The sequence below is a fragment of the Bacillus sp. SG20033 genome, from assembly GCF_044570195.1.
GTDB classification, from domain to species: domain Bacteria; phylum Bacillota; class Bacilli; order Bacillales; family Bacillaceae; genus Bacillus; species Bacillus subtilis.
Genome location: NZ_CP172606.1, coordinates 2306665 through 2417532, shown reverse-complemented (window position 1 = coordinate 2417532; position 110868 = coordinate 2306665). Strand labels below are relative to the sequence as shown.

At 42.8% G+C, this 110868-nt stretch carries 130 protein-coding genes, 2 other RNA genes, 2 pseudogenes and 1 riboswitch (2 of these 135 cut by a window edge); of the genes and pseudogenes, 97 read left to right on the top strand and 37 right to left on the bottom strand.

The features are described from left to right. Positions 1-160 carry the 5' portion of a YppF family protein gene (locus ACFVP7_RS12655; RefSeq protein ID WP_003230690.1) on the bottom strand. The gene continues 29 nt to the left of window position 1, outside the view, so the window shows 160 of its 189 coding nt (coding positions 1-160); it begins with the start codon at positions 158-160; its stop codon lies beyond the left edge, outside the window. A gap of 187 nt (positions 161-347) precedes the next feature. On the opposite strand from ACFVP7_RS12655, the gene ACFVP7_RS12650 reads away from it, so the two are divergent. Next, complete coding sequence (locus ACFVP7_RS12650; protein ID WP_014477159.1) at positions 348-725, top strand: YppG family protein; 378 nt, start codon at positions 348-350, stop codon at positions 723-725. A gap of 20 nt (positions 726-745) precedes the next feature. Here the strand turns inward: ACFVP7_RS12650 and ACFVP7_RS12645 are convergent, their stop codons facing one another. After that, on the bottom strand, positions 746-1165 hold the full coding sequence (locus ACFVP7_RS12645; protein WP_015714150.1) for an Hsp20/alpha crystallin family protein: 420 nt from the start codon (positions 1163-1165) through the stop codon (positions 746-748). A 137-nt stretch (positions 1166-1302) separates the two neighbouring features. Between ACFVP7_RS12645 and ACFVP7_RS12640 the strand changes: the two genes are divergently transcribed. The 9 genes from ACFVP7_RS12640 to ACFVP7_RS12600 all read left to right on the top strand — a co-directional run bounded on the left by ACFVP7_RS12640 (position 1303) and on the right by ACFVP7_RS12600 (position 8668). Then, positions 1303-1809: a PTS glucose transporter subunit IIA gene (locus ACFVP7_RS12640; RefSeq protein ID WP_015483368.1), complete on the top strand. Its 507-nt coding sequence runs from the start codon at positions 1303-1305 to the stop codon at positions 1807-1809. Positions 1810-1911: 102 nt separating this feature from the next. Continuing rightward, complete coding sequence (gene mrfA, locus ACFVP7_RS12635; RefSeq protein WP_396582222.1) at positions 1912-4161, top strand: ATP-dependent helicase MrfA; 2250 nt, start codon at positions 1912-1914, stop codon at positions 4159-4161. Positions 4162-4176: 15 nt separating this feature from the next. Beyond that, on the top strand, positions 4177-5418 hold the full coding sequence (gene mrfB / locus ACFVP7_RS12630; protein ID WP_338730517.1) for a metal-dependent exonucleaseMrfB: 1242 nt from the start codon (positions 4177-4179) through the stop codon (positions 5416-5418). A 100-nt stretch (positions 5419-5518) separates the two neighbouring features. Beyond that, positions 5519-5647: a hypothetical protein gene (locus ACFVP7_RS12625; protein ID WP_003230707.1), complete on the top strand. Its 129-nt coding sequence runs from the start codon at positions 5519-5521 to the stop codon at positions 5645-5647. Between the two features lie 83 nt (positions 5648-5730). Then, positions 5731-5958: a spore coat protein CotD gene (gene cotD, locus ACFVP7_RS12620; protein WP_010886551.1), complete on the top strand. Its 228-nt coding sequence runs from the start codon at positions 5731-5733 to the stop codon at positions 5956-5958. 88 nt (positions 5959-6046) lie between these two features. Then, positions 6047-6592: a DUF1273 domain-containing protein gene (locus ACFVP7_RS12615; RefSeq protein ID WP_338730516.1), complete on the top strand. Its 546-nt coding sequence runs from the start codon at positions 6047-6049 to the stop codon at positions 6590-6592. Positions 6593-6667: 75 nt separating this feature from the next. Continuing rightward, positions 6668-6964 carry a cell division regulator GpsB gene (gpsB, locus tag ACFVP7_RS12610; RefSeq protein ID WP_003225629.1) on the top strand — a complete coding sequence of 99 codons (297 nt, stop codon included), beginning with the start codon at positions 6668-6670 and terminating at the stop codon, positions 6962-6964. Between the two features lie 65 nt (positions 6965-7029). Next, positions 7030-7410, top strand: an RNA gene (rnpB, locus tag ACFVP7_RS12605) — RNase P RNA component class B. A 100-nt stretch (positions 7411-7510) separates the two neighbouring features. After that, entirely contained in the window at positions 7511-8668 is a 1158-nt protein-coding gene (locus ACFVP7_RS12600; protein WP_338730515.1) for a class I SAM-dependent RNA methyltransferase, read from the top strand. A gap of 52 nt (positions 8669-8720) precedes the next feature. Here ACFVP7_RS12600 and ACFVP7_RS12595 read toward each other — a convergent pair whose 3' ends face one another. Next, a complete protein-coding gene (locus ACFVP7_RS12595) occupies positions 8721-8873 on the bottom strand; it encodes a YpzG family protein (RefSeq protein WP_010327933.1) in 153 nt (50 codons plus the stop codon). A gap of 163 nt (positions 8874-9036) precedes the next feature. Between ACFVP7_RS12595 and ACFVP7_RS12590 the strand changes: the two genes are divergently transcribed. Beyond that, a complete protein-coding gene (locus ACFVP7_RS12590; RefSeq protein WP_003246090.1) occupies positions 9037-9228 on the top strand; it encodes a hypothetical protein in 192 nt (63 codons plus the stop codon). Between the two features lie 102 nt (positions 9229-9330). Continuing rightward, positions 9331-11256 carry an ATP-dependent DNA helicase gene (locus ACFVP7_RS12585; RefSeq protein ID WP_161476904.1) on the top strand — a complete coding sequence of 642 codons (1926 nt, stop codon included), beginning with the start codon at positions 9331-9333 and terminating at the stop codon, positions 11254-11256. A 41-nt stretch (positions 11257-11297) separates the two neighbouring features. Here ACFVP7_RS12585 and kduD read toward each other — a convergent pair whose 3' ends face one another. Together kduD and kduI are read right to left on the bottom strand one after the other, a co-directional pair. Beyond that, positions 11298-12062, bottom strand: coding sequence for a 2-dehydro-3-deoxy-D-gluconate 5-dehydrogenase KduD (gene kduD, locus ACFVP7_RS12580; protein WP_123373165.1), 765 nt, complete (start codon positions 12060-12062; stop codon positions 11298-11300). Position 12063: 1 nt separating this feature from the next. After that, positions 12064-12891: a 5-dehydro-4-deoxy-D-glucuronate isomerase gene (gene kduI / locus ACFVP7_RS12575; RefSeq protein WP_338730514.1), complete on the bottom strand. Its 828-nt coding sequence runs from the start codon at positions 12889-12891 to the stop codon at positions 12064-12066. Between the two features lie 221 nt (positions 12892-13112). On the opposite strand from kduI, the gene kdgR reads away from it, so the two are divergent. The 14 genes from kdgR (at position 13113) to exnP (ending at position 27748) form a co-directional block, all read left to right on the top strand. Continuing rightward, positions 13113-14132, top strand: a complete 1020-nt coding sequence (kdgR, locus tag ACFVP7_RS12570) for a pectin utilization transcriptional regulator KdgR (RefSeq protein ID WP_338730513.1) — start codon at positions 13113-13115, stop codon at positions 14130-14132. A 37-nt stretch (positions 14133-14169) separates the two neighbouring features. Then, complete coding sequence (gene kdgK, locus ACFVP7_RS12565; RefSeq protein WP_338730512.1) at positions 14170-15144, top strand: 2-dehydro-3-deoxygluconokinase; 975 nt, start codon at positions 14170-14172, stop codon at positions 15142-15144. 1 nt (position 15145) lies between these two features. After that, positions 15146-15736, top strand: coding sequence for a bifunctional 4-hydroxy-2-oxoglutarate aldolase/2-dehydro-3-deoxy-phosphogluconate aldolase (gene eda, locus ACFVP7_RS12560; RefSeq protein ID WP_015383933.1), 591 nt, complete (start codon positions 15146-15148; stop codon positions 15734-15736). A gap of 44 nt (positions 15737-15780) precedes the next feature. Beyond that, on the top strand, positions 15781-16773 hold the full coding sequence (gene kdgT / locus ACFVP7_RS12555; RefSeq protein ID WP_014477146.1) for a 2-keto-3-deoxygluconate transporter: 993 nt from the start codon (positions 15781-15783) through the stop codon (positions 16771-16773). 111 nt (positions 16774-16884) lie between these two features. Next, on the top strand, positions 16885-18390 hold the full coding sequence (ypwA, locus tag ACFVP7_RS12550) for a carboxypeptidase (RefSeq protein ID WP_017696980.1): 1506 nt from the start codon (positions 16885-16887) through the stop codon (positions 18388-18390). A 140-nt stretch (positions 18391-18530) separates the two neighbouring features. Beyond that, positions 18531-18630: riboswitch (purine riboswitch) on the top strand. Positions 18631-18719: 89 nt separating this feature from the next. Next, complete coding sequence (gene xpt, locus ACFVP7_RS12545; RefSeq protein ID WP_338730511.1) at positions 18720-19304, top strand: xanthine phosphoribosyltransferase; 585 nt, start codon at positions 18720-18722, stop codon at positions 19302-19304. Further along, positions 19301-20617 carry a xanthine permease PbuX gene (pbuX, locus tag ACFVP7_RS12540; protein ID WP_338730510.1) on the top strand — a complete coding sequence of 439 codons (1317 nt, stop codon included), beginning with the start codon at positions 19301-19303 and terminating at the stop codon, positions 20615-20617. Before xpt ends, pbuX begins: the two co-directional genes overlap by 4 nt. 72 nt (positions 20618-20689) lie before the next feature. Continuing rightward, positions 20690-21787: a type III polyketide synthase BpsA gene (gene bpsA, locus ACFVP7_RS12535; RefSeq protein WP_250620100.1), complete on the top strand. Its 1098-nt coding sequence runs from the start codon at positions 20690-20692 to the stop codon at positions 21785-21787. 3 nt (positions 21788-21790) lie between these two features. Then, the gene (bpsB, locus tag ACFVP7_RS12530) at positions 21791-22297 is read left to right on the top strand and encodes an alkylpyrone methyltransferase (protein WP_338730508.1); all 507 of its coding nucleotides are present in this window, start codon (positions 21791-21793) and stop codon (positions 22295-22297) included. 70 nt (positions 22298-22367) lie between these two features. Further along, positions 22368-22457, top strand: coding sequence for a Fur-regulated basic protein FbpC (gene fbpC, locus ACFVP7_RS12525; protein WP_100069434.1), 90 nt, complete (start codon positions 22368-22370; stop codon positions 22455-22457). Between the two features lie 175 nt (positions 22458-22632). Next, the gene (dynA, locus tag ACFVP7_RS12520) at positions 22633-26214 is read left to right on the top strand and encodes a dynamin GTPase (protein WP_134982563.1); all 3582 of its coding nucleotides are present in this window, start codon (positions 22633-22635) and stop codon (positions 26212-26214) included. A gap of 64 nt (positions 26215-26278) precedes the next feature. Further along, a complete protein-coding gene (locus ACFVP7_RS12515) occupies positions 26279-26536 on the top strand; it encodes a YpbS family protein (protein ID WP_003230757.1) in 258 nt (85 codons plus the stop codon). 74 nt (positions 26537-26610) lie between these two features. Then, the gene (locus ACFVP7_RS12510; RefSeq protein ID WP_003230761.1) at positions 26611-26757 is read left to right on the top strand and encodes a hypothetical protein; all 147 of its coding nucleotides are present in this window, start codon (positions 26611-26613) and stop codon (positions 26755-26757) included. A gap of 100 nt (positions 26758-26857) precedes the next feature. Further along, on the top strand, positions 26858-27748 hold the full coding sequence (exnP, locus tag ACFVP7_RS12505) for a 5'-3' exonuclease ExnP (protein ID WP_003230763.1): 891 nt from the start codon (positions 26858-26860) through the stop codon (positions 27746-27748). 7 nt (positions 27749-27755) lie between these two features. Here exnP and sspL read toward each other — a convergent pair whose 3' ends face one another. From sspL to ACFVP7_RS12490, 3 genes are read right to left on the bottom strand one after another with little or no spacing between them, the layout of a single operon-like run. Further along, positions 27756-27884 carry a small, acid-soluble spore protein L gene (gene sspL / locus ACFVP7_RS12500; protein ID WP_003218255.1) on the bottom strand — a complete coding sequence of 43 codons (129 nt, stop codon included), beginning with the start codon at positions 27882-27884 and terminating at the stop codon, positions 27756-27758. A gap of 41 nt (positions 27885-27925) precedes the next feature. Then, complete coding sequence (locus tag ACFVP7_RS12495) at positions 27926-28324, bottom strand: reverse transcriptase-like protein (protein WP_024572338.1); 399 nt, start codon at positions 28322-28324, stop codon at positions 27926-27928. Next, entirely contained in the window at positions 28324-29013 is a 690-nt protein-coding gene (locus ACFVP7_RS12490) for a queuosine precursor transporter (protein ID WP_024572337.1), read from the bottom strand. The genes ACFVP7_RS12495 and ACFVP7_RS12490 overlap by 1 nt, the downstream gene beginning before the upstream one ends. Positions 29014-29095: 82 nt before the next feature. Between ACFVP7_RS12490 and ACFVP7_RS12485 the strand changes: the two genes are divergently transcribed. Continuing rightward, on the top strand, positions 29096-29776 hold the full coding sequence (locus ACFVP7_RS12485) for a ribonuclease H family protein (RefSeq protein WP_014477138.1): 681 nt from the start codon (positions 29096-29098) through the stop codon (positions 29774-29776). Continuing rightward, positions 29769-29951, top strand: coding sequence for a zinc-finger domain-containing protein (locus ACFVP7_RS12480; RefSeq protein WP_004399003.1), 183 nt, complete (start codon positions 29769-29771; stop codon positions 29949-29951). The genes ACFVP7_RS12485 and ACFVP7_RS12480 overlap by 8 nt, the downstream gene beginning before the upstream one ends. Before the next feature lie 27 nt (positions 29952-29978). On the opposite strand, the gene ACFVP7_RS12475 is transcribed toward ACFVP7_RS12480, so the two are convergent. Continuing rightward, positions 29979-30248: a DUF2564 family protein gene (locus tag ACFVP7_RS12475; RefSeq protein WP_396582214.1), complete on the bottom strand. Its 270-nt coding sequence runs from the start codon at positions 30246-30248 to the stop codon at positions 29979-29981. Between the two features lie 155 nt (positions 30249-30403). Here ACFVP7_RS12475 and degR point away from each other — a divergent pair, with 155 nt between their 5' ends. After that, the gene (gene degR / locus ACFVP7_RS12470; protein WP_003230774.1) at positions 30404-30586 is read left to right on the top strand and encodes a transcriptional regulator DegR; all 183 of its coding nucleotides are present in this window, start codon (positions 30404-30406) and stop codon (positions 30584-30586) included. Between the two features lie 51 nt (positions 30587-30637). Here the strand turns inward: degR and cspD are convergent, their stop codons facing one another. The 4 genes from cspD to metA all read right to left on the bottom strand — a co-directional run bounded on the left by cspD (position 30638) and on the right by metA (position 33365). After that, positions 30638-30838 (bottom strand): cold-shock protein CspD, encoded by a 201-nt coding sequence (gene cspD, locus ACFVP7_RS12465; protein ID WP_003230776.1) that lies wholly within the window; start codon positions 30836-30838, stop codon positions 30638-30640. Positions 30839-30853: 15 nt separating this feature from the next. Further along, positions 30854-31000 (bottom strand): hypothetical protein, encoded by a 147-nt coding sequence (locus ACFVP7_RS12460; RefSeq protein ID WP_123373170.1) that lies wholly within the window; start codon positions 30998-31000, stop codon positions 30854-30856. Between the two features lie 80 nt (positions 31001-31080). Continuing rightward, positions 31081-32229, bottom strand: coding sequence for a diglucosyl diacylglycerol synthase (locus ACFVP7_RS12455; RefSeq protein ID WP_033884727.1), 1149 nt, complete (start codon positions 32227-32229; stop codon positions 31081-31083). Between the two features lie 230 nt (positions 32230-32459). Next, positions 32460-33365, bottom strand: a complete 906-nt coding sequence (gene metA, locus ACFVP7_RS12450) for a homoserine O-succinyltransferase (protein ID WP_024572336.1) — start codon at positions 33363-33365, stop codon at positions 32460-32462. 341 nt (positions 33366-33706) lie between these two features. Between metA and ACFVP7_RS12445 the strand changes: the two genes are divergently transcribed. The 11 genes from ACFVP7_RS12445 to ACFVP7_RS12395 all read left to right on the top strand — a co-directional run bounded on the left by ACFVP7_RS12445 (position 33707) and on the right by ACFVP7_RS12395 (position 42760). Then, positions 33707-34189: a glutathione peroxidase gene (locus ACFVP7_RS12445; RefSeq protein WP_134982564.1), complete on the top strand. Its 483-nt coding sequence runs from the start codon at positions 33707-33709 to the stop codon at positions 34187-34189. Between the two features lie 13 nt (positions 34190-34202). Next, positions 34203-34820, top strand: a complete 618-nt coding sequence (gene hdhQ, locus ACFVP7_RS12440) for an Mn(2+)-dependent (deoxy)ribonucleoside pyrophosphohydrolase (protein WP_137200824.1) — start codon at positions 34203-34205, stop codon at positions 34818-34820. 59 nt (positions 34821-34879) lie between these two features. Further along, positions 34880-36013, top strand: a complete 1134-nt coding sequence (locus ACFVP7_RS12435) for a conserved virulence factor C family protein (protein ID WP_086343996.1) — start codon at positions 34880-34882, stop codon at positions 36011-36013. Positions 36014-36301: 288 nt separating this feature from the next. After that, on the top strand, positions 36302-37978 hold the full coding sequence (gene ilvD, locus ACFVP7_RS12430; protein WP_009967560.1) for a dihydroxy-acid dehydratase: 1677 nt from the start codon (positions 36302-36304) through the stop codon (positions 37976-37978). A 108-nt stretch (positions 37979-38086) separates the two neighbouring features. Beyond that, positions 38087-38521, top strand: a complete 435-nt coding sequence (gene brxA / locus ACFVP7_RS12425; RefSeq protein ID WP_003230794.1) for a bacilliredoxin BrxA — start codon at positions 38087-38089, stop codon at positions 38519-38521. Between the two features lie 41 nt (positions 38522-38562). Further along, the gene (locus ACFVP7_RS12420) at positions 38563-39336 is read left to right on the top strand and encodes a class I SAM-dependent methyltransferase (protein WP_024572098.1); all 774 of its coding nucleotides are present in this window, start codon (positions 38563-38565) and stop codon (positions 39334-39336) included. Positions 39337-39595: 259 nt separating this feature from the next. After that, positions 39596-40207, top strand: a complete 612-nt coding sequence (locus ACFVP7_RS12415) for a YpjP family protein (protein WP_338730506.1) — start codon at positions 39596-39598, stop codon at positions 40205-40207. 17 nt (positions 40208-40224) lie between these two features. Continuing rightward, positions 40225-40758 (top strand): phosphatidylglycerophosphatase A, encoded by a 534-nt coding sequence (locus tag ACFVP7_RS12410; protein WP_003230797.1) that lies wholly within the window; start codon positions 40225-40227, stop codon positions 40756-40758. An 83-nt stretch (positions 40759-40841) separates the two neighbouring features. Further along, positions 40842-41636 (top strand): thymidylate synthase, encoded by a 795-nt coding sequence (locus ACFVP7_RS12405; protein WP_024572096.1) that lies wholly within the window; start codon positions 40842-40844, stop codon positions 41634-41636. After that, positions 41633-42139, top strand: coding sequence for a dihydrofolate reductase DfrA (gene dfrA, locus ACFVP7_RS12400; RefSeq protein WP_024572095.1), 507 nt, complete (start codon positions 41633-41635; stop codon positions 42137-42139). The genes ACFVP7_RS12405 and dfrA overlap by 4 nt, the downstream gene beginning before the upstream one ends. Then, positions 42140-42760: a 1-acyl-sn-glycerol-3-phosphate acyltransferase gene (locus ACFVP7_RS12395; RefSeq protein WP_024572094.1), complete on the top strand. Its 621-nt coding sequence runs from the start codon at positions 42140-42142 to the stop codon at positions 42758-42760. Positions 42761-42798: 38 nt separating this feature from the next. Here the strand turns inward: ACFVP7_RS12395 and ACFVP7_RS12390 are convergent, their stop codons facing one another. Then, complete coding sequence (locus ACFVP7_RS12390; protein WP_004398522.1) at positions 42799-43440, bottom strand: hemolysin III family protein; 642 nt, start codon at positions 43438-43440, stop codon at positions 42799-42801. 20 nt (positions 43441-43460) lie between these two features. Beyond that, entirely contained in the window at positions 43461-44456 is a 996-nt protein-coding gene (locus ACFVP7_RS12385) for a sigma 54-interacting transcriptional regulator (protein ID WP_029946001.1), read from the bottom strand. 248 nt (positions 44457-44704) lie between these two features. Between ACFVP7_RS12385 and ilvA the strand changes: the two genes are divergently transcribed. The 7 genes from ilvA to ACFVP7_RS12350 all read left to right on the top strand — a co-directional run bounded on the left by ilvA (position 44705) and on the right by ACFVP7_RS12350 (position 50073). Then, a complete protein-coding gene (gene ilvA / locus ACFVP7_RS12380; RefSeq protein WP_086343993.1) occupies positions 44705-45973 on the top strand; it encodes a threonine ammonia-lyase IlvA in 1269 nt (422 codons plus the stop codon). 85 nt (positions 45974-46058) lie between these two features. After that, positions 46059-46310, top strand: a complete 252-nt coding sequence (locus tag ACFVP7_RS12375) for a YpmP family protein (RefSeq protein WP_046381123.1) — start codon at positions 46059-46061, stop codon at positions 46308-46310. A 147-nt stretch (positions 46311-46457) separates the two neighbouring features. Further along, positions 46458-47039, top strand: coding sequence for a cytochrome c oxidase assembly accessory protein ScuA (gene scuA / locus ACFVP7_RS12370; RefSeq protein ID WP_076458040.1), 582 nt, complete (start codon positions 46458-46460; stop codon positions 47037-47039). A gap of 77 nt (positions 47040-47116) precedes the next feature. Next, positions 47117-47884: an SGNH/GDSL hydrolase family protein gene (locus ACFVP7_RS12365; protein WP_003245956.1), complete on the top strand. Its 768-nt coding sequence runs from the start codon at positions 47117-47119 to the stop codon at positions 47882-47884. Between the two features lie 9 nt (positions 47885-47893). After that, a complete protein-coding gene (locus ACFVP7_RS12360; protein ID WP_015251867.1) occupies positions 47894-48457 on the top strand; it encodes a YpmS family protein in 564 nt (187 codons plus the stop codon). 12 nt (positions 48458-48469) lie between these two features. Beyond that, a complete protein-coding gene (gene ypmT, locus ACFVP7_RS12355) occupies positions 48470-48664 on the top strand; it encodes a protein YpmT (protein WP_017696912.1) in 195 nt (64 codons plus the stop codon). 71 nt (positions 48665-48735) lie between these two features. After that, positions 48736-50073, top strand: coding sequence for an MATE family efflux transporter (locus ACFVP7_RS12350; RefSeq protein WP_024572007.1), 1338 nt, complete (start codon positions 48736-48738; stop codon positions 50071-50073). Between the two features lie 49 nt (positions 50074-50122). Here the strand turns inward: ACFVP7_RS12350 and ACFVP7_RS12345 are convergent, their stop codons facing one another. Then, entirely contained in the window at positions 50123-50548 is a 426-nt protein-coding gene (locus tag ACFVP7_RS12345; RefSeq protein ID WP_004398634.1) for a MarR family transcriptional regulator, read from the bottom strand. A 131-nt stretch (positions 50549-50679) separates the two neighbouring features. On the opposite strand from ACFVP7_RS12345, the gene msrA reads away from it, so the two are divergent. Both msrA and msrB read left to right on the top strand, forming a co-directional pair. Further along, positions 50680-51213, top strand: coding sequence for a peptide-methionine (S)-S-oxide reductase MsrA (gene msrA, locus ACFVP7_RS12340; protein ID WP_042976318.1), 534 nt, complete (start codon positions 50680-50682; stop codon positions 51211-51213). Further along, positions 51214-51648, top strand: coding sequence for a peptide-methionine (R)-S-oxide reductase MsrB (msrB, locus tag ACFVP7_RS12335; RefSeq protein WP_024572009.1), 435 nt, complete (start codon positions 51214-51216; stop codon positions 51646-51648). It begins immediately after the preceding gene. Between the two features lie 43 nt (positions 51649-51691). On the opposite strand, the gene ACFVP7_RS12330 is transcribed toward msrB, so the two are convergent. Further along, positions 51692-52717: an SDR family NAD(P)-dependent oxidoreductase gene (locus ACFVP7_RS12330; RefSeq protein WP_014477115.1), complete on the bottom strand. Its 1026-nt coding sequence runs from the start codon at positions 52715-52717 to the stop codon at positions 51692-51694. A gap of 370 nt (positions 52718-53087) precedes the next feature. On the opposite strand from ACFVP7_RS12330, the gene ACFVP7_RS12325 reads away from it, so the two are divergent. Beyond that, the gene (locus ACFVP7_RS12325) at positions 53088-54236 is read left to right on the top strand and encodes a phytase (RefSeq protein WP_338730504.1); all 1149 of its coding nucleotides are present in this window, start codon (positions 53088-53090) and stop codon (positions 54234-54236) included. A gap of 70 nt (positions 54237-54306) precedes the next feature. On the opposite strand, the gene cgeB is transcribed toward ACFVP7_RS12325, so the two are convergent. Then, complete coding sequence (gene cgeB / locus ACFVP7_RS12320; RefSeq protein ID WP_070547468.1) at positions 54307-55260, bottom strand: spore maturation protein CgeB; 954 nt, start codon at positions 55258-55260, stop codon at positions 54307-54309. 6 nt (positions 55261-55266) lie between these two features. Further along, on the bottom strand, positions 55267-55659 hold the full coding sequence (locus ACFVP7_RS12315) for a protein CgeA (protein WP_257432931.1): 393 nt from the start codon (positions 55657-55659) through the stop codon (positions 55267-55269). A 204-nt stretch (positions 55660-55863) separates the two neighbouring features. On the opposite strand from ACFVP7_RS12315, the pseudogene cgeC reads away from it, so the two are divergent. The 14 genes and pseudogenes from cgeC to ACFVP7_RS12245 all read left to right on the top strand — a co-directional run bounded on the left by cgeC (position 55864) and on the right by ACFVP7_RS12245 (position 66296). Continuing rightward, a pseudogene (gene cgeC / locus ACFVP7_RS12310) lies at positions 55864-56167 on the top strand (spore maturation protein CgeC). Between the two features lie 64 nt (positions 56168-56231). Further along, the gene (cgeD, locus tag ACFVP7_RS12305) at positions 56232-57512 is read left to right on the top strand and encodes a spore maturation glycosyltransferase CgeD (RefSeq protein ID WP_338730503.1); all 1281 of its coding nucleotides are present in this window, start codon (positions 56232-56234) and stop codon (positions 57510-57512) included. A 28-nt stretch (positions 57513-57540) separates the two neighbouring features. Then, positions 57541-58320 carry a spore maturation N-acetyltransferase CgeE gene (gene cgeE, locus ACFVP7_RS12300; protein WP_038429179.1) on the top strand — a complete coding sequence of 260 codons (780 nt, stop codon included), beginning with the start codon at positions 57541-57543 and terminating at the stop codon, positions 58318-58320. Between the two features lie 43 nt (positions 58321-58363). Beyond that, positions 58364-58513 carry a YjcZ family sporulation protein gene (locus tag ACFVP7_RS12295; RefSeq protein ID WP_015251877.1) on the top strand — a complete coding sequence of 50 codons (150 nt, stop codon included), beginning with the start codon at positions 58364-58366 and terminating at the stop codon, positions 58511-58513. Further along, positions 58507-58662 (top strand): annotated as a pseudogene (locus tag ACFVP7_RS12290) (hypothetical protein). The gene ACFVP7_RS12295 and the pseudogene ACFVP7_RS12290 overlap by 7 nt, the downstream one beginning before the upstream one ends. Further along, positions 58643-59977, top strand: coding sequence for an aspartate aminotransferase family protein (locus tag ACFVP7_RS12285; RefSeq protein WP_338730502.1), 1335 nt, complete (start codon positions 58643-58645; stop codon positions 59975-59977). The pseudogene ACFVP7_RS12290 and the gene ACFVP7_RS12285 overlap by 20 nt, the downstream one beginning before the upstream one ends. 6 nt (positions 59978-59983) lie before the next feature. After that, complete coding sequence (locus tag ACFVP7_RS12280) at positions 59984-60673, top strand: CoA transferase subunit A (protein ID WP_029318023.1); 690 nt, start codon at positions 59984-59986, stop codon at positions 60671-60673. Next, positions 60658-61311, top strand: a complete 654-nt coding sequence (locus ACFVP7_RS12275) for a 3-oxoacid CoA-transferase subunit B (protein ID WP_015383895.1) — start codon at positions 60658-60660, stop codon at positions 61309-61311. The genes ACFVP7_RS12280 and ACFVP7_RS12275 overlap by 16 nt, the downstream gene beginning before the upstream one ends. Positions 61312-61319: 8 nt before the next feature. After that, positions 61320-62630, top strand: a complete 1311-nt coding sequence (locus ACFVP7_RS12270) for a peptidase (protein ID WP_101169523.1) — start codon at positions 61320-61322, stop codon at positions 62628-62630. After that, on the top strand, positions 62608-63435 hold the full coding sequence (gene ablB, locus ACFVP7_RS12265) for a putative beta-lysine N-acetyltransferase (protein WP_338730501.1): 828 nt from the start codon (positions 62608-62610) through the stop codon (positions 63433-63435). The genes ACFVP7_RS12270 and ablB overlap by 23 nt, the downstream gene beginning before the upstream one ends. 28 nt (positions 63436-63463) lie before the next feature. Then, positions 63464-64879 (top strand): lysine 2,3-aminomutase, encoded by a 1416-nt coding sequence (gene ablA, locus ACFVP7_RS12260; RefSeq protein WP_004399420.1) that lies wholly within the window; start codon positions 63464-63466, stop codon positions 64877-64879. Continuing rightward, positions 64876-65154 (top strand): YokU family protein, encoded by a 279-nt coding sequence (locus tag ACFVP7_RS12255; RefSeq protein ID WP_024572727.1) that lies wholly within the window; start codon positions 64876-64878, stop codon positions 65152-65154. Before ablA ends, ACFVP7_RS12255 begins: the two co-directional genes overlap by 4 nt. An 86-nt stretch (positions 65155-65240) precedes the next feature. Further along, positions 65241-65465 (top strand): YozE family protein, encoded by a 225-nt coding sequence (locus tag ACFVP7_RS12250; protein ID WP_003231160.1) that lies wholly within the window; start codon positions 65241-65243, stop codon positions 65463-65465. Positions 65466-65615: 150 nt separating this feature from the next. Beyond that, positions 65616-66296, top strand: a complete 681-nt coding sequence (locus ACFVP7_RS12245) for a hypothetical protein (RefSeq protein WP_014480050.1) — start codon at positions 65616-65618, stop codon at positions 66294-66296. Here ACFVP7_RS12245 and ACFVP7_RS12240 read toward each other — a convergent pair. Continuing rightward, positions 66293-66436: a hypothetical protein gene (locus tag ACFVP7_RS12240; protein WP_003231164.1), complete on the bottom strand. Its 144-nt coding sequence runs from the start codon at positions 66434-66436 to the stop codon at positions 66293-66295. The two genes, ACFVP7_RS12245 and ACFVP7_RS12240, sit on opposite strands and share 4 nt — an antisense overlap. A 118-nt stretch (positions 66437-66554) precedes the next feature. Here ACFVP7_RS12240 and ACFVP7_RS12235 point away from each other — a divergent pair, with 118 nt between their 5' ends. The 3 genes from ACFVP7_RS12235 to yodL all read left to right on the top strand — a co-directional run bounded on the left by ACFVP7_RS12235 (position 66555) and on the right by yodL (position 67795). Next, entirely contained in the window at positions 66555-66731 is a 177-nt protein-coding gene (locus tag ACFVP7_RS12235) for a YozD family protein (RefSeq protein WP_003231166.1), read from the top strand. Between the two features lie 77 nt (positions 66732-66808). Then, entirely contained in the window at positions 66809-67420 is a 612-nt protein-coding gene (gene pgpB, locus ACFVP7_RS12230; protein ID WP_024572726.1) for a phosphatidylglycerophosphatase PgpB, read from the top strand. 60 nt (positions 67421-67480) lie between these two features. Next, positions 67481-67795: a shape determination protein YodL gene (gene yodL / locus ACFVP7_RS12225; protein WP_004399431.1), complete on the top strand. Its 315-nt coding sequence runs from the start codon at positions 67481-67483 to the stop codon at positions 67793-67795. Positions 67796-67834: 39 nt separating this feature from the next. Here the strand turns inward: yodL and ACFVP7_RS12220 are convergent, their stop codons facing one another. Next, positions 67835-67960, bottom strand: a complete 126-nt coding sequence (locus tag ACFVP7_RS12220; RefSeq protein ID WP_003231174.1) for a hypothetical protein — start codon at positions 67958-67960, stop codon at positions 67835-67837. A gap of 201 nt (positions 67961-68161) precedes the next feature. On the opposite strand from ACFVP7_RS12220, the gene deoD reads away from it, so the two are divergent. Continuing rightward, positions 68162-68863: a purine-nucleoside phosphorylase gene (gene deoD / locus ACFVP7_RS12215; RefSeq protein WP_396582201.1), complete on the top strand. Its 702-nt coding sequence runs from the start codon at positions 68162-68164 to the stop codon at positions 68861-68863. A gap of 82 nt (positions 68864-68945) precedes the next feature. Then, positions 68946-69767 (top strand): LD-carboxypeptidase LdcB, encoded by an 822-nt coding sequence (ldcB, locus tag ACFVP7_RS12210; RefSeq protein ID WP_338730500.1) that lies wholly within the window; start codon positions 68946-68948, stop codon positions 69765-69767. 70 nt (positions 69768-69837) lie between these two features. Here the strand turns inward: ldcB and ACFVP7_RS12205 are convergent, their stop codons facing one another. Continuing rightward, positions 69838-70089, bottom strand: coding sequence for a hypothetical protein (locus ACFVP7_RS12205; protein WP_014477099.1), 252 nt, complete (start codon positions 70087-70089; stop codon positions 69838-69840). A gap of 87 nt (positions 70090-70176) precedes the next feature. After that, positions 70177-70878, bottom strand: coding sequence for a class I SAM-dependent methyltransferase (locus ACFVP7_RS12200; protein ID WP_015714112.1), 702 nt, complete (start codon positions 70876-70878; stop codon positions 70177-70179). A 152-nt stretch (positions 70879-71030) separates the two neighbouring features. Between ACFVP7_RS12200 and ctpA the strand changes: the two genes are divergently transcribed. Continuing rightward, a complete protein-coding gene (ctpA, locus tag ACFVP7_RS12195) occupies positions 71031-72431 on the top strand; it encodes a carboxy-terminal processing protease CtpA (RefSeq protein WP_257432926.1) in 1401 nt (466 codons plus the stop codon). 34 nt (positions 72432-72465) lie between these two features. Here the strand turns inward: ctpA and ACFVP7_RS12190 are convergent, their stop codons facing one another. Then, a complete protein-coding gene (locus ACFVP7_RS12190; RefSeq protein WP_015714110.1) occupies positions 72466-73956 on the bottom strand; it encodes a sodium:solute symporter in 1491 nt (496 codons plus the stop codon). Then, complete coding sequence (locus ACFVP7_RS12185) at positions 73956-74156, bottom strand: DUF3311 domain-containing protein (protein WP_003231189.1); 201 nt, start codon at positions 74154-74156, stop codon at positions 73956-73958. The genes ACFVP7_RS12190 and ACFVP7_RS12185 overlap by 1 nt, the downstream gene beginning before the upstream one ends. A 183-nt stretch (positions 74157-74339) precedes the next feature. Between ACFVP7_RS12185 and ACFVP7_RS12180 the strand changes: the two genes are divergently transcribed. After that, complete coding sequence (locus ACFVP7_RS12180; RefSeq protein ID WP_080529437.1) at positions 74340-75251, top strand: ring-cleaving dioxygenase; 912 nt, start codon at positions 74340-74342, stop codon at positions 75249-75251. A 15-nt stretch (positions 75252-75266) separates the two neighbouring features. Then, on the top strand, positions 75267-75869 hold the full coding sequence (locus ACFVP7_RS12175; RefSeq protein WP_338730499.1) for an alpha/beta hydrolase: 603 nt from the start codon (positions 75267-75269) through the stop codon (positions 75867-75869). A gap of 42 nt (positions 75870-75911) precedes the next feature. Here ACFVP7_RS12175 and ACFVP7_RS12170 read toward each other — a convergent pair whose 3' ends face one another. Further along, positions 75912-76520 carry a nitroreductase family protein gene (locus tag ACFVP7_RS12170; RefSeq protein ID WP_017697145.1) on the bottom strand — a complete coding sequence of 203 codons (609 nt, stop codon included), beginning with the start codon at positions 76518-76520 and terminating at the stop codon, positions 75912-75914. Positions 76521-76649: 129 nt separating this feature from the next. Between ACFVP7_RS12170 and yodB the strand changes: the two genes are divergently transcribed. After that, entirely contained in the window at positions 76650-76988 is a 339-nt protein-coding gene (gene yodB, locus ACFVP7_RS12165) for a transcriptional regulator YodB (RefSeq protein ID WP_004399427.1), read from the top strand. A gap of 387 nt (positions 76989-77375) precedes the next feature. Here the strand turns inward: yodB and ACFVP7_RS12160 are convergent, their stop codons facing one another. Next, complete coding sequence (locus tag ACFVP7_RS12160) at positions 77376-77765, bottom strand: tautomerase family protein (RefSeq protein WP_014477090.1); 390 nt, start codon at positions 77763-77765, stop codon at positions 77376-77378. A gap of 364 nt (positions 77766-78129) precedes the next feature. Here ACFVP7_RS12160 and ACFVP7_RS12155 point away from each other — a divergent pair, with 364 nt between their 5' ends. Both ACFVP7_RS12155 and ACFVP7_RS12150 read left to right on the top strand, forming a co-directional pair. After that, positions 78130-79464, top strand: a complete 1335-nt coding sequence (locus ACFVP7_RS12155; RefSeq protein WP_375059952.1) for a gluconate:H+ symporter — start codon at positions 78130-78132, stop codon at positions 79462-79464. A gap of 84 nt (positions 79465-79548) precedes the next feature. Then, positions 79549-79785, top strand: coding sequence for a hypothetical protein (locus ACFVP7_RS12150; protein WP_015251888.1), 237 nt, complete (start codon positions 79549-79551; stop codon positions 79783-79785). Positions 79786-79818: 33 nt separating this feature from the next. On the opposite strand, the gene gerT is transcribed toward ACFVP7_RS12150, so the two are convergent. Then, complete coding sequence (gene gerT / locus ACFVP7_RS12145; RefSeq protein ID WP_375059953.1) at positions 79819-80280, bottom strand: spore germination protein GerT; 462 nt, start codon at positions 80278-80280, stop codon at positions 79819-79821. Between the two features lie 98 nt (positions 80281-80378). On the opposite strand from gerT, the gene rarD reads away from it, so the two are divergent. From rarD to bshB2, 4 genes are all read left to right on the top strand, one after another. Beyond that, entirely contained in the window at positions 80379-81275 is an 897-nt protein-coding gene (gene rarD, locus ACFVP7_RS12140; protein ID WP_163130771.1) for an EamA family transporter RarD, read from the top strand. 75 nt (positions 81276-81350) lie between these two features. Beyond that, a complete protein-coding gene (locus ACFVP7_RS12135) occupies positions 81351-81629 on the top strand; it encodes a hypothetical protein (RefSeq protein ID WP_003231211.1) in 279 nt (92 codons plus the stop codon). Then, positions 81626-81976, top strand: coding sequence for a YojF family protein (locus tag ACFVP7_RS12130; protein ID WP_003231213.1), 351 nt, complete (start codon positions 81626-81628; stop codon positions 81974-81976). The genes ACFVP7_RS12135 and ACFVP7_RS12130 overlap by 4 nt, the downstream gene beginning before the upstream one ends. 18 nt (positions 81977-81994) lie before the next feature. Then, positions 81995-82660 (top strand): bacillithiol biosynthesis deacetylase BshB2, encoded by a 666-nt coding sequence (gene bshB2, locus ACFVP7_RS12125; RefSeq protein WP_375059954.1) that lies wholly within the window; start codon positions 81995-81997, stop codon positions 82658-82660. Positions 82661-82685: 25 nt separating this feature from the next. Here the strand turns inward: bshB2 and rsbRC are convergent, their stop codons facing one another. Both rsbRC and ACFVP7_RS12115 read right to left on the bottom strand, forming a co-directional pair. Next, on the bottom strand, positions 82686-83534 hold the full coding sequence (rsbRC, locus tag ACFVP7_RS12120) for an RsbT co-antagonist RsbRC (RefSeq protein ID WP_070547459.1): 849 nt from the start codon (positions 83532-83534) through the stop codon (positions 82686-82688). 15 nt (positions 83535-83549) lie between these two features. Further along, entirely contained in the window at positions 83550-84908 is a 1359-nt protein-coding gene (locus tag ACFVP7_RS12115; RefSeq protein WP_003231218.1) for an MATE family efflux transporter, read from the bottom strand. Between the two features lie 265 nt (positions 84909-85173). On the opposite strand from ACFVP7_RS12115, the gene cdaS reads away from it, so the two are divergent. The 8 genes from cdaS to odhB all read left to right on the top strand — a co-directional run bounded on the left by cdaS (position 85174) and on the right by odhB (position 96796). Continuing rightward, complete coding sequence (gene cdaS, locus ACFVP7_RS12110) at positions 85174-85797, top strand: cyclic di-AMP synthase CdaS (RefSeq protein ID WP_010886531.1); 624 nt, start codon at positions 85174-85176, stop codon at positions 85795-85797. Between the two features lie 235 nt (positions 85798-86032). After that, a complete protein-coding gene (locus ACFVP7_RS12105; protein WP_396582193.1) occupies positions 86033-87250 on the top strand; it encodes a macrolide family glycosyltransferase in 1218 nt (405 codons plus the stop codon). A 381-nt stretch (positions 87251-87631) separates the two neighbouring features. Then, positions 87632-88876: a D-gamma-glutamyl-meso-diaminopimelic acid endopeptidase CwlS gene (gene cwlS, locus ACFVP7_RS12100; RefSeq protein WP_004399265.1), complete on the top strand. Its 1245-nt coding sequence runs from the start codon at positions 87632-87634 to the stop codon at positions 88874-88876. 92 nt (positions 88877-88968) lie between these two features. Then, positions 88969-89559, top strand: a complete 591-nt coding sequence (locus ACFVP7_RS12095) for a superoxide dismutase family protein (protein WP_396582191.1) — start codon at positions 88969-88971, stop codon at positions 89557-89559. Positions 89560-89622: 63 nt separating this feature from the next. After that, positions 89623-90537 carry an AAA family ATPase gene (locus ACFVP7_RS12090; protein ID WP_396582189.1) on the top strand — a complete coding sequence of 305 codons (915 nt, stop codon included), beginning with the start codon at positions 89623-89625 and terminating at the stop codon, positions 90535-90537. Between the two features lie 10 nt (positions 90538-90547). Continuing rightward, positions 90548-92464, top strand: coding sequence for a VWA domain-containing protein (locus ACFVP7_RS12085; RefSeq protein WP_396582187.1), 1917 nt, complete (start codon positions 90548-90550; stop codon positions 92462-92464). A gap of 228 nt (positions 92465-92692) precedes the next feature. Beyond that, positions 92693-95527 (top strand): 2-oxoglutarate dehydrogenase E1 component, encoded by a 2835-nt coding sequence (gene sucA / locus ACFVP7_RS12080; RefSeq protein WP_396582185.1) that lies wholly within the window; start codon positions 92693-92695, stop codon positions 95525-95527. Between the two features lie 15 nt (positions 95528-95542). Continuing rightward, positions 95543-96796, top strand: coding sequence for a 2-oxoglutarate dehydrogenase complex dihydrolipoyllysine-residue succinyltransferase (gene odhB, locus ACFVP7_RS12075; protein WP_396582183.1), 1254 nt, complete (start codon positions 95543-95545; stop codon positions 96794-96796). Positions 96797-96845: 49 nt separating this feature from the next. Here the strand turns inward: odhB and ACFVP7_RS12070 are convergent, their stop codons facing one another. Next, positions 96846-97811 (bottom strand): bile acid:sodium symporter family protein, encoded by a 966-nt coding sequence (locus tag ACFVP7_RS12070; protein ID WP_396582181.1) that lies wholly within the window; start codon positions 97809-97811, stop codon positions 96846-96848. A 218-nt stretch (positions 97812-98029) separates the two neighbouring features. Between ACFVP7_RS12070 and ACFVP7_RS12065 the strand changes: the two genes are divergently transcribed. Beyond that, positions 98030-99367 carry a sodium-dependent transporter gene (locus ACFVP7_RS12065; protein WP_014480024.1) on the top strand — a complete coding sequence of 446 codons (1338 nt, stop codon included), beginning with the start codon at positions 98030-98032 and terminating at the stop codon, positions 99365-99367. Positions 99368-99397: 30 nt separating this feature from the next. On the opposite strand, the gene ACFVP7_RS12060 is transcribed toward ACFVP7_RS12065, so the two are convergent. The 3 genes from ACFVP7_RS12060 to dhaS all read right to left on the bottom strand — a co-directional run bounded on the left by ACFVP7_RS12060 (position 99398) and on the right by dhaS (position 103719). Continuing rightward, entirely contained in the window at positions 99398-100243 is an 846-nt protein-coding gene (locus tag ACFVP7_RS12060) for a superoxide dismutase (protein WP_015251901.1), read from the bottom strand. Continuing rightward, the gene (gene sqhC, locus ACFVP7_RS12055) at positions 100233-102131 is read right to left on the bottom strand and encodes a sporulenol synthase (protein WP_396582179.1); all 1899 of its coding nucleotides are present in this window, start codon (positions 102129-102131) and stop codon (positions 100233-100235) included. Before sqhC ends, ACFVP7_RS12060 begins: the two co-directional genes overlap by 11 nt. Before the next feature lie 100 nt (positions 102132-102231). Further along, entirely contained in the window at positions 102232-103719 is a 1488-nt protein-coding gene (dhaS, locus tag ACFVP7_RS12050; RefSeq protein WP_015714095.1) for an aldehyde dehydrogenase DhaS, read from the bottom strand. Positions 103720-103948: 229 nt separating this feature from the next. Between dhaS and ACFVP7_RS12045 the strand changes: the two genes are divergently transcribed. Further along, positions 103949-104152 carry a DUF6501 family protein gene (locus tag ACFVP7_RS12045; protein ID WP_003231245.1) on the top strand — a complete coding sequence of 68 codons (204 nt, stop codon included), beginning with the start codon at positions 103949-103951 and terminating at the stop codon, positions 104150-104152. 353 nt (positions 104153-104505) lie between these two features. Next, positions 104506-104850, top strand: a complete 345-nt coding sequence (locus ACFVP7_RS12040) for a PH domain-containing protein (RefSeq protein WP_003220141.1) — start codon at positions 104506-104508, stop codon at positions 104848-104850. A gap of 85 nt (positions 104851-104935) precedes the next feature. Here ACFVP7_RS12040 and ACFVP7_RS12035 read toward each other — a convergent pair whose 3' ends face one another. After that, on the bottom strand, positions 104936-105169 hold the full coding sequence (locus ACFVP7_RS12035; RefSeq protein ID WP_003231251.1) for a hypothetical protein: 234 nt from the start codon (positions 105167-105169) through the stop codon (positions 104936-104938). A gap of 4 nt (positions 105170-105173) precedes the next feature. Beyond that, the gene (locus ACFVP7_RS12030; protein WP_004399338.1) at positions 105174-105437 is read right to left on the bottom strand and encodes a hypothetical protein; all 264 of its coding nucleotides are present in this window, start codon (positions 105435-105437) and stop codon (positions 105174-105176) included. Positions 105438-105503: 66 nt separating this feature from the next. Between ACFVP7_RS12030 and yocM the strand changes: the two genes are divergently transcribed. Next, a complete protein-coding gene (yocM, locus tag ACFVP7_RS12025) occupies positions 105504-105980 on the top strand; it encodes a salt stress-responsive protein YocM (protein WP_396582177.1) in 477 nt (158 codons plus the stop codon). Here the strand turns inward: yocM and ACFVP7_RS12020 are convergent. Beyond that, a complete protein-coding gene (locus ACFVP7_RS12020) occupies positions 105967-106194 on the bottom strand; it encodes a hypothetical protein (RefSeq protein ID WP_015383862.1) in 228 nt (75 codons plus the stop codon). The genes yocM and ACFVP7_RS12020 overlap by 14 nt on opposite strands. Positions 106195-106271: 77 nt before the next feature. On the opposite strand from ACFVP7_RS12020, the gene ACFVP7_RS12015 reads away from it, so the two are divergent. The 6 genes from ACFVP7_RS12015 to ACFVP7_RS11990 all read left to right on the top strand — a co-directional run. Next, positions 106272-106604 (top strand): hypothetical protein, encoded by a 333-nt coding sequence (locus ACFVP7_RS12015; protein ID WP_014480020.1) that lies wholly within the window; start codon positions 106272-106274, stop codon positions 106602-106604. A gap of 74 nt (positions 106605-106678) precedes the next feature. Beyond that, a complete protein-coding gene (locus ACFVP7_RS12010; RefSeq protein WP_003231259.1) occupies positions 106679-107170 on the top strand; it encodes a TraR/DksA family transcriptional regulator in 492 nt (163 codons plus the stop codon). A 150-nt stretch (positions 107171-107320) separates the two neighbouring features. Beyond that, the gene (azoJ, locus tag ACFVP7_RS12005; RefSeq protein ID WP_003231260.1) at positions 107321-107947 is read left to right on the top strand and encodes an FMN-dependent NADH-azoreductase AzoJ; all 627 of its coding nucleotides are present in this window, start codon (positions 107321-107323) and stop codon (positions 107945-107947) included. A gap of 231 nt (positions 107948-108178) precedes the next feature. Then, positions 108179-108365: non-coding RNA, 6S RNA (gene ssrS, locus ACFVP7_RS12000), on the top strand. A gap of 141 nt (positions 108366-108506) precedes the next feature. Beyond that, complete coding sequence (gene recQ / locus ACFVP7_RS11995) at positions 108507-110282, top strand: DNA helicase RecQ (RefSeq protein WP_163130792.1); 1776 nt, start codon at positions 108507-108509, stop codon at positions 110280-110282. A gap of 247 nt (positions 110283-110529) precedes the next feature. Further along, positions 110530-110868 carry the 5' portion of a LysM peptidoglycan-binding and 3D domain-containing protein gene (locus ACFVP7_RS11990; protein ID WP_021481459.1) on the top strand. 525 nt of this gene lie beyond the right edge of the window, so only the first 339 of its 864 coding nucleotides appear in the window; it begins with the start codon at positions 110530-110532; its stop codon lies beyond the right edge, outside the window.

The window sequence follows — 110868 nt, the reverse complement described above, 5'->3', positions numbered from 1 at the left end:
CTCCATTTGCTTCGAGAACCTTCATACTGTTACGAAACTCAGTTATGCTGAGATGTCCTTGAATATAGAGGAACTTGGCAAAGTCCATCAGTTTATTCATACAGTCTGTTTCATATTTCTTCATTTCTGCAAAACGTTTGCTTAAGTATGATACGTTCATTATGGTGCATCCCCTCTCATCTGTATTGAAAATATGGTACCATAATGATTCGACTTTTTTCTGTTTTTAAAAAATTTAAACTTTCGACACAATTTGACAAATGCTAATCATTACTTGTGACACAAACAATAGAAGTCATTCATACATATATAGAAGAGAAATATGTTGTGTTTAGGGGGGAATCGCAATGAACAGGAGCTCTCGAAGCTATCCTCGGCAAATGGGCTATTATTATCCTCAGCAAATGCAAGGATATTATCAGCAGGCTGCACCCGGTTATTTAGAGCAACAACTGCCTCAGCAGCATTATGGACAGCAGGATTATTATCAGCCCTATGCTCCGATCCAGCCTATGCCTATGCAGCCGCCTGTATTTTCTAACCCTTATCCTATCCCAAGGCCTAATCAACAGCAGCCTTCGCAATTTCAAAGCATTATGTCGCAGTTCAAAAAAGCCAATGGGCAATTTGATTTTAATAAAATGATGGATACGACAGGTCAAGTAATGAGTGCAATGAATCAGGTCGGATCTTTAATAAAGGGATTTACCAGCTTTTTTAAATGATAGAAGCATGAATGAATCGTTCATTCATGCTTATTTTTTGGAAAGAAAAGTGTCATTGTCTGCTCGTTCCAAGACGTTTCCATATCTTCTTGGCGAACTTCATAAGGCAGCTGAACCGTTCTTGTCATGCTTGTAAAGGTAGCCTCATTTTGGTGTTTCTGTTTTTCTTGGAGTGTTACATGGAGATACCTCGATTTAACATCAACGACGATCTCGCCATCTCGAAACGTCGCCGGTATGGTAATATCGATATACAGCCCAGTATCTTTTTCTCTGACATGTATGGTCGTCTGCACATCCTTTAAACTCGAGTTGATCAGGTTCTGAAATCCGTTTATAAGGTTGCCGAACGCTGAGGATTGAAAAAGAGTGTCGATTGCCTCCGTTATGATTTCTTCTTTCTTTTGCAGTTCGTTCTTTTTGTCATCATAGAATTCCAATTTCGCCACCGCCTTTTTTAACCAGATTATGCGTCTATGCCAGATGTTGTTATAAATTGAAGCAAAATTGAAAGTGTGGTTAAATAGTGGTGAATGAAGGGATAACGGTTGAAGTGAATGAGAAGGGAGAAAATACATTGCTGAAAAAATTATTCGGAATGGGCAAAACTCAGGAAAAGGTGACAGAAGAGGTTATTTATTCTCCGGCAGACGGTACAGTAATGGACCTATCAGATGTGCCGGACCCTGTTTTTTCACAGAAAATGATGGGAGAAGGAATAGCGGTGGAACCTTCTAGCGGTGAAATCGTTTCTCCCGCTGAAGGTGAAGTCATTCAGATTTTCCACACCAAACACGCCGTTGGCATTCGGACTCGCTCGGGAATTGAGCTGTTAATTCATGTCGGGCTGGAGACAGTCAATATGAACGGAGAAGGATTTACTGCCCACATTAAAGAAGGGGATAAAGTGAAGGTCGGTGACCCGCTGATTACATGTGATTTGGAATTAATAAAAGAAAAAGCGAGCAGCACAGTCATCCCAATCGTTATAATGAATGGTGAGGCTGTAGGATCAATTGTGCCGGCAGGCGAAAAGGCTGCTCGTAAAGGCGAATCAAAGCTCCTTACAATAAAAGCGAAATAAGCAGGGCGTATGCCTTGCTTTTTTTATTCAACTGTATAAAATTTGCACCTAGCCATGCAAACAAATATTCGGTAAACTGTACTTGACAAAGAGGTGTAAAGAATGAAAAAGAAATCACTGACTGAACTCATTTCTGATTTAAAAGGAAATGAAAACGTTGTGAATTGGCATGAAATTGAGCCTCGGGAAGCAAAAACAAGGCCTATGCCCGAAAGTATAGACGAGAGAATCAAAGCGGCCCTTTCGAAAAGGGGCATTGATGAACTATATACTCACCAATATTCCGCTTTTCAATATGTGCAAAAAGGAGAAAGCATCGTTACCGTAACGCCAACAGCATCAGGAAAAACGTTATGCTACAACCTCCCAGTCCTGCAGTCCATCGCCCAAGATGAAACAAACCGGGCGTTATATTTATTTCCGACTAAAGCGCTGGCACAAGACCAAAAGAGCGAGCTAAAAGAAATTATTGATGAAATGGGCATTGATATTAAAAGCTTTACATATGACGGGGATACGTCTCCGGCAATCAGACAAAAGGTGAGAAAAGCAGGTCATATTGTCATTACAAACCCCGATATGCTGCATTCTGCCATTCTACCGCATCATACGAAATGGGTCAGTTTGTTTGAAAACCTTAAGTATATCGTCATCGATGAGCTTCATACGTATCGAGGTGTGTTCGGCAGCCATGTGGCAAATGTGATCCGGCGGCTGAAGCGGATCTGCCGGTTTTATGGAAGTGATCCAGTTTTTATTTGTACTTCCGCAACGATTGCCAACCCAAAGGAATTGGGAGAGCAGCTGACAGGCAAACCGATGCGGCTGGTCGATGACAACGGCGCACCGAGCGGACGCAAGCATTTTGTGTTTTACAATCCGCCAATTGTGAACAAACTGCTGAATATTAGAAGGAGCGCAACCGCAGAAGTGAATGAACTGGCGAAAGAGTTCCTTAAAAACAAAGTGCAGACCATTGTTTTTGCCAGAAGCAGAGTTCGGGTGGAAATTATTTTAAGCCATATTCAGGAGCTTGTGAAAAAAGAGATTGGAACAAAATCAATCAGAGGCTATCGGGGAGGCTATCTGCCGAAAGAGCGAAGAGAAATCGAAAGAGGACTGAGAGAAGGCGACATTTTAGGAGTGGTCAGTACGAATGCCTTAGAGCTTGGTGTTGATATCGGCCAGCTGCAAGTGTGTGTAATGACGGGGTATCCCGGAAGTGTTGCAAGTGCTTGGCAGCAGGCGGGACGAGCCGGCAGAAGACACGGTGAATCTTTGATTATCATGGTAGCCAATTCAACACCGATTGACCAATATATTGTGCGGCATCCTGAATATTTCTTTAATCGTTCGCCGGAATCTGCAAGAATCAATCCGGAGAATTTGATTATTTTAGTAGACCACTTAAAGTGTGCGGCTTATGAGCTTCCTTTTAGAGCTGATGAAGAATTTGGATCCATGGAAGTCAGTGATATTCTTGAGTATCTTGAGGAAGAGGCTGTTCTTCACCGCAACGGCGAACGGTACCATTGGGCAAGTGAGTCGTTCCCTGCTTCAAACATCAGTTTGCGTTCCGCCTCCCAGGAAAATGTCGTTATAGTTGATCAGTCGGATATTGCAAATGTAAGGATTATCGGTGAAATGGATCGTTTTAGCGCGATGACGCTTTTACATGATGAAGCAATTTATTTGCATGAAGGCGTTCAGTATCAAGTTGAGAAGCTCGATTGGGACCATAAAAAAGCATATGTCAGAAAAGTCGATGTCGAATATTATACGGATGCAAACCTGGCAGTTCAGCTGAAGGTATTAGAAATCGATAAAACGAAAGAAAAAAGCCGTACGTCATTGCACTACGGAGACGTCACTGTCAATGCCCTGCCGACCATTTTTAAAAAAATAAAAATGACCACTTTTGAAAATATTGGGTCTGGACCTATTCATTTGCCGGAAGAAGAACTGCATACAAGTGCAGCTTGGCTCGAAATCAAAACAGCGGATGAAGACATCGGGGAAAAGACACTGGAACAGCTGCTTCTTGGCATCTCGAATGTGCTGCAGCATATTGTCCCTGTGTATATCATGTGTGATCGAAATGATGTTCATGTTGTTTCTCAAATTAAAGCAGCCCATACCGGATTGCCAACCATATTTTTATATGATCATTATCCGGGCGGTATCGGTTTGGCGGAGGAAGTCTTTAAACGTTTTTCAGACATTAATGAAGCGGCGAAACAACTGATTAAACATTGTCCTTGTCATGACGGCTGTCCGTCTTGTATAGGTACGGAAATAGAAGGGATAAAAGCAAAGAAAAGAATTTTGCAGCTGTTGGATCAAATGTCGTAAGGAGGGAGGCCGGATATGTCATTAAAAGGGAAACTCGAGCGGATGAAAAAGCACATGGTGCTCGATGAAGGAGAACAAAAAATAGAAGCAGGCAAACAAGAAAACCACTTTGATGACATCCCGTTTTTAGAAGAGTGGGAGGCTTTTGGTATGAAGCCTTTCATCTTCGAAGATGAATACTGCCTTATCAGAGAAGTGGAATATCCGCTTTCTCACCGCCATGGGTTATACAGCTTTTCTGAGCTTGAGGAAGTGATCACACTGTGGAATCAAAGCGGCCTGTCGCATACATTGTCAGCAAAAGGGTATAACAAAAACAACCTCTTTTTCTTTGATACAGAAACAACCGGTCTTGGGGGTGGAGCTGGGAATACCATTTTTTTGCTTGGGCATGCGAGAGTATATGAAGACCGAGTGACAGTCAAACAGCATCTTTTGCCCAAACCGGGGAACGAAGTCGCCTTGTACCAAAGCTTTTTAAGCGAGGTTGACATTACATCACTTGTGACCTACAACGGCAAAGCCTTTGATTGGCCGCAGGTGAAAACAAGACACACCTTGATCCGTGACAGACTTCCGAAGCTTCCGGAATTTGGCCACTTTGATCTTTTGCATGGAGCTAGACGCCTGTGGAAACACAAAATGGACCGCGTATCTCTTGGCACGGTTGAAAAAGAGGAGCTCGGCATCCGCAGACTAGAAGACACACCGGGCTACTTGGCGCCAATGCTTTACTTTCATTTTATCAAGGCGCAAGAGCCGGATCTTTTAAAAGGTGTCCTGCATCATAATGAAATGGATGTGTTATCACTCATTTCATTGTACATCCATATGTCTAAAAAAATCCTTTCAGAATCACATGCGCCAAAAGAACACAGTGAAGCCTATGCTATGGCGAAATGGTTTATGGCTCATAAGGAAACGGACCAAGCGATCAAGCAGTTGGAAAGGCTTATAGAAAAATCGTTTGAGGATCAGGACAGTGCACGGCTGGATTTATCGCTCCTGTACAAAAAACAAAACCGCTTGGAAGAAGCAGTGCCGCTTTGGGAAAAGCTGTCCCGCTCGCAAAACCAGAAGTGCAGATACGCTGCTGTAATAGAGCTCGCGAAATATTTTGAGCATAAGAAAAAAGAATTCGGAAAAGCATTGCAAGTAGCAGAGCAATTGCTTAGCGATGCGGCATGCTTATCAGAGAAAGAAACTGAAAAACTGCATGTGAGAATTGCCCGGCTAAAGAGGAAATATTCCTCTTAAATATTCCCCGGGAAAGCGCAAAAGACGACTTGTTTCGCCATGAATTTTTTTTGCTGAATTCACATTGATTTTGTTGTAGAATAGCGGCGAATCCTGTAAAATGACGTTAGTTATTTTTAAAGGGAGAGTTGGTATGTATAAGGGTGTTTTTTACTTGTTCTTTGTTGTGGTATTTTTGATTGCTTTTGTGTTTTCAAACTTTAAAGACAGCTTAATTGCACACTTTTAAAATAGGTCTTTGCATCAGAACATGTACCCCTTATTTTTCATAGCTTAGTATTGTAATAAAGTTTATGGAAAGGGGATTTTATCATGCATCACTGCAGACCGCATATGATGGCGCCAATTGTCCATCCTACTCATTGCTGTGAACACCATACGTTTTCGAAGACTATCGTGCCGCACATTCACCCACAGCATACAACAAACGTAAACCACCAGCATTTTCAGCACGTTCACTACTTTCCACACACTTTCTCAAATGTTGACCCGGCTACGCATCAGCATTTTCAAGCAGGAAAACCTTGCTGCGACTACTAGTATGGAAAACGTGCAGCTTGATGGTGTAAACAATGCAGCACAACAAATGGGGCCCACGGGAGCCCCATTTTTTAAAGCAGGTGAAATGATGAAAGTACTGGCAATTACGGGCTATAAACCGTTTGAACTCGGGATATTTAAGCAGGATGATAAGGCGCTGTATTACATAAAAAAAACCATTAAGAACCGGCTGATTGCTTTTTTGGATGAAGGATTAGAATGGATTTTAATTTCGGGCCAGCTTGGAGCGGAGCTGTGGGCGGCAGAAGCTGCATATGATTTGCAGGAAGAATACCCTGACTTAAAGGTAGCTGTCATCACACCATTTTACGAGCAGGAAAAGAACTGGAAAGAACCGAATAAGGAACAGTATGAAGCAGTTCTGGCTCAGGCAGACTATGAAGCAAGCCTGACTCACCGTCCTTATGAAAGCCCGCTTCAATTCAAACAAAAAAATCAGTTCTTCATTGATAAGTCCGACGGGCTTCTGCTTTTATATGACCCGGAAAAGGAAGGCTCCCCTAAGTATATGCTTGGGACAGCGGAAAAAAGACACGAACAGGATGGCTATCCCATCTACTTTATTACAATGGATGACTTGAGAGTGACAGTAGAGGAAGACAGCTACTCATAGCAATAAGAGAAATTTGACAACCGTACAGATTTCTGAAAAAATATATGTGATGATTCACGATACGAGGTGAAAAAGATGCTTGCTGATAAAGTAAAGCTTTCTGCGAAAGAAATTTTGGAAAAAGAATTTAAAACAGGCGTTAGAGGCTACAAGCAAGAAGACGTTGACAAATTTTTAGATATGATTATTAAGGATTATGAAACCTTCCATCAAGAAATTGAAGAACTGCAGCAGGAAAATCTGCAGCTGAAAAAACAGCTTGAAGAAGCCAGCAAAAAACAGCCTGTGCAATCTAACACAACAAACTTTGATATTTTAAAACGGCTGTCTAACTTAGAAAAACACGTTTTTGGCAGCAAGCTTTATGATTGATCACGCTTGAAAAAAATGGCGCTTGTAAATTGTAATCAGTTGTTATATAATAATTCATGTTCTTAACGTTCGGGTAATCGCTGCAGATCTTGAATCTGTAGAGGAAAGTCCATGCTCGCACGGTGCTGAGATGCCCGTAGTGTTCGTGCCTAGCGAAGTCATAAGCTAGGGCAGTCTTTAGAGGCTGACGGCAGGAAAAAAGCCTACGTCTTCGGATATGGCTGAGTATCCTTGAAAGTGCCACAGTGACGAAGTCTCACTAGAAATGGTGAGAGTGGAACGCGGTAAACCCCTCGAGCGAGAAACCCAAATTTTGGTAGGGGAACCTTCTTAACGGAATTCAACGGAGAGAAGGACAGAATGCTTTCTGTAGATAGATGATTGCCGCCTGAGTACGAGGTGATGAGCCGTTTGCAGTACGACGGAACAAAACATGGCTTACAGAACGTTAGACCACTTACATTTAAAATGATGAAAACAAGCTCTCCCGTATAAGGAGAGCTTTTATCTTGAAAAGAGAAAAGTTTTAAAAGACAGGGTGATACGATGAAGAAGTATACACTAATTGCAACGGCGCCGATGGGCATTGAAGCTGTTGTCGCAAAGGAAGTACGAGATTTAGGATACGAATGCAAGGTTGATAACGGGAAAGTTATTTTTGAAGGTGATGCACTTGCCATCTGCCGTGCGAACCTTTGGCTTAGAACAGCCGACCGTATAAAGGTTCAGGTTGCTTCTTTTAAAGCGAAAACATTTGATGAACTGTTTGAAAAAACGAAAGCGATTAACTGGCGCTCATTTATACCTGAAAACGGGAAATTCCCTGTCATCGGAAAATCGGTAAAATCAACACTTGCAAGCGTTCCCGACTGTCAGCGGATCGTCAAAAAAGCAATTGTCGAAAAGCTCAAGCTGCAGTCCGGCAAAGCCAATGATTGGATTGAAGAAACAGGTGCCGAGTATAAAGTCGAAATTTCTTTATTGAAAGATCAGGCTTTGATTACACTGGACTCATCAGGGACAGGCCTTCACAAACGAGGATACCGTGTCGATCAGGGCGGTGCGCCGATTAAAGAAACACTTGCTGCCGCTTTGGTGCAATTAACCAATTGGACGCCGGACCGCCCGTTTGTTGATCCTTTCTGTGGCTCCGGAACAATCGCGATAGAAGCGGCGCTAATTGGCCAAAACATCGCCCCGGGATTCAATCGCGATTTTGTTTCAGAGGATTGGGAATGGATCGGTAAAGATCTGTGGAACAAAGCGCGGCTTGAAGTCGAAGAAAAGGCAAATTATGATCAGCTGCTTACAATTTTCGCTAGCGACATAGACCACCGCATGGTTCAAATCGCAAAAGAAAATGCAGAGGAAGCAGGATTGGGAGATCTAATCCAGTTCAAACAGATGCAGGTCAAAGACTTTACCACAAATCTGGAATTTGGCGTAATTGTCGGCAACCCGCCATATGGAGAGCGTCTCGGCGAGAAAAAAGCCGTTGAGCAGATGTACAAAGAAATGGGGCAGGCGTTCGAGCCGCTTGATACTTGGTCTGTGTATATGCTGACATCAAATGAAAACTTTGAGGAAGCATATGGCAGAAAAGCAACGAAGAAACGAAAACTCTTTAACGGGTTTATTAAAACGGATTATTATCAATACTGGTCAAAAGTAAGACCGCAGCGCAAGAAAACAGAAAACGCATAAAAAGAAGACGCTCTGCATGCGTCTTCTTTCATCTTTCAGCCCTATTCTATCGTTACCAACGGTGAGCTTTCGCGTTGCTTCTCAATATAATGTTGGTTTGGGACATTTCAGTGTGACCGTTTACTTGAGACTTAGAACGTTTAGGCCGCGTCCAATTGTGATGAAACAGTTCAGAATGCTGATCTAATCGGTTTCTATAACTCATGTCAACATCACTCCCTGATAGAATATTGTTGATAAGACGGATAATCCGGAGACGGAATATCAAGTGTAGTTTGTGCATGTTTCGGTGATAACATGCGGTAAAGCATGTATATAAAATGAAAAGTTCGCATACAATGATGATTATTTCCATCAGAGGTGATCTCATGCTGAACAGCGAACATTTTAATCTTATTCAAAGGGCGCTTGACGCAACAGCAAACGAGCTGAAGGAGCTCGGAACTGATTCGTCTCCGTCTGTGATTTCGCATGCGCAAACTGATTTAGAAAAAGCGGTAGAACATATTTATTCAACAGACCATCCTTTTTTATCGTCGCATGTGATCAATCGTAAGTAAACTGCAAAAAACTTGGCATTGCCAAGTTTTTTTATTGTATTCATCAGCGGAAAATGATATTATTGGTGGTCTGAATGTCGAATAGTTGGGGGTTGGAACTAGGTGACAACATCACGTTTGCCTTTTTCTTTAACGAAAACAAAGAATTTTTATGAAGAATTGAACAATTGGATTGGTGACGTGTTTTACGATATCCTTCCCGAAAAAGGGTTTGATCTTCGGGACGAGCAAGTATTTATGGCTTTTCAGCTGGAGCGGGCGTTTAAAGAGAAAAAAGTCATGTTCGCCGAAGCTGGAGTGGGAACGGGGAAAACGCTGGTTTATCTTCTTTTTGCAATCAGCTATGCAAGGTATGTCGGCAAACCCGCCATCATCGCTTGTGCAGATGAAACATTAATTGAACAGCTGGTGAAAAAAGAGGGCGATATTTCTAAGCTGGCTGAGCATCTTGATCTGAAAATTGATACAAGACTGTCAAAATCACATGAACAATATTTATGCTTGAAGAAGCTTGAAAAAACAATGCAGCGTTCTGATGATGATAAATGGCTGGATCTTTATGAGTCGTTACCGTCATTTGTCCACGAGTCACAGGCGATGCAGCGCTTTTATCCGTATGGCGACCGTAAGCAGTACGCAAATCTATCGAATGAAGAGTGGTCTGACGTAAGCTACGACTCGTTTCAGGACTGTCTGACTTGTGATATGAGACACAGATGCGGTCTGACACTTTCCAGAGATTACTATCGCAAGGCAACGGACTTAATCATATGTTCCCATGATTTTTATATGGAGCATGTGTGGACGGAAGAATCACGCAAACGAGAGGGCCAGCTGCCGCTCTTGCCTGATCATAGTGCAGTTGTATTTGATGAGGGGCACTTGTTAGAGTTTGCTGCGCAAAAAGCGCTAACCTATAGAGTGAAGCAGTCTACTCTTGAATTGTTTTTAGAACGATTGCTGCAAAATGACATCAGAGAAGAGTTTGCAGAATTGATTGAAGATGCGCTTGCTGCAAACGACGAATTTTTCTATGTTCTTTCTGAAGAATCAAAGGAAGTAGCCGGTTCACACCGTTTAGAAATAAAAAATGACCAGCGTGTCAAAAAGGCGGCGGACGAGCTTTGTCGTTTACTTGATAAAATCGGTGAGGCACTTGTATTTGAGTCTGAAATGTATACGATTGATCAATACGAGCTGTCAGTAGTGGAAGAATATGTTGAACAAATGGCGTATTCATTATCTCTATATCAAAAGGATGCAATCAGCTGGCTGGAGAAAAAGGAAGCAGAATCAACTTTTGTCGTGATGCCGAGAACGGTAGCAGAAGTACTTGGCGAAAAAGTGTTTTCTAAGAAAATTCCTTATATCTTCTCTTCTGCTACGCTGTCAGAAGGCGGTTCGTTTGATTATATTGCCGACAGTCTTGGGATTCATGATTATTTGTCATTAACTGTTGATTCCCCTTATGATTATGACGAGCAAATGAGTATTAATTTATACGCAAAAACAGATATGGCCGCTGAACAAAAAACGGCTGAAACGATTGAAACAATCAAACGATACAAAGGAAGAACGCTGGTGCTTTTCCCTTCTTTTGAAGAATTAAACGAGTTTAAAGAGCTGTCGGCGGCATGGGAGCTGCCGTATCCAATTTTCTTCGAAGGTGATGAGGAAATCAGCAGCTTAGTAGAGAAATTCCAAGAGGAAGAGGAAACAGTACTTTGTTCAGTTCACTTATGGGAAGGACTCGACATTCCCGGTGACGCATTGAAGAATGTTACCATTTGGTCATTGCCGTTCCCGCCACACGATCCTGTATTTACAGCGAAGCGCAACGGAGCGAAAAAAGATCCGTTCGAAGAAGTTGATCTGCCATATATGTTGTTACGTGTACGGCAGGGCATCGGGCGCCTGATTCGCTCGAATCAAGACAGCGGCTCGATTCACATTTACGCTGGCGGAGAAAATGAACGCATCATTGATGAGGTCAAAAAGGTCTTGCCTGTTGAACCGCACATGATGTAATGGAAAAAAGCTGACGATCGTTCGTCAGCTTTTTTTATTTGTCAGCGGGATAGCCAGCCGCCATCAACTGCTAAAATATGTCCATTTACATAATCTGAAGCACGTGATGCCAAAAAGACTGCAGTGCCCCCGATATCATCCGCTTGGCCCCAGCGGCCGGCAGGAATTCTCTTTAAAATGTCCTCATTTCGCTTTTCGTCATCCCGAATAGGCTTTGTATTCGCAGTAGAAATATAGCCTGGGGCGATTGCGTTGACCTGAATACCTGACGCTGCCCACTCATTTGCAAATGATTTTGTCAAACCGGCAACAGCGTGTTTGCTCGCGGTGTAAGCCGGAACGAGGATGCCGCCTTGAAAAGACAGGAGAGAGGCAATATTAATAATCTTTCCATGACCTCTTTTCAGCATGTGCCTGCCAGCAAGCTGTGTCAGAATAAACAGGCTGTTTAGATTGACATTCAGTACGTGCTGCCAGTTCTCTTCTGGAAAATCTTCCGCTTTTTCCCGATGAATAATGCCGGCATTATTGACAAGGATGTCGATCTGCCTGTTTTCAAACAGCTCAGCTGCAGAATCCTTTATCGCTTCCGGCTTGCTCATGTCCAATGTAAAAGATGTAAATATCCGGCCTTCCTGTTCCACAAGCTGCTGTGTTTCAGACAGACTGCTTTTATGTGATGTGCCGATAATATCAGCGCCAGCCCCGGCTAGGGCTTTGGCTATTCCTTGACCGATCCCTGTTCCCGGTCCTGTCACCAGCGCTGTTTTTCCTTCTAATGAAAAGGCGTCATGTAGATAACCCATCTTATTTCAGCCCATCCATCGGAACGAGATCCATGTCCGTAAATGTGTAATTTTCTCCAGCCATCGCCCACACAAAGCTATAGTTTGATGTTCCTGCGCCAGAATGAATAGACCAGGCGGGAGAAAGGACAGCCTGCTCATTTCCAACAACAAGATGGCGTGTTTCGTCCGGCTGGCCCATGAAATGAAATACCTTTGAGTCCTTTTCAAGATCCAGATAAAGATAAGCCTCCATCCGACGGTCATGAACGTGTGCTGGCATGGTATTCCAGTTGTTGTTTTGATCTAACATCGTTATTCCCATCATCAGCTGACAGCTTTTAATGCCATCCTGATGAATGACTTTGTACAGACTTCTGACATTAGACGCTGCATCATTACCAAGGCGGTCCGGTGTCAGTTCAGATAGGGCGGCTTTTTGTGTCGGATAGCTTTTGTGGGCGCAAGCGGAGACGAAGTAAAACTTCGCTTTTTCCCCGTTCAGGCTTGAAAACGATACATCCTGATTGCCCATTCCAATATAGAGAAAATCCTTTGTTTGAAGCACATATTCATCATCGCCAACCCTGACAGCGCCAGCCTGGCCGACATTAATAATCCCGATTTCACGCCGTTCCAAAAAGAAGTCTGTTTTTAGAAAATCACCTGCATCAAGCTTCAGTTCACTTTGCCCTGGAGCCGCTCCGCCGAGGACAACCCGGTCTTCATGTGAGTAATACATCGTAAGTTTGTTTTCTGTAAATAAAGAATCCATTAAGAAATGACTGCGAAGCTCCTCTGTTGTAAAGCGTTTTACTTGTTCAGGATGTACAGAATAACGATTTTCCATTATATTTCCCCCTTGGTTAGGATTTCAGCATCACTTGAATGAAAATATTTTGGTAACGGTTTCAAAGAAAATTTTAGGATAAATAGTGAAAAGAGTCAACGAAAAAATAATGAATTGACACATTATTAAAAAAACTCTTCCCAAATTTTAAAATTATGGTATTCTTTTGTTGTAACGGTTTTGAAATCGGTTTCAAATATATGAGATACAGGAGCACTTGAATGAAAAAGAAAACAACAGGCCATACAACCATCAAAGACGTAGCTGAATGTGCAGGAGTTTCGAAATCGACAGTTTCCCGCTATATTAACGGAAAAATTGACGCGATTTCTCCTGAAAAAGTGAAAAACATTAAAAAGGCAATCGCAGAATTGAATTATCGGCCGAGTAAAATGGCACAAGGTTTGAAAATAAAAAAAAGCAAGTTAATCGGATTTGTTGTGGCTGACATTACAAATCCTTTTTCGGTCGCTGCTTTCAGGGGAGTCGAAGAGGTTTGTGATCAATATGGATACAGCATTATGGTGTGCAACACAGATAACAGTCCTGAAAAAGAGCGGGAAATGCTCTTAAAGCTAGAAGCCCATTCGGTTGAGGGCCTGATTTTAAACGCAACAGGGGAAAACAAGGATGTACTGCGCGCTTTTGCTGAACAGCAAATTCCAACCATCTTAATTGACCGGAAACTGCCGGATCTGAAACTGGATACCGTAACGACTGACAACAGATGGATCACAAAAGAGATTCTTCAGAAGGTGTACAGCAAAGGGTATACTGATGTCGCGCTGTTTACCGAACCGATTTCCTCTATCAGCCCTCGTGCAGAAAGAGCAGCTGTGTATCAGGAAATGGCTTCGGTTCAAAATGTGAACGGGCTTGTCAGATTGCATGAAGTTGACGTAAAAGACAAGGAGCAGCTTAAGGCGGCGCTTCGTTCTTTTCACAAGGAAATGCCGGAGCAAAAAAAAGCGATTCTGGCTTTGAATGGCTTGATTATGCTGAAAATCATCAGCTGTATGGAAGAGCTTGGCCTGCGCATCCCTCAAGATATAGGGATTGCAGGATTCGATGATACGGAGTGGTACAAACTGATCGGTCCAGGCATTACAACGATCGCCCAGCCGTCACATGATATGGGCAGGACGGCGATGGAACGTGTATTAAAAAGGATTGAAGGTGACAAAGGAGCGCCTCAAACCATTGAATTAGAGGCAAAAGTCATCATGAGAAAGTCACTTTAATCCTAGGTGCCCTCAACTAAGAGGAGGTTGGGAAGAGATGAAGCTTGATGCGGTGACATTCGGGGAATCAATGGCCATGTTTTACGCAAATGAGTATGGAGACCTTCATGAAGTATCCACTTTTTCTAAAGGGCTTGCCGGAGCAGAAAGCAATGTCGCCTGCGGCCTTGCCAGACTCGGATTCCGAATGGGATGGATGAGCAAGGTCGGCAATGATCAGCTCGGAACGTTTATTTTACAAGAGCTTAAAAAAGAGGGAGTGGATGTGTCCCGCGTGATCCGCTCGCAGGACGAAAATCCCACCGGGCTGCTGCTTAAGTCAAAAGTGAAAGAAGGCGACCCGCAAGTTACCTACTATAGGAAAAACTCAGCTGCAAGCACATTAACTTCTGCTGAATATCCGAGAGATTATTTTCAATGCGCAGGCCATTTGCATGTGACAGGCATTCCGCCTGCCTTATCAGCCGAGATGAAAGACTTCACGTACCATGTCATGAACGACATGAGAAACGCAGGGAAAACCATTTCATTCGACCCTAATGTAAGGCCTTCGCTTTGGCCTGATCAAGCAACAATGGTACACACAATCAACGATCTGGCTGGGCTTGCAGACTGGTTTTTCCCGGGTATCGCAGAGGGAGAGCTATTGACCGGAGAAAAAACACCTGAAGGCATTGCCGACTATTATTTGAAAAAAGGTGCCAGCTTTGTCGCTATTAAACTCGGAAAAGAAGGCGCTTACTTTAAAACGGGGACAAGTGAAGGATTTCTAGAAGGCTGCCGGGTCGACCGGGTGGTTGATACGGTCGGCGCCGGAGACGGATTTGCAGTCGGTGTAATCAGCGGTATCCTAGACGGTTTGTCGTACAAGGATGCGGTGCAAAGGGGAAATGCGATTGGCGCTTTGCAAGTGCAGGCACCGGGGGATATGGACGGTTTGCCGACCAGGGAGAAATTAGCTTCTTTTTTATCTGCTCAAAGAACGGTTCACCAAAAGAAAGGGGATTATTAATATGGAGTCCAAAGTAGTTGAAAACCGTCTGAAAGAAGCAAAGCTGATTGCAGTCATTCGTTCAAAGGATAAGCAGGAGGCCTGTCAGCAGATTGAGAGTTTATTAGATAAAGGGATTCGTGCAGTTGAAGTGACGTATACGACCCCCGGGGCATCAGATATTATCGAATCCTTCCGTAATAGGGAAGATATTTTAATTGGCGCGGGCACTGTCATCACCGCGCAGCAAGCTGGGGAAGCTGCTGAGGCTGGCGCGCAGTTTATTGTCAGTCCGGGTTTTTCAGCTGATCTTGCTGAACATCTATCTTTTGTAAAGACACATTATATCCCCGGCGTCTTGACTCCGAGCGAAATTATGGAAGCGCTGACATTCGGTTTTACGACATTAAAGCTGTTCCCAAGCGGTGTGTTTGGCATCCCGTTTATGAAAAATTTAGCGGGTCCTTTCCCGCAGGTGACCTTTATTCCGACAGGCGGGATACATCCGTCTGAAGTGCCGGATTGGCTTAGAGCCGGAGCTGGCGCCGTCGGAGTCGGCAGCCAGCTGGGCAGCTGTTCAAAAGAGGATTTGCAGGCTGTTTTCCAAGTGTAAGTGGAATTGTTTTTTCATAACCGGAGGATGGGAGAATCCACAATATGAAAATCAAGGCGACAATTGAACGGGTACCTGGCGGAATGATGATTATTCCGCTATTTCTTGGAGCGGCGCTCAACACGTTTGCGCCTGGAACAGCGGAGTTCTTTGGAGGGTTTACGGGTGCTTTGATTACCGGAACGCTGCCGATACTGGGTGTTTTTATCTTTTGCGTAGGAGCAACGATTGATTTTCGTTCTTCAGGCTATATCGCAAGAAAAGGAATCACGTTATTATTGGGAAAGGTCGGATTTGCGGCGCTGCTCGGCGTGATCGCAGCGCAATTTATACCTGACGAAGGCATACAATCCGGCTTTTTTGCAGGCCTTTCTGTTTTAGCAATTGTCGCGGTAATGAATGAAACGAACGGCGGACTATATTTGGCGCTCATGAATCACATGGGAAGAAAAGAGGATGCGGGCGCTTTCGCCTTTATCAGTACAGAATCTGGTCCTTTTATGACCATGGTGACGTTTGGTGTGACGGGACTTGCCGCATTCCCATGGGAAACGCTGGCAGCGACAGTCATCCCGTTTTTACTTGGATGTATACTTGGAAATCTGGATCATGATCTCAGAGACTTATTCAGCAAGGTTGTGCCGGCGATCATTCCATTTTTCGCCTTTTCGCTCGGCAATACCTTGAATTTTGGAATGCTGATCCAATCAGGGCTGCTCGGCATTTTTATCGGAGTTTCTGTCGTCATTTTATCGGGCAGTTCTTTGTTTTTGCTTGATCGTTTTATTGCGCGGGGAGATGGTGTCGCGGGAGTGGCCGCTTCTTCTACGGCAGGGGCGGCTGTAGCCGTGCCATATGCATTAGCGGAAGCGAATGCCTCATTTGCGCCAGTTGCTGAGTCGGCAACTGCAATTATCGCGACAAGCGTTATTGTCACCTCGCTCTTAACCCCGCTGGCAACAGTGTGGGTGGATAAAAAAATCAAGCAGAAAAAGCGGAGAACACCTCCGCCAAAAAATCAAATGACGATCAACTGAATAAAAAGGCTGCCGCAAAACATACCGGCAGCCTTTTATACAAACAATTTGACTTTCATACCCCCTTCCATTAGCCTGTAATGGAACGGCTAGAATAGGGAGGGAATGGATATGGAGATACATACATATGAAAAAGAATTTTTTGATCTTTTAAAAAGAATCTCACATTACAGCGAAGCAGTTGCGTTAATGCACTGGGACTCCAGAACAGGAGCGCCGAAAAACGGCTCAGAGGATCGTGCCGAAAGCATCGGCCAGCTTTCAACAGATATATTCAATATCCAAACATCAGATCGAATGAAGGAGCTTATCGATGTCCTGTATGAACGATTTGATGACTTGTCGGAAGATACGAAAAAAGCAGTGGAACTGGCGAAAAAAGAGTATGAAGAGAATAAGAAAATCCCTGAGGCTGAATACAAAGAATACGTGATTCTGTGTTCAAAGGCAGAAACAGCGTGGGAGGAAGCGAAAGGAAAATCTGATTTCAGCTTGTTTTCTCCTTATTTAGAACAGCTGATTGAATTCAATAAACGTTTTATTACGTATTGGGGATATCAAGAGCATCCTTATGATGCATTGCTTGATTTGTTTGAGCCCGGCGTCACGGTAAAGGTGCTTGATCAGCTGTTTACTGAGCTGAAGGAAGCGATTATCCCTCTTGTTAAACAGGTGACAGCTTCCGGAAATAAACCAGATACAAGCTTTCTTACAAAAGCGTTCCCGAAAGAAAAGCAAAAAGAGCTCAGTCTGTATTTTTTACAGGAGCTTGGCTACGATTTTGATGGCGGAAGACTTGATGAAACCGTTCATCCGTTTGCAACTACGCTGAACCGGGGAGACGTTCGGGTCACGACGAGATATGATGAAAAAGATTTCCGGACGGCGATCTTTGGCACCATTCATGAGTGCGGGCACGCGATATACGAGCAAAATATTGATGAAGCACTCAGTGGCACGAATTTGTCAGACGGCGCATCAATGGGAATTCATGAATCGCAATCATTATTTTACGAGAATTTTATCGGCCGCAACAAGCATTTTTGGACACCGTACTATCAGAAGATTCAAGAAGCATCACCTGAACAGTTCAAGGACATCTCCCTGGATGATTTTGTCCGGGCAATCAATGAATCAAAACCTTCATTTATCAGGGTCGAAGCGGATGAATTAACGTATCCTCTTCATATCATCATCCGTTATGAAATTGAAAAAGCGATTTTCAGCAATGAAGTGTCTGTGGAAGATCTGCCGTCGCTTTGGAATCAAAAATACCAGGATTATTTAGGGATTACACCGCAGACCGACGCAGAGGGGATTTTACAGGACGTCCATTGGGCAGGTGGTGATTTCGGCTACTTCCCATCCTATGCGCTCGGCTACATGTATGCGGCTCAGCTGAAACAAAAAATGCTTGAGGATCTCCCTGAATTTGACGCTCTCTTGGAAAGAGGAGAGTTCCATCCGATAAAGCAATGGCTGACGGAAAAGGTGCACATTCACGGAAAACGGAAAAAGCCGTTAGACATTATTAAAGATGCAACAGGAGAAGAGCTGAATGTTCGCTATTTAATTGATTATTTATCAAACAAATATTCAAATCTCTATCTGTCATAATCAAAAGCCTGGCGGCGCGTCGTCAGGCTCTTTTATATCGAATCCCCTTGAAATACGAATGATATCTAAAAAAACAAAATTAAAGTTCGGGAATTTTTATTTTCAGCCTATGCAAGAGATTAGAATCTTGATATAATTTATTACAATATAATAGGAACACTCATATAATCGCGTGGATATGGCACGCAAGTTTCTACCGGGCACCGTAAATGTCCGACTATGGGTGAGCAATGGAACCGCACGTGTACGGTTTTTTGTGATATCAGCATTGCTTGCTCTTTATTTGAGCGGGCAATGCTTTTTTTATTCTCATAACGGAGGTAGACAGGATGGAAGCACTGAAACGGAAAATAGAGGAAGAAGGCGTCGTATTATCTGATCAGGTATTGAAAGTGGATTCTTTTTTGAATCACCAAATTGATCCGCTGCTTATGCAGAGAATTGGTGATGAATTTGCGTCTAGGTTTGCAAAAGACGGTATTACCAAAATTGTGACAATCGAATCATCAGGTATCGCTCCCGCAGTAATGACGGGCTTGAAGCTGGGTGTGCCAGTTGTCTTCGCGAGAAAGCATAAATCGTTAACACTCACCGACAACTTGCTGACAGCGTCTGTTTATTCCTTTACGAAGCAAACAGAAAGCCAAATCGCAGTGTCTGGGACCCACCTGTCGAATCAGGATCATGTGCTGATTATCGATGATTTTTTGGCAAATGGACAGGCAGCGCACGGGCTTGTGTCGATTGTGAAGCAAGCGGGAGCTTCTATTGCGGGAATCGGCATTGTTATTGAAAAGTCATTTCAGCCGGGAAGAGATGAACTTGTAAAACTGGGCTACCGAGTGGAATCTTTGGCAAGAATTCAGTCTTTAGAAGAAGGAAAAGTGTCCTTCGTACAGGAGGTTCATTCATGAGAAATGGATTCGGCAAAACGCTGTCTTTAGGGATTCAGCATGTTCTTGCCATGTATGCCGGCGCCATTGTCGTTCCTCTGATTGTCGGAAAAGCAATGGGACTGACTGTCGAGCAGCTGACTTACTTAGTATCGATTGATATTTTTATGTGCGGTGTGGCTACACTTCTGCAAGTGTGGAGCAACCGATTTTTTGGGATCGGGCTTCCGGTAGTGCTTGGCTGTACCTTTACAGCTGTATCGCCGATGATAGCGATTGGATCTGAATATGGGGTTTCAACTGTTTACGGCAGCATTATCGCTTCAGGCATTCTTGTCATTCTTATTTCATTTTTCTTTGGAAAGCTCGTATCGTTTTTTCCGCCGGTCGTGACAGGCTCTGTTGTTACGATTATCGGTATTACACTGATGCCGGTTGCCATGAATAACATCGCCGGCGGAGAAGGAAGTGCAGATTTCGGAGATCTCTCCAATCTTGCTCTTGCTTTTACCGTGTTGAGTATCATTGTGCTTCTATACCGTTTTACAAAAGGCTTTATCAAGTCCGTCTCGATTTTGATCGGTATTTTGATTGGCACCTTCATCGCTTATTTTATGGGGAAAGTTCAATTTGATAATGTTTCGGACGCGGCAGTTGTTCAAATGATTCAGCCATTTTACTTCGGAGCACCGTCTTTTCATGCAGCGCCTATCATTACGATGTCCATCGTTGCAATTGTCAGCCTTGTGGAGTCAACTGGTGTTTACTTTGCTTTAGGTGACCTGACAAACCGCCGTTTGACAGAGAAAGATCTGTCTAAAGGCTATCGAGCTGAAGGACTGGCTGTGCTTCTGGGCGGTATTTTTAATGCTTTTCCTTACACGGCATTCTCTCAAAATGTCGGGCTTGTTCAGCTCACAGGGATCAAAAAAAATGCCGTCATTGTGGTCACAGGTGTGATCCTAATGGCATTTGGGCTGTTTCCAAAGATCGCTGCTTTCACGACCATTATTCCATCCGCTGTTTTGGGCGGTGCAATGGTGGCGATGTTTGGAATGGTGATCGCTTACGGAATTAAAATGCTCAGCCGCATTGATTTTGCGAAACAGGAAAATCTGCTGATTGTTGCCTGCTCAGTGGGATTGGGGCTCGGTGTGACCGTTGTGCCGGATATTTTCAAACAGCTTCCGAGTGCCTTAACGCTGCTTACAACGAATGGCATTGTGGCGGGCAGCTTTACTGCAGTCGTCTTAAATATTGTATATAACGTTTTTTCTAAAGCTGAAAAATCAGAACAAGAAGCTGACCTCGCTGAACAAAAAACAGCAGTCTAACTCCGCCGCGGCGGAGTTTTTTTGCATATAAAAAAGATTGTTGCGGCACAATGTATGCAAAGAGGTGATCGCATGGCGTTTATTTTATCCATTGGAACAAGTCTTCCTGCGTATAATGTAAACCAAGAGAAAGCGGCCGAGTTCGCCCGCTATATGTTTCAGCATTCTTTTAAGGATATTGACCGGCTGTTATCCTCCTTTAAAAACGGGCAAATCCATTCGAGACAGTTTGTTAAGCCGATTGAATGGTATAAAGAGGGGCACAGCTTTGAAGAAAAAAATCAAATATACATAGAAGAAACACTTAAACACAGCAGAGCGGCTGTTCGTGAGTGCCTCTCTCATCCGGAATTTTTTCAAGAAGCCATTCCTTATGAGAAAGTGGAAGCTGTTTTTTTCGTCTCCAGTACAGGCCTTTCCACACCGAGTATCGAGGCGCGGCTTATGAATGAACTTCCGTTTTCTCCATATACGAAGCGGATTCCGATTTGGGGGCTTGGCTGTGCAGGAGGAGCCAGCGGACTTGCGCGTGCAGCCGAATACTGCAAAGCGTATCCTGAGGCTTTTGTGCTTGTCATTGCTGCCGAGCTGTGCAGCCTGACATTCCAGCCGGAAGATAAAACAAAAAGCAATCTGATCGGCACCTCGCTTTTTGGTGACGGCATTGCCGCAGCTTTATTATGCGGAGAGAAGGCGGACCGCAGGATGTCAAAGCTGAAGCTTGCACCGAAGATAATGGACGCCCAATCTGTTTTGATGAAACAATCAGAAGATGTCATGGGCTGGGACTTTACCGATCAAGGATTCAAAGTTATTTTCTCACGAGACATTCCGACCTTGGTGGAAAAATGGCTCAAAACAAATGTACAGATTTTTTTGGACAAACATAAGCTGTCATTCCATGATATCAGTGTTTTTTTGGCGCATCCAGGCGGAAAAAAAGTGATCGATGCATACATCAAAAGTCTCGGGCTGTCGTCAGAAAAGCTTTCATCTGCGCAAAGCATTTTGCAAAAGCACGGAAATATGTCTTCAGCCACAATCTTGTATGTGATCAAAGACCATCTGCAGAACGGATCTAAAAAGGAAGCTGAACGAGGACTGATTGGCGCATTAGGGCCGGGCTTCTCATCAGAGTTGCTATTATTCAGCTGGGAAAAGGGGGCTTGACTCATGTTTTGGTTGTTGATCGCCATTCTCATTGTTCAAAGAGCAGCAGAAATGGCAGTGGCCAGGCAAAACGAACAAAAGGTAAAGAAGCAAGGAGCAATTGAATTTGGCGAGAGCCACTATCCGTATATCATTACGATGCATATCCTTTTTTTCCTGTCCTTAATTGCCGAGGTGCTGCTGATGAATAAACAGCCGTCCAGCTGGTGGCTCGGTATCGCTGCAGTTATTTTAAGCGTACAGATCGTACGGTATTGGGCGCTTTGTTCCTTAGGGGCATATTGGAATACGAAAATCCTTGTTGTTCCAGGCGTAGAGCTTGTAAAAAAAGGTCCATATAAATGGATGAAACATCCAAACTATGTTGTTGTTATACTTGAAATTTTGCTGATTCCGCTGCTTTATCAAGCATACGTCACCATGTGTCTGTTTTCCATTTTCAATGCCGTGTTGTTAAGCGTCAGAATTCGCGCAGAAGACAAAGCATTACAGGAATACAGCGTAAAATAGCGATTGAAAATCATTCTCAATCATGTTAAAATGAATTTGAAAAAGATTCTCAATCAGGATGGTGAAGCAAATGACAATGCTGTTTTTGCTTGGAGCGGTTTGTACATATAGTGTATTAATTGGTTTTGTATTAAAAGGAATCTCTAATAAATCTGTTTGATGAATCTGGAACTTATAAAAGTTGCAGATTTTCTTTTATAGAAGCTGCCGTAATGGCGGCTTTTTTCTATTCTCCTAAAGAAATTTGGTTTATTCTTGTGTAAAATGAAAAGGGAATGAATTCAGATCTTTCGAAAAAGGTTCACAATTGAAATGGCACAAAGGGGTTCAGACTTATGACAGATCAAAACAGAAAAGAGCTTTTGCATAAAACTGGGGAACTTTATAAGCAATTTATTGAGAATCAAGATGAACAAAGGGCTGCTAAACTGGCTGCGGTCATGAAAAAAGCGGCTGATGAAGAGGTTTATATCGCGTTTACCGGGCATTATTCAGCGGGAAAATCGTCACTGCTGAACTGCCTGTTAATGGAGAATATTTTGCCGACAAGCCCGATTCCGACAAGCGCTAACCTTGTTGTGATCAGAAACGGGGAAAAGCGAGTTCGGCTTCATACAACAGACGGAACGTGTGCTGAGCTGGAAGGGACTTACCAGAAAGACAAGGTGCAGCAATATTGTAAAGACGGGGAACAGATTGAAAGCGTCGAAATTTTTGACAGGTATACTGAGATTGATTCCGGGGTTGCGTATATTGATACTCCAGGGATAGATTCAACAGATGATGCTCATTTTCTATCGGCTGCTTCTATTCTTCACCAAGCGGATGCGCTGTTTTACGTCGTTCACTATAATCACGTGCACTCTGAGGAAAATGTAAAGTTTCTCAGATCAATAAAAGAAAGCATTCCGAATGTGTATTTTATCGTCAATCAAATTGACCGCCATGATGAGACGGAGACGAAATTTGGAGACTATCAAGCGCAGGTAGAGGAGATGCTTTGCAATGAAGGGATTTCAAGGGAAGCGCTCTATTTTACATCAGTAACAGAACCGGATCACCCGTTCAATCAGATGGGGGCCCTGAGAGAAGAGTTAAGAAGAATAGAACAGCAATCAAAAAGCAATATGCAGGCTTTAACGGAACAAAAAGTCCGTAATCTGCTAAAGGAACATACGGAAATGCTGAAGAAAGACGAAACAGGTGCTCCGAGTTTCGCTGAACAGCTTAATATCCAAATTGGACTGGTCCAATCGCTGCGTGATCAATTGAATGAGGCCGAAAAACAAACGACTGAGGCAGAGAAGAGGATGCAGGAAGAAATCAATCGTATTTTAAAAAACGCAAACCTGACGCCTTTTGAAATGCGTGAATTGGCAGCTGCATTTTTAGAATCACAAGAGCCTTCTTTTAAAACCGGCTTTTTCTTTTCTAAAGCGAAAACTGCACAGGAAAGAGATAAAAGGCGGAATGCTTTTTTCTCTGATGTGGCAAAACGAACAGAGGCCGAAGCGGATTGGCATATGATAGACACGCTTCATAAACTCGCCAAGGTATTTGATGTCTATACCGCTGAAAGTGAAAAGCTGATTCAGGCCTATCGCACACCGCTTGATATAAGCATCATTGAACGCGCGGTCAAGCATGGTGCAGCCTTTTCCTCTGAATATGTATTGCAATATACAAAAGACTTGGCAGAGCTCATCCGGAAAGAGGCGAAAAGAGAAGCCGCAGACATCATAAAGGTGCTCTCCGCTATGGTGAAAGAGCGTGTTTCCAAAGATGTGCAAACAATTAACGACCGGCTCGTCCAAGAATCAGAAAAACTTGTCTTTCTTCAAGAACAGGCGCGTTTAGAGAATAATGCCCGAGAGAAAACCGATCGCCTGTGGGCCATTTGGGAAGAAGAGTCCGCATGCCCAATGCATATAGACACAGAATGGTTTAAATCGAAGAAAACAAGAGTGGCGGCTCCAGAGCAGAAACAAGGCCGAAGCCAGCTGACGGCGCAGCCGATGCCGAAATCAGAAATCAAAATGGAACAAGAAATGCCGCTTCAAGACCAAATCAAACGCTTTTACACTTTGTCTGACCTTTTAGGCGAATGCAGCATGTTGTTAAAGCAAACTTCAGCGTTTCGTGAAAGGGTGAAAAGGCTTGAGGAACGGAAATTTACACTCGCTCTTTTTGGAGGCTTTAGCTCGGGGAAATCATCATTTGCCAATGCGCTTGTCGGCGAAAGAGTGCTGCCATCCTCACCAACGCCAACCACAGCGACAATTAACAAGATCACAAAGCCAATCAATGGCAACTTAAACAAAACAGCGGATGTAGTGTTTAAGACAGAGGATGACATAACGGCTGAAATTTTGCAGCTCACCGGAATACCAAAGGAACCGGCAGGCCGTTCCTTCACAGAGAAGTGGGAAAAGGCAGTCAAAAAAAACAGGCTGCAGGAAGAACACGTGAAATTGATCAGCAATTTCCTGCTTGCATACGAGAAGTATCAGCAGTATATACAGGAACAGAAGAAATTAACGATTCCGCTCTCTGAATTAAAGCCGTATGTAGCAGAGGAAACAACGGCCTGTGCTGTGAAAGAGGTAACGGTCTACTATACATGCCCGCTAACTGAAAAAGGGATTACGATCGTTGATACACCCGGCGCGAGCAGCATGAATAAACGGCATACAGAACTGGCATTCCAATATATCAAAGATGCTGATGCATTTTTTTATATGACTTATTATCAGCACTCTTTTTCAAAAGGAGACCGTTCATTTTTGCGAAAGCTTGGACTTGTGAAAGAATCGCTCAGCATGGATAAAATGTTTTTTATTATTAATGCTGCAGACCTTGCAAAAGATAAAACAGAGCTCGAAACAGTGACCGATTATGTCAGCGCAGAGCTTGTAAAAGAAGGGGTTTATGAGCCGCAGCTCTTTACCGTATCAAGTAAGGAGGAACTGGTGGGAAAACCGGAGTCATTTTACAATCAGTTCTCGAAAGTAAGAAAACACTTAGACCGGTTTATCGAAGTGGATGTAAAAAAAGCGTCAGCAGCGCAGCTCAGTTCGGAGGCAGACAAACTATGCGAAACCGTTTTTCAGCTTCACCAATCCCAGCATCAGTCCCGAGAAGAGAAGGAAGCGCAGAAACAGCGCCTTATGCTGTCATTTGAGCAGGCAGCGGCCGATATCGAGAAACGGCGGAACTCAGAAACCATCATTGAGAAAGTAAAAAAAGATACAAGAGAGCAGCTTTATCACATTACACAGCGATTATCATATTTTGCAAATGATTTATTAAAATCGGCATTTCATCCCGGGCTGCAAAACGGGGATTGGAAAAAGAACGTCAGTAAGGCGATGACAACAGCCTTACATGAATATCAATTTGAATATATTCAGGAAATCAAAACGCTTGATGTTCGCATGAGCGGTTTCATCGAACGGCATATCAATGAAGAATGGCTGGATCATTTTCAAAAAACATTAAACGAGGACGGTTATTTTTCCGTTTATGCGGGTGATCAGCATTCGAACGGCATACAGTTGAAGGAAGTTGAACCGGAAATAGAAGAACGTGCTTTTGAGCAGGAACTAAAAGAGATCAAATCACCGAAGCAGTTTTTTGAGCAGAAAGGAAAATCGGCCTTTATCGAAGCTGTACGGATGAAACTTACGAAAATCACAGAGGCATGGATAAAAAATGAAGAAGAAAGCCTGATCTCTCATTACACAGCTCACCTCAGACGCTTACAGGAAGATATGGGTGAAAAAGCAATCGCGCAAATAACGGATCAAAAAGAGACATATTTAAGAGGATATGCGGAAGGGGAACATGCGAAAGAGATTGAAATGGCGTATCAGGCGTGCATCTCCTGGAAAAATTCAGACAATACAATAAAAATGTAAATTTCAGTTGGCTTGTATTTCAAGTCATGATAGACTAAATAGAAAAAAGCGAGATGAACGATTAATGTCAGAGGTACATAAAGCAATTTCAGCACATTCATCAAAACAGCACGAGCATATCAAAGCATTTATGCGTCTTGAAAATATGCGTGAATTGGCGATTGAAGAAGCTGTTGCTAAATGCAGAAACGATGAGCCTTATACTACAGATGCAATTAATGAAATTACCGAGCAAATGAATCAGCTCGCTAAAAAAGGCATCGTCCCGACAAGACGGCTTGTATCAAAAGAAATGGTCAGAGAATACGTAAGCCGCATGTAAGCTGGATGATCCTGTCGCGAGTGAACCTCCTGCCGGAAGCATATACTATATGCATCCGACGTAAGGGGGGATTCATGTTGGGCAGAACAAAGCTCGGAAACAGAAATGCACAGGCGAATAACAATGCCAAAAAGAAAAACGGATTTCAAACCCATTTTGACTCTTACGCAGGACGCGAAGCTGAAAAGCTGATCGCCAGCAACAAAAGACACAACGATTGATAAATATCCAAACAGTATCTCTAATTAAAGAGATACTGTTTTTTATTTTTGGGCTGCTTTATGATAAAATAGAAGGAATGAAAGAAAAGGGAGTTATTTGATGAATAATAATAAACTATTGCTGGTTGACGGCATGGCTCTTTTATTCCGGGCCTTTTTTGCCACGGCCGTACATCGCAACTTTATGATAAATGACAGCGGGGTGCCGACGAACGGCGTCAACGGCTTTTTAAAGCATTTGATTACAGCTGTGGAAACATTCCAGCCGACACACGTCGTCTGCTGCTGGGACATGGGGAGCAAAACGTACCGAAATGACTTGTTTCAAGATTATAAGGCCAACCGCAGCGCGCCGCCTGTGGAGCTGATTCCGCAGTTTGATTTGGCAAAGGAAGCAGCCGCAGAGCTTGGAATCATGAATATTGGCTTTGCCGGCTATGAAGCGGATGACTGTATCGGTACTCTTGCCGATTTATTTGCGAATGAAGCGGACATTACGGTCGTAACAGGGGACAGAGATTTACTTCAGCTGTTAACGGATAAAGTAAGCGTTGCTTTGCTTCAAAAAGGAATCGGAAATTATAAAGTCTATACAAAAGAGACTTTTTATGAAGAAACAGGCGTAATGCCGAAGGCTTTGATTGATATTAAAGCGCTTATGGGTGATTCCAGTGATAACTATCCCGGAGTCAAAGGCATTGGAGAAAAAACAGCCTACAAACTGATTCGTGAATACGAAACGATTGACCGTTTATTGGAAAATCTTTCTCTTCTTCCAAAAGGACAGCAGGGAAAAATTCAGCAAGGTTTAAGCGATTTGGAGATGTCGAGGAAGCTTGCGGAAATCCATTGCTCAGTGCCGCTGGCCTGCACACTGAAAGACGCTTTATTTACTTTGCAAATGGAGCAGGCGGCTGACATGCTTCGCCGCCACCAAATTAAAGGAATTGAGCGTATGCTTGAAAAGCTGAACGCTAGAGAGATCGTTTAGATCTTCTCTAGCGTTTTGTATTGCTTTTTTTTGCTCTCTCCTCAAGCTCTGTTTTAGGGTCATTATGTGTATTGCCTTCCAGGTCGCCTTGCGGAGTAACACCGCCGGTCAGCCGGCCTTTATCTTTCTTTTTCATGTTAGTTCACCTCGCCATTAGGATGAACCAATGATCAAGATTTAATTCTTTTCATTCAGCCGAATCGCTTCTTTTGCCAGAAGATCGGCTTTTTGGTTTTGCTTGCCCGGTATCCATTTGATGAAAAAAAGAGGGAATGCCGCTTTTAATCGGGTGATTTCTTCTACGAACGGTTGAAACGTTTTATTTTTAACCATTTCAAGCTCAGTGGCGCGTTCCACAATATCTGAATCGGTTCGAAAGGAAACCGATTGATACCCGCGCGTTGCACATAGCTTCATCCCTTCAATTAATGCAAGAAATTCCGCTTCCTGGTTTGTATGCACTCCGATTGGAATAGAGAAGGATTCTGCTTTTCCCTCATGTTTGATAAAAATGCCGATACCGGAAGGCCCTGGATTACCGGCGCTTGCGCCGTCTACATATATTTCTGTAGGCATTATAAACTCCTTTCATCATTAGGTATCATTTTTTTGGCTGCATAGGCATAAGGCAATGAAATTAAAGATACCGCAAACTTAATCAAATATGTAGAAATAAAAATATGAAGCCACACGCCTGCCGGATAAATGCCGAGAAAGGCGACTGCAGTGAATATGAATGTATCAAACAACTGGCTGACTGCTGTACTGCCGCCGTTTCTGAGCCATAAAAGCCGATCAGAAGGAAATATCCTTCTTATTGCCGAATATACATAAACATCCAGCGTTTGGCTGAAGATAAAGGCAAGCAGACTTCCTAACGCAACTCGCGGAAGGAATCCGAAAATCGTTTCCAGCGCTGTTTGTGATATGTCGCTGGAAGCCGGTTCGAAAAGCAGCACGCCCTGCATGACAAATGTCAGCGTCAGGAGCGTTGAGAATCCGAGCCATACCGCTTTTCTGGCTTCAGCTGGTCCGTATTTTTCATTCAGCACATCTGTCGCAAAAAAGATTGTGCCATACATCACATTCCCGAGTGTCGCTGTTAAGCCAAACAGTTCGACTGTTTTGACGACTTGGAGGTTGGCGCAGACTGTCGCAAAACCGATCCAAACAAACAGTCCCATTTTGCCAAATCCTTTATAAAATAAAAGAACAATGATAAAATGAATGATCGCAAAAAAGATCCAAAACGAATTATTAAACAAGATGAAAAAGCTTCCTTTCCGGGGTAAGATTGGTTTGATTATAGCATATGCCCGGCAACTAATGAATGGTAAGGTGATTGTAATGAAGCTCAGACCGCATTTGAAAATAGAAGCAAAAGGAACAGGATCCGTCTCATTTTTTAGCGAAGACTGGCTGACAGCACAGCAGGCACGTATGCTCGCCAGAGAACTTGGACGTTTTCCATACATGAAAGAGCTAGAGTTCGAAGACGAGAAAGGCGGCAGCTGGACGCTGAAGGAATTGGAAAAGCTGACAGAGGAGCTTGCTCAAGAGCCTGATGACATTACTGTTTATTTTGACGGCAGTTTCGATAAGGAGAGCGAACTGGCCGGTCTCGGGATCGTCATCTATTATTCACTGGGAGGAACCCGGCATCGCTTGAGAAAAAATAAAAGCTTCCGGCTGAAAACCAATAATGAAGCTGAATACGCAGCGCTTTATGAAGCAATAAGAGAAGTAAGAGAGCTTGGGGCAAGCAGAAATTCAATTACAATCAAAGGGGACTCGCTTGTTGTGCTGAATCAGCTTGACGGCAGCTGGCCTTGTTATGATCCATCTCATAATGAATGGCTGGACAAAATAGAAGCACTCCTTGAATCGCTGAAGCTTACTCCAACCTACGAAACAATACAACGAAAAGACAATCAGGAAGCTGACGGCCTCGCTAAAAAAATTCTATCCCATCAATTCGTAGAAAGCCACACGAAATTAGACCGTAACGGAGATGACGATATTGGATAAGAAAATGATCTTTAAAGAACTGACAGAACTGCACGATGAATATTGCAAGGACTGTTTTATTAAGAAGCAGTTTCGCAAAGAATTTGGCAAAACTTATGCGCATTCATTTTGTATCAATAAATGTACGGTTGGTGAAAAGCTGAAACAATACGGAGATGTCTTAACCAATCACTAAAAATAAAAACCGCAGAAGCTGCGGTTTTTATTCTTTGAATTCATCCAGCTGATGCTCGCTGTCATCTAGCAGCTGCTGTTGCTGCTTTACAAATTCAGGATCATCGAGAGCTGCCAGCTCTTCAGATTGTGACAGTTCTCTAGCATCCTCAATGGCTTGGTATGCAGAGTCGACTAATGTTTTGCTTTGGCCTCTCGTCGAGGCGCCTGTTGTTTTCTGCGCTGTTTCCACCGCTAGTTCCAGCTGCCGCTTATCCGTAAAGCCAGTCTGATCCTCATTATGAAATTCTGAAGTCACAAAAAACACCTCCGCCATTATTTTGCAGAGTTTTTTTGAAATTTATGTACCAAAATAGAAAAGAAAATAAAAATAAGCCGATATAACTATTGAACCAGAATAAATAGGACTGTTTTACTATTTGAGGTATCTTGATAGAGAAGGGGAACGCAGCTATGGATGATAAAGACTTGAAGTTGATCCTTCACAAAACATTTATAGAAATATACAGTGATTTAGAAGAACTGGCGGATATCGCGAAAAAAGGAAAACCATCAATGGAAAAGTATGTTGAAGAGATTGAACAGAGGTGTAAACAAAACATTTTGGCGATTGAAATCCAGATGAAAATCAAATAGGAGAGGCGAATGCCTCTCCTCTATTTGTCATCTCATCATCATGTATTGAGTTTAGAGTTTTACAACATTAGAAGCTTGAGGTCCACGATTACCTTCGACAATTTCAAAAGAAACTTCTTGTCCTTCTTCTAATGATTTGTATCCATCTCCTTCGATAGCTGTGAAGTGAACAAATACATCGTCTCCGCCTTCAACTTCAATGAAGCCGAATCCTTTTTCGTTGTTGAACCATTTTACTTTACCGTTTTGCATATTGCTTAATTCCTCCTAGTACTGTAGCACCCATGTGCTAAAAAAAATTTTGTCATCATCTAACTTTGATTCATTGTTAAATGATGGTTCAACTATACACCATCTGGGAGCACCCGTCAAGTTTCGAAACGGCTTATTTTTCAAAAGAAGGGCAAGTTTCATAAAAAAATGTAACCGCTTTTATTAATGGCTGAATATAAATAAAAAGAGCACACGATTTTCGTATGCTCTCAAGTACGCCATTACGATAGCACTTTGGCTTTTTGTTTGGTAGTCATCATTTCTGATTCCTTCAGGATATCCTCTAAAATCACTTCAGAGGAGTTTGCTAAATGAAGGTCCTTAATGTTTTTCTTCATGCGATGCAAGGTATCTTCATCTGCAAGAAGGGAAGTGACTGACTCGAGAATCTCTTCATGACGGTTCACAACGATGGCAGCTCCGCGGTCTTCAAAGAAGTTTGCATTTTCTTTTTCCTGTCCAGGCACGGGTTTGTACAGAATGACAGGCACTCCAATGGCTGTGGCTTCTGTCAAAGTAATGCCGCCGGGCTTGGTAATCATGCAATCTGTGATTCGGAATAGCTCATCAATGCGCTCCACATAGCCCAGAACTTTTAATTTGTCACCATTTTCCGCCTCAAGCGCACTCAAAGATTCTTTTAAAGCCGTATTTTTCCCGCACACGACAACCACTTGCACTTGGTCATCTTTGACAAGGTTTTCGCACAGCTCTTTTACGTTCTTTAATACACCGTGAGCACCTGCCATGATCAGAAGCACTTTTTTGTTTGGTGAAAGATTGTACTTTTTATATATCGGGCCAACCGGCATGGATTCTTCAAATTGCGGCCTGATTGGAATTCCTGTGATTTTTACGTTGCTTGGATGAGTGCCGATCTCCAGCAGTTTTTCCTTCACGTAATCTGTCGCCACATAATATTTATCCACGTTTTCGTGAACCCAAATTTTATGAAGACAAAAATCAGTCATAACGTTGAAGGTAGGAATGACTCTTCCAGTTCGGCGTCTGTATTCAGGCACGACGATCATCGGAAATGTATTAATAATAATATCGGGCTGATGTTCATCGACAAGTTCGCCCAATCTTTTATTACCCATTTTAAAGTAAATATTGAATTTACGTTTATTATAGATTTTGTCAACTCCGTAATAAAACAAACGATAAAACTGTTTCCCGATTGAGAAGCTTTTTAAATAAAGGTATTGAGTTACCTCTGAAACAATCGGATTTGACTCTTGGTACAAATTAGAAACTGTTACATGCTGAAAGCCGAGCCGTACACATTGTTCATATAGTGTTTTGGCTACCTGCACATGTCCATTTCCGTAATTTGCAGTCAAAATTAATACTCTTTTATTGGTATTCAAGTAAATTCACCTCAATGTAATCAACAACAAGCAAGCTTCATGCATCGTAAGGAGTTATTGTCTATACATAAACATAACACAAATACATAATCGAATTATTAATGCAGTGAAAAAGTTAAGCTAATTTTAAATGATTTGGATTCCAGTATTTTAAATTTTTGTTATACGCAGACTGAATCAGATGTATTTTATCATATTTTTTGCTCAGCGTATCACTAAAAAAAGAAAAATTAGTCCCATTCATAAGGAGTTTCCTGGTAAACGTAATAATTCAGCCAATTCATAAACAATAATGTGGCATGCGCTTTCCAGCGATTCACTGGCTCGTTGCTGCCTTTTGCAAAATAATGTTTAGGTGCCTCGACAGTAGAAAGGTTTCGTTCCAAATCTCTTTCATACTCTTGAAGAAGCGTATTTGTATCATATTCAGGGTGCCCTGTCAAAAAGACTTGTTTTTCGTCTTTAGACACAATTAAGCAAACCCCGGCTTCCTTTGATGCGGTAAGAATGTTTAACTCGGGCACTGCTTGAAGCTGTTCCATATTTATATCTGTATGCCGGGAATGCGGCACGTAGTATAGCTCGTCAAAACCTCTTACCAATCTTTCGTGTTTTGAAAGAACGGTATGTTCGAACACACCGAAGATTTTTTTCGGCATTTGAATTTTTTCCACACCGTAATGGTAATACAAACCTGCTTGAGCACCCCAGCAAATATGCAAGGTTGAAGTGACATTTGTTTTGCTCCACTCCATGATTTCCTTGAGCTCTTCCCAATATGAAACCTCTTCAAACGCCAAATGCTCGATCGGCGCACCGGTGATAATCATGCCGTCAAACCTCTTGTGACGGATATTGGAAAAAGTCGTGTAAAATTCGTCAAGGTGTTCTCTCGCAGTATTTTTCGGCGTGTGTGTGCTTGGGATTAAAAATGTGAAATGAACCTGTAAAGGCGAATTTCCAAGCAATCTGAGAAGCTGAGTCTCTGTTTGGATTTTTTTCGGCATCAAATTTAATATAATAATTTTTTGCGGCCGGATATCCTGATGAAATGCTCTGCTTTCATCCATTACAAATATCTGTTCACTTTCAAGCACCTGTTTTGCCGGCAGGTGTGTTGGTATATTAATAGGCAACGTGCCACCTCCATTATTTCCCCGTTAATTTTCTTCATTATAGGAATTTTCACGCCAATTTTCAATCTATCTATGCGTGTTGAGGGGGAAACAACAGAAAACTCTTTAAATAAAACGCACTGACACGCCTTTTGGTTTCACAGTAAAATGATTTTCCATGATGTCAGAGGGAATTGTAATGTTTTATAGAATGATAAGATAAAAAATGAGCCATATGAATTGATAATGAACGGACGCTCATATTGTTAAGTTTCTTATGAGTTCTTAATTGATGTTTACATTTTGAATTGAGATTTAAAAAAGGTAAAATAATCAGCACCAAGGACATAGGAGGGACTTACATGTCTATTTATCAAATAAAGGTACGTACAATAACAGGGAAAGACATGACACTTCAGCCTTTCGCGGGAAAGGTACTGATGATCGTGAATACAGCAAGTAAGTGCGGTTTTACTCCCCAATTGAAGCAGCTGCAGGAATTATATGATACATATCAGCAGGAGGGGCTGGAGATCTTAGGGTTCCCCTGTAATCAATTCATGAACCAAGAGCCTGGTGAAGAGGCTGACATACAGGAATTTTGTGAAACAAATTACGGTGTTACATTTCCTATGTTTTCAAAAGTGGATGTAAACGGGAAAAACGCCCACCCGCTGTTTATGTATTTGACAGAACATGCGAAAGGGATGCTGGGAACTAAGGCGATCAAGTGGAATTTCACGAAATTTATAGTGGATAGAAATGGAGAAATCGTTGGCCGTTATTCACCAAATACAAATCCGAAAGAGCTGGAAGACGCTATCGTGAAGCTATTAGAGCAATAAAGAGGGTGTTTTTGTGAAGGAATTGAAGCAGGCAGAGCAAATCAGGACATGGGTTCAATCTATCCTGACTGACGAAAGCTCTGGACATGACTGGCATCATGTATCAAGAGTAGCAGATCTTGCAGCGTATATTGGAGAAAAGGAAAAAGCGGATTTGTTCATTGTTGAAACCGCGGCTTTGGTTCATGATTTAATTGATGTGAAGCTGCCTGACACGGTCAGGCTTTCTGTGAACGAAGTATATGACCAGCTCGTTTTTTTCGGAGTAGGAAAAGAGAATGCTGACAGAGTGATTCATATTATAACAAGGATGTCCTTTCGAGACAGGGAAAAGCTGGCGAAGGAGCCGCTCTCAATTGAGGGAAAAGCCGTACAGGATGCTGACAGACTTGATGCGATTGGTGCTGTCGGCATTGCGAGAGCTTTCATGTTTGCGGGCGCAAAAGGGCATGGCCTTTATGGAGATGATCAAAGCGCCTACTCTCATTTTTTTTATAAGCTGCTGCGGCTGAAAGATATGATGAATACAGACACTGCACGGGAACTGGCAGAAGAAAGACACAATTTTATGCTTCAGTTTGTCCGCCAATTAGAAAAAGAAATACCCGGGATTGATGCCAAAACGTCGTAATAGAAGGCTTGGAGCGACTATGATAGAATAAGTCACAGATATGCTATAGGAGGACGATCATGAAGATAAAATCAATTGAACCTACACCAAGCCCGAATACAATGAAAGTCATCTTAACGGAAGAGCTTCCGGCGGGCAAAAGCAATAACTATAAACTTGAGCAAGCAGAAGGCGCACCGCCTGTTATAGCGGAAATCCTTAAAATAGATGGAGTTAAAGGGGTATATCACGTCGCAGATTTTCTTGCTGTTGAACGGAATGCAAGATACGACTGGAAAGACATTTTACCGCAAGTCCGCACTGCATTTGGGATGGAAAGTGCTGAAAGCGCAGAAGAAAATCGTTCTGATCAAGAATCTTTTGGAGAGGTAAAAGTTTTTGTGCAGATGTTCAGCGGCATTCCTATGCAAGTTAAATTAACCGATGGAGAGCGGGAAGAACGCTTCGGCTTACCTGAACGCTTTCAGCAGGCGATCTTAAAACTTAGATCTGAAGCTTCCAATGTTGTGTTTGAGCGGGCTTGGAAAGAACAGGGTGTCAGATTCGGTGACTTTGATGAAATCGGCCATGACGTGACAGAAGAGCTTCAGGCGGCATACAGTGATGAACGGCTGAAACGACTGACTGAAGCAGCCGCTCAAGGAAAGGGCGAAGCAAAACAAGCTGTACAGCGCAAAGCGTATAAAGTAACGCTTGACATGCTGGATGATGAGGACTGGAAAAAGCGTTATGCACACTTGGAACAGATGGATCCGAAAGAAGAGGATATCCCGGTTTTACAGAAGGCATTGGATGATCCAAAGGTGTCCATCAGAAGACAGGCTGTTGTGTACTTAGGAATGATTGAAACACCTGATGTTCTTCCTCTATTGTATAAAGCACTTGAGGACAAAGCTGTATCAGTCAGAAGAACGGCCGGAGACTGCCTGTCTGATATCGGCGATCCTCAAGCCATTCCTGCTATGATCAAGTCGTTAAGCGACTCCAGCAAGCTTGTTCGCTGGCGTGCGGCCATGTTCCTGTACGAAGTCGGCGATGAAAGTGCAATTGAAGCTTTGCGCGCTGCCGAAGATGACCCCGAATTTGAGGTCAGCCTTCAAGTCAAAATGGCGCTTGAACGTATTGAGCATGGAGAAGAAGCAAAAGGTTCTGTTTGGAAACAAATGACGGAAAGCAGAAAAAAAGGCGAATAGAGATAAAAAAGGTGCAGATCATGCACCTTTTTTATGTGAATTCGCTTTTTATAAAAATTATTTCGAATATTGTTGAAAAATATCCGAAAACTATTTATAGTAAGTAACAATATTAATAGTTGGAGGGTTCAAATCGAAAGAAAGCTATATAAATATAAAAACACGAAAGAACAAAACAAGGTGAGGGCGGCCTGTATTTATCTTATTTGCAAAAATAGCCCATAAATAAACTGAAAATTGTCAAAATAAAATCCAATCAAATAATTGAAAGAATTTAGGAGGATCACCATGGCAGAATTACGCAGTAATATGATCACGCAAGGAATCGATAGAGCTCCGCACCGCAGTTTGCTTCGTGCAGCAGGGGTAAAAGAAGAGGATTTCGGCAAGCCGTTTATTGCGGTGTGTAATTCATACATTGATATCGTTCCCGGTCATGTTCACTTGCAGGAGTTTGGGAAAATCGTAAAAGAAGCAATCAGAGAAGCAGGGGGCGTGCCGTTTGAATTTAATACCATTGGGGTAGATGATGGCATCGCAATGGGGCATATCGGTATGAGATATTCGCTGCCAAGCCGTGAAATTATCGCAGACTCTGTGGAAACGGTTGTATCCGCACACTGGTTTGACGGAATGGTCTGTATTCCGAACTGCGACAAAATCACACCGGGAATGCTTATGGCGGCAATGCGCATCAACATTCCGACGATTTTTGTCAGCGGCGGACCGATGGCGGCAGGAAGAACAAGTGACGGGCGAAAAATCTCCCTTTCCTCAGTATTCGAAGGGGTAGGCGCCTACCAAGCAGGGAAAATCAACGAAAACGAGCTTCAAGAACTAGAGCAGTTCGGATGCCCAACGTGTGGGTCTTGCTCAGGCATGTTTACGGCGAACTCAATGAACTGTCTGTCAGAAGCACTTGGTCTTGCCTTGCCGGGTAATGGAACCATTCTGGCGACATCTCCGGAACGCAAAGAGTTTGTGAGAAAATCGGCTGCGCAATTAATGGAAACGATTCGCAAAGATATCAAACCGCGTGATATCGTTACAGTAAAAGCGATTGATAACGCGTTTGCACTCGATATGGCGCTCGGAGGTTCTACAAATACCGTTCTTCATACCCTTGCCCTTGCAAACGAAGCCGGCGTTGAATACTCTTTAGAACGCATTAACGAAGTCGCTGAGCGCGTGCCGCACTTGGCCAAGCTGGCGCCTGCATCGGATGTGTTTATTGAAGATCTTCATGAAGCGGGCGGCGTGTCAGCGGCTCTGAATGAGCTTTCCAAGAAAGAAGGAGCGCTTCATTTAGACGCGCTGACTGTTACAGGAAAAACTCTTGGAGAAACCATTGCCGGACATGAAGTAAAGGATTATGACGTCATTCACCCGCTGGATCAACCATTCACTGAAAAGGGAGGCCTTGCTGTTTTATTCGGTAATCTAGCTCCGGACGGCGCTATCATTAAAACAGGCGGCGTACAGAATGGGATTACAAGACACGAAGGGCCGGCTGTCGTATTCGATTCTCAGGACGAGGCGCTTGACGGCATTATCAACCGAAAAGTAAAAGAAGGCGACGTTGTCATCATCAGATACGAAGGGCCAAAAGGCGGACCTGGCATGCCGGAAATGCTGGCGCCAACATCCCAAATCGTTGGAATGGGACTCGGACCAAAAGTGGCATTGATTACGGACGGACGTTTTTCCGGAGCCTCCCGTGGCCTCTCAATCGGCCACGTATCACCTGAGGCCGCTGAGGGCGGGCCACTTGCCTTTGTTGAAAACGGAGACCATATTATCGTTGATATTGAAAAACGTATCTTGGATGTACAAGTGCCAGAAGAAGAGTGGGAAAAACGAAAAGCGAACTGGAAAGGTTTTGAACCGAAAGTGAAAACCGGCTACCTGGCACGTTATTCTAAACTTGTGACAAGTGCCAACACCGGCGGTATTATGAAAATCTAGACAGCTGGGGACACTTACTTCTATATTTTAAGGCGTGAACATTTGAAATCCGGCCCTCTCTATAGTATCCTTTACTTCAGATGAAGGATACTAGAGGGGGCTTTTTTTATGTCAATGGCTTATGAAGAATACATGCGCCAGCTTGTCGTACCGATGCGCCGCGAGCTGACTGGAGCAGGTTTTGAAGAGTTAACAACAGCAGAAGAAGTAGAAAACTTTATGGAAAAGGCAGAGGGCACAACTCTTGTAGTCGTTAACTCTGTATGCGGCTGCGCGGCAGGCCTTGCGCGTCCTGCGGCTACACAGGCAGTCCTCCAGAATGACAAAACACCTGACAATACGGTGACTGTTTTTGCGGGCCAAGATAAAGAAGCTACTGCGAAAATGCGTGAGTATTTTACTGGCCAGGAGCCTTCTTCACCATCAATGGCTCTTTTGAAAGGCAAAGAAGTCGTACATTTTATTCCGCGTCATGAAATTGAAGGACACGATATGGAAGAAATCATGAAAAATCTGACTGCTGCCTTCGATGCGCACTGCTAAATGCCCGTTTTCCGGGCATTTTCTTTTTGGGAGTACAGAAGATGATAACAACAAGCTATAGACCGTCTGAACACACCATAAAAACCGCAAAGCAGCTTTCTAAAGAGCTAAATATGCCATACTGCGGCCGGAATAAACAAACGGTTGAACACCTGCTGAGGTCAGCTGAACGTGATTTGCTTGTGGTCGGCAAAGAGCGGTTTGAGCTGTATACGAAACAAGGTGCCAAATTCTTTTTTCATCCGAATACAGCGATGTTTAGAGCCAAACGCTTCTTACAGGGAGAGCAAGAGCCTATGCTTCGGGCTGCCGGCTTATCTGAAGGGGATACGTTTTTAGATTGCACACTCGGGCTGGGGTCAGATGCCATTATCGCAAGTATGGCAGTAGGCGAAACGGGTTCTGTTGTTGGGATTGAAAAAAACCATCTTGTGTCTGTTTTAGTGAGGATGGGGCTGCATTCATGGGAAACGGGTATAGAAGAGCTTCAAACTGCGATGAGAAGAATCCAGGTGAAGAATGGTGATTGCTTAGAATACATCAAACAGCTTCCTGACAACTCTGTTGATGTGGTTTATTTCGATCCAATGTTTCATGAACCTGTAGAGACCTCTGACGGCATCGCGCCTTTACGTGATTTGGCAGAGGATTCAGTTTTACACGAAGGATGTATCAATGAAGCGGTACGAGTCGCCAGAAAAAGCGTTGTGCTAAAAGACCACTGGAAAAGTCCGCGGTTTGAACAGTTTGGTTTTAACGTCATGAAAAGAAAAACAGCACTGTTCCATTATGGCGTCATTCAAACAAGCCCGTGATTCATATCACGGGCTTTCTGTTAATCGGTGACCTCCATGACGACAAAGTATAATAATGTTAAGAGTGAAACTGTGGCAAACAGAGCGTCAATCATGCGGAAAGCCTCCTTTCATTGAATATTGTAAGCGTTTTTACACAAAGTGCATAGCAACGAATCTCCTAATTTGCATATCAGTTTCATATAGTACATGACTTGCATGTTTTGGATGTGCTAAAATAAGAGAAACATGACAATAAAATAGAGAGGAATAAGCAGTCATGAAATTGTGGATGAGAAAGACCCTTGTGGTTTTATTTACCATTGTAACGTTCGGGCTCGTATCTCCTCCGGCTGCCCTTATGGCGGACAAGCCTTCCGGACAGCCGAGCAGTCTTGAGCAGAATGATTACACCGCTTTTTATGATGAGCATGACCTGTACGATGATGAGTCGGATGACAGGCAAAATCCTGAACTGCTTTTTCAATCGTACAAGGAACAGCTCCTTGACAGCGCTGAGGATCAGTCCTTTTTAAAATTCGGCAGCAGAATCGCTCCGGTCATTGAGGATGACTATCGGAAAGAGATCCTGCCAAAAATCGAAAATGTGATTAGTGAATATTTAGCGACATTGCAAGATGATGAGGCGTACCAAGATGTTGTGATCTCAAACATGCCTTCAGCGGGCAAAACGGAAAAAATTTTCAACGTTTACAATCGGACAACTGGAGAAGATCTTCTCAGATTCCATGTGCGAAGAGACCATCCGCCGCATGACGGCTACTGGTTTAATTTTCATTATCATACAGCAGAAGATGGATTTCAATCACATCATGAGCTTGGGAGCATTTACTGGGACCGCAACACGCCTCCCAACTGGATGAGTGCCTAAAGGAGATGCCATTAGACATGAAAAAGTACACAATGAATGAAATGGTCGATATAACAAAGGATATGCTGAACAAACGGGGCGTTATGATAGAAGATATTGCACGGATTGTTCAAAAACTTCAGGAAAAATACAATCCAAATCTGCCGCTTAGTGTTTGCATGGAGAATGTAGAAAAAGTCCTGAACAAACGTGAAATTATTCATGCTGTTTTGACAGGCCTTGCACTCGATCAGCTTGCAGAACAGAAGCTTCTCCCCGAACCGCTGCAACACCTTGTTGAAACGGATGAACCGCTTTACGGCATAGATGAAATTATCCCGCTTTCAATCGTTAATGTGTACGGGTCGATCGGTTTGACCAATTTCGGTTATTTGGATAAAGAGAAGATTGGAATTATTAAGGAACTTGATGAAAGTCCAGACGGTATTCACACCTTTTTGGATGATATTGTGGCAGCTCTTGCTGCAGCAGCGGCGAGCAGAATTGCCCATACGCATCAGGATCTGCAAGATGAAGAAAAAGAACAGGATGAAAAGCCTGTCGTCAGCTGACTATAAAAAAATCATTTCTGGGTTCAGAAATGATTTTTTATTGTGTTACACTACTAGAAGACTACTTTTAAAGGATGAAAAAAATGAAACAGTATAAGGATTTATGCAGACATGTTTTAGAGCATGGTGAGAAAAAGGGAGACCGGACAGGGACCGGAACAATCAGCACTTTCGGATATCAAATGAGATTTAATTTACGGGAAGGCTTTCCGATGCTCACCACTAAAAAACTCCACTTTAAATCAATTGCGCATGAATTGCTGTGGTTCTTAAAAGGAGATACGAATGTACGCTATTTGCAGGAAAACGGAGTGCGAATCTGGAATGAGTGGGCTGATGAAAACGGTGAACTTGGACCTGTATATGGCTCCCAATGGCGTTCTTGGCGGGGAGCTGATGGAGAAACCATTGATCAAATTTCCCGTCTTATTGAAGATATTAAGACAAATCCGAACTCCAGACGCTTAATCGTCAGCGCCTGGAATGTTGGTGAAATTGATAAAATGGCGTTGCCGCCGTGCCATTGCCTGTTCCAATTCTATGTGTCTGACGGCAAGCTGTCCTGTCAGCTGTATCAGCGCTCTGCCGACGTTTTCTTAGGTGTGCCGTTTAATATTGCATCTTATGCCCTGCTAACCATGATGATTGCTCATGTGACTGGGCTTGAACCGGGCGAGTTCATCCATACGTTTGGTGATGTTCATATCTACCAAAATCATATTGAACAAGTCAATTTGCAGCTGGAAAGAGATGTTAGACCGCTTCCGCAGCTTCGTTTCGCCAGAAAGGTTGATTCTATTTTCAACTTTGCATTTGAGGACTTTATCATCGAGGATTATGATCCGCATCCTCATATAAAAGGGGCGGTCAGCGTATGATTTCATTCATTTTTGCGATGGATGCCAACAGGCTTATCGGCAAAGACAATGATTTGCCGTGGCATTTGCCCAATGATCTTGCATACTTTAAGAAAGTAACATCGGGCCATTCAATCATTATGGGCCGAAAAACATTTGAATCGATCGGACGTCCGCTTCCAAATCGGAAAAATATTGTCGTTACCTCAGCGCCGGCTTCAGAATTTTCGGGATGCACGGTTGTCGGTTCATTAAAGGATGTACTGGACATTTGTTCAGGCCCTGAAGAATGCTTTGTGATCGGAGGGGCTCAGCTCTATACGGACCTTTTCCCTTATGCGGACAGACTGTATATGACGAAAATTCATCACGAGTTTGAGGGTGACCGTCATTTCCCTGAATTTGATGAATCCAATTGGAAGCTGGTTTCTTCTGAGCAGGGGATCAAAGACGAAAAAAACCCGTATGATTACGAATTTCTAATGTATGAAAAAAAGAATTCTTCTAAAGCGGGAGGATTTTAATTGGTTCGCTACAGCCTTCTAGTGGTTTATATTGTGTATATGCTGTTAAAAAATATGAAACAATTATTTAATCAAACAATGCTCGATCCCCGTCTGTCATACAAAAAACAGATGACTCTTGTGTACGAACAGCCAAAGGCGTTTTTGGAAGGCTGTATCGGCATCTCCGGTTCAGTTGTGACGATCCATCAGCCAGAGCCAATACCACACGGTCCTGTTTTGTATGTGCATCCCCGTTTGCGTTTGGCTGAACTGGCCTTAATTGCTGGATATATTGAGGAACCGGCCGGCTTTATCGCCAACCCAAAAGTGTTCCGCTTGCCTTTTATCGGGCAATGGCTGGATCGGATGGATGTGATTTCAGACGGTGATTCAGAAAAGGTATATGAAGATGTGACAAAACAGCTGGAAAAGGGACAAAGCCTGATTCTTTCACTAGATGGTTCTATTGATCCTATAGAACTTGCGGCCCGCTATCATCTTCCGTTGGTGATGGTGGAAACGAAAGGAACAGATAACATGCAAAAGGGCTCGTTTTTTAAACGCTTAAAACCGGCAGACATTGAATTGTCCTTTTCAAAAGCTTATATACCTGCCAATGAAAAACAATTACGTGCATAAAAAAGCGCAGTCGTGAAGACTGCGCTTTTCTGTTACTGTTACGAAAGGAACGGCACCTTTACACAATAGAAGAGCACGCAGAAAAACATGGCAGCGCTCCCGCCCAATACAAAGCTGTGCCAAATGGCGTGATGGAAGGGGATCTTTTTCCAAATGTAAAAGATGGTTCCGACAGAGTATAAAATGCCGCCGAGAAAAAGGAGGCTGAATCCCGCTCCGCTCAGTGAAGCATATAAAGGTTTAACTGCAATAATCATCAGCCACCCCATGACTAAATACACGAAGGTTGACAATAGGATAAACCGTTTCACAAAGAAAATTTTAAAAACGATTCCGCCTAGGGCAAGTGACCATACGATAACCAACAGGGTAAAGCCGAGTGTGCCTTTCAGCGGTCCAAGCAAAAAAGGCGTGTAGGTTCCGGCGATGAGTACGTAAATCGCGCTATGATCAATAATCTCCAAAATGTCCTTCGTTTTTTTATGTGTGATGCTGTGAAGCAGGGTGGAGCTCAAATATAACAGCAGCATAGAGACACCGAATATTGTAAAGCTGACAATGTCCCATGCAGACCCGTAATTAGCCGCAAATATGATTAGAAACACTAATGCTGGGATGGATAAGAGGACACCGATGCCGTGTGTAATCGCATTGGCGATCTCTTCTTTGATTGTAAACAAGTACATTCTCCTTTCGATCGCTAGATCATTTGATTTTTTAACGTATCTATAAAGCTCAAGCCCTCAAAGGTAATTTTTGTGCCTGCGCGTCCGCGGCTTTTGGTGACATAATCTTTTTTCTCCAAATAGTCGAGACGGCTTCTGACCTGCTGAGGAGTTAACGAGGTTTGGGTATTTTTGCTGTGTTCAGAAATGATCCGTCTGCTGGCAGGTTCTCCTTTTTCGTTCAATACTTTTATTGTTTCCAAAATAAACAAAAACTCAGCTTTTTCCATTAAAGTCAGCAGCTTCGCTTTTTTCTTCGACGTTTTTCCGTCTATCGCGCCTCTAATATATGGCGGCAGGTCATATGGCTGAATCGTTCCTCCGCTTGATACTGCCGCCATATAATCTGCAGCGTTTTTTAATTCCCTGACATTGCCTTCAAATGCATGCTTCTCAAGCACGGGAAAAACGGAGGGATCGATTAACAATTGCTGACCGGAATTTGAGAGAAAATGCTGTGTCAAAAGCGGAATATCGCTTTTTCGTTCCGATAATTCGGGCAGTGTGAGCGTTAAAATGTTCAGTCTGTAGAATAAGTCTTGCCTGAAGGTATGTTCCACGGATCGGTCTGCAGAAGCACAGATCATTCGCGGTTTCTCCGTGTCTGAATCAAGCGCTTTTAACAGCTGAGCTTGTACAGAAGCAGGCATGCGCCATACATCATCAAGAAAAAGGGTTCCTCGTACTGCTTTTTGAAAAACACCTGTGTTTCCGTTAGGGCCAAAAAGCTCATGAATAAGGGTTTCTTCCGAATGGGTGCTGCAATTGACGCTTATAAACGGTTCATTGCTTCTCGAAGATTCCAAGTGTATGGCATGTGCGAAGTGATTTTTGCCTGTTCCGATTTTTCCTGTTATTAAGACAGGAAGCTCCGATAACGAGAACTGCTTGGCGATTCGCTTCGCTTCCAGGAAAGTTTGATGTTCTCCGATTAGATGTTGAAATGTATTGAGTTTTGGTGCACTATTCATCAATTGGCTCCTTTTGGTTCTAATTGGTTTCATTATATCATGCCTTTTGGTTGAAAACACCCTTTATTTTACGATCATCTTTTTTCTTGGCTCTGCAGGATAATGGTTGAACAGAAGTTACCACAAGATGTGGTGGACATAGTCTGTATTTTTTTAATTATTAAATAAAAATAATTGTCTTATTTTTTGAATATTCATGTTATAATGGCATATTAAATAGGGATTTAAAACAAGAAAGGAATCTGTACATGAAACCGTTGTTGAAAGAAAACTCTCTCATCCAAGTGAAAGACATTTTGAAGGCTCACCAAAACGTAAAGGACGTTGTCATTCACACACCTTTGCAGAGGAATGACAGACTTTCTGAGAGATATGAATGCAATATCTATTTAAAACGTGAAGACTTGCAAGTTGTCAGATCTTTTAAGCTCAGAGGGGCTTATCATAAAATGAAACAGCTTTCCAGCGAGCAGACAGAGAACGGAGTTGTGTGTGCAAGTGCCGGAAACCACGCTCAAGGTGTGGCATTTTCGTGTAAACATCTTGGCATTCACGGGAAAATTTTTATGCCGTCTACTACACCGAGACAAAAAGTATCTCAAGTTGAACTATTCGGAAAAGGATTTATCGATATTATTTTGACAGGTGATACGTTTGACGACGCGTATAAAAGCGCCGTTGAGTGCTGTGAGGCTGAATCTCGGACGTTTATCCATCCGTTCGATGATCCGGATGTGATGGCCGGACAGGGGACGCTCGCAGTCGAGATTTTAAACGACATTGATGCAGAACCGCATTTTCTTTTTGCAAGTGTCGGAGGCGGCGGCCTTCTCTCTGGGGCAGGTACATATTTGAAAAACGTGTCTCCTGATACAAAGGTAATTGCTGTTGAGCCGGCGGGAGCGGCATCCTACTTTGAATCAAACAAAGCTGGGCATGTCGTCACACTTGATAAAATTGACAAGTTTGTAGATGGGGCGGCTGTTAAAAAAATTGGCGAGGAAACCTTCCAGACGCTGGAAACTGTCGTTGATGACATTCTCCTTGTGCCTGAAGGAAAAGTATGTACATCCATTCTTGAATTATATAACGAATGTGCGATTGTTGCTGAACCGGCCGGAGCTCTTTCTGTCGCAGCGCTTGATTTGTACAAGGATGAAATCAAAGGAAAAAATGTGGTGTGTGTGGTCAGCGGGGGGAATAACGATATCGGAAGAATGCAGGAAATGAAGGAGCGTTCCTTGATTTTTGAAGGTCTTCAGCATTATTTTATCATCAACTTTCCGCAAAGAGCGGGGGCGCTCCGCGAATTTCTTGACGAAGTCCTCGGGCCGAATGATGACATTACAAGATTTGAATATACGAAGAAAAATAATAAAAGCAACGGACCTGCTCTTGTCGGCATCGAGCTGCAGAACAAAGCCGATTATGGGCCGCTGATTGAACGGATGAACAAAAAACCGTTTCATTATGTAGAGGTGAACAAGGATGAGGACTTGTTCCATTTGCTGATCTAATTTTTTTACACAACCGCGCAAAATGACAGACAGCCCGGCTGGCATCATATATAATAGAAGAAAAACAAAAAAGAGGATTGATAGCTTGTTACTCAAAAGCCTAGAGTTCAAACGCGGTGACGGGATTCAGGTGAAAGTGACAGAAATACCTGTATTAAAGGAAGATGAGCACTATTTCTTTATGTTACATCACCATTTGCAATTCTACTTAAAAGAAGTGTTTTCATCAAACAGCAGGGCAAAAGTGTATTCTTTCCGACATTATATGAAGCGCCGGATGAAGTGGGCAGATTATCAGGCTGTATTTCATCAAGAGATGTTAAAGCACAACGCGTAACATGCCGTTTTTTACCTGTATGTCCTCCTTTGTAATCGTTAATGGGGAGGCATGCAGGATTTTTTTTGCTCAGTATCGAATACAAACATTGGACAGTAAGGACAGTTTTAGAAAGCGTTTTTATGCTGGCTGGAAAGGGTGGATGTCATGAAGGTTATCAAGGGGTTAACGGCTGGGCTGTTTTTTCTGTTTTTGTGTGCATGCGGAGGACAGCAGATTAAAAATCCGCTCAATTACGAGGTGGAGCCTTTTACATTTCAAAACCAAGACGGCAAGAACGTTTCTTTAGAGAGTTTAAAAGGAGAAGTATGGCTGGCGGATTTTATTTTTACCAATTGTGAAACTGTATGTCCGCCGATGACCGCTCATATGACCGATCTGCAAAAAAAACTGAAAGCTGAAAATATAGACGTCCGCATCATATCATTTAGTGTTGACCCAGAAAACGATAAGCCGAAACAGCTGAAGAAATTTGCCGCAAATTATCCATTATCTTTTGATAACTGGGATTTTCTCACGGGATACAGCCAGAGTGAGATTGAGGAGTTCGCACTTAAGAGCTTTAAAGCGATCGTAAAGAAGCCGGAGGGAGAGGACCAAGTGATTCATCAATCTTCTTTTTATTTGGTAGGTCCGGACGGTAAGGTGCTGAAAGATTACAATGGAGTTGAGAATACACCGTACGATGATATCATTTCCGATGTGAAGTCAGCCAGTACACTCAAGTAAGCTAAGAGACTAGGCATTTGCAAATCTTCTAAAACATGATACACTTTCCACTAGTAGAATGGGAAGGAGCAACAAGATTGAAGCTGCGCATTTTTTCAATCATGGCCAGTTTGATTTTGCTTCTTACTGCGTGTACGAGCATACGTACATCATCTGAGGGAAAACAAAAAGCCCATGAAACGAAAACAAAAGAACACATTGTCATAGCGGCTGTCGGAGATTCGCTGACAGAAGGAGTCGGAGATCCCGACGGAAAGGGATATGTCGGCAAGGTGGCGGATTCTATCCGGTCAGATAAACAAGTCAAAACGGTCGACGTGAAAAATTATGCCGTAAAAGGGAACCGTTCGGATGATTTATTAGAAAAACTAAAAGATAAAAAGGTTCAAAAAGGCATAAAGGACGCAGATTATGTCTTTTTTACAATTGGCGGTAATGATTTGATGAAAATCCTTCGCCAAAACTTTCTGCAATTAACCGTTGAACCGTTTCAGGAAGCGGAAAAACCGTACGAAAAGCGCTTTGAAAAAATCATTTCTGAAATTCGCGAGCTGAATGATCACGCTGAGCTGATTTATGTTAGCATGTACAATCCGTTTACGTTTACATTATCAGAACTAAATGAAATAAATGGTGTCGTCACGGATTGGAACCATATTGCTGAAAAAGAGCTGAAAAAAGATAAACATGCAAAAATCGTTCATATCGAAGATTTGTTCAATCAAAAAAGTGACAGCAGCCGAATTTCTGAGGAAGATGATTTTCATCCTAATGGTACGGGTTATTCTCTTATCGCAAAGCGCGTCTATCAAGCCATTAAAAAAGAAGGATTACCGAAAGAGTAGGGTGACAGCATGAATAAGTGGAAGCGACTGTTTTTTATATTGCTTGCAATCAATTTTATCCTCGCCGCCGGGTTTGTGGCACTTGTTTTGCTCCCGGGGGAACAGGCTCAGGTGAAGGATTCATCTGAGAGCGAGTATGGATTTCAAGTGACAAGCACAAAAGAATCATTAGCTGCGTTTGTTAACTCATATTTAAACGACAAAGCATCAAACAAGCTTGATTATAAAGTAGAGATTGATGATGATGTTCATGTCGCAGGGAAAATCAAGGCATTTTCCACGTCTATTGATGCGTTTATCGCTTTTGAGCCGACCGTGAAAAAAAACGGTGATGTAGAGCTGAATGTCACGAAATTTTCGTTAGGGAAATTGAGTATACCAATTAGCTTTGTGTTAAATTATATGGACAGCTTTTATGAATTGCCGTCATTTGTCCATGTTCACCCCGGAGATAAAAGCATTGAAGTGCGTTTGTCAGAAATGCCTTTAACGAATGGAATGTATGTCAAAGCGGATAAGATAAATTTAGAAAAAGATGAAATTGAGTTTTCCTATTACCATCCCAAACAATAGAGGTGACTGAAAATGAAACGGATTTACCAGTATTTCAGTTTATTATCTTTTACATTTTCCCTGTACTTCGGCTGGCTTGCTTATCATCATCTGACTGCTGAAGACATGGATCAAATGTATTTGAATGTTTCCTATTGTGCCTTGTTCCTAAGTGTGATGGTGTTTACATTCGGTATGCGAGACCGAAAAAAAACCGATAAGTCATGAAAAAAGAGACATGAAACAACGTCTCTTTTTTCGTGCGGTCCGAAGAAAATTTGAGAACACAAGGAGAAAAGATGAAAGCATACGATTTTACACAGGGGAACGTGCTGAAACAGCTTGTACTGTTTTCAATGCCTATTATGCTCGGAAACGCATTACAGGTTTCCTTTCAATTTATAGACAGCTTGTGGATCGGCAATTTACTGGGGGCAAAGGCCCTTGGAGCAGCCGCGGTATCAAGCACGATTGTTTTGACCGTGCTGTCTTTTATTTTGGGCCTTAACAATGCGACGTTAACCATTTTATCTCAGCAAAAAGGAAAAGATGATGTAAAAGGAATGGCGTCGTATATTAACGCTTTTGTTGTTTTATTAACAGGCCTAAGCATCGGATTCGGCGTTGCCGGTTTTTTTCTCTCAGAGCTTTTGCTGCGTCTTCTAAAAACGCCGGAGTCAATGATTCCGCTTGCTGAGACGTATTTACAGATTCAATTTATCGGCATTTTATTTTTGTTTGGTTATAACTTTATCAGTACTGTGCTTCGTGCGCTGGGTGACAGCAAGACACCTCTCCGGTTTATTGCGTTTGCTGTTGTACTGAATACAGTGCTTGCGCCGCTCTTTATTTCTGTGTTCCGCATGGGAATAGCGGGAGCGGCTTATTCAACGATTTTGTCACAGGGCATTGCGTTTCTGTATGGGTTGTTTTATGTCATCAAACACAAGCTTGTGCCATTCTCGATTCCGAGAATGCCCAAGTGGGAAGAGTCCGCGCTGATTTTGAAACTCGGGATTCCGGCAGGTCTGCAGATGATGGTGATTACAGGCGGTATGATGGCGATTATGAGTGTTGTCAACTCATACGGAGATCACGTGGTATCAGGCTTTGGCGCGGTGCAGCGGCTTGATAGCATCATCACGCTTCCAGCAATGGCTGCCGGTACGGCCGTCAACAGTATGGCAGGGCAAAATATTGGAATCGGAAACGAAAAAAGAGTGGGAACAATTGCAAGGCTGGGTGTGATAGCTGTTATTTCCTGCATGCTGGTGATTGCGGTTATGATTTGGGTATTTGGTAAATATCTCATAAGGTTATTTATCAGTGAGCCCGATGCGGTCGCATTTGGTGAACAATATTTGAAGTGGATCGCGTTTTTCTACCCTTTTATTGGGATTAATTTTGTGCTGAACGGAATCGTCAGGGCCGCGGGAGCGATGCTGCAGGTTCTGGTATTAAATTTAATCTCGTTTTGGGTGTTGAGATATCCTTTCACAGCTCTATTTTCAGCTTGGCTTGGACAAAAAGGAATCGGGCTTGGAATCGGAATGAGTTTTTTATTTAGCAGCTGCGCGGCATTTTTGTATTATAGATATGGCCGCTGGAAAGCAATGAAGCTGTTTACTGAAAAATAAGTGAAGCACTGCGAAAAGCACATACCTATATATCGGTATGTGCTTTTTTTCACCGTTTTTTATCAAGTTTGCTGAAGAGCTCGATTAACGTGGCAAGTTCAGCATCAGTGTAGCAGTCAAAGCGTTTAAAGAAATATTCCGTTTTTTTCTCGTTAAAGTGCTGAAGGACTTTTTCGCCCGCTTCAGTGATATGAATGCGGATGATGCGTCTGTCTTCCTTCGATCTGATTCTCGTAATCCATTCCTTTTCTACCAGCGCATCGGTCACAGCCGTAATGTGGCTTGCCGATACCTCTAAAATAGGCGCAAATTCAGTGACTTTTTTAGGCCCTTGTTCACTGAGGATCCGAAGAATGGTGAATTCATTCCGCGACAGCTCTTTATCTAAAATTTCATTGATTTCATTGCGTATTTGTTTAAAGACTTTACGGAGTAAAGTTTCCATATCGTACATCATCTGTGTTCTTACTTTCAAATTTGTGAACCTCCATTACATAAGCATATTGCTTAAAACCTATAGATTTTATTGAAAAGCAGAATCATTTTCATTCTATTTTTACATGCTATAATATAATAATACCACGTATTAACAAAGGAGGCACCAGTATGTCTGAAAAAAAAGAAATCGCCACATTTGCAGGAGGCTGTTTTTGGTGTATGGTTAAACCTTTTGACGAACAGCCGGGAATTGAAAAAGTGGTGTCCGGGTATACAGGCGGCCATACTGAAAACCCTACGTATGAAGAGGTGTGCAGTGAAACGACGGGACATCGTGAAGCCGTTCAAATCACGTTTAATCCTGATGTATTCCCTTATGAAAAACTGCTTGAATTATTTTGGCAGCAAATCGATCCGACAGATGCCGGGGGGCAGTTTGCTGATCGCGGCAGTTCCTATCGCGCAGCCATTTTTTATCATAATGAAAAACAAAAGGAGCTTGCGGAAGCTTCCAAGCAACGTCTGGCGGAAAGCGGCATCTTTAAAGATCCGATTGTAACGGACATTTTAAAAGCTGAACCTTTCTATGAAGCGGAAGGCTACCATCAGCATTTTTATAAAAAGAATCCAGCACATTATCAGCGCTACCGGACAGGTTCCGGACGAGCGGGATTTATCAGCGAGCATTGGGGGGCTAAATAAATGGCGTACAATAAAGAAGAAAAATTGAAGTCATTAAATCGCATGCAATATGAAGTAACGCAAAATAACGGCACGGAGCCGCCGTTTCAAAATGAATATTGGGATCATAAGGAAGAAGGGTTGTATGTAGACATTGTGTCAGGCAAGCCATTGTTTACATCCAAGGATAAATTTGATTCCCACTGCGGCTGGCCAAGCTTTACAAAGCCGATTGAAGAAGAAGAAGTGGAAGAAAAACTGGACACGAGCCACGGCATGATTCGCACAGAAGTAAGAAGCCGAACTGCTGATTCTCATCTTGGCCACGTATTTAATGACGGACCGGGGCCAAACGGACTTCGTTACTGCATAAATTCAGCAGCGCTGCGGTTTGTTCCGAAGCATAAGCTGAAAGAAGAAGGATACGAAAGCTATCTGCATCTCTTTAATAAATAAAGTGTTAAAAACAGGCCTGCCTAATGGATAGACAGGCTTGTTTTTATGCCTTTTTCTCTTGATGCAATTCTTCAATAATCTGAGCAATCCTTTCTTTCGTAATGAGCGGGGCTTGATCTGATTGATACCCAGGCAGATTGACTTTGCGAAAGTCAGGATGTTTTTCCGGCTCTGGAAGGATCGCATAAAGGTTGCCCCATTCATACAGTGATTCAATTTCATGTGGAGATGTTAATTCTTCGTGAAGCTTTTCACCTGGACGCTTGCCCACTTCTACTGCAGCCGGCCGCGGGAGCCCGTGCTGCGATGCATATTCTTCAAACCCATGAATCAGTTCTTCAAGTTTCAGTGATTCCATTTTGAAAATAAAGGTTTCTCCGCCTTTTGTAATAGCAGCTGATTGCAATGTCAATGTAGCTGCATCGTCTATTGACATGAAAAATCTGGTCATGTTTTTGTCTGTGATGGTCAGAGGTTCACCCTCCATCATCTGTTCAAATAATATCGGGATGACCGAACCTCTGGAACCGAGAACATTTCCAAAGCGTACCGAACAAAACAAGGTTCCTTTGTTTTGGACGTGGCGGTTTGCTTGATGAAACAGCTTTTCAGATAACAGCTTGGTGGCACCCATTGTGTTCACAGGAGATACAGCTTTATCTGTACTGATATTAATGACATGCTGCACTCGGTGTGAAAGGGCAGCTTCCACCACATTTTGTCCGCCGATGAGATTGGTCTGGATCGCTTCAAATGGATGGTCCTCACATGTCGGAACCTGTTTCAGCGCAGCCGCGTGAAAGACGATATCGACGCCTTTCATCACCTGATTCACCCTTCTGTGATCGCGTACATCTCCGAGTACAAATAATAGCCGCTTATCCTCCGCATACTTTTGGCTCATGACATACTGTTTACTGTCGTCTTTGCTGAATACAATCACCTGTTTAGGTGTAAGCAGCAAAAGGCGTTTGACAATTTGACTCCCGATTGAACCCGTTCCGCCAGTGACTAAAACTGTTTTGTTATGGAAAAATGGTTTTAGTTCTGCTGTTTGCTGTTTAGGCATGGCTTATCCTCCAACTCTCGTTTCTCTACCATGCATCATATGTTCAACTTTGTAATCGAATTAATGAAAGCAACCAATAAAACAAAATTTAGGGGAATGATCATGTCACAAAGTGTTCTTTTTTAATAGAAAATGGAAAAACGGACGTAACTAGGGAACAACAAAACTAAATAAACAATGTACTAAATATTCAACATATTTTTATTTCGCTCCGCAAAAGGAAATCTGGCAAAGTCCATCTCACGTACCTCTTTGGGGAAAAGTTGTTTATGAGTCAGAAACCCTATAAAAAAAGGTTCATTTTCCTCACGGTAATCACCTGTATATATTTTACAATAGTAGTGATAGTGATAAAAGAGGAGGGTACCAAATGAAGGTTTCAAAAACAATGCTGCTAAACACTGCCGCGGGTTTATTGCTTAGCCTGACAGCAACCTCTGTGTCGGCTCATTATGTGAATGAGGAACATCATTTCAAAGTGACTGCACACACGGAGACAGATCCGGTCGCATCTGGCGATGACGCAGCAGATGACCCGGCCATTTGGGTTCATGAAAAACACCCGGAAAAAAGCAAGTTGATTACGACAAATAAGAAGTCAGGGCTCGTCGTGTATGATTTAGACGGAAAACAGCTTCATTCTTATGAGTTTGGCAAGCTCAATAATGTCGATCTGCGCTATGATTTTCCATTGAACGGCGAAAAAATTGATATTGCTGCCGCATCCAACCGGTCCGAAGGAAAAAATACAATTGAAGTATATGCAATAGACGGGGATAAAGGAAAATTGAAAAGCATTACAGATCCAAAACATCCTATTTCCACCAATATTTCTGAGGTTTATGGATTCGGCCTGTATCACAGCCAGAAAACAGGAGCATTTTACGCATTAGTGACAGGCAAACAAGGGGAATTTGAGCAGTATGAAATTGTTGATGGTGGAAAGGGTTATGTAACAGGGAAAAAAGTGCGTGAATTTAAGTTGAATTCTCAGACCGAAGGCCTTGTTGCGGATGATGAGTACGGAAACCTATACATAGCAGAGGAAGATGAGGCCATCTGGAAATTTAACGCTGAGCCCGGCGGAGGATCAAAGGGGCAGGTTGTTGACCGTGCGACAGGAGATCATTTGACAGCTGATATTGAAGGACTGACAATCTATTATGCACCAAATGGCAAAGGATATCTTATGGCTTCAAGTCAAGGAAATAACAGCTATGCAATGTATGAACGCCAGGGGAAAAATCGCTATGTAGCCAACTTTGAGATTACAGATGGCGAGAAGATAGACGGTACTAGTGACACGGATGGTATTGATGTTCTCGGTTTCGGACTTGGCCCAAAATATCCGTACGGGATTTTTGTGGCGCAGGATGGCGAAAATATCGATAACGGACAAGCCGTCAATCAAAATTTCAAAATTGTATCGTGGGAACAAATTGCACAGCATCTCGGCGGAATGCCTGATCTTCATAAACAGGTAAATCCGAGGAAGCTGAAAGACCGTTCTGACGGCTAGAATAGAAAGCAGCTTGTGCAGCTGCTTTTTTCTATGAATAAAAAAATCGTTCATAGCAATGAACGATTTTTCAAGAAAGCGCCAGATGAATCGCTTTTAGTTTTGCAGGAAGCTCATCAAACGTAAATGCGGGTACGGTCTCTTTATAATTGGCTGCTGCAGCTTTTTGCCGTTCTTCAGGATGGTTGATATAGAAAGCGGCTTTTTCCTTAAAGTCGTTCATGCCGTGATAAGAAATAAAGGATGAAAAAGGATGCGCCGCGGGTAAATCTGTTAATTGAAATGCTTCGCATGCAGCAATATCAAACGTTCGGTTATTAAAACTGGCATTTTTGATGCGCATAGTATTTTGGTTGAAAGCAAAATGATAGGGACGATGCGCATTAATTACGATGTCTGCCCCATTATAATAATGAACGGCCTGTTCGGGTGGAACCCATGTGCTGACGACATCAATATGCGGCTGTTTGAGCACTTTTTTAGGCAGATATTTTCTCCATTCCTTGCCGATTACCCGAACCGTGAATGGCAGATGGACCGCTTCTTTCATAAGCTGAACCCGATTAGGGTAAGGGTAGCCGATGATTAACAGATTTGAATGATAGGAATGTTCGGTGCCCATTTTTTTAAACAGCCGATGATTAACTGGTATCGGAACATAATAGACGTGCTGGTAGCCGAGCCCTTGATAATAGAGAACGGCATTTTGTTCAATCGTTAATATGGCGTCAGCGAGCTTGATTACCTGTAGGCTGATATCCATATAAAATGGGTCTTCGGTCAGCCAAACATATATGGGGATACCCTTACCCTTTAACCAGGTCAGCCAGTCGTGAGGAACGCGGTCTCCAACCATCAAGAGTGCGAAGTCCGGCTGAAACGTTTCGATCTTCACCAAAGTTTCTGCTTCAAGTGTATCTGCAGACATATACTCTGTATGAGTGTTCCGAAAACATTCTTCAGCCCAGCGATCAAAATAACAATATATTCCTCCGTATCCCGACTGGATATACAACACTTTCATCGGATGTTATGAAAAGAACGTAACGCTTTCTACTTTGTCTACATCAATTAATGTTGTAGCTTGGCCTGCTGGAGTGACGGAGCTTTCCTGTGTTACGAATACAATGCCTCGTAGCCGATCAAAATCAACAAATACGACAGGACCGATCATGTCACCTGAATCAGTTACTATACTTATTAAAGTGCCCGGTTCGATTCTGGCAAAAATCCATTCCGCCGGCGAACTATTAAACAAAAACTCGGCTGAAGCAGTATCGTCCACTTTCTGATCAATCGCAGATTCCAGTAAAGCTTTAAGTGCATTGTCCACGTTATCTCCTCTTTCAGTTGCATTTGTAAATAAAGGACTTAAAAGGGACTTGATTAAATCCTTTTTTACTTGTGTTTTTTCAATACTCATAAAAACACACCTCCTATTGATTATTGAACTCACGTTTAATCATATTCTTCTGATTGGCAATTGGTATGAGTCGAACGCCGTACCTGAGCTATTTTTCATATATTTAAGGAAAATGCTGATTTTCTTCTATGGATGGACATTGCCTATACCGCAATTGACGGCATGTTCATATTGTGAAACAGAGGGTAAGGGAGAGAGGGAAGTGTGGATTTAGAAAACAAAGTGAACCAAGAAGAAAATGAGGACGAATTGCATTATTCTGTTTTTATTTATTCTGCTTATATGTCAAACAGCTTCAAGAGAAAATCAATGTGATCACAGACGCCAGCTCGTATTTGCTAAAGAGCTGGGCGTACCGGTTTCGAAAGTCAATTTGATCAACGGAGATACACTTCAAAATGTCATCGTAAAAGAAGTTCTGACTGATTTGGTTATTTTCCAAAACCCGTTAAATAACACGAGATCTCATGTTTCACTCTCAAGTGTTGTAAGCTGGGGTGCTTTTTAAATGATGACAGAGGCTCTGCTTGCTGCGGAGCCGTTTTTATGTTTGACGGCGGGAGGCGGTATAGATGGGAGAGAAAGTGTCTATTATTTTAACAAGTTACAACAAACCCGATTATTTGCAAAAAGCGATCGAAAGCGTGATACAGCAAACACATGATCTTTGGGAGCTATTTATCATGGATGATCATTCGAATGCAGAAACAACTGCGGTGATTCACAAGTATCTTCATGACCGGCGCATTCAATATCATAACAGTTTCGTGCATCCTGCAGATCGATTAAAAACAGCCCGTTATGCCACATTAATTAACAGTGCGCTCCCATTTGCAGACGGCGATTACATTTCCTATCTTACTGACGACACTGTTTATCATCCTGAGCGGCTGAGCCGTATGGTGCAAGAGTTTTCACATAAGCCTGAAGCGCAGGCGGTCTATTCAAAACAAAAAGTTGTACATGTAAACGAAAGGGGAGAGGAAATCTCACATTTCTACAGAAATGCCAATACAGTGCTTGATCAGGCCGCTTTTCAAGTTGATCATTGCTCAGTTATGCATCGCCGTTCGTTACTTAACCTCATCCATCATAAATTTGGAGGCTACTGGGATGATGATATGAAGCATTGGAATCATGGCGACGCAATTTTTTGGGCGAGACTCAACAACTTTACCCCATTTCTGCCGATAAATGAAGTATTAGACACAACCTATAAAACCCCAGATTCATTTCAAAATGCATATCGGTTTCTGCCCGCCGATTTGATTGACGGCTCTTTTGTAAAAGGTTCAGATCAAAATGTGTATTTTTTTGATCAGGGTGTAAGGCATCCTGTTGGAGAAAAGTGGGGTTTTTTGTATCTAAATCGGACTGTCGCTGTTCCAGACCCATATTTATTCCAATATAGGATTGGCAAAATTTTAAACATTCCGAATTATATTTTAGTAAAGGAAGCTGACCATCCTGCAATATTTTATATCGAAGCCGGAAAAAAAAGGCGAATTGTGGACCAGTATGCGTTTCAATTTTATCAATTTCAAAGAAAAGACATAGTGACAATTGGAAAAGAAGAAATGGAGGCGCTTCCGGAAGGGCCGCCGATTACGTGGAAACGATCTGAATTGATCAAAAATCCGCCTGGCCGACGTCTGTTTTTCATCGAACGCGAGCCGTTTTTGTTTCTAAACGGCGTCTTTCACCCGATTAGTGAACAAGTAACAAGGAAGTTTTTTTTACATCAGAAGCCAATCTCCGCTTCTTTCCTAAATATTCAGCAATTTCCAATTGGAAAGCCGTTTTATCCGGTGTACGATGAGATTATAAAGAAATTGAATATTGCAACAGAGTAAAGGTATAGGTCATAAAAAGGAGACGTTCATGACAGGACATTATTCAAAAACGGAACATCAATATATATTGTTAACGTCTGAATCGGCATCGTTTGATCATTACAGCGTATACAGAGATCCGCAGCTTCCGCACATTTTTTCTCATAACTTTGTTCAGCTCCATGATACGTTTCCATTGGAGCGGTTATTGAATTTTTTGCCCTCCGTACCAAAGCTGCTTGATGCGAATTATCTCCATTTAAAAGCGTCGCCGCAGCATGTTTTTCCGCTCGGTTTGAAGCAGTCGCTTGTAAAAAGCGGTTTTGTCGTCGAGGATGAGCTACTATATGACATGAAGCTTAGTGACTGGAAGGGGCAGATGGGACATCCTTTAACCGCATGGGGGACGGCAAAAAGTCTTTTCGACGGATCTTCTATTATGAAAATTTACGATTCCATTTATATTGGAGAAGCAATCGCTGAACAAAAATTAAAAAGAAAATATCCTTTCTATGAAGCAGGTATAATCATTCTTGTTGTTTGTTACAGCGACCAGGCACAGAAAGTTCCCATTGGGTGCGGCGAGCTGTTTATCGATCATCAAGAGAAAACGGCTAAAATCGAAGAAGTGGCAATTTTAGATCAGTTTCAAAGGAAGGGCTACGGCAGTATCTTAGTGAAAGAAATGCTGTCCATCGCCAAATCACTAGGAATGGAAGCAGCCTACTTAGTGGCTGCAAGCACTGACGGTGCAACTCAGTTTTACGAAAAGCTGACGTTTAAAAAATATGAGCGGGTGCATACTGTATTTCATTATTTCCTTACATGAAATAGGCGTTTGCACAAACCATTTGGGACTTGGCCCGCATAAAATGCCGTATATCGTGATAAGAAAGGATGAAAACAGCATGTATGGATACTCTGGGTACGGTTACGGATTTGGCTGCGGGACAAATACATTTGTGTTAATTGTTGTCTTGTTCATTTTATTAATTATTGTTGGAGCCGCTTTTATTTGCTAGATGCTGAAATTTCAAAAGAGCCTTCCCTATTAGGAAGGCTCTTTTGATGTGAAAAAGTTTTTGCGGGGAACGTCATGCCGCCATTTGGACACTCATACAATATGGTAAAAGGGGTTTTGAGGTGGGAGCATGAGCAGTTATTTGATTAAGCCAGAGCTTAGCTCGGCCTATCCGGTTGTCAGTTATGCGAAGGGTTCATATGTTTATGATCAGACCGGAAAAAAATATCTCGACGGCTCGTCAGGTGCGGTGACATGTAATATCGGCCACGGAGTTCGTGATGTGACTGAGAAGCTGAAAGAACAGCTTGATCAGGTGTCTTTTGCTTACCGCTCACAGTTTACGAGTGAGCCCGCCGAGCAATTAGCCGCTCTCTTGGCACAGGAGCTGCCCGGAGATGTGAATTGGTCTTTTTTTGTCAACAGCGGGTCAGAAGCGATAGAAACAGCTATGAAAATCGCCATTCAGTATTGGCAGGAAAAAAAGCAAACACAAAAATCCATCTTTTTGTCTCGATGGAGCAGTTACCACGGAATAACTTTGGGAGCGCTTTCATTGTCTGGTTTTTATGAAAGGAGATACCGGTTCACCCATCTCATTGAGCGGTATCCAGCTATCTCAGCTCCACATATTTATCGGCTGAATCACGAGACGGAAGAAGACTTTGTTCAGACTGCAGCTGATGAACTGGACACCATGATCAAAAGAATCGGAAGCCAATTCATCGTCGGCTTTGTGGCTGAGCCTATTATTGGTGCTGCAGGTGCAGCGATTACTCCGCCTCCGGGATATTATGAGAGATTAAGTGAGGTATGCCGCACACACGATGTGCTTTTTATTGCAGATGAAGTGATGACGGGGCTTGGGAGAACAGGAAGGATGCTCGCGACAGAGCATTGGGATACCGTACCTGATATTGCTGTACTGGGGAAGGGACTCGGTGCGGGGTATGCGCCTATTGCTGCTGCCGTCGTATCTGATTCTATTATTGAAACGATAAAACAAGGGTCAGGTGTGATTATGAGCGGTCACACATATAGTGCACATCCCTATTCAGCCAAAGCTGCTCTTGAAGTTTTGCGATATGTGTTAAAGCACGGCTTGATCAAACAATCAGAAAAAAAGGGCGCTGTGCTGAAGAAGAAGCTTGATGAGGCGGCATCTCAAAGCGGCATTATAGGAGATGTGCGCGGAAAAGGACTGCTATTAGGCGTTGAATTTGTGACAGACCAAAAAACGAAGAAAGTGTTTCCGCCAGAGCAAGCGGTAACCCAGCTTATTGTCAGCGAGGCGAAAAAACGCGGGCTGATTGTTTATCCTTCCAAAGCTGGAATAGACAGTGGAGAAGGAGATGCTGTCATTATTGCTCCTCCTTTTACCATTTCAGACGGTGAAATGGAAGAGCTTATCTCTATTTTTTCAGCAACAGTTGCAGCGGTCGAAAAAAACTTAAAAAAGGATTGACATTAAATGGCGCCATTTCAAAAAGCAATCAGCATTGACACAGCAATTGCAGATGTTCGGGATGGATCGGTTCTGATGTTTGGCGGTTTTGGGGGAGTCGGGTCGCCTCCTTCATTGATTGAAGCGATATTGGACAGCGGTGTAACGGATTTAACTGTGATTTGCAATGACGCCGGTTTCCCGGATATCGGGATCGGCCCGCTTATTGTTAATCAACGGGTCAAAACCCTGATCGCCTCGCATATCGGTTCCAATCCTGTAGCCGGAAAACAGATGACAGAGGGGACGTTAGAGGTTCAATTTTCACCTCAGGGAACGCTTGCGGAACGGATTCGCGCCGGCGGAGCGGGGCTTGGCGGTATTTTAACCGACGTGGGCATTGATAATCAAATGGTTTGCGAAAAAAAGGACATCGTAACAGTGGCGGGAAAACGATACTTGATTGAAGAGGCGCTGACGGCTGATTTTGCTTTCATCAATGCTTACATTGCAGATGAATTCGGCAATCTAACGTATGACAAAACCGCACGCAATATGAACCCGCTTATGGCAATGGCCGCCAGGAGAACCTTTGCCGAAGCTGAGCGTATCGTTCCGAAAGGTGAGATTTCTGAAGAAATGATTGTCACACCGGGGGTTTTTGTTGAGGGGGTTGTACGAAGCGAGGGAGTGAAGTGGAAATGGGCTTGGGAGTAGCAGAAAGAGAACAGATTGCAAAACGGGCTGCTACTGAAATTAAGCAGGGCATGATTGTGAATCTCGGTATCGGTATCCCATCCTTGGTACCGAACTTTTTGCCGCCTGACATGCAGGTCATGTTTCAAGCGGAAAACGGTGTCCTTGGCATTGGAGAAAGTCCCGAAAAGGGAGAAGAGGATGCCCATTTATGCAACGCCGCGGGCTATCCTGTCCGCGCTGTAAAAGGGGCTTCTTATTTTGATACAACCATGTCTTTTGCGATGATCAGAAAAGGCAAAATTGACATTACGATTTTAGGAGCCCTGCAGGTGAGCCAATCAGGAGATTTGGCAAATTGGCTTGTTCCGGGAAAAAAGGTGCCTGGTATGGGCGGGGCGATGGAGCTTGCCCAAAAAGCGAAAAAAGTGGTTGTCGTCATGAGTCATACAGATCAAAAGGGAAGGCCTAAATTAACAGAAAGATGTACGCTGCCATTAACTGCTGCAGGCTGTGTAGATTTGATTATTACCGAAAAAGCGGTTCTTGAGGTCGATAGCCATCACTTCATTTTAAAAGAGCTGATGAATGGTTCGACAATCGATGAGGTGACGAGGCTGACAGAAGCTGAAATCAAAATAGATATGCCTTTTTCTTAAGAGGGGGAATGAGGATGCAAGACATTGAAAGAAAAGTAATCGAGTGGCTTGATCAGCATTCGGCCAAAGCCATTCGTCTTCTCAAAAGGCTGATTGGGGAAAAAAGCACATTGGGGTCAGAGTTTAATGCCCAAGCTGTTGTGCTTGAAAAGCTGCGGCAATTTCAGATGGACATTGATGTATGGGAGCCAAGCATAAAGCAATTAAAACAGCATCCCTACTTTAAATCTAACCGATCCGATTTTCATGAGAGCCCGAATATCGTGGCTAAAAAAACGGGAGCCGGCGGAGGCAGGTCCCTGATTTTGAACGGTCATATCGATGTTGTGCCTGAAGGAAGCGTAAAGGATTGGAAGTATGAACCGTATCAAGCTGTCGAAGAAAACGGTAAAATATACGGCCGCGGCTCAACGGATATGAAGGGAGGCAATACAGCCCTTCTTTTTGCTTTAGAAGCCCTGCACGCTTGCGATGTCAAATTGAAGGGAGATGTATTGTTTCAGAGTGTTGTAGATGAAGAGTGCGGCGGCGCCGGTACACTGTCCGCCATCATGAGAGGCTATCGTGCTGACGGGGCGCTGATTCCTGAACCGACGAATATGAAACTATTTATTAAGCAGCAGGGTTCGATGTGGTTTCGGATCACTGTGAAGGGATTATCCGCACATGGGGGCACACGCTACGAAGGGGTAAGCGCGATTGAAAAAAGCATGCACGTTATCACAGCGATACAAGAGCTGGAGAAAGTCCGCAATGCGAGAATTTCAGATCCGCTGTATGACAATATCCCAATACCGGTACCGGTGAATATCGGCACCATCTCGGGCGGTGCCTGGCCATCTTCAGTTGCAGACCGTGTCGTTATAGAAGGGAGATGCGGAATTGCTCCCCATGAGAAACCAGAAGCTGTAAAACTTGAATTGGAAAACTGGCTGAAGGATTTAGAATACTATGACGAATGGTTTAAACGCCATCCCGTACAAGTCGAATGGTTTGGCGCTCAATGGCTGCCGAATGATTTACCTGATGATCACCCTTTAATTTCTGTGCTGCAATCAGCCTATCAAAAAATGAAACAGACAGAGCCGATTATTGAGGCTTCCCCGTGGGGAACGGATGGAGGGCTTTTGTACCATGCAGGAGATACACCAGTGATCGTTTTCGGGCCGGGGGAAACAAAAACGGCTCATCAGGCCAATGAATACATTGAGGTTGAAGCCATGATAGAATCTGCTAAAATTATTGCACTTTTTGTCATGGATTGGTGCGGCCTTCATACAGATGGGGAGGATGCGGATGCTCAAGTCAATAAAGAGTAGCGGTGTCACAGCAGTTTTGGACCATGACGGCTTTAATAAACGAATCAGAGTGGTCCGTTATGACGGAGCTATTGAGAAGGCCCTGCCGGATATCATGGCAGCGGCAAAAGAAGAGGATGCAGAAAAAATCATTGTTTATGCGAAGCAGCATGATGAGCCAATCCTTGCCAAACAATTATTTGCGCCGGAGGGTTATCTAAAGGGCTATTATCTCGGCTATTCGGCTTGTGTCATGGTACGTTACCTTTCAGAAAGCCGGAGACAAACAGATTCTTATACAGAGGAACAGGAGATCATCGAAGCCATATATCGCACAGCGCCCCGTCTTCACAACGACAGTACACCCGTTTTTACGATGAGAAAAGCAGAAACAAATGACATGTACCAGCTATCGATGCTGTATAAAAAAGTATTCCGCACGTACCCAACACCGGTATTTGACCCCGCTTATATTGAAAAGACGATGAATGCAAATACGGTGTATTATATCATGCTTGATCATGACCGCCTGATCAGCGCAGCAAGTGCAGAAATCAATCCAGAGCTTGGGCATGCAGAAATAACCGATTGCGCTGTGCTGCCGGAATATCGCGGCCATTCGTTAACAAGCTTTTTAATCGAGGCGTTAGAAAAAGAAATGGCTGGAAAGGATATCTTTCATGTATTTTCTCTCGCCCGTGCTTCGTCTTTTGGGATGAATGCTGTGTTGTACCATTCAGGTTATCAGTATGGCGGAAGGCTGATCAATAATTGCTTTATAGCCGAAGGCCTTGAAAACATGAATATTTGGTGCAAGCAACTGTAAGTCAAAATATGCGCGAGGAGGAATTCGTTTGAAAAACAAATGGTATAAACCGAAACGGCATTGGAAGGAGATCGAGTTATGGAAGGACGTTCCGGAAGAGAAATGGAACGATTGGCTTTGGCAGCTGACACATACTGTAAGAACGTTAGATGATTTAAAGAAAGTCATCAATCTGACTGAGGATGAAGAGGAAGGCGTCAGAATTTCTACCAAAACGATCCCCTTAAATATTACACCTTACTATGCTTCTTTAATGGACCCCGACAATCCGAGATGCCCGGTACGCATGCAGTCTGTGCCGCTTTCTGAAGAAATGCACAAAACAAAATACGATCTGGAAGACCCGCTTCATGAGGATGAAGATTCACCGGTACCCGGTCTGACACACCGCTATCCCGACCGTGTGCTGTTTCTTGTCACGAATCAATGTTCTATGTACTGCCGCTACTGCACAAGAAGGCGCTTTTCCGGACAAATCGGAATGGGCGTCCCTAAAAAACAGCTTGATGCTGCAATTGCTTATATCCGGGAAACACCTGAAATCCGTGATTGTTTAATTTCAGGCGGTGATGGGCTGCTCATCAACGACCAAATTTTAGAATATATTTTAAAAGAGCTGCGCAGCATTCCGCATCTGGAAGTCATCAGAATCGGAACAAGAGCGCCCGTTGTCTTTCCGCAGCGCATTACCGATCATCTGTGCGAGATATTGAAAAAATATCATCCGGTCTGGCTGAATACCCATTTTAACACAAGCATCGAAATGACAGAAGAATCCGTTGAGGCATGTGAAAAGCTGGTGAACGCGGGAGTGCCGGTCGGAAATCAGGCTGTCGTATTAGCAGGTATTAATGATTCGGTTCCAATTATGAAAAAGCTCATGCATGACTTGGTAAAAATCAGAGTCCGTCCTTATTATATTTACCAATGTGATCTGTCAGAGGGAATCGGGCATTTCAGAGCTCCTGTTTCCAAAGGTTTGGAGATCATTGAAGGGCTGAGAGGTCATACCTCAGGCTATGCGGTTCCTACCTTTGTCGTTGACGCACCAGGCGGAGGAGGTAAAATCGCCCTGCAGCCAAACTATGTCCTGTCACAAAGTCCTGACAAAGTGATCTTAAGAAATTTTGAAGGTGTGATTACGTCATATCCGGAACCAGAGAATTATATCCCCAATCAGGCAGACGCCTATTTTGAGTCCGTTTTCCCTGAAACCGCTGACAAAAAGGAGCCGATCGGGCTGAGTGCCATTTTTGCTGACAAAGAAGTTTCGTTTACACCTGAAAATGTAGACAGAATCAAAAGGAGAGAGGCATACATCGCAAATCCGGAGCATGAAACATTAAAAGATCGGCGTGAGAAAAGAGATCAGCTCAAAGAAAAGAAATTTTTGGCGCAGCAGAAAAAACAGAAAGAGACTGAATGCGGAGGGGATTCTTCATGAAAACATGCGAATGGTGCGGCGAGCTTGAAGCGGTGCCCGGCAGGAACACGGTGTACTGGGAGCTTCCTGATGGAACGAGGGCTATAGAACTGACAGACACTCCTGCCATGGTATGTTCTTCCTGCGGTATGACCTATCAAGAGGAAAACACGGTTAAGGAGATTGAGGATCAGCTGCTTTTAATTCAAACAAACAAACTGCCTGAAAGCCTGACATATCAGCAGCTCATGGAGACAGAAAGAATTTTGAAACGCAACTATTTTGACTTCTCCTGAGTCATGTTTCAGTATTCTTTTGTTGTAATTTTACACTTGAACTGTATAATAGAACAACAAAAGACAGACACCAGGAGGGGAAACCCATGAAATCCTTTTATCACTATTTATTGAAATACAGACACCCTAAGCCGAAGGACAGCATCAGTGAATTTGCCAATCAGGCGTATGAGGATCACAGCTTTCCAAAAACATCAACCGATTATCATGAAATCAGTTCATATTTGGAGCTGAATGCTGATTACCTTCACACGATGGCGACGTTTGATGAAGCTTGGGATCAATACGAGTCTGAAGTGCACGGCAGATAATAACTGTTTCATCCGCAGATCACTGCGGATTTTTTTATGTCCATACCCATACCATAATTGGATATTTCCTTTGGTTTTCATGCCCATGCGAATTGGCTTCACCCGGCATACGATAGCGTATGAGAAATGTTGCGGCGAGGGGGAGACACCATGAAGCAAAATAAACCGAAATTCCAAGTAGGGGATATCGTAGTCGTCATTATGTATGGAACAGTCGGCACCATCACAAAAGTACACCAAATTGATAAACACTATCTTTATGAAGTCAATCATAACGAAGTTTTATACTTTGAATCATCTATTCAGCTTTATAAAGATTATGAGGGTGTCATTGTCGACATGGAGAAGCTTGATATTGAGTATGAATTCCTTATTGGGGACGTTGTTTATGTAAAAGATTATGGAAAAGAACTCTTTCGCATTATCGGCCATAGAACAGAAATTTGGAGATATTTAGAAGATGGCTGGGAAGATATCATTTATGAGCTGACCCGTTTAAAGGATGGAGAGTGGCTTGAAACGGAGGAAGAGGATCTCACGCTGGTGCTTAGAAAATATGAAATGGACCAGTTTGTGCATCAGCTGTTGTTTGTCCATTATGTCGGAGAAACTGGCCATGAGATCGGCGAAGATATCGCATCGTCTGCTCTTCTTCAGTTTGAAGGCGATGATGAAGATCAAGATACCCTTCACATCCTTGCTGTGTCAATTGTTGATGAGCTTCTGGATATTTATAATGACTACAAAATTCTGTACGAAATGTTTCATGATGAAGAATATAAAGACATGATGATGTTTGTTTTGGAAAGTTTAAAAGAGCATTTCAGTTAGTTTGTGAACATACGGATCAAGACATATAAAAAATATGGCAGACAGCCCCAAATCATCACACGCGTCATTCCTTTGAGCGTTTTTTCCATTATGATATCAAATCTTTCTCCGTCCAGTGCTTCCATCATTTTAGCAATCATAGCGTCAGCCTCCCATGGCTCGTTTTTTATTCAATATATGACTGAAAGAATTGTTTAGAACACCGGGTATAATTCAGCCTGTTTTTTCATAAAACATAAAAAAGGAGGCGGTACGGAGATGAAAGAAATAGATCTTGTGATTGATACGGAAGAAATCGCTGAATTTTTTTACAGAGAGCTTGCAAGACGGGGCTACATACCGAGTGAGGATGAGCTGTTTGAAATCGCTGATATTACCTTTGATTATTTGATAGAAAAATGTATGATAGATGAAGAGCTGGATGAAGATGAGTGAGGCTTAAAACCGGAGCGGTCAGCTCCGGTTTTATTATTCATGTTCTATGACTTCTGTGAAAATTGAGGTGGTTAAAATTGTACAAGCCCGTTAGTTTGTTTCTTTTCTTTTTAATTCTAGCTGCGGCCATTCATACAAATGCTGTTCAATCTGCAGATGAAGCAATAAGCAAGGCAGCTGTTTTGATCCGTCAGCCATGGCTTAATGAAGTCATGACGGGGATCACGCATCTTGGTGCTTCTTCTTTTCTGCTCCCTCTAATTGTCATCATTGGAGCAGGCCTGTTTTTCTACAGAAAAACATGGGACGGCCTGTTGATGCTCTTGATATTCGGCACAGATCGGCTGTTAAACAAAGTCTTAAAAGAATGGATCGAAAGAGTGAGGCCTGATTTTGCACCGCTGGTTCATGAATCATCCTTCAGTTTTCCGAGCGGCCATTCCATGAATGCTGCTTGTGTCTATCCTGTTATTGCTTACTTTTTAGTGAAACACCTCCCGTTTTTGTCCAAGCATAAAAAAATGGTATATATCATAGCCGGTGTAATTGCTGTTTTAGTCGGCATAAGCAGAGTGTATCTGGGGGTTCATTTTGTGACAGACGTGTTAGGAGGCTTTAGCCTCGGCTTGCTTCTGTTTTTCCTAGTAAAAGGTTTTGACGAAAAGATTAAGCGGTTTCGACAAAAATAGAGAGAGGAAAACACAGCAAAAACGCCAATATGTTAAAGAAATAAAAGGGAGGGGATCTTGATGATGTTATCCGTGTTTAAAAAGAAGTCTTGTTCCTATGACGTGACAATATTTCAGACACCCCGGTTTGGCGAAAAAAAGGGCTACAGAGCCGTCTATCGAACTGAACTGAACGGGAGCGATCATCAAGACGTGCTGAAAAGAGCATTCTCTTTGTTTAATGTATTCGACACTGTTCCGAGTGATTATGATGCAAGATTCATGGCCACAGGGGACGTGATCCTGATTGATGAAGGCAGAAAAGGGAAAACATATTATCAACTGCTTCCCGCCGGCTGGAGGAAAATCAATCGTCTGATTGTACAAACGACATAATGAAAAGAAAACTGCGGAAACCCGCAGTTTTCTGCAGTTTTAAGGCTTGCGTTTGGCAGCAGAATATTCTTTCCCGTGTGCTTCTTCAGCTGCAATGATATCTTTTTCAGGTATATGATTGTTCTTTTTTTGGCCGGTGATCCGGTTACGATGTTTTTTACCCATGTCCTACCCCTCCTTCCTGCGGTTAGGTTTTCAAATTAACACCCCGATTATCCGTTTTTCTGAGGAAGTGCCTAACAGATCCTCGAACATTTCTTTTTTCGACATATTCCTTTATAATCAATGCTGAAGTTTGTTTCATCATGACATTCGTTGTAAAATGGACGGGCTGGATGATAATTTAGATTTACAGGAGGATATGAGATGAGTGTACATATAGGTGCTGAAAAAGGACAAATTGCAGATACAGTGCTTTTGCCGGGAGATCCTCTCAGAGCAAAATTTATTGCAGAAACGTATCTTGAAAATGTAGAGTGCTACAATGAAGTCAGAGGCATGTATGGATTTACGGGTACATATAAAGGTAAAAAAATCTCAGTACAAGGCACGGGAATGGGTGTTCCGTCTATTTCAATTTATGTGAATGAATTAATTCAAAGCTACGATGTGCAAAATCTAATAAGAGTCGGTTCTTGCGGCGCTATTCGTAAAGATGTCAAAGTGCGAGACGTCATTTTGGCGATGACCTCCTCAACTGATTCACAAATGAACAGAGTCGCTTTTGGAAGCATTGATTTTGCGCCTTGCGCAGATTTCGAGCTTTTAAAAAATGCCTATGATGCCGCAAAGGATAAAGGTGTGCCGGTGACTGTAGGAAGCGTATTTACAGCTGACCAGTTCTACCACGACGATTCGCAAATTGAAAAACTTGCAAAATACGGTGTGCTTGGCGTTGAAATGGAAACAACTGCATTGTATACATTAGCAGCGAAGCACGGAAGAAAAGCCCTGTCAATTCTCACCGTGAGTGATCACGTATTAACAGGAGAAGAAACGACAGCGGAAGAGCGTCAAACGACATTTCATGATATGATAGAAGTGGCTTTACATTCCGTATCACAATAAAATATATCAAGAGGCGTGCTGGGTGCCGGCAGCCTCTTCTTTATGAATGCGGAAACGATTGATAAAAGGAAGGTAATGTAATATGAAAAAGTCCGGTAAATGGTTCTCACTGGCTGCCGCTCTGAGTGTAACGGCAATAGTCGGAGCCGGCTGCAGCATGTGGAACGGAGATGCTCAAAAGGATACGAAAACCACAGCAGAAACAAAGCAAACAGAACAAAAAACAGCTGACAGCAAAAAATCAAACACTCAAAACAGTGAGTTTTCATTGGAAAGCCAGTATTTCAATGATATTAAAAAAGTCGATGGTCTGGAAACCATTCAAAATCCAGAAAATATACTCGCGCTTGTCAATAAACAATATGCACTGCCCGGAAACTATGAACCTAGCGATCTTGTCATACCAGATGTAGAGTTTTCTTTTGAAGAAAAGATTCAAAAACGTTACATCAGAAAAGAAGCGGCCGACGCATTAAAAACAATGTTCGATGCTGCCAAAAAGGAAGGCTATGAACTGGCAGCTGTCTCAGGGTACCGTTCGTATGACAGACAGAAAGTTATTTTTGACAATGAAGTAAGCCTAAAAGGGGAAAAGAAGGCAAAGGAAGCGGTTGCTTACCCGGGTGAAAGCGAGCACCAAACAGGCCTCGCGATGGACATTTCGAGCCGGAGCAATGGCTTTGAGCTAAATGAAGCGTTCGGAAGCACGGCAGACGGGAAATGGGTGCAGGACAATGCTTATAAATATGGCTTTATCATTCGCTATCCGAAAAATAAAGAAGATATCACGAAATATGAATATGAGCCATGGCATCTGCGCTATGTAGGCAAAAAAGCCGCAAAGGTCATCCAAGATAATGATTTAACGCTTGAAGAGTACTTTGAAAAAGTGAAGAAAATTTAAAATGAAAAGCCCGCTTACACTAGATAAGCGGGCTTCATTGTGTCTGGTGAATCTAGCATTTGTTCTATGCTTACCAGAAGAATAAACCAGCAAGAGCGACCCCTGTAATTAAACCGAGGGAAATACCGTAAGCTGCTCCGTATCCCCAATAACCGCCCCAATATCCGTAACCGAAACCTCTTGGCCCTCCGCCGGTCGGAGCTATAAAAACTCTGTCTCTTGTTACACGGGTAATTCTGCCGACGTGAACTCTCCCGCCTCTCTCTGTAATTCTGACGACTTTACCTTGATGGTTTTTGCAAAGATGATAATATCTCTCCAATATTGTTCCCCTCCTATCCTGACTTTCTATCAGCATATGATAGATAGGGAAAAAAGGTTGGACGAAAACAGGGGGCGATACGCCGTTTTACTTGTACGCGATAAAAATACAATGACCCATGTACTCACTATATAACTGCATGAGCTGATAATGTGTTTGAAGCGTATCGTAATAGATGGGATCAATCGTTTGCGATAAATCCATTTCTGTAGTTGGTTCAAATTCCATGTCTTCCGGAAGAAGTGTCATCGCTTCTGTTTTTTGAAATCCATAGGATCTTAGGAGTTTATGCCATTCGCTTTCTTCATGTAAGCAAGTAAATCCGTAAAAATCCATCATTTGCTTCTTTTCTGCAGGGGGCATCGGTTTTTTTAAAGCAGCTTCGATACCAATCAGCATCCCGCCGGGTTTTAAAACTCTTGAAATTTCTTGAAGAGAGGATGTCAGGCGTGAAAAACTGAGGACCGATTCTGACAGGACGCAGGAAAAGGACTCAGAAGAAAACGGGAGATGTTCCAGCTCCGCCTGATATGCAGGGATGGCAAGCCCTTCATTCGCAAATCTTTTTTTCGCTTTCTCAAGCATAATAGGATCTTTATCAACGACTGTTACAGGATACAGCAAATGTCCTAAATAAGCCGCCGTTTGCCCTGTTCCGCATCCGGCATCAAGAATCGGCTGATCCGGGGAGGGCGCAGCCTTTTGCAAGACCGCTTTTGAAAAAGCCAGCCCGCCTGGGTGCGCCCCTGCGACACCGAATAAGGACAGCATTTCTAAATATCGGCTCAATATCGAATCCTCCTTTTTCCTTATCATATGTCGTATAAAGACATAGGTTTATGAAAAGCAAAAGAAGGGCGTTTCTCTTTCATTTCTGCTCCGAGTTGACGAATAAGAATTCGTCCATGATAATAATGTAAGAAGAAAAAGGTGGTGTTTAATTGAAACGGCAATTAAAACTGTTTTTTATTGTGCTGATCACTGCAGTTGTCGCTTCGGCGCTTACTTTATTTATTACGGGCAATTCCAGTATCCTGGGCCAAAAATCAGCAAGCACAGGAGACAGTAAGTTCGACAAATTAAATAAAGCGTATGAGCAAATCAAAAGTGATTATTACCAAAAAACAGATGATGACAAATTAGTAGACGGAGCAATTAAAGGAATGATTCAATCACTGGATGATCCGTACTCTACATATATGGATCAAGAACAAGCGAAATCATTCGACGAGACGATTTCAGCATCTTTTGAAGGAATCGGAGCCCAAGTAGAGGAGAAAGATGGAGAAATCCTTATTGTATCCCCAATTAAAGGTTCACCTGCTGAAAAAGCCGGTATCAAACCGAGAGACCAAATCATTAAGGTGAATGGAAAAAGCGTAAAAGGCATGAATGTAAATGAAGCCGTCGCTTTAATCCGGGGCAAAAAGGGCACAAAGGTAAAGCTTGAACTGAACAGAGCGGGAGTGGGGAATATCGATCTTTCCATTAAGCGCGATACCATTCCTGTAGAGACTGTCTATTCAGAGATGAAAGACAACAACATTGGAGAAATTCAAATCACTTCTTTCTCTGAAACAACAGCTAAAGAACTGACAGATGCGATTGACAGTTTAGAGAAAAAAGGCGCCAAAGGCTATATTTTAGACTTGAGAGGCAACCCGGGCGGCTTAATGGAACAGGCGATTACGATGAGCAACCTGTTCATTGATAAAGGGAAAAACATCATGCAGGTTGAATACAAAAACGGTTCAAAAGAAGTCATGAAGGCCGAAAAAGAACGGAAAGTGACCAAGCCGACCGTCGTTTTAGTAAATGACGGTACAGCAAGCGCAGCCGAAATTATGGCCGCTGCCCTTCATGAATCGTCAAACGTACCGTTAATCGGCGAGACGACATTCGGCAAAGGTACAGTACAAACGGCAAAAGAATATGATGATGGCTCTACCGTCAAACTGACAGTTGCCAAATGGCTGACTGCTGACGGCGAATGGATTCACAAAAAAGGCATCAAGCCTCAAGTGAAAGCAGAGCTGCCTGATTACGCGAAGCTGCCGTATTTGGACGCAGATAAAACGTACAAATCAGGTGATACAGGCACAAACGTCAAAGTGGCTCAGAAAATGCTCAAAGCACTTGGTTACAAGGTAAAGGTTAACAGTACGTATGACCTGGACTTTGTATCTGTCGTCAAACAGTTCCAGGAAAAAGAGAAGCTGAATGAAACAGGCATACTGACTGGCGATACAACAACGAAATTAATGATAGAACTTCAAAAGAAGCTGTCTGATAATGATACGCAAATGGAAAAGGCAATTGAAACACTGAAAAAAGAAATGTAAAAAAAACCATACGCGGCTGCCGCGTATGGTTTTTTTATGCGCCCTTTTGATTTGGATTAGCGTCTTGTTTTTTGCCAAATAAACCTTCAATGACAGGATTGGATCCCGCGTTTTTAACGAACAGCGGATTCAGGATAACCACAGCGATCATGTTGGCGGCCAATCCCCAGAATCCTTCATAAATGCCATGTGCGGATTGAGTGATATACACAATAAACGTTACCGCTAGGCCGGCTAATAATCCGATAACCGTTGCTTCTTTCGTTTGGTTTTTCCAGAACAGGCTGACAGCAATCGCAGGGAAGATTTGCACCATACCGGATACACCTAATAGCTGAAGTGTCACTAAGGCAGTCGGGAACAGCATTCCAAACAGCAGCGCAAGACCGATGACAACAAAGACCATTGAACGTGTGACAAGCGTCAGCTTGCTTTGCGACACATTCGGATGAATCAAATCCCGGTATAGGTTGTTGGCGAATAAATTCGATGCGCCGATTGCCATAATGGAACAAGGTATTAATGAAGCAAGAGCGATAGTGGCATATGCAAAACCTTGTGCCACGCCGCCGTAAGATGTTTGAATCAAATGCAGCAGCGCGAGTCTTGGATTTGTATCTTCCGGCAGAACAAGAAAGGCGATAAAGCCAAGAAAAATAACCAAAATTAACACAATATTGTAAAGCGGCAAAAACATGCTGTTTTTTCTTACTGCATCAGCGCTTTTCGCCGTGAAAACACCTGTAGCGGCATGTGCCCACATAAAAAGTGCCAGAGCGGAAACAATAGAAGCTGTGATAAACCAAGGGATGCCTTTTGGCCCTTCTGCCGGTATCGTCAGCATTTGCGGCGCTTCCTTCACTAACGTGTCAATCATTGGCGTCCAGCCGTTAAAATGAATGAGAGGGAGGGACACCACCATAAACAGCATAATGACCCATACTAAAATGTCCTTAATGATGGCTGTATATGTGGGCCCTTTAATCCCGCTGAAGAATGTGTAAAGAGCAACAAGAATAAATGAAATGATCACAACGAATTTTACGTTAATATAGCCAGTGCCGGCAACCTGAAGCGTGTCTTGAATACCGCTCAGCTGAAGGCATATGTACGGAATAAGCATGAGTACCCCAACGATGGCAACGAGGCTTGCCAAAAGCTTACTGTTAAAACGTTCCCGGGCATAATCCGCGAGTGTTGTTAATTTATGAATTTTCGCAACTTTCCAAAGTTTTGGCAAGAAGAAGTAGGCGATAAAGTAGGCCAACACAGAATAAGGAATGGCGAAAAATGCAACACTTCCGCCTGTAAAAGCAGTACTGGTCAACCCTAAGAAAGTATAGGCCGTATAAAGGTCAGCGCCTACTAAAAACCAGACGAGAAGACCGCCGAAGCGTCTGCCGCCGACAGACCATTCTTCCACAGAAGTACGTGAGGATTTGTCTCTTCCGGCGAGAAAGCCGATACAGACAACGGTTAAAACAATAATAGCAGTAATGAGAAGTGCAGTCAGATTCCCTTGCATTATTCAAGTCCTCCATCTTTTTTTTGCATCTGATAAATGCCAAACGAGCATAACGGCGTAACAATAATCCACAGCAGCAGCCAAAAGTGGAAAAACGGCAGGCCGAACATAATCGGTTCTATTCGATTCACAAGCGGCAAAAGCGCGAGCTGAACGAATGGCAAAAGAATGAGAATAACAATAAGTGCTTTTTTAACCATTTACTTTCCTCCTGAAACATGATAATGCTCACTATAATAGCAGTTGTTAGAAAAGATCACAAGATAATTATTAGAAAAAAATGATTTTTTCAATTATTTAAACAAAACACATGGTTTGCATCCTTTTCAATAAAGGTTTAAAATAATAAATATCTTGAAATCGAGATAAATAGGAGTGAGAAAATGAAAACAGAAGGATTGCACCATGTCACAGCATTCGCCAGAGATCCGCAAGAAAACTTGCGATTTTATACAGAAGTGCTTGGGCTCAGACTTGTTAAAAAAACAGTAAACTTTGATGATCCCGGAACGTATCATTTTTACTTTGGGAATCAAAACGGAGATCCCGGTACAATAATGACCTTTTTTCCGTTCCAAGGAAGCGGACAGGGAACGGTAGGAAAAGGCCAAGCGGGCCGGGTGTACTTTTCAGTTCCCTCAGGCTCCCTGTCTTTTTGGAAGGAACGTCTTGAGAAAAGCGGGCTGAGCCTAGAGGAAAAAACGTTGTTTGGTGAAAAAGGTCTTATTTTTGATGATACAGAAGACCTTCCGCTGGCGATCATGGAGGATGCGAAAAGCGGCAAAAGCGAGTGGACGCCTGACGGGATCACAACAAATGAAGCAATTACGGGAATGAAAGGTGTGCTGCTATATTCCTACGACCCGCAGGCGACCATACAATTGTTAACGGAAAGCTTTGGATACACCAAAGTGGCCGAAGAAGACCAGATTGTCAGACTGGCATCCTCAGCGGCCGTCGGCGGTGTCATTGATGTCCATTTACATCCTGAAAAAAGAGGAGTCGGAGGATATGGTACGGTACACCATGTAGCGTTTCGGACTAAGAAAACGGAACAGGCGAAATGGCTGCCGATTATTGCTGAAAACCATCTGCCTGCGTCAGAAATTCTCGACAGGGAATACTTTACATCAGTTTATTTCAGGGAGAAAGGCGGTATCTTATTTGAAATTGCCACAGATGAACCGGGCTTTATGACAGATGAAACGTTTGCTGAGCTAGGGACTTCCTTAAAACTGCCTGAATGGCTGGAGAAACATAGACAACAAATTACAGACATTTTACCTGAACTTTAAAAGGGGGAATTTATAATGAAGCATATTTATGAAAAAGGAACATCTGACAACGTACTTTTGCTGTTGCATGGCACGGGCGGTAATGAACACGATCTGTTTTCATTGGGGCGGTTTATAGACCCTGATGCTCATTTGCTTGGTGTCAGAGGATCGGTGCTTGAAAATGGAATGCCGCGATTTTTCAAACGTCTGAGTGAAGGAGTTTTTGATGAAAAGGATCTTGTGGTGCGGACAAGAGAATTGAAAGATTTTATCGACGAGGCTGCAGAAACGCATCAGTTTAATCGCGGCCGAGTGATTGCAGTCGGTTATTCAAACGGCGCAAACATTGCGGCAAGCCTGCTTTTTCATTATAAAGATGTGTTAAAAGGGGCTATTCTGCATCATCCAATGGTTCCGATTCGGGGTATCGAGCTGCCTGATATGGCGGGGCTCCCTGTTTTTATCGGTGCCGGGAAATACGATCCTCTTTGCACGAAGGAAGAATCAGAAGAGCTTTACCGCTATTTGCGTGACAGCGGGGCATCAGCCTCCGTTTACTGGCAGGACGGGGGCCATCAGCTGACTCAGCATGAAGCTGAACAGGCTCGTGAATGGTACAAAGAGGCGATTGTATAAAAAAACCTTAGTCCGGATTTCGGACTAAGGTTTTTCATATCCTTACAGCCAAGTTGATACTTTTGAAAGCGGCAGACGGTTGCTTTGATGCGCAGGCTTCACTGCTTTGCCGATTGAAATAAGCATAACCGGAACATAGCGCTCACTGATATCAAATTGCTTTTGGAACTGCTCTTTGTTAAATCCGCCGATTGCGCAAGTGTCATAACCTTTTGCTTTTGCGGCAATCATAAGCTGCATAGCAGCTAAAGAAGCATTTAAGAAAGCGGAATCACGTGCGAATTGCTCGCTTTGGTAAGCACCGTTGATTTGGCCGAGCAATGTTTGTTTGATTTCATCCGTAATATAGCCTTGGCTTGCTAATTCAGCATAAACTTCTTCACCGTTTTCATTTGCCTTTAAATCGCCTAAAATGGCAACAACAGCAGAAGACTCAACGATTTGTTTTTGATTATACGCTACAGGAAGAAGCTCCGCTTTTGATTCATCGCTGTGGAATACTGTAAAATGCCAATGCTGAAGGTTCCAAGCAGAAGGCGCTTTAGTGGCAAAGTCTAATAGCTCAGTCAGCTCCTCCTTAGAGATCGGGGCATTTGTATCATATTCCTTTACAGATGCACGTGCTTTTAAAACATCCAGAGTATTCGTCATAGTGTTTCCTCCTTCGGATAAACGTGGTATGATAATAGAAAAGTTAGAAGCTTACTAAATGTAACTTGAAAGATTATTGTAATGGATCATTGAATACATGTCAATCAATAGATGAAGGGATGAAGACTTGTGGGAAATACGATGTGCCCTAAAATGGAATCCGCATTCTCATTGCTGGGAAAACGATGGAACGGTCTGATCATCCATGTGCTAATGGATGGGCCGAAACGGTTTAAAGAGATAACGGAAACAATACCGATGATCAGCCAAAAAATGTTGGCAGAGCGCTTGAAGGAGCTTGAACAAAACGAGATTGTCGAACGGCAGGTTCTCCCTGAAACGCCGGTCAAAGTCATCTACACGCTGACTGAAAAAGGAACAGCGCTTCAAGCTGTATTTCAAGAGATGCAGGCATGGGCCGATCAATTTTGCGAGCCTGGTGACACAGTGTGTGAAGAAGAGAAATAAGGAAAGCGGCGTCTGAAAAAGAGCCTTTGTTTCCATGGTGAGTCATGTAAGTACGGTTCACACCCCGTTTACATGACTTTTTATATTTGTCAGACTGACATTTCCGGATTGGCAAAAGTGTCATGTTCATGGAAATGATCAATAAGTTATAGCATCCAACCTGTTGTAAATGGGGATTATGAGTTATCTTATTATGCAAATCAGCAAAATTTTATATTTTCGGCCAAAACCCAGTCAGCATCCAATTGGCGTTTAAACCGGATCTAATAAGGAGATCCAGGTTTTTCGTATTGCTGGATGCTTCTATACTGATGACTTCCGCATTTATGAAAAAAAGAGAGAGCTTCTTGGAGCTCTCTCTTCTTTTTTTTGTGGGGAGACGAAATCTTATAGTTTTCCATTCAAAAATTGCGCCTCACCAAGACCGAAACTCCAGTCTGCGTCACCATTCTCAGTAATAGATACCATGAGGTCTTCAGGGGAAATTCCGCATTTTTCTTCTAGCCTTTCAGCAAGCAGAGCATACAATTTTTCCTTTTGGCTTTCGGTTCTTGCTTTGCTTGTCATACTAATGATGACCAGATCCTTGGTTCTCTGAAACCCTAATCCCGTATCTTGGATTATAAGCTCGTTTGCGGGATGCTGATGGACAATTTGATAACGGTCTCTTTCCGGAACACCAAATGCTTCAACCATCGCTTGGTGAGCAGTATCTAATAACAATTGCAGCGATTTTTCATCACGGCCCTCAATTACATCAAAACGCAATAATGGCATGTGTACTCCTCCTCTTATGAAGTTGTTATCCGTCTGTTCTCATATTGTCTCATTTGCTTCCAGACAATGGATAGATATAATGATTGGCAGTCAACTTTAAAAAACATAACATATAACCAAAAGTTAATCAACATATAACTAATAAATCATTGGGTTAGGCGGTAGGTAATCGAGACAAGCTCATAAAAACGATTGACAGTCATTGATTAGGAGATTAGTATGAACATATTAGTTGATCAAAAGATAACAATCATATAACCAATACGTTTTTAGTTATTAATGAAAGCGCTTTCTGTTCATCTAGGCATGAAAAGCGCCAAAACATTGTCGCGAGAATCATATAAAACACTTTTGGAGGGGTACCATGCCGATTTTAATTGTAGCTGTCGGAGTGCTGATTCTGTTATTTCTCATTATTAAAGTAAAATTAAATACCTTTGTCTCACTGATTGTCGTTTCATTTTTAGTAGCCATCGGACTTGGAATGGATATCAATAAAATTGTTCTTTCAATTGAGACTGGAATTGGCGGGCAGCTGGGGCATTTAGCTTTAGTGTTTGGATTTGGCGCGATGCTTGGGCGGCTTGTCTCAGATGCTGGGGGCGGCTACCGGATTGCCATTACGCTGATTGACAAATTCGGGAGGAAACGAATACAGGCGGCGGTTGTGGTTGCCTCTTTTATCATCGGGATTGCCCTATTTTTTGAAGTCGGTCTTGTTCTGTTGATACCGATTGTTTACGCGATTGCTAAAGAATTAAAAATGCCTTTTCTGTATCTGGGAATCCCGATGGCCGCCGCCTTAAATGTTACTCACGGATTTTTGCCCCCGCATCCTGCTCCAACTGCTATCTCAGTTGCATACGGTGCCCATATTGGCCAGGTGCTGCTTTTTGGAATCATCATCGCTGTTCCGACAACTGTGATTGCCGGGCCTTTATTTAATAAATTTGCGATGAAACGGTTTCCTGGTGCGTATCAAAAGCATGGAAACTTATCGGGGTTAGGACCGAGGAAAGAATTTCAGCTGGATGAAACACCGGGCTTTGCGATCAGTGCTGTCACGTCTTTATTCCCGGTTATCTTTATGGCAATGGCAACAGTTTTTTCTTTATTATTGAGTGAACATTCAAAAGGAAAAGACATTATAGAATTTATCGGCACTCCGGGAACGGCAATGCTCATTTCGCTGTTGCTTGCACTCTATACGATGGGATATGCCCGTAAAATATCTATGCAGGAAATCAGCAGATCTATTTCAGAATCAATTTCCCAAATTGCGATGATGCTGCTCATCATAGGAGGGGGAGGAGTGTTTAAACAGGTGCTGATTGACGGCGGGGTCGGCGATTATGTCGCTGATTTTTTCCGTCAAACAAACATGTCGCCGCTATTCGTTGCATGGACCATCGCCGCGGTTCTGCGTCTGTGTCTAGGCTCTGCTACCGTGGCTGCGCTTACTACAGCGGGAATGGCAGCTCCGCTTATGGAGGCTGGCAGTGTAAACCCCGCGTTAATGGTGCTTGCAACAGGAGCCGGCAGTGTCATTGCGTGTCATGTAAATGATGCAGGATTTTGGATGGTAAAGGAATTTTTCGGCTTGAGCATGAAAGAAACATTTCAAACCTGGACGTTGCTTACAACAGTTCTTTCGGTTACAGGGCTCGGCTGTGTGTTATTGGCAGGGCTTGTGATGTAACAATCATAGACAGTCCGTAGCCCAATCGTTTTTCTTCCTTGCTGAATACTTTACGTATAGGCAGACATAAAGGAGGAAAAAATCATGTACCCTCATCATTCGTATTATCGCGGAATCCCAGGTTCAGCCGGATATCCGGCGCGTAGTCCTTTTTTGTTTGGCGCTCCTCTAGTCGGCGGTTTATTAGGCGGTTTTCTCGGGAGTGCGCTGTTTAACTATTCTCGTCCCTATGCCTATCCTCCTGGCCCTTATGGATACGGAGGCGGACCGTACGGTTTTGGTGCCGGTGTGCCATACGGGGGATATCCTGGCTTCTATTAATAAAAACGGCCTGCATCGATTGCAGGCCGTTTTTTATCGGATGATTTCTACCTCGGACATATTGTAGTCTTGCTGTTTTTGAAACATGACTTCCAGAAGGCCATCCTTATAGACGGCTTTTGTTCCTTTGCGTTTGACTAAACAAGGAAGGTTTACTTTTTTCGGATGATCTGCTCTTGGGAGGTTTTCCAACCATAATTCGTGAGATGTGTGTTTGATTCTCACTTGTTCCAGCCATTCTTCGCTGATTGGCACCTTTACAAACACATGGTCTGCTGTTTCGAATATATCAATATCAGGTTTTGGATCAGGTTTGGCGGGCTGTTCTTTTTGGGGGAGAGGATCGCGGAAAGGAAATTGAGCCGCATAATCACTGCCGAACACACTTTCCATCACATGATTGACATACGTTTCAACTTCTTTCGGATCAGCTTTTTTTAATGCTTCTTTAGAAAATTGATTGTGGAAAGGAAAGTACTTGTTCCACTCAAACATTGTCTTCACATCCTTTCTTCACGGACAAAATAGTATATGCCCGCCAGATCTTTCACGTGATATAATATAAGATGCTCTAAAGAAAGGCAGGGATATAAATGCAATATTCAGAAACAAAAAAAGGCGTTATTTACACAGCCGTTTCCTTTATCATGTGGGGCCTGTTTCCGCTCTATTGGAAGCTTCTCGAACAGCTGCCGGCTCTTGATATTTTGGCTCATCGTATTATATGGTCTTTTGTTTTTATGTGTATCGTACTTTTTTTCTTGCGGCAATGGAAAATAGGATGGCAGGAGTTGCGCTCTCTGAAAAAGAACGGAGGGATCCTCTCTTTATTTCTTGCTTCTATCCTGATTTCGATCAACTGGTTTGTATACATATGGGCTGTAAACCATGGCTTTTTGCTTGAGGCTAGTCTTGGCTATTACATTAATCCGCTTGTATCAGTGCTCCTTGGGATTTTATTTTTAAAGGAAAAACTGAATCGCCTGCAATTAGTGGCCGTTTCGATTGCGGCAGCCGGTGTCATCATCTCGGCGTTCCAATACGGCTCCATTCCTTATGTTGCGCTTCTCCTCGCATTCAGCTTTGGGCTGTACGGGTTAAGCAAAAAAAGAACAAGCCTGACGAGCGCCATCGGTTTAACGCTGGAAACATTCATGATTATGCCGATTGCATTGGGGTATTTGCTGTTCAGCGGACATGTTCAGCCAGCGGGTGCAGAAAGCGGAGGGACGTGGCTGCTTCTCTTTTTGGCCGGTGTGTTTACGGCTTTGCCGCTCTTATTGTTTGCGGAAGGAGCGAAACGGCTGCCGCTGTATCAAGTCGGTATCTTACAATATATTGCGCCGACCATTACCCTGCTGATCGGGCTGTTTGTTTACCATGAGCCATTTTCAAGCTCGAAGGCTTTTACATTCAGCTGTATATGGGCTGCGCTGCTCTTGTTTACGTTTTCACAAGTGAAGTGGAAACGGGCGTCAAAAAGCCATTGAGGCCTTTGGCTTTTCAGCTGATGCATATATTATGTATAATCATTTCATGTATGTAAGACATAAAGGAGCAAGACGATGGACAATGATAAAGAGATAGTGAAAGCCTATGCTTCACTTTGGAATAACCGATCTCTCGCACATGATGACGCAGAAGCGGTAGCAGAGGCGATTGATCTTGAGCTCTTGGATAAACGAACACATCCAAGACTCCGAAAACCGATGCTGGAAAAATATTTTGCCGCGATTCAGCGCATTGTGAATTCACAGCTCGAACCGGCTGTGAAATATCAGCTGGTCAAATTACATACAGAACGTGCAGAGTATTTAAAAGAAGAAAGAGGGGAGCAATCATGAAAGCGATCATAAAAGAAGATGTGCAAGCATCTTTAGAACGATATGCGGACCGCCCTGTATATATCCATTTAGAAACCACCACAGGTTCTTATTCAGCGCACTTAAATGAAAAGAACATGACGGTTGTTGCGTATATCCGCAATGCAAAAGTCACTTATCATCAGGCAAAAATCAAAGGCAACGGGCCTTACCGCGTTGGCTTGAAAACAGAAGAAGGCTGGATTTATGCTGAAGGCTTGACTGAATACACGGTAGATGAAGAAAACCGTTTATTAATGGCGGGACACCTGCCGGGCGGTAAACTGGCTATTTCTCTGCAAATCAGCGAAAAACCGTTCACAGTTTAAAGAAAAGGGTGAATAATAATGAAAGAACATGTACTAGTAATCCTGCCTCACCCTGATGATGAATCATATGGAGTGGCAGGCCTCATTGCCTTAAACAGAAAAAAAGACATTCCCGTTACGTATGCCTGCGCCACTTTAGGTGAAATGGGCAGAAATATGGGCGATCCATTTTTCGCGAATCGTGAAACGTTGCCGCTGCTAAGAAAACAAGAGCTCATCAATGCTTGCAAAGAAATGGATATCAATGACCTTCGTATGCTTGGACTCCGTGACAAAACGCTCGAATTTGAAGACGATGAGTATTTAGCTGATATCATGGAAGAGATCATAGATGATGTAAAACCAAGTTTAATTGTCACATTTTATCCCGGACACGGTGTGCACCCTGACCATGATGCATGCGGGGAAGCGGTTATCCGTGCATTATATCGCAAAAAGAAAGAAGACCGTCCGCGCACAATCTGCATGGCCATTACCCGCAACAGAGAAGAGGTTCTCGGCGAAGCTGATGTCGTACTTGATATCAAAGAAGTAGCTGATATTAAAATGAATGCGTTAAGAGCTCACCGCACACAAACAGAAGGCATGCTCAGAGAGTTTGAAGAGAAATTGAAAAATAATGAACCTGTTATGGCAACATGGTTTGAAGAAGAAATATATTGGACGTATCAATGGAATGATTAATCAAAAAGGTATAAGGCCTTAAGCCTTATACCTTTTTTAATTTTAAGTCCGATGCAATTGCTGAAGCGAGAGTGGATCTCAAGGAAATACCTTCGAAAGACAAACCTAGCTGAACCGCTGTTTGCGCGATTTCCGGACGGATTCCAGACAAAGTTGAAGAAACACCGATTAAACGAAGCGCCTCAATCAGACTGAACAGCTGATGGGCAACCATCGTATCAATCACAGCTACTCCTGATAAATCAATATACAGTTGTGTCACCTTTTTTTTCGCACATTGATGCAGTGTGTTTTCCATAATCAGCTTGGCGCGGACTGTATCAATATCTCCGATTAAAGGCAGCAGTCCGACGCTGTGAAACAGCACGATGACCGGAGCGCTCAATTCAGTAATCATATCTTTTTGGGCCTGAAGCTGAAGGCTTGTGTTTTTGTACATTTCTTCTATAAAAATATGAATCACAAGATCAAACGCTTTTATAAGGGCGTGATACAGGTCTTCGGCTTCTTCGTTTTTCACAGTATCCTGATTGAGATGGACAAATTCTTTCACATAGGAAACATATAAATCTCTCACTCTGACAAACTCCCGAATAATATAGTGGATAGGAGTTTTTAAATGCTCTTGATCCTGTGTGACTTCAAAGGCCCATTCTTTCAGTATAGGCAAGTATACGTCCTCATCATCTATAAAAATACGGTTTATTTTATAGTTAAAGGCAAGATTCTGGCTCTTTAAATTGTGAATGACAACAGGGTCTGTTGAGGCATAAATGGAATTGGGATCAGTCTCCTCGATTGTTTCATACCATGTTGAACTGATGGTTTCCGCATGCTGGGAAAGATACTCGAATAATTTTTTGTTTTTTGCCATGATTGATCACCTCTTTTAAATGTGTTGTTTTTGCGAATAACGTTTTTGCAGTTTTGCCAGCCTGAAAAACAGCCCAACTGCTCCGGCGGCGAGTCCCGCTATTAATCCAATCCAATAGCCGAATGCACCGAGGCTTGTAAACGTACCGACCATATAACCGACCGGAAGGCCAATGACCCAGTAAGAGACAAAAGCGGCCGCAAGCGTATAGTTCACATCTTTGTACCCTCTGAGTGCTCCCTGGATCGGTGCGGCAACAGCATCGGAAAGCTGAAAAAATAGCGCATAAATTAAAAAGTGCTGTGTCAGCCGGAGCACATCGGGGTCAGAAGTGTACATGCCCGCAATTTGCTCTCTGAATAAAAGGATACAGGCGGCAGTGAACAAAGAAAAGCCGATCGCCATCATGATGCCGATTAAGCTATATGAGCGTGCATCCTTAAAACGGGCTGCACCCGCTTCAAATCCGACAACAATTGTTAGAGCCATGGACACGCTAAGCGGCAGCATATATAAAAGAGACGCAAAATTCATGGCTGCCTGGTGGGACGCGATGGTCACTGTATGAAAATGGCTCATTAGAAGCGTGACAGCTGCGAAAATGCTCGTTTCAAAAAACACGGCGAACCCAATAGGCAGCCCGATTTTGAGCAAATTTTTGCATGCTTTCCAAGAGAACTTATACATGGTAAGAAAAATCCCGTATTCAGAAAACGGTGCGTTTTTATGAATAATGAAAAAACTGATGATGCAGATACACCAATAAGTTAACGCGGATGCCAGCCCCGCACCTACACCCCCAAGTGCCGGCATTCCGAACTTCCCGAAGATAAATACATAATTCAATACAAAATTGATTGGAAGAGAACTGAGTGTAATCATCATGGTGACTCTCGTTTTTCCTAATGAGTCGATGAATGATCTCAACACGGTGTAAACAAATAAAGGGAAAATTCCCAGTGATAAAAAGCCTAAAAAGTGTTTAGCAATCTGATGCACGTGAATATCAAGGTTCAATCGGCCAAGAATAAGGTCAACTGCAGCATATCCAATCACTAAAACGGCGATGCTAAGAAGCGCGGCCACGTATACAGCTTGTAAAACAGTAAAGGGAATCTTCTGTTTTTTCTCTGCACCTAATAACTGAGCGACAATCGGGGTTACCGCCATTAATATACCTGCAAGTCCTGTGTAAACAGGGGTCCAAAGGCTTGAGCCAATGGCGACACCAGCTAAATCAGCGGGGCTGACTTTCCCTGACATCACAGTATCTAGAAAAGTGATCAGAGAAAGCCCCGCTTGGGTAATGAATATCGGTATTAAAATGTGCAAGAGCTGTTTGATTTTTTCCCGGGCGTTTTGAGTTTCTTTCATACATTGATCTCCGTTTCTTTTTCATAACGAGAGAAATTATAACATTTTATGTATAAAAAGCAATGAACGCCGGGCCTATTCTTTTTTTGTCGGTTTCGTTTTTCTAAACATTTGGGCATAAATAAAAGAAAGCGAAATCACGCCTAAAAAGGTGCAAATATACTGAATGATTCTTTCGATTTCCATTCTTTACATCCCTCCTTTACCAATAGAATGTGCATCAATAAGATAAGCATTCGTGAAAAGTTGGAAATTTGAACAGGAGATGAAGGCTATGCGCTATGAGCAGATATCAGAAAATGCGTTCAAGGGGAAAATACAGGTGTACTTAGAGCAAATATTAGGTGATGCATCTCTAATCTTGAAAACGCTTCACGAAAAAGACCAGTGTCTCCTTTGTGAATTAGATGATTTGGGGCACGTTTTTCAGGACATGCAGGGGATTGCATCCTCCTTTTATTTGCAATCATACATTGAGGAATTTACGCCGGCATTTATTGAGCTGGCCAAGGCGATTAAAGCCTTATCGGAACATAAGCATGGAGCTTTAATTGTGATTGAAAGAGCAGACCCGGTTGAACGTTTTATTCAAAAAGGCACCTCCCTACACGCCGAGATCAGCTCTTCATTAATTGAAAGCATCTTTTTTCCCGGAAACCCTCTTCATGACGGCGCTTTATTAGTGAGGGAAAACAAACTCGTGTCAGCAGCCAATGTGCTCCCGCTGACGACGAAGGAAGTGGATATCCATTTGGGAACCCGGCACCGGGCGGCTCTCGGTATGTCGGGCTATACGGATGCACTGGTGCTCGTGGTTTCAGAGGAAACAGGGAAGATGTCGTTTGCCAAAGACGGTGTATTATATCCGTTAATTTCACCAAGAACGTAAAAATAATAAAAAGGGCCTGATTAAGAATCCTATCATGAGACAAAATGACTGAATTCGCATCTTTATTAAAGCATTCGCTTCAAGCTGAATGCTTTTTGTCTTGAAGACAGGGAATATAAACTGGTAGAAAAGTTATATATGATGAATATTAATTAAGTGAAATACTTTACCTGTTTATGCATTTATAGTACCGTATAAAATATTACATAAATTCTCAAAGGAAGGGTGCTGCCGCATGGCTAATGTATTAATGATCGGTTTCCCCGGTGAAGGGCATATTAATCCCTCTATCGGTGTGATGAAGGAGCTGAAATCCCGGGGAGAAAAGATTACGTACTACGCAGTGAAGGAATATAAAGAAAAAATCACAGCTCTTGATATAGAGTTTCGTGAGTATCATGATTTCAGAGGAGATTACTTCGGGAAAAACGCAACCGGCGATGAAGAAAGAGATTTCACAGAAATGCTCTGCGCTTTTTTGAAAGCCTGTAAGGATATCGCGACTCATATTTATGAGGAAGTCAAACATGAATCGTATGATTATGTCATATATGATCACCATCTTCTCGCGGGTAAAGTCATTGCCAACATGCTGAAGCTGCCAAGATTTTCATTGTGTACAACCTTTGCGATGAATGAGGAATTTGCGAAGGAAATGATGGGAGCGTACATGAAAGGATCACTTGAAGATTCGCCTCATTATGAATCATACCAGCAGCTTGCAGAAACGTTAAATGCTGATTTTCAAGCAGAGATCAAGAAGCCATTTGATGTTTTTTTAGCTGATGGTGACTTGACAATCGTCTTTACATCAAGGGGATTTCAGCCACTGGCTGAGCAATTTGGCGAGCGATATGTATTTGTCGGTCCTTCCATTACAGAAAGAGCCGGAAACAATGATTTCCCATTTGATCAGATTGACAATGAAAACGTGCTGTTTATTTCAATGGGAACCATTTTTAATAATCAAAAGCAGTTTTTTAATCAATGCCTTGAAGTGTGTAAGGACTTTGACGGTAAAGTTGTGCTTTCCATCGGCAAGCATATTAAAACAAGTGAGTTAAACGACATTCCGGAGAATTTCATTGTACGCCCGTATGTCCCTCAGCTTGAGATATTGAAAAGAGCCAGCTTATTTGTGACACACGGCGGAATGAACAGCACAAGTGAAGGTTTGTATTTTGAAACCCCGCTCGTTGTCATTCCGATGGGAGGCGACCAATTTGTTGTCGCAGATCAGGTGGAAAAAGTCGGCGCAGGAAAAGTGTTAAAAAAAGAAGAATTATCTGAAAGCCTTCTGAAAGAGACGATACAAGATGTAATGAATAATCGTTCGTATGCTGAAAAGGCAAAAGAAATTGGACAATCACTGAAAGCGGCAGGCGGCTCTAAAAAAGCGGCCGATAGCATTCTTGAAGCTGTAAAACAAAAAACTCAATCAGCAAACGCATAGTGTAAAAGCCTGTTCTTATCGAAAGAACAGGCTTTTTGCCATTTCATAAGAATGCAGAGGAAGGGATTTGATACGCCGATAGAGAATTGATTAGAAAAATAGACAAGAAAGGAGGAGAAACTGCTTCGTTCATCAATAGAAAACCATCATTTTTACCCTCACTTAAATAGTTCCTTAGACTTTCGAAAAACATATCGTGCTTATGTAAAATGTTAGATGTTTATTTGAAGGTTTAAAGGTCGAACGATGCTGAAAATGCTGCGCCAAATGTTTGAAAAGGGTTTAACTTGCTGAAAAATTGACGATAAAACAGTTGTGTGCCATTTTTGGAAACAAAATACTAGCTGTTTTTACAAAAAAACAGTTTAGGAGGTTGAATGAATGAAAAAGAAGATTGTAGCCGGCTTGGCTGTTTCTGCAGTTGTTGGGTCGTCGATGGCCGCAGCACCCGCGGAAGCAAAAACGATAAAAGTAAAAAGCGGTGACTCTCTTTGGAAACTTTCCCGCCAGTATGATACGACAATATCAGCTCTGAAATCCGAAAACAAATTGAAATCAACGGTGCTTTATGTCGGACAAAGTCTTAAGGTTCCTGAAAGCAGCAAAAAAAGCACGACATCCCCATCTAATTCAAGCAAAACGTCAACATACACAGTTGCATATGGTGATTCCCTATGGATGATTGCTAAAAATCATAAAATGAGTGTTTCTGAGCTTAAAAGCTTAAACAGCCTGAGCAGTGACCTGATTCGTCCGGGGCAAAAGCTTAAGATCAAAGGGACAAGCAGTTCAAGCGGATCAAATGGATCAAAGAAAAACAGCGGTTCCAATTCTTCAGGTTCTTCAAAAAGTACATATACGGTCAAGCTTGGTGACTCACTGTGGAAAATCGCAAACAGCTTAAATATGACTGTAGCCGAATTAAAAACTTTAAATGGCTTAACATCAGATACACTTTATCCTAAACAGGTGCTCAAAATAAAAGGAAGCAGTTCGCCTAAGAACGGAAACAGCGGTTCCAAAAAGCCGTCAAACTCCAATCCCTCAAAAACAACGACGTACAAGGTAAAAGCAGGCGATTCGCTGTGGAAAATTGCAAATCGGCTCGGAGTCACTGTCCAAAGCATCCGTGATAAAAACAATTTATCATCGGATGTGTTGCAAATCGGGCAGGTTCTGACTATTTCGGGAGCATCAAAATCTAATCCTTCAAATCCGACAAAGCCAACAAAGCCAAAAGATAACTCAGGGTCAAACATTCAAATAGGTTCGAAGATTGACAGAATGATAACGGAAGCGAAAAAATATGTCGGAGTGCCTTACCGATGGGGCGGAAACACGCCTGCCGGTTTTGATTGCAGCGGCTTCATTTATTACCTCATTAATAATGTATCATCTATATCAAGATTGAGTACGGCAGGGTATTGGAATGTCATGCAGAAAGTCAGCCAGCCGTCAGTAGGAGACTTTGTCTTCTTTACCACATATAAATCCGGTCCGTCTCACATGGGGATTTATCTAGGCGGCGGTGATTTTATTCATGCAAGCTCATCGGGCGTCGACATTTCCAATCTCAGCAATTCTTATTGGAAACAGCGGTACTTGGGCGCAAGAAGTTATTTTTAAAAATGAGTATGACAAAAAGCCTTTTATAGGCTTTTTTGTTTATACCAGACAATGATTGACCACACTGTTAGAAAAAACAAGGGGGAGACAGTATGCACCGTCTCTTGCTGTTGATGATGCTGACGGCAATGGGAGTTGCCGGATGCGGACAAAAAAAACCTCCAGACCCTCCTAACCGGGTGCCGGAAAAAAAAGTGGTTGAAACGTCAGCGTTTGGTCATCATGTCCAGCTGGTCAATCGTGAAGGGAAAGCAGTCGGTTTTATAGAGATCAAAGAATCAGATGATGAAGGCCTCGATATTCATATTTCCGCAAACAGCCTGCGTCCAGGTGCTTCTCTCGGTTTTCATATTTATGAGAAAGGTTCTTGTGTCATGCCGGATTTTGAATCAGCGGGCGGTCCCTTTAATCCGATGAACAAAGAACACGGCTTCAATAATCCGATGGGGCATCATGCCGGAGATCTGCCGAACCTTGAAGTCGGTGCTGATGGAAAGGTAGATGTCATAATGAATGCGCCTGACACTTCACTGAAAAAAGGAAGTAAACTAAATATTCTCGACGAGGACGGAAGTGCATTTATTATTCATGAACAAGCGGACGATTATCTGACAAACCCAAGCGGCAATTCCGGTGCGCGTATTGTCTGCGGAGCCCTATTGGGAAATAACGAGAAGCAGTAATATCATCCAAGCCCTTTTGTATTGAGCATACAGGGGCTTTTTTAGTATACTCGTTAATGGAATATGAATAGGAAAGGGAATCTGTCTATGACAACTCAACTACAGCACTTAACATTGCCGGAAGATATACAACAAAAGCTTTTATCATATAAAGAGCAGCCTATTTCCCCAGAGTTTCAATCGCTTATAGGAACATCAGGCTATGAGGCGGAGGATGAAGCCATTTTATTTGACGCCATTATTGCATTAGCCATGGGAAAAAATGTCCTGCTGAAAGGGCCTACAGGTTCAGGAAAAACAAAGTTGGCAGAAACATTGTCCAGCTATTTTCATAAACCGATGCACAGCGTCAACTGTTCAGTCGACTTGGACGCTGAGGCATTGGTCGGTTATAAAACGATTGAAAATCAATCTGGCCAGGCGACAATCGAGTTTGTTTCAGGACCTGTTACAAAGGCAATGAAGGAAGGCCATTTTCTTTATATAGATGAAATCAATATGGCGAAGCCGGAAACACTGCCTATTTTAAACGGTGTATTAGATTACAGAAAAATGATGACAAATCCGTTTACAGGCGAGGTCATACGGGCTAAAGGCGGTTTCGGAGTCATTGCAGCCATCAATGAAGGTTATGTCGGAACTGTTCCTCTGAATGAAGCGTTGAAAAACCGTTTTGTCATCATTGATGTGCCTTATATTAAAGGCGATCTGCTGAAACAAGTGCTCATGTCTCAGTCAGCCTTGAAAGACGAGAAATTGATTGACAGATTTATCACGCTTTCCTCTGACTTGATCGTTCAGGCCAATAACGGACAGGTGTCTGAAGAAGCGGCATCCATCAGAGCTTTAATCGATACATGTGATTTAGCTGCTTATATTCCGCCGCGTCGTGCCATTGAGCGGGGAATTGTAGAAAAGCTTGATGATGATCGGGAAAAAGCGGCCGTCCGAAATATTGCAGAAACTCTGTTTGAATGAGGGGGCTGCGATGAAATTTATCAAATTTAACGACAGCACGATTGATTCATTTTTATTTATGATGCTGACTGATTTGGCCAAAACACTCACCAAGAGTGAAGCGGTAGAAGTGGAGTATGGCGTTCAGTCCTATTACAATCCATTTGAAAAGAAAATCTATATGAGCCACTTTTGGAAAGACAGGGCAGCTGAGGACATGGAAGCGGGTCTGAAAAGCGACGTCTACCTGCGTTCAGTCGGAACAAGATATAGCTCGCTGCATGAGTTTGCGAACTTTTTGAATGATATCCATCGTCATCTCACCTTTAAAAGTTTTGCCAAGCAGCTCTTTATGCTGCTTGAAGACATTAGGATCGAAGAATGCATCAAACGTGAGCGTCCGGGTACGAAACATGTATTTGCGAAGCGAAAAGACATGTACAGAAAACATTTCTCAACCCAGCTGACCTTAAATTTGGAACGAAGCATTTTTACCGATGCGCTCTTTTGCGCGATCTATGTCAAGCTCACAGCGGAATCGCCGCTCGAGACCCTTCCATCCATACGTGAAGATATCGATCTGATGCGCCCGTTTATTGAGCAGCAGCTCTTGCGTGTGTATGAAGCAGATTCGACACGGCAGGTTCTGAAAATTGTTGAGGACCTCATGGACGGACTTGAAGAAGTGCTCGATAAAGACATGTTGAACACCTACTTCTTTTTGCCTGAGCTTGATTACGCAAAAGCTGCAGAACAGCCGTTATTTGAAGAAGAGAAAAAAGCGCCGAAGCTGAGTGATGACATCACGCTTCCAAAACAATCAGACGGTGATGAGGATATCCATGAAGAAGAAATGCCGACATGGCACCGGGAAACTGAAGCACCGTCTAAAAGCTTCCTTCAATTTGATATTGAACACGGCGCAAAATCAGATTTAGGAAAAGATGCTTCAAGGGAAGGCGACGACGGAGATCAGGCCCTTGGCTCTGTTCAAGGATCAGCCAGACAAACGAAACGGAAAGACTATTCCAAGCTGGAAGCGCTGGAGTCCCAAAAAGACCAGCCGAACGGAGCGGGTATGGCTGACGGCAAAGAAAATAAATATGCATTTCCAATTTATAAAGAACCGCAGCCGGCAACTAGTGAAGAGGAGCTTTCTTATAAACAGCAGGCAAAAACGATTGAATCGTATCAAAAGCGTTTGAAACAAATGATTCAAAAAACGCTGGAGCATAAAAAAACATTGCCGAGAACAGATCTTCATGCCGGGAGACTGAATAATAAGCTTCTTCGTTACTTCACTGAGCGAAATCCGCGCCTGTTCTACAAAAAGCAAGAACCGTCTACAGAAATCGACGCAGTTTTTACATTGCTGGTCGATTGTTCCGCCAGCATGTTCGACAAAATGGACGAAACAAAACGAGGAATCGTGCTGTTTCACGAAGCGCTGAAATCGGTAGCGGTTCCGCATCAGATTGTCGGTTTCTGGGAGGACACAAATGATGCAACCGAAACAAGCCAACCAAACTATTTCAATACGGTTATTCCCTTCCAATCATCATTAAGACAAGATTCTGGACCGGCCATTATGCAGCTTGAGCCAGAAGAAGATAACCGTGACGGGTACGCAATTAGGCAGATGACGAAAAAAATGCTGCATCGCAGCGAGGCGCAAAAGTTCTTAATTGTTTTCTCAGATGGAGAGCCGGCCGCATTTGGCTACGAACAAAATGGGATCGTCGATACAAGTGAGGCGGTTATCGAAGCCCGAAAAAGAGGAATAGAAGTGATAAATGTTTTTCTCTCCAACTCAGAAATAGAAGAATCGCAAATGAAGACGATTCAGGATATGTACGGAAAATTCAGTATATTTGTCCCGGATGTTGATCAGCTACCGGATGTTTTGTATCCGCTGCTGAAAAAACTGCTTCATAAAAGCATAGGATAGCCCTTAATCCTATGCTTTTTGGCGTTTGTTTTTTCGAATGATTAAATTTTTTGTTTTTTATAAAGGTTTTTTACTATTTTGTGAACAATCAAGGTAGAATCAAATTGCAAACAGTGGTAAAATATCGTTGGAAGCGTTTTTATTACATAATTTTGGACACAGCGTTCGAAAGTTATTTCAAGATAGTGAATCAATCACTTGATTATCTAAGTTGGGGGTAATATTCAAATGTTTCAAAATAGTATGAAACAACGAATGAATTGGGAAGATTTTTACGGTCCGAACCTCGGCTATGCGCTGGAGCTTTACGATCAATATACCCAGGATCCGGACAGCATTGACCCGGATTTGAAGGAAATGTTCGACGAGCTCGGTGCTCCGCCAAGCGATATAAAAGAGGCCTCGGGAACAAAAGAAAAGGGACGTGTTACAGCCGATCTGATTCAAAAGATCGCATCCGCAGTCAGACTTGCAGAAGATATCCGAACCTATGGCCATTTGAACGCTTCCGTCAATCCGCTCAGAAAGGATGGGAAAAAGAGCGAACTTTTTCCATTATCCGATTACGGGCTAACAGAAGAGGAAATAAAAGCAATACCTGCGTCTGTCATCTGCAAAGACGCTCCTAAAAACATTTCGAACGGTTTAGAAGCCATTCAGTATTTACGAAATACGTATAAAAGAACGATCTCATTTGAATTTGACCATGTGCATGACTTCAAAGAGCGCGAGTGGCTGACAAGAAAGATTGAATCTGGCGAGCTGTTCCAGAAGAACTCAGCTGAAAAGCTGTCAGCTGTGCTGGAAAGATTGACAGAAGTAGAGGGCTTTGAGCAGTTTTTGCACCGCACATTCGTCGGGCAGAAGCGCTTTTCCATTGAGGGTCTAGACGCTCTTGTTCCAGTGCTTGATGACATTATTGCACAATCTGTCAAATCAGGCACGACAAGTGTCAACATCGGGATGGCGCACAGGGGACGCCTGAATGTCTTGGCACATGTGCTCGGCAAACCGTATGAAATCATCTTCTCTGAATTCCAGCATGCGCCGAACAAAGATCTTGTACCGTCTGAGGGATCCATTGGAATCAGCTACGGATGGACAGGGGATGTCAAATACCATTTGGGGGCGAATCGGGAGCTTCAAGACGCTGAAACAAAATCAGCGCGCATTACGTTAGCGAACAACCCGAGCCACTTGGAATTTATCAATCCGATTGTTGAAGGCAGCACAAGAGCGGCACAGGAAACGCGAACACAAAGCGGATACCCGGTACAAGATGAAACAAAATCGCTGGCCATTTTAATCCATGGAGATGCTGCATTCCCTGGGGAAGGAATTGTAGCTGAAACATTGAATTTAAGCTCTTTAAAAGGGTATCAAGTAGGCGGTGCGATTCATATTATCGCCAATAACATGATCGGATTCACAACAGAAAGCGCTGAATCCAGATCGACAAAATATGCCAGTGACCTGGCCAAGGGTTATGAAATTCCGATTGTTCACGTGAATGCGGACGATCCTGAAGCTTGTCTCTCAGCTGTTAAGTTTGCGGTCGAATACCGAAAAACATTCAACAAGGATTTTCTGATTGATTTGATCGGGTACAGACGCTATGGACACAACGAAATGGATGAACCGTCAACCACTCAGCCAATGCTGTATGATGCTGTCAGAAAGCATCCGACAGTCAAACAAATTTTCGCTGAAAAGCTGGTAAAAGAAGGCGTGCTTACCGAGGAAGTCGTTCAAAACATCGAAAAATCGGTAACGAAGCGCATTGAGGATGCATATCAGAAAGTTCCGTCTAAAAAGGAACACACTGCCTGTGAAATTGAACTTCCAGAGCCTGTATCAAACGGTTTCCCAGATGTGGACACTTCGATTGATTTTGATGTGCTCCGCAAGCTGAATGGCGAATTGATCAACTGGCCGGAGTCATTTAATGTTTTCGGCAAGCTAAAACGCATTTTAGAAAGACGCGCCAAGGCGTTCGATGATGACAGAAAAGTGGAATGGTCTTTGGCAGAATCACTCGCGTTTGCTTCAATTTTGAAAGACGGAACACCGATTCGTTTAACAGGACAGGATTCCGAGCGCGGAACGTTCGCCCAAAGAAACCTTGTGCTTCATGACAGTGAGACGGGCAAAGAATTTGTGCCGCTTCATCACTTATCTGACTGCAGCACATCATTTGCTGTTCATAACAGCCCGCTGTCTGAAGGATCGGTTCTCGGTTTTGAATACGGCTATAACGTGCATTCACCGGAAACGCTTGTTTTGTGGGAAGCGCAGTACGGAGATTTTGCCAACGCTGCTCAAGTGTATTTTGACCAATTTATTTCTGCCGGACGCGCGAAATGGGGCCAAAAATCCGGATTAGTCATGCTGCTTCCGCACGGTTACGAGGGACAGGGGCCTGAGCACTCAAGCGGAAGAATCGAGCGATTCCTGCAGCTTGCAGCAGAAAACAACTGGACGGTTGCCAACCTGACAAGCGCGGCACAGTATTTCCATATTTTAAGAAGACAGGCTAAAATGCTGCTTCGTGAAGAAATCAGACCGCTCGTCATTATGACGCCGAAGAGCCTTCTTCGCAACCCAAATACGGTGTCGGAAGTGCAGGAGCTCAGCGAAAGCCGCTTCCAGCCTGTTTATGAACAGTCGGGACTTTCTCATGACTATGAAAAAGTAACCAGACTTGTATTATCCAGCGGTAAAGTGTCTATAGACATCAGTGATCATTTTAATAAGTTAGAAGACGGTAAAGAGTGGCTTCACATTGCGAGAATTGAACAGCTGTATCCATTCCCGGCAAAAGGAGTCAAAGAATTATTTGCAAAACTTCCGAACCTGAAAGAAATCGTTTGGGTGCAGGAAGAGCCGCAGAACATGGGGGCTTGGGGTTATATCAGCCCGTATTTGACAGAGATTGCACCAGAGGGAGTAAGCGTTCAATATATTGGACGAAGAAGACGATCCAGCCCTGCAGAGGGAGATCCGACAGTTCATAAAAAAGAACAGGAACGTATTGTATCTGATAGCTTGACTCGCAAAAACTAAGGGGGAAATGAAAAAATGGCGGAAATTAAGGTACCTGAATTAGCAGAATCAATCTCAGAAGGAACAATAGCCCAATGGTTAAAGCAGCCTGGTGACTATGTAGAACAGGGTGAATATCTGCTTGAACTAGAAACGGATAAAGTGAATGTTGAATTGACAGCAGAAGAATCGGGTGTACTTCAAGAGGTATTGAAAGATTCGGGTGATACCGTCCAGGTCGGAGAAATTATCGGTACGATTTCAGAAGGCGCGGGTGAAAGTTCTGCCCCTGCTCCTACAGAGAAAGCAGAAAGCAAGGAAAGCGTGAAAGAAGAGAAACAGGCTGAACCAGCTGCACAAGAGGTGAGCGAGGAAACACAATCTGAAGCAAAATCAAGAACGATCGCTTCTCCGTCGGCCCGTAAGCTGGCGAGAGAAAAAGGAATTGACCTGTCTCAAGTTCCAACTGGAGATCCGCTTGGAAGAGTGCGCAAGCAGGATGTCGAAGCGTACGAAAAACCGGCATCAAAACCGGCTCCTCAGCAAAAGCAGCAGCCTCAGGCTCAAAAAGCACAGCAAAGCTTTGACAAACCTGTTGAAGTGCAAAAAATGTCACGCCGCAGACAAACGATTGCAAAACGCCTTGTAGAGGTACAGCAAACATCAGCGATGCTGACCACATTTAATGAAGTGGACATGACGGCTGTCATGAATCTCAGAAAACGCCGCAAAGATCAATTCTTTGAGCAAAATGAAGTGAAACTCGGCTTTATGTCTTTCTTCACGAAAGCGGTCGTGGCTGCATTGAAAAAATATCCGCTGTTGAACGCGGAAATTCAAGGCGATGAGTTGATCGTTAAGAAATTCTATGATATCGGTATCGCTGTTGCTGCTGATGAAGGCCTTGTCGTACCGGTAGTACGAGATGCGGACCGCCTGACATTTGCAGGAATCGAAAAAGAGATCGGCGAGCTTGCGAAAAAAGCAAGAAACAATAAATTAACCCTTAGCGAGCTTCAGGGAGGTTCCTTCACGATTACCAACGGAGGGACTTTCGGTTCACTGATGTCAACTCCGATCTTAAACAGCCCTCAAGTCGGTATACTGGGCATGCATAAGATTCAGCTGCGCCCTGTAGCCATTGATGAAGAGCGTTTCGAAAACCGTCCGATGATGTATATCGCTTTATCTTATGATCACCGAATTGTAGACGGTAAAGAAGCGGTTGGTTTCCTCGTGACAATCAAAAATTTACTGGAAGATCCTGAACAGCTTTTATTAGAAGGATAATAAAAAAGGGTACATCACGATAAAGTGATGTACCTTTTTTGATGCATATTTAAAATGATAGATTGCTGCTTTTGGATCCAGCTTGTTTCTTTTTCACTTTTTTTGACCAATATGTTGCAAGCATAGAACCTGAAAGGTTATGCCACACACTGAATATTGCGCTTGGTACGGCAGATAGCGGTGAGAAATGAGCCGTGGCAAGTGCAGCCCCAAGCCCGGAGTTTTGCATGCCGACTTCGATTGCAATCGCTTTTTGAGACGGGTAATCCATTTTTAAAAGCTTTGCACAAAGAAACCCAAGTAAATAACCGATACCATTATGCAGGATAACAACTGAAAAAATGAGCAACCCCGATTGAAGCAGATTTTCCCGATTGCCACTGACGACAGCTGAGACAATCGCAACGATGCCAATGACAGAAACAAGCGGAAGGGCATGTACGGCTTTTGCCACTTGTTTTCTGAAAAACATTTTGACAATCAGACCTGCAATGATCGGAAATAAAACCGCCTGTAAGATTGAGATAAACAAAGACCCCGGCGAGACAGGAAGCCATTCTTTGGCAAACAGCATAATCAACAACGGTGTTACAACAGGTGCCAATAAGGTAGAAATTGTCGTAACCGCAACAGAAAGGGCAGTATTTCCTTTTGCTAAGAATGTCATAACATTAGATGCAGTTCCCCCGGGACAGCAGCCGACAAGAATAACACCAACTGCGATTTCAGCTGGAAGATGAAGCCCAAATGCGAGGCCGAAAGCAACGAGCGGCATGATCGTATACTGAGCTATTACTCCAATAATAACTTGCCAAGGCTTTCTGACCAGCTCTTTGAAATCATCGGCTTGCAGTGTAAGGCCCATCCCAAACATGATAACGCCGAGAAAAATCGTAATATAAGAACTGATCCACGTAAATAAAGATGGGAAAGAAAATCCCAGCACTGCAAAAACAATGACCCATATGCCAAAGGTTTGTCCTGCAAAATGACTTATTTTTCTAATGATGTCCATAAAAACACTCCTAACACACTTATCAAGAACTTCAGCAGAAATTCTTACAAATTTCATAACATTCTCTTATTATAAATAATTTTCTGAATAATTCAATATTAGTTTTTGGCAGATGTCTATAGATATATGATGTAAACTAATTAAAATGTTCTTGACTATATAGGAAGATATTCTTACAATGAACCTTTATAATGGTTAGATCAAATAGGAGTGATACGGTGAAGGAAGCAAATCAATGGTCTTCGAAGCTCGGCTTTATTTTAGCCGCGGCAGGATCAGCTATCGGGCTTGGTGCGATATGGAAATTCCCATATGTTGCCGGAACCAGCGGAGGAGGCGCATTTTTACTTATTTTTATTTTATTTACGGTTTTAATCGGACTGCCTTTATTGTTAGGTGAATTCATCATAGGCAGAAGAACACAGAAAGATGCCGTTCAGTCCTATAAAACACTTGCTCCAGGAACGAAGTGGCATTGGATCGGTTATTTAGGCATGGTGACGTGCTTTATTCTTCTATCTTTCTACAGTGTCGTAGGCGGATGGATTTTAATTTATATTATAAAAGGCTTCACTGGCGGTTTATCGCAAACATCTGGTTTTGATACGATATTTGCAAGTACCATTTCAAATCCTTATTTGGCTGTAGGAGGCCAGCTGCTCTTTATGGTGGTAACAATTTTAGTTGTTGCAAAAGGGGTAAGCAGCGGAATTGAAAAAGCAAGCCAAGTATTAATGCCGGCGCTTTTTCTATTATTCATCATTTTAATGGTGCGTTCGGTTACACTTGATGGCGCGATGGAAGGAATCAAATTTTTCCTGATGCCTGATTTAACTGCAATTGATGCCAATACCATTTTATATGCAATGGGACAATCCTTTTTCTTATTAAGTGTCGGTGTATCTGTCATGGTAACGTATAGCGCTTATTTAGAGAAACAGGAAAATCTGGTACAGTCCGCTGTATCTGTAACTGTTATGAACATGCTTGTTGCTGTAATGGCCGGAATTGCGATTTTTCCAGCTGTCTTTTCATTCGGCCTCAAACCAGACCAAGGCCCGGTTCTGTTATTTAACGTGCTGCCGACTGTGTTTAATCAAATGCCGTTCGGAATTATCTTTTTATTAGCATTTTTACTTCTATTTTTATTTGCTGCATTGACATCTGCTTTTTCAATGCTGGAAATTTTGGTCGCAGTACTTTCGAAAGGCGATGTCAATAAGAGAAAACGATTCGCTTGGTTAGGCGGAATTGCTATTTTTATTGTCGGTGTGCCGTCTGCATTATCATACGGTGTCTTAAGTGACGTCTCTATATTTCATCTGTCTATTTTTGATGCGGCTGACTATCTTGTGAGCAATATTTTAATGCCGTTAGGTGCGTTACTGATTTCTATTTTTGTCCCGCTAAAAATACCGAAACAGGATTTGTTTGACGAGCTGAAAAGCGGTTCCAATCTCAAACGAAAGTGGTTTGCGGTTTGGCTGCTGCTCATTCGATATTTATCTCCTGTTGCCATTATCATTGTGTTTTTGCATGTGGTAGGGATTTTTTAAAACACGAAGCCCCCGGGGAAGGGGGCTTTTTTAATAGAGCTTCCAAACGACTTCTTTTGCCTGCTCAAAACGTTTTTCTGCCTCGCGCCAATCCACGACATTCCACCAGTGGTCGACATAGCTGGCCCGGTCATTTTTATATTGCAAATAGTAGGCATGCTCCCATACGTCAAGCGGTAAAAGGGGGATCACATCCCATTGGCTGAAGAGCTGGTGTTTTTCTGCCGTTAAAATCTCCAGCCGTCCTGATCGAGGTGCCCAGACCAGAATGGCCCAGCCGACGCCTTCCACTTTTTTAGCGGCCTGGGTAAAATGTTCTTTAAAAGCGGAATAGCTTCCAAATGAAAGGTCTATCATTTGGAACAATGCCCCTGTAGGACGCCGTTTTCCGTTTGGATGCATAGAAAACCAAAAAATACTGTGCAAATAATGGCCTGCTCCATGGAACGCAAGCTCTCTTTCCCAATGAGTGATTAAGTCATAATTCTTTGTTGCTCTCGCTTTTTTAAGCTCTGATTCTGCTTTGTTCAGGCCATCGACATAGCTTTGATGATGTTTTGTATGATGAAGGACCATAATATCGCGTGAAATATAAGGTTCTAAGGCGGAGTATTTGTAAGGAAGCTTTGGCAGCACGTGTTTCCCTATAGGGACATATGCGCGTCTTTCACTTGTATCATCTGATTCTGTAATATCCCGATAAAGGGCAGCGGCCTGTTTATACCAATCTTCTTCTGTTGTTTGGTCATCTTCCAGAGCCTCAATCATCTTGTCGATTTGATCTTCAAACTGGTCAAGCTGACCTCGCTTTTGAATCTGATCTTTCAGGGCTTCACACCAATTGAACATCTCCGTTTGATAAGATTCACGTTTCATTTGCTGTCTCCTTTTCAATAGAATCTAAATACTTCCCGACAGCCAGCAAAGAGAATACATATGGATAACTGTGATAGCGAATATAAAATTGCTTTGGCAATCCGATCCCTGCTGGATACGCGAGGCTATCGGCGCTATGCGAACTGCTGTCGGTAAGGTATTGCATGCCTTTCACAACTGACGGGTGTTCGGAATTTTCATATGTGAGCAAAGCGTCTAAAGCCCAGGCCGTTTGTACAATGGTTCCTCTATGAAGCGGTACATATGTTTTGATTTCGGCGCTTTTGCAGGATTCTCCCCAGCTTCCGTCATCATTTTGTATGGATTTGAGCCAACGAAGAGCCTTTTGTATACCGGGATGCTTTCGGTCAACCCCACATGCATGCATACCAGTAAGAGCAGCCCAAGTGCCGTAAATGTAGCAAACACCCCATCTGCCGTACCACGACCCATTTTGTTCCTGATGTTCGAAAAGCCACTTCACAGCGCGTTGAATATGTTGATGTTTTTTTGTGAAGCCAACTTTCTCGCCTAAAAAGTGCAGTACACGTCCGGTGAGGTCGGCGGTTGAAGGGTCAACTGCAGCGTCCTCGGCGGATTCAAGCGGCAGCAGGCGGATCAGCGGATGGTTCACGTTTTTTTCGAAAGCAGAAAATCCGCCGTCATTGTTTTGCATCGATAAAAGCCAAGATACCCCCCGCTCCCATGCTGCAGGAGAATGATTGCGGGGAATCGCCTTTAAAACGGCTGCAGTGTCGTCACAGTCAGGGTTATTTGTATTAATGTTTGAAAACCCCCAGCCGCCAGGAACTGAATTTGGATTTTTGACAGACCAATCTGCTGTTTTGGTATGCTGGCGTTCTAGCAAAAAGTCGGCTGCTTTTGTAACAGAGCCATCCGTTTCGGTCACACCATTTTTTTGTAGGGCATAGCTGATTAGAGCTGTATCCCAAACAGTTGAAGTAGAGTTTTCCAGATAAGGAACCCCGTTGCATTTAGTCACCAGTGATTTAATGCCGGTAATCGCCCTCCTGATAACAGGAGAATAGCGTGACACACCAAGTGACAGAAGGCTGTAAACCATATATATGGTTGCGCTCGCATAGCTGTATAATGTTCCATCTTTTTCAATCCGGTCCAGCATATACGTTTTAGCTGTCTGTAGGCCCAGCTGCTGAAAAGCAAATGGTGCATGAAAAACGCGTTTCCAATGTGACAAAATAGACGTGAGATCTCTTTCTTCGAAAGCATCAGACCGAAGCCAAGTGAAAGGATTTTTTGTCATGTGCGGATCGAGATGGTGAAGAGATGAAATATTGCGGTTAATAAGGAAAAATCGCTGATTGAGTGTTACAGCCATAGGAGCAAAATGAATACGGGCATATGAGCTGAACTGATAGAAATGAATCGGCAATGTTGGGGGGAGCGCCATGAGTGATAATGGTAAATACAAAGCAGGCCAAGGATAAAGCCCGTTCGCGGCAAGCATCCATTTTGTCATAAAATGAACATGTCTCAAACCGCCATGTGAGATGATAAATTGTTCAGCTTTCTTCATGTGCGGCTCAGATCTGTGAAAACATCCTGAAGCCAGCATCCCGACATATCCTTGGACGGTAGCCGTTAGATTTCCGCGCGTTTCATCGGGATAGTTGATAAATGTGCCATCTGGCTGCTGTTTTGTATGAATGCCGGCTGCAAGGGATGATATCAGTTCTTTTTCATTTTCGCCTTCATCTAGTGAGGTAAGGAGCAAAATAAAAAAGGAATTTGTCATGATTGGTCCTTCAAAGCAAAATGTCCATGAACCATCAGCATTTTGCATGTTTCTTAACTCCGTAATGGTTTTCTTTTGAAAACGCCTCACTTTCTCCTGAAGTGTGCCCATCACGCTCAACTCCTTCAGAAGCATATATATTCAGCGTCTTTTACTGCCATTACAGAAAGAAAAAAACTGCTGGCAGGCAGCAGTTTTTTAAACATACATGTTAGTCTTCAAGGTTTATCCATACACTTTTGACTTCTGTGTAATTATCCAAGGCATATGATCCCATTTCTCGTCCGAGTCCTGACTGTTTATAACCGCCAAATGGAGACGCCGCGTCAAACACATTATAGCAGTTGACCCAAACGGTTCCGGCTTGAAGACGGTCCGCGATATAGTGAGCCTGCTTGACGTTCTCTGTCCATAGTCCGGCTGCAAGCCCATATTCTGAATGGTTTGCCCGTTCAATAACTTCATCGACTGTTTCGTACGGAATTGCAGTCAGCACGGGTCCGAAAATTTCTTCTTTTGCGATGGTCATTTCGTCTTCAACATTCGCAAACACAGTCGGTGCGACAAAATATCCTGCTTCAAAAGGACAGCTTCCGCCGGTCACTGCTTTTGCTCCTTCATCTTTTCCTTTTTGAATATAGGAAAGAACGCGCTCATGCTGTTCCTTGCTTACGAGAGGCCCGATTTGAGTATCTTTATGAAGTCCCGCTCCTTGGCGGAGTGACTCAGCATAGGATGCCATTTCATCAACAACTTCATCATATTGGTCTTTATGAATGAAGACACGTGAGCCCGCACAGCAGACTTGACCCTGGTTAAACATCACACCGTTTAAAGCGCCCGGGATGGCTTTTTTCAAATTCGCATCCGGCAGAAGAATATTAGGCGATTTTCCGCCCAGCTCCAATGTAACACGCTTAATGCTTTTCGCTGCGGTGGACATGATTTTCTTTCCGATTTCAGTGGAACCGGTAAAGGCAATTTTATCAACCGCTTCGTGGTTCGTCAGCGCTTCTCCCGCATCTTCACCGAATCCTGGGATGATGTTGATTACACCGGCAGGGAAACCGGCTTGGTCAATTAATTCTGCCAAATAAAGAGCTGAAAGCGGTGTTTGTTCAGCCGGTTTGAGGACGATTGTACAGCCTGTTGCAAGTGCCGCGCCCATTTTCCACATCGCCATCAGGAGCGGGAAATTCCATGGAATGATCTGGCCGACGACACCGACAGGCTCATGACGCGTATAATTAAAATAAGCGCCGGAAACCGGAATCGTCTGTCCTGTTATTTTTGTACACCAGCCGGCGTAATAGCGCATATGCTCAATAGCCAGCGGAATATCTCCATTAGTCGTTTCATTGATCGGTTTCCCATTATCAAGTGTTTCAAGCTGAGCAAGCTCAGTTTTATGCTCTTCCATTAAGTCTGCCAGCTTATACATCAGTCTGCTTCTCGAAGCTGGAGACATTGTTCTCCATTCACCTTGGTCAAAGGCTTTCCGGGCAGCTTTAACAGCTTTGTCCACATCCGCAGCCTGGGCTTCATACAGCGTCATCAAGGTTTCGCCGGTCGCCGGGTTTGGAGTGTCAAAGGTTGCCCCTGAGGCACTCGGAACAAACTTTCCGTCAATATAAAGCTTCTTTGTTCCCTGTAAAAATGTCTCCAGCCTTTTCGTCACTTGCATCGTTAAAGAACTCATCCGTAACAAACCTCCAGTCATTTTTTATGGTCTGTTCTGAGATTCTTGGTGATAGCACATTGATTCCTGGATTGAATAGCAGAAATAAGCTGTGATAGTTGCTTCAAACGTAAGCGTATACAAACATTCTATAATAGAAATCAAGGCAAAATCAATGAATAACCGATATTGCAATTTACAAAAGAAAAAAGCTACAATAAGTCTATAGATAAGAAAAGGAGATTTCATCATGATTCATAAAAATTGGCTTGAAAAAGAAACAATTAAAAAAGTAAAGTGTGTGCAGACAAACGCAAAAAAATATATCGTAAACCGCGTTTTAACGCCGGGAAAAGAATATGAAGTAAAAAATGAAACAGAGGAGTTTCTCTTTGTGGTCGACAATACGAATAAAGTCGGCGGCTATTATAAAGAATACTTCGAAGAGATGTAATGCTTCCTTGAAGCATCAAACAGATTTTGTTAAAATATCGATACATAATCCGCAGCTCAGCTGCGGTTTTTTTGTGGTTAAAACAGGAAATATAAAACAAAATTAAAAAAATCATTAAAAACCGCTTTTTTATAAAAACATTGCTGAATATTGAAACTTTTTTCTCTATATGTGCGTATTACTTGATGACAACAGCTTAAAAGCCAAAAAACAAATCAAAAATTTGAAAAATGTAATCTGTTCGTAATGGTTTAAATGTCTTCTATGTCGTATTCTTATATAGGGATAAAGGACTTATTTTTATGTAGTGAATGATAAAACAAATAGATAAATGCAGAAAGAGGGGTTCTTCATTGGGTATTTTTTCTGTTAGCAGATCAACGGACGCAAAGAAGCTTGAGGCTTTGCTCGTTGAAGGGGAAAGAATAGAATCGATTTATAAGCTCCGAGTGGACCAAATTTGCTTTACAAATAAGCGGATCATTTTCTTTGACAATAAAATGTTTTCCAAAAAGAAGGTTCGTGTATTTCTTCCATATAAAACAATTGAAAGCTTTGCCATCCAAGAAGCGGGAATGTTTGATCCGGACACTGGGCTTTTATTGATGACAAGAAGCAAAACGTTCGAATTAGAATTTGCGAAAGACACCGATTTAAGCGAGGTTCAGGCGGTGCTGACAAAGCATTTGTGCAGCTGAATATTTGATGAGCCAGCCGTTCAAAAAATGGTTAGGCTTTTTTTTATATATAAAAAAAGAACAGGGCATGTGCGCCCTGTTCTTATTACACCACACTGTTTTTCGCTGAGTTCGAATCAACAAGATCTGCATCTAATACATTTGAAATCGGTACGACAAGAGGAGTAAAGTCGCCATTTTCTTCTCCAAACCCTTGATTTATTTTAGCTGATAAAAAGTAATCGACCTGTTGATACGGACCGAGTGTTAAAGAGGAACCACGGTCCATCGTATTGATTTTAAATCCGCCGACATTCACGACGGAGGGAGAAAAGAACATCTCATCACTTCCTTTTGATTGAGGAGTTAACCGCTTCGCTTTCAAAAGAGGCCGGAGAATCAATTTGGTCTCTGTCATCCACATGGCTTCTCGTGCCCATAAATCCGCTCGCATCTCCAAAATTCTGTCCGTAGCCTTGATTTTTTTTATCTGAATTTTGCCATTCTGCCAATAAATTTTGTCCTACGTTAACCGCTGAAGCATTTTCAAAGGAATTAATTTTCAGCATGAAAATATTAATATTGATATACGGAGTTGGTTGAACCACAGGCAAACCTCCTTTCTATAGTTGTATGCTGGCGGTTATAAAGTATGTTAAGACAGGGGGCTTCAAATGGATTTTGAAAAGATGAAGCAGTGGATGGAATTCGCACAGCAGATGTACGGCGGTGACTTTTGGAAACAGGTATTTGATGAAGACCAAAAAACCCCTTTTATGACAAATGGCCAATCTCCGTTTCCGTTTTCGCAGCAAGATCAGCGAGGGAAAGGAGATGCTTCATTTCCGAGCATGGATATTGTAGATACCGTTACGGAAGTGCAGTTTTTAATTTATCTTCCAGGCTACCGTAAACAAGACGTTCACATATTATCGTACGGAGATTATTTAGTGGTGAAGGGGCAGCGCTTTTCCTATTTTAATGAACAGGACTTTCGCCAAAAAGAAGGGAAATACGGAAGTTTTGAAAAGAAAATTCCGCTTTCCGACCATCTTCATGGAAAGATGAATGCCATTTTTAAAGACGGAATCCTATACATCACTATTCAAAAAGACGAAGGTCAAGCGAAAACCATTTTTATTGATGATTGATTTTCATACTGAGTGCATCTGCCCCATCACGGTCATCAATTGATTCAATCGGAATGACCATAACAATAACATCTGCATTTTGTTCCCCAAAACCGTTATTTCTTTTGATAGCAGAGCACCTGTTCCTTAACTCCGCAGAACCAAAGGTAAGGGATGAGCCGGTGCCTATCGAGTTAGTCTTGAGATGAGAAATATTGATGTTAGTTGGAAGCATGAAAACCTCTCCTTTCTATGGGATATACCTCATTATATATGTAGACGAAAGAGGAGTATGCAAAGGGTCGTGATGTCATGAAAAAAATGTTCCGGTCGCTGATCAGGCATTGCTTGAAACCAGAACTTGACAAACTGCGTGAATGTGAAGAAAGACTCTCAGTGATTGAGAAACAAAAACAAAGCAGCAAACAGGAGTCTGAAGAAACCTATATACATATTGAAACGCTGAATGTCGAAAAAATTGACTATCATCTTGAATTCGGCGAGCTGACCATTGATGAACTGAGCGGCAGATTAAATATAGGCGCAACCTATTATATACCGCCAGAAGAGAAGGACAAAAAGTGCCAACGAAAACCCGAAGCACCATCGACGCCAGCGGTCACGATCCGTTCAAAAAGGCAGTAGCTCATCTTTCCATCGATGTTCCCATGTTTGACAGAAGGCAAAACGGGAAACAGGATAGAAAGGAGAGGATATACATGGCACTGACAAAAGAACAAACACAGCATCTCTATCATAAATTGCTCGATATGCAAAAAGAATTGTCTGGCGAGAAAAAGGAAACAGAATCAATGACGGAAGAAGTAGGGGAGCTTTCCAACGGGGTTGACAACCATATGGCAGACCACGGGACGCTCGTCACAGACCGGATGACAGACCAAACAGTGAAAGAGATTGACCGGGAGCTGTTAGAGGAGGTCAACCGTGCATTACAAAAGATGAAAGACGGAACTTACGGCGTGTGTGAAAAAACCGGCCAAGAGATTCCTTACGAAAGACTTGAAGCTGTTCCTTATGCAAGAATGACAGTTGAGGCCCAAGCTGATGTGGAGGATGATCTGGAGACAGATGCTCCTTCTTATGAAAGAGAGTTTCATGAACAGGTAAAAGACTTATCCAACAAAGAAACAATTGATCAAAAAAGCTCGCAGACGTATGAAATCTTAGATCGTGAACAAGATTCGAAGTAAAAATGGCAAGCAAGTACACCGATATTAGATGTACTTGCTTTTTTTTGAAAAAAAATCTCATATTCAAAATAAAGTGATTGACTTTGCGTAAAAAAGAAAGTAACATACTATTTGTAAGTAAATATAAAAAGTTTACCGGGAGGAATACAAATGTCTACAGTTTTATTTGTAAAATCAAGCGACCGTACAGCTGAAGAAGGCGTTTCAACTAAACTTTACGAAGCTTTCTTAGCTGCTTATAAAGAAAACAACCCTAATGATGAAGTGGTTGAATTAGATCTTCATAAGGAAAACCTTCCTTACCTTGGCAGAGATATGATTAACGGAACATTTAAAGCAGGTCAAGGAATGGAAATGACAGAAGATGAGAAAAAACAAGCAGCAATTGCTGACAAATATCTGAACCAGTTTGTAAAAGCTGACAAAGTTGTTTTCGCATTCCCGCTTTGGAACTTCACAGTGCCAGCAGTGCTTCATACTTATGTTGATTATCTGTCTCGCGCAGGCGTTACATTCAAATACACACAAGAAGGACCAGTCGGTTTAATGGGAGGCAAAAAAGTTGCGCTTCTTAACGCTCGCGGCGGTGTCTACTCAGAAGGACCAATGGCTGCACTTGAAATGTCATTAAACTTCATGAAAACAGTTCTTGGTTTCTGGGGTGTTCAAGACTTGCACACAGTTGTCATCGAAGGACATAACGCAGCACCTGATCAAGCGCAAGAAATCGTTGAAAAAGGTTTACAAGAAGCAAAAGATCTTGCTGCAAAATTCTAATGAACAAAAACTCCTATCATTGCGATAGGAGTTTTTTTGTATACATATTATATAGAAGAAAGTGATGAATCCTCTTAGCGAAAAAAGGCTGTTTTTTTATTGTAATATATTTTTTGATTTGTCGAATCTTTGGATATAATAGCGAAAAAACATTTTTAATGGCTGGAAAAAGTTTTTCTAAACAATTGTTCTGACCTCTTGATTAAAAGCGCCTGATGGTGTACTATATTAAAGAAGCTACTTTGTGCGTATTGTTAATTAAGTTTTAACCTTTAAGCTGTAATAGGGAGTTTTATATCGAAGCCGGAATGTCATGCCTCCATTGCAGAGGACGACAGGAACGTTTCTGCAAACACCCACTTTGAGGAGTGGTGGTTTAAAACTTTCTTACTTGCATACGGCAAGACGTAGCGAAAGCCATTTCCTTTTCGGAAATGGCTTTTTATTTTATCTAAAAAGGTTTGGTATAGTGAATATTCCATTTTTGTGTGAAAGAAATGAAGGCCGCTTTTTTATGATATGATGGGAGAAATTCAAGGAAAAGCGAGGTTTACACGTTATGTTACATAGAGCCCAATCCCTTCTGGCTCATTATTTTGGTTATGAGAAGTTTCGGAGCGGCCAAGATGAAGCGATCAGCTTGGTGACGGAAGCGAGGCAAAATACGGCCTGCATTATGCCGACGGGAGGCGGCAAATCGATTTGCTATCAAATTCCGGCATTAATGTTTGAAGGGACGACGATCGTCATATCACCGTTGATTTCCTTGATGAAGGATCAAGTTGATGCGTTAGAAGAAGCGGGGATTAACGCCGCCTACATTAACAGCACACAATCCAATCAGGAAATATATGAGAGGCTGAACGGACTCAAAGAAGGGGCTTATAAGCTTTTTTACATTACACCAGAGCGACTAACGTCCACAGAGTTTATCCGGATTTTGCAGGGCATAGATGTTCCTTTGGTCGCAATAGACGAGGCGCACTGTATTTCTCAATGGGGCCATGATTTCAGGCCAAGCTACAGGAATATTGAAATCTTGTTCCGTGAATTACACGACAAGCCTGTCATCATGGCGTTAACAGCAACAGCCACACCCGAGGTTCATGATGATATTTGCAAACAGCTGCATATTCAAAAAGAAAACACGGTATATACCGGATTTTCCCGAGAGAATTTAACCTTTAAAGTAGTAAAAGGAGAAAATAAAGATCGGTTTATAGACGAATATGTGCAAAACAACAGGCATGAAGCAGGAATTGTCTATACCGCGACCAGAAAAGAAGCTGATCGGATATATGAGAGATTGAAACGAAATCAAGTCAGGGCAGGCCGGTATCACGGAGGTTTGGCTGATGATGTGAGAAAAGAGCAGCAGGAAAGGTTTCTTAATGATGAGCTTCAAGTGATGGTGGCAACCTCTGCTTTTGGAATGGGTATTGATAAATCAAATATCAGATTTGTTCTGCATGCACAAATTCCGAAAGATATGGAAAGCTATTATCAAGAGGCAGGACGAGCTGGACGGGACGGTCTTGCCAGTGAATGTGTTCTCCTGTTTTCACCGCAGGATATTATGGTACAGCGCTTCTTAATTGAGCAATCAGAACATGAAGAGAAACAAAAGCAGGATTTAAAAAAGCTGAGACAAATGGTCGACTACTGCCATACGGAAGATTGTCTGCAGCGTTTTATCCTTATGTATTTCGGAGAAAAGGAGCCTGATGCGTGCGGACAGTGCGGAAACTGTACCGATACAAGAGCGGCCCATGACGTGACGCGGGAGGCGCAAATGGTCTTATCTTGTATCATTCGCATGAAAGAACGGTTTGGCAAGACGATGGTTGCCCAGGTGCTTGCCGGCTCCAAAAATAAAAAAGTTCTTGAAAACGGCTTTTCAGACCTTTCAACATACGGGATATTAAAACACCAATCCGTTGGCGAAATCAGCGATTTTATCGAATTTCTTATTTCTGACGACTTCATCAGGATGTCAGACGGAACGTTTCCGACTCTTTTTGTCAGCAGTAAAGGAAGGAATGTGCTGAAAGGAGAATTATCAGTAGCGAGAAAAGAAGCGTTAAAAGCGGCAGCGATTACTGAAAATGACGAGCTATTTGAACGATTGCGCATGGTTCGGAAAGAAATTGCGGCTGAGCAGGGTGTTCCGCCATTTGTTGTTTTCTCTGACCAAACGTTAAAAGAAATGTCAGGAAAACAGCCCGTAAATGATGATGAACTTTTGTCTATAAAAGGAGTCGGAGAACAAAAAAGAGCAAAATACGGCCGGCTTTTTTTACAAGAAATACAAGCTTATGCAAGGATGACAGACTAAAAAAACAGAAAAACAATCTTTTTTTCTATAAAAAACACATTTTATTTTCTCTGTTTCGCCTCAAAATAAAAAGACCTGCGAAGCCTATTATATCAAGGGTTCAGCAAGTCTTTCCATCAGAGAGAAATCCTTCATGTAAAGGAACTGTAATCTAAATCATATCTTTTTGTTATTGATTTGACATTTACGTGTGTTACGATATCACCTGTTAGCCGCCAATAAAAAGCTAACAAGGGAGGATTTACTTATGAAGAAGACGATTATGTCCTTTGTGGCAGTTGCTGCACTTTCAACAACTGCATTCGGAGCTCACGCTTCTGCAAAAGAAATTACGGTGCAAAAGGGTGATACGCTCTGGGGAATCTCTCAGAAAAATGGAGTGAACCTAAAGGACTTAAAAGAATGGAACAAGTTAACTTCTGATAAAATCATTGCAGGAGAAAAACTGACCATTTCTTCAGAAGAAACAACCACGACTGGGCAATATACAATTAAAGCGGGAGATACGCTTTCTAAGATTGCTCAAAAATTCGGAACGTCAGTCAACAACCTGAAAGTTTGGAATAACTTAAGCTCTGACATGATC

Coding starts and splice junctions, on each gene's coding strand:
- gpsB (WP_003225629.1), top strand. CDS start 6,668: ATGCTTGCTGATAAAGTAAAGCTTTCTGCGAAAGAAATTTTGGAAAAA.
- ACFVP7_RS12135 (WP_003231211.1), top strand. CDS start 81,351: ATGGACAATGATAAAGAGATAGTGAAAGCCTATGCTTCACTTTGGAAT.
- ACFVP7_RS12190 (WP_015714110.1), bottom strand. CDS start 73,956: ATGCAAGGGAATCTGACTGCACTTCTCATTACTGCTATTATTGTTTTA.
- ACFVP7_RS12295 (WP_015251877.1), top strand. CDS start 58,364: ATGCCGTATATCGTGATAAGAAAGGATGAAAACAGCATGTATGGATAC.
- odhB (WP_396582183.1), top strand. CDS start 95,543: ATGGCGGAAATTAAGGTACCTGAATTAGCAGAATCAATCTCAGAAGGA.
- cspD (WP_003230776.1), bottom strand. CDS start 30,838: ATGCAAAACGGTAAAGTAAAATGGTTCAACAACGAAAAAGGATTCGGC.
- ilvA (WP_086343993.1), top strand. CDS start 44,705: ATGAAACCGTTGTTGAAAGAAAACTCTCTCATCCAAGTGAAAGACATT.
- ACFVP7_RS12090 (WP_396582189.1), top strand. CDS start 89,623: ATGAATAGGAAAGGGAATCTGTCTATGACAACTCAACTACAGCACTTA.
- ACFVP7_RS12515 (WP_003230757.1), top strand. CDS start 26,279: ATGTCAGAGGTACATAAAGCAATTTCAGCACATTCATCAAAACAGCAC.
- ACFVP7_RS12600 (WP_338730515.1), top strand. CDS start 7,511: ATGAAGAAGTATACACTAATTGCAACGGCGCCGATGGGCATTGAAGCT.
- rarD (WP_163130771.1), top strand. CDS start 80,379: ATGCAATATTCAGAAACAAAAAAAGGCGTTATTTACACAGCCGTTTCC.
- ACFVP7_RS12085 (WP_396582187.1), top strand. CDS start 90,548: ATGAAATTTATCAAATTTAACGACAGCACGATTGATTCATTTTTATTT.
- pbuX (WP_338730510.1), top strand. CDS start 19,301: ATGAGAAATGGATTCGGCAAAACGCTGTCTTTAGGGATTCAGCATGTT.
- ACFVP7_RS12250 (WP_003231160.1), top strand. CDS start 65,241: ATGAAATCCTTTTATCACTATTTATTGAAATACAGACACCCTAAGCCG.
- ACFVP7_RS12245 (WP_014480050.1), top strand. CDS start 65,616: ATGAAGCAAAATAAACCGAAATTCCAAGTAGGGGATATCGTAGTCGTC.
- dynA (WP_134982563.1), top strand. CDS start 22,633: ATGACAGATCAAAACAGAAAAGAGCTTTTGCATAAAACTGGGGAACTT.
- ACFVP7_RS12510 (WP_003230761.1), top strand. CDS start 26,611: ATGTTGGGCAGAACAAAGCTCGGAAACAGAAATGCACAGGCGAATAAC.
- dfrA (WP_024572095.1), top strand. CDS start 41,633: ATGATTTCATTCATTTTTGCGATGGATGCCAACAGGCTTATCGGCAAA.
- mrfB (WP_338730517.1), top strand. CDS start 4,177: ATGTCATTAAAAGGGAAACTCGAGCGGATGAAAAAGCACATGGTGCTC.
- ACFVP7_RS12020 (WP_015383862.1), bottom strand. CDS start 106,194: ATGCTTCCAACTAACATCAATATTTCTCATCTCAAGACTAACTCGATA.
- cgeD (WP_338730503.1), top strand. CDS start 56,232: ATGGGAGAGAAAGTGTCTATTATTTTAACAAGTTACAACAAACCCGAT.
- yodL (WP_004399431.1), top strand. CDS start 67,481: ATGATGTTATCCGTGTTTAAAAAGAAGTCTTGTTCCTATGACGTGACA.
- ACFVP7_RS12415 (WP_338730506.1), top strand. CDS start 39,596: ATGAAATTGTGGATGAGAAAGACCCTTGTGGTTTTATTTACCATTGTA.
- ACFVP7_RS12105 (WP_396582193.1), top strand. CDS start 86,033: ATGGCTAATGTATTAATGATCGGTTTCCCCGGTGAAGGGCATATTAAT.
- ACFVP7_RS12035 (WP_003231251.1), bottom strand. CDS start 105,169: ATGTTCTTTTCTCCCTCCGTCGTGAATGTCGGCGGATTTAAAATCAAT.
- kdgR (WP_338730513.1), top strand. CDS start 13,113: ATGAAAAAGAAAACAACAGGCCATACAACCATCAAAGACGTAGCTGAA.
- ACFVP7_RS12590 (WP_003246090.1), top strand. CDS start 9,037: ATGCTGAACAGCGAACATTTTAATCTTATTCAAAGGGCGCTTGACGCA.
- ACFVP7_RS12615 (WP_338730516.1), top strand. CDS start 6,047: ATGAAAGTACTGGCAATTACGGGCTATAAACCGTTTGAACTCGGGATA.
- kdgT (WP_014477146.1), top strand. CDS start 15,781: ATGAAAATCAAGGCGACAATTGAACGGGTACCTGGCGGAATGATGATT.
- ACFVP7_RS12045 (WP_003231245.1), top strand. CDS start 103,949: ATGATTCATAAAAATTGGCTTGAAAAAGAAACAATTAAAAAAGTAAAG.
- ACFVP7_RS12280 (WP_029318023.1), top strand. CDS start 59,984: ATGGCGCCATTTCAAAAAGCAATCAGCATTGACACAGCAATTGCAGAT.
- scuA (WP_076458040.1), top strand. CDS start 46,458: ATGAAGGTTATCAAGGGGTTAACGGCTGGGCTGTTTTTTCTGTTTTTG.
- ACFVP7_RS12460 (WP_123373170.1), bottom strand. CDS start 31,000: ATGAAACTTGCCCTTCTTTTGAAAAATAAGCCGTTTCGAAACTTGACG.
- exnP (WP_003230763.1), top strand. CDS start 26,858: ATGAATAATAATAAACTATTGCTGGTTGACGGCATGGCTCTTTTATTC.
- ACFVP7_RS12270 (WP_101169523.1), top strand. CDS start 61,320: ATGAGGATGCAAGACATTGAAAGAAAAGTAATCGAGTGGCTTGATCAG.
- ldcB (WP_338730500.1), top strand. CDS start 68,946: ATGAAAAAGTCCGGTAAATGGTTCTCACTGGCTGCCGCTCTGAGTGTA.
- ACFVP7_RS12445 (WP_134982564.1), top strand. CDS start 33,707: ATGTCTATTTATCAAATAAAGGTACGTACAATAACAGGGAAAGACATG.
- ypmT (WP_017696912.1), top strand. CDS start 48,470: ATGAAACGGATTTACCAGTATTTCAGTTTATTATCTTTTACATTTTCC.
- azoJ (WP_003231260.1), top strand. CDS start 107,321: ATGTCTACAGTTTTATTTGTAAAATCAAGCGACCGTACAGCTGAAGAA.
- brxA (WP_003230794.1), top strand. CDS start 38,087: ATGTCAATGGCTTATGAAGAATACATGCGCCAGCTTGTCGTACCGATG.
- cgeB (WP_070547468.1), bottom strand. CDS start 55,260: ATGAAAGTGTTGTATATCCAGTCGGGATACGGAGGAATATATTGTTAT.
- sucA (WP_396582185.1), top strand. CDS start 92,693: ATGTTTCAAAATAGTATGAAACAACGAATGAATTGGGAAGATTTTTAC.
- sspL (WP_003218255.1), bottom strand. CDS start 27,884: ATGAAAAAGAAAGATAAAGGCCGGCTGACCGGCGGTGTTACTCCGCAA.
- ACFVP7_RS12150 (WP_015251888.1), top strand. CDS start 79,549: ATGTACCCTCATCATTCGTATTATCGCGGAATCCCAGGTTCAGCCGGA.
- ACFVP7_RS12360 (WP_015251867.1), top strand. CDS start 47,894: ATGAATAAGTGGAAGCGACTGTTTTTTATATTGCTTGCAATCAATTTT.
- ACFVP7_RS12625 (WP_003230707.1), top strand. CDS start 5,519: ATGACGTTAGTTATTTTTAAAGGGAGAGTTGGTATGTATAAGGGTGTT.
- bpsA (WP_250620100.1), top strand. CDS start 20,690: ATGGCGTTTATTTTATCCATTGGAACAAGTCTTCCTGCGTATAATGTA.
- ACFVP7_RS12160 (WP_014477090.1), bottom strand. CDS start 77,765: ATGCCATTATTGCGTTTTGATGTAATTGAGGGCCGTGATGAAAAATCG.
- ACFVP7_RS12325 (WP_338730504.1), top strand. CDS start 53,088: ATGAAGGTTTCAAAAACAATGCTGCTAAACACTGCCGCGGGTTTATTG.
- deoD (WP_396582201.1), top strand. CDS start 68,162: ATGAGTGTACATATAGGTGCTGAAAAAGGACAAATTGCAGATACAGTG.
- ACFVP7_RS12240 (WP_003231164.1), bottom strand. CDS start 66,436: ATGATTGCTAAAATGATGGAAGCACTGGACGGAGAAAGATTTGATATC.
- ACFVP7_RS12410 (WP_003230797.1), top strand. CDS start 40,225: ATGAAAAAGTACACAATGAATGAAATGGTCGATATAACAAAGGATATG.
- ACFVP7_RS12420 (WP_024572098.1), top strand. CDS start 38,563: ATGATAACAACAAGCTATAGACCGTCTGAACACACCATAAAAACCGCA.
- ACFVP7_RS12155 (WP_375059952.1), top strand. CDS start 78,130: ATGCCGATTTTAATTGTAGCTGTCGGAGTGCTGATTCTGTTATTTCTC.
- ACFVP7_RS12495 (WP_024572338.1), bottom strand. CDS start 28,324: ATGCCTACAGAAATATATGTAGACGGCGCAAGCGCCGGTAATCCAGGG.
- ACFVP7_RS12285 (WP_338730502.1), top strand. CDS start 58,643: ATGAGCAGTTATTTGATTAAGCCAGAGCTTAGCTCGGCCTATCCGGTT.
- ACFVP7_RS12485 (WP_014477138.1), top strand. CDS start 29,096: ATGAAGCTCAGACCGCATTTGAAAATAGAAGCAAAAGGAACAGGATCC.
- ilvD (WP_009967560.1), top strand. CDS start 36,302: ATGGCAGAATTACGCAGTAATATGATCACGCAAGGAATCGATAGAGCT.
- cotD (WP_010886551.1), top strand. CDS start 5,731: ATGCATCACTGCAGACCGCATATGATGGCGCCAATTGTCCATCCTACT.
- ACFVP7_RS12315 (WP_257432931.1), bottom strand. CDS start 55,659: ATGAGTATTGAAAAAACACAAGTAAAAAAGGATTTAATCAAGTCCCTT.
- ACFVP7_RS12130 (WP_003231213.1), top strand. CDS start 81,626: ATGAAAGCGATCATAAAAGAAGATGTGCAAGCATCTTTAGAACGATAT.
- bpsB (WP_338730508.1), top strand. CDS start 21,791: ATGTTTTGGTTGTTGATCGCCATTCTCATTGTTCAAAGAGCAGCAGAA.
- msrA (WP_042976318.1), top strand. CDS start 50,680: ATGTCTGAAAAAAAAGAAATCGCCACATTTGCAGGAGGCTGTTTTTGG.
- ACFVP7_RS12255 (WP_024572727.1), top strand. CDS start 64,876: ATGAAAACATGCGAATGGTGCGGCGAGCTTGAAGCGGTGCCCGGCAGG.
- degR (WP_003230774.1), top strand. CDS start 30,404: ATGGATGATAAAGACTTGAAGTTGATCCTTCACAAAACATTTATAGAA.
- ACFVP7_RS12015 (WP_014480020.1), top strand. CDS start 106,272: ATGAAAAAAATGTTCCGGTCGCTGATCAGGCATTGCTTGAAACCAGAA.
- kduD (WP_123373165.1), bottom strand. CDS start 12,062: ATGGGTTATCTACATGACGCCTTTTCATTAGAAGGAAAAACAGCGCTG.
- yocM (WP_396582177.1), top strand. CDS start 105,504: ATGGATTTTGAAAAGATGAAGCAGTGGATGGAATTCGCACAGCAGATG.
- fbpC (WP_100069434.1), top strand. CDS start 22,368: ATGACAATGCTGTTTTTGCTTGGAGCGGTTTGTACATATAGTGTATTA.
- xpt (WP_338730511.1), top strand. CDS start 18,720: ATGGAAGCACTGAAACGGAAAATAGAGGAAGAAGGCGTCGTATTATCT.
- ACFVP7_RS12220 (WP_003231174.1), bottom strand. CDS start 67,960: ATGGGTAAAAAACATCGTAACCGGATCACCGGCCAAAAAAAGAACAAT.
- ypwA (WP_017696980.1), top strand. CDS start 16,885: ATGGAGATACATACATATGAAAAAGAATTTTTTGATCTTTTAAAAAGA.
- cwlS (WP_004399265.1), top strand. CDS start 87,632: ATGAAAAAGAAGATTGTAGCCGGCTTGGCTGTTTCTGCAGTTGTTGGG.
- rsbRC (WP_070547459.1), bottom strand. CDS start 83,534: ATGGCAAAAAACAAAAAATTATTCGAGTATCTTTCCCAGCATGCGGAA.
- msrB (WP_024572009.1), top strand. CDS start 51,214: ATGGCGTACAATAAAGAAGAAAAATTGAAGTCATTAAATCGCATGCAA.
- ACFVP7_RS12175 (WP_338730499.1), top strand. CDS start 75,267: ATGAAGCATATTTATGAAAAAGGAACATCTGACAACGTACTTTTGCTG.
- kduI (WP_338730514.1), bottom strand. CDS start 12,891: ATGGAAAATCGTTATTCTGTACATCCTGAACAAGTAAAACGCTTTACA.
- mrfA (WP_396582222.1), top strand. CDS start 1,912: ATGAAAAAGAAATCACTGACTGAACTCATTTCTGATTTAAAAGGAAAT.
- ACFVP7_RS12060 (WP_015251901.1), bottom strand. CDS start 100,243: ATGAAACGTGAATCTTATCAAACGGAGATGTTCAATTGGTGTGAAGCC.
- kdgK (WP_338730512.1), top strand. CDS start 14,170: ATGAAGCTTGATGCGGTGACATTCGGGGAATCAATGGCCATGTTTTAC.
- ACFVP7_RS12275 (WP_015383895.1), top strand. CDS start 60,658: ATGGGCTTGGGAGTAGCAGAAAGAGAACAGATTGCAAAACGGGCTGCT.
- sqhC (WP_396582179.1), bottom strand. CDS start 102,131: ATGGGCACACTTCAGGAGAAAGTGAGGCGTTTTCAAAAGAAAACCATT.
- recQ (WP_163130792.1), top strand. CDS start 108,507: ATGTTACATAGAGCCCAATCCCTTCTGGCTCATTATTTTGGTTATGAG.
- ACFVP7_RS12435 (WP_086343996.1), top strand. CDS start 34,880: ATGAAGATAAAATCAATTGAACCTACACCAAGCCCGAATACAATGAAA.
- cdaS (WP_010886531.1), top strand. CDS start 85,174: ATGAAGGCTATGCGCTATGAGCAGATATCAGAAAATGCGTTCAAGGGG.
- ACFVP7_RS12350 (WP_024572007.1), top strand. CDS start 48,736: ATGAAAGCATACGATTTTACACAGGGGAACGTGCTGAAACAGCTTGTA.
- ACFVP7_RS12405 (WP_024572096.1), top strand. CDS start 40,842: ATGAAACAGTATAAGGATTTATGCAGACATGTTTTAGAGCATGGTGAG.
- ACFVP7_RS12070 (WP_396582181.1), bottom strand. CDS start 97,811: ATGGACATCATTAGAAAAATAAGTCATTTTGCAGGACAAACCTTTGGC.
- ACFVP7_RS12185 (WP_003231189.1), bottom strand. CDS start 74,156: ATGGTTAAAAAAGCACTTATTGTTATTCTCATTCTTTTGCCATTCGTT.
- ablB (WP_338730501.1), top strand. CDS start 62,608: ATGCTCAAGTCAATAAAGAGTAGCGGTGTCACAGCAGTTTTGGACCAT.
- eda (WP_015383933.1), top strand. CDS start 15,146: ATGGAGTCCAAAGTAGTTGAAAACCGTCTGAAAGAAGCAAAGCTGATT.
- ACFVP7_RS12115 (WP_003231218.1), bottom strand. CDS start 84,908: ATGAAAGAAACTCAAAACGCCCGGGAAAAAATCAAACAGCTCTTGCAC.
- ACFVP7_RS12235 (WP_003231166.1), top strand. CDS start 66,555: ATGAAAGAAATAGATCTTGTGATTGATACGGAAGAAATCGCTGAATTT.
- ACFVP7_RS12095 (WP_396582191.1), top strand. CDS start 88,969: ATGCACCGTCTCTTGCTGTTGATGATGCTGACGGCAATGGGAGTTGCC.
- ACFVP7_RS12330 (WP_014477115.1), bottom strand. CDS start 52,717: ATGCCTAAACAGCAAACAGCAGAACTAAAACCATTTTTCCATAACAAA.
- gerT (WP_375059953.1), bottom strand. CDS start 80,280: ATGTTTGAGTGGAACAAGTACTTTCCTTTCCACAATCAATTTTCTAAA.
- ACFVP7_RS12010 (WP_003231259.1), top strand. CDS start 106,679: ATGGCACTGACAAAAGAACAAACACAGCATCTCTATCATAAATTGCTC.
- ACFVP7_RS12385 (WP_029946001.1), bottom strand. CDS start 44,456: ATGAATAGTGCACCAAAACTCAATACATTTCAACATCTAATCGGAGAA.
- ACFVP7_RS12180 (WP_080529437.1), top strand. CDS start 74,340: ATGAAAACAGAAGGATTGCACCATGTCACAGCATTCGCCAGAGATCCG.
- bshB2 (WP_375059954.1), top strand. CDS start 81,995: ATGAAAGAACATGTACTAGTAATCCTGCCTCACCCTGATGATGAATCA.
- ACFVP7_RS12650 (WP_014477159.1), top strand. CDS start 348: ATGAACAGGAGCTCTCGAAGCTATCCTCGGCAAATGGGCTATTATTAT.
- cgeE (WP_038429179.1), top strand. CDS start 57,541: ATGACAGGACATTATTCAAAAACGGAACATCAATATATATTGTTAACG.
- ACFVP7_RS12595 (WP_010327933.1), bottom strand. CDS start 8,873: ATGAGTTATAGAAACCGATTAGATCAGCATTCTGAACTGTTTCATCAC.
- dhaS (WP_015714095.1), bottom strand. CDS start 103,719: ATGAGTTCTTTAACGATGCAAGTGACGAAAAGGCTGGAGACATTTTTA.
- ACFVP7_RS12170 (WP_017697145.1), bottom strand. CDS start 76,520: ATGACGAATACTCTGGATGTTTTAAAAGCACGTGCATCTGTAAAGGAA.